General features: G+C 71.0%; 103 protein-coding genes, 1 pseudogene and 1 riboswitch (1 of these 105 cut by a window edge). Of the genes and pseudogenes, 41 read left to right on the forward strand and 63 right to left on the reverse strand.

The genetic code is table 11. The features are described from left to right. Window positions 1–185: 185 nt before the first annotated feature. Window positions 186–902 carry a FadR/GntR family transcriptional regulator gene (locus tag ABZ906_RS32275; protein ID WP_361183655.1) on the reverse strand — a complete coding sequence of 239 codons (717 nt, stop codon included), beginning with the start codon at window positions 900–902 and terminating at the stop codon, window positions 186–188. A gap of 279 nt (window positions 903–1,181) precedes the next feature. On the opposite strand from ABZ906_RS32275, the gene ABZ906_RS32280 reads away from it, so the two are divergent. From ABZ906_RS32280 to ABZ906_RS32290, 3 genes are all read left to right on the forward strand, one after another. Further along, complete coding sequence (locus tag ABZ906_RS32280; protein WP_361183657.1) at window positions 1,182–2,477, forward strand: citrate:proton symporter; 1,296 nt, start codon at window positions 1,182–1,184, stop codon at window positions 2,475–2,477. Window positions 2,478–2,582: 105 nt separating this feature from the next. After that, window positions 2,583–3,419, forward strand: coding sequence for an alpha/beta hydrolase (locus tag ABZ906_RS32285; RefSeq protein WP_361183659.1), 837 nt, complete (start codon window positions 2,583–2,585; stop codon window positions 3,417–3,419). A 265-nt stretch (window positions 3,420–3,684) separates the two neighbouring features. After that, window positions 3,685–4,686: a serine hydrolase gene (locus ABZ906_RS32290; protein ID WP_361388927.1), complete on the forward strand. Its 1,002-nt coding sequence runs from the start codon at window positions 3,685–3,687 to the stop codon at window positions 4,684–4,686. Between the two features lie 25 nt (window positions 4,687–4,711). On the opposite strand, the gene ABZ906_RS32295 is transcribed toward ABZ906_RS32290, so the two are convergent. After that, window positions 4,712–7,171, reverse strand: coding sequence for a hypothetical protein (locus ABZ906_RS32295; protein ID WP_361388930.1), 2,460 nt, complete (start codon window positions 7,169–7,171; stop codon window positions 4,712–4,714). A gap of 187 nt (window positions 7,172–7,358) precedes the next feature. On the opposite strand from ABZ906_RS32295, the gene ABZ906_RS32300 reads away from it, so the two are divergent. Further along, window positions 7,359–7,529, forward strand: a complete 171-nt coding sequence (locus tag ABZ906_RS32300; RefSeq protein WP_361183664.1) for a hypothetical protein — start codon at window positions 7,359–7,361, stop codon at window positions 7,527–7,529. A 130-nt stretch (window positions 7,530–7,659) separates the two neighbouring features. On the opposite strand, the gene ABZ906_RS32305 is transcribed toward ABZ906_RS32300, so the two are convergent. From ABZ906_RS32305 to ABZ906_RS32315, 3 genes are all read right to left on the reverse strand, one after another. Next, complete coding sequence (locus ABZ906_RS32305) at window positions 7,660–7,896, reverse strand: chaplin (protein WP_361183666.1); 237 nt, start codon at window positions 7,894–7,896, stop codon at window positions 7,660–7,662. 98 nt (window positions 7,897–7,994) lie between these two features. Continuing rightward, window positions 7,995–10,784: a molybdopterin-dependent oxidoreductase gene (locus ABZ906_RS32310; protein ID WP_361388933.1), complete on the reverse strand. Its 2,790-nt coding sequence runs from the start codon at window positions 10,782–10,784 to the stop codon at window positions 7,995–7,997. Continuing rightward, entirely contained in the window at window positions 10,781–11,605 is an 825-nt protein-coding gene (locus ABZ906_RS32315; protein WP_361388936.1) for an FAD binding domain-containing protein, read from the reverse strand. The genes ABZ906_RS32310 and ABZ906_RS32315 overlap by 4 nt, the downstream gene beginning before the upstream one ends. Before the next feature lie 231 nt (window positions 11,606–11,836). Here ABZ906_RS32315 and ABZ906_RS32320 point away from each other — a divergent pair, with 231 nt between their 5' ends. From ABZ906_RS32320 to ABZ906_RS32335, 4 genes are all read left to right on the forward strand, one after another. Next, entirely contained in the window at window positions 11,837–13,351 is a 1,515-nt protein-coding gene (locus ABZ906_RS32320) for a PucR family transcriptional regulator (RefSeq protein ID WP_361388939.1), read from the forward strand. Window positions 13,352–13,487: 136 nt separating this feature from the next. Next, complete coding sequence (locus ABZ906_RS32325; protein WP_361388942.1) at window positions 13,488–14,486, forward strand: DMT family transporter; 999 nt, start codon at window positions 13,488–13,490, stop codon at window positions 14,484–14,486. A 144-nt stretch (window positions 14,487–14,630) separates the two neighbouring features. Next, on the forward strand, window positions 14,631–15,407 hold the full coding sequence (locus ABZ906_RS32330; RefSeq protein WP_361388945.1) for a class I SAM-dependent methyltransferase: 777 nt from the start codon (window positions 14,631–14,633) through the stop codon (window positions 15,405–15,407). Continuing rightward, window positions 15,404–15,976 (forward strand): TetR/AcrR family transcriptional regulator, encoded by a 573-nt coding sequence (locus tag ABZ906_RS32335; protein ID WP_361183677.1) that lies wholly within the window; start codon window positions 15,404–15,406, stop codon window positions 15,974–15,976. The genes ABZ906_RS32330 and ABZ906_RS32335 overlap by 4 nt, the downstream gene beginning before the upstream one ends. Window positions 15,977–16,006: 30 nt before the next feature. On the opposite strand, the gene ABZ906_RS32340 is transcribed toward ABZ906_RS32335, so the two are convergent. Then, window positions 16,007–16,603, reverse strand: a complete 597-nt coding sequence (locus ABZ906_RS32340) for a hypothetical protein (RefSeq protein ID WP_361388948.1) — start codon at window positions 16,601–16,603, stop codon at window positions 16,007–16,009. Continuing rightward, complete coding sequence (locus ABZ906_RS32345) at window positions 16,600–16,974, reverse strand: PadR family transcriptional regulator (RefSeq protein WP_361183681.1); 375 nt, start codon at window positions 16,972–16,974, stop codon at window positions 16,600–16,602. Before ABZ906_RS32345 ends, ABZ906_RS32340 begins: the two co-directional genes overlap by 4 nt. 96 nt (window positions 16,975–17,070) lie before the next feature. Between ABZ906_RS32345 and ABZ906_RS32350 the strand changes: the two genes are divergently transcribed. Both ABZ906_RS32350 and ABZ906_RS32355 read left to right on the forward strand, forming a co-directional pair. Further along, entirely contained in the window at window positions 17,071–17,202 is a 132-nt protein-coding gene (locus ABZ906_RS32350; protein WP_361183683.1) for a hypothetical protein, read from the forward strand. A 63-nt stretch (window positions 17,203–17,265) separates the two neighbouring features. Beyond that, the gene (locus ABZ906_RS32355) at window positions 17,266–18,546 is read left to right on the forward strand and encodes a YeeE/YedE family protein (RefSeq protein WP_361388951.1); all 1,281 of its coding nucleotides are present in this window, start codon (window positions 17,266–17,268) and stop codon (window positions 18,544–18,546) included. Window positions 18,547–18,652: 106 nt separating this feature from the next. Here ABZ906_RS32355 and ABZ906_RS32360 read toward each other — a convergent pair whose 3' ends face one another. Together ABZ906_RS32360 and ABZ906_RS32365 are read right to left on the reverse strand one after the other, a co-directional pair. Beyond that, window positions 18,653–19,171, reverse strand: a complete 519-nt coding sequence (locus ABZ906_RS32360; RefSeq protein WP_361388954.1) for a hypothetical protein — start codon at window positions 19,169–19,171, stop codon at window positions 18,653–18,655. Between the two features lie 264 nt (window positions 19,172–19,435). After that, entirely contained in the window at window positions 19,436–20,686 is a 1,251-nt protein-coding gene (locus tag ABZ906_RS32365; RefSeq protein WP_361388957.1) for an FAD-dependent oxidoreductase, read from the reverse strand. A 74-nt stretch (window positions 20,687–20,760) separates the two neighbouring features. Between ABZ906_RS32365 and ABZ906_RS32370 the strand changes: the two genes are divergently transcribed. From ABZ906_RS32370 to ABZ906_RS32380, 3 genes and pseudogenes are all read left to right on the forward strand, one after another. Continuing rightward, entirely contained in the window at window positions 20,761–21,318 is a 558-nt protein-coding gene (locus ABZ906_RS32370) for a TetR/AcrR family transcriptional regulator C-terminal domain-containing protein (RefSeq protein ID WP_361185022.1), read from the forward strand. Window positions 21,319–21,560: 242 nt separating this feature from the next. Then, window positions 21,561–22,505 (forward strand): bile acid:sodium symporter family protein, encoded by a 945-nt coding sequence (locus ABZ906_RS32375; protein WP_361388960.1) that lies wholly within the window; start codon window positions 21,561–21,563, stop codon window positions 22,503–22,505. A gap of 370 nt (window positions 22,506–22,875) precedes the next feature. After that, window positions 22,876–23,709 (forward strand): annotated as a pseudogene (locus ABZ906_RS32380) (ThuA domain-containing protein); the annotation flags it as partial. Window positions 23,710–23,711: 2 nt separating this feature from the next. Here ABZ906_RS32380 and ABZ906_RS32385 read toward each other — a convergent pair. Continuing rightward, entirely contained in the window at window positions 23,712–24,197 is a 486-nt protein-coding gene (locus ABZ906_RS32385) for a hypothetical protein (RefSeq protein WP_361388962.1), read from the reverse strand. Between the two features lie 146 nt (window positions 24,198–24,343). On the opposite strand from ABZ906_RS32385, the gene ABZ906_RS32390 reads away from it, so the two are divergent. From ABZ906_RS32390 to ABZ906_RS32400, 3 genes are all read left to right on the forward strand, one after another. Further along, entirely contained in the window at window positions 24,344–25,909 is a 1,566-nt protein-coding gene (locus ABZ906_RS32390) for an FAD-dependent oxidoreductase (RefSeq protein WP_361388965.1), read from the forward strand. 79 nt (window positions 25,910–25,988) lie between these two features. Next, window positions 25,989–27,437, forward strand: a complete 1,449-nt coding sequence (locus ABZ906_RS32395; protein ID WP_361388968.1) for an aldehyde dehydrogenase family protein — start codon at window positions 25,989–25,991, stop codon at window positions 27,435–27,437. Then, window positions 27,434–28,588: a M20 family metallopeptidase gene (locus ABZ906_RS32400; protein WP_361388971.1), complete on the forward strand. Its 1,155-nt coding sequence runs from the start codon at window positions 27,434–27,436 to the stop codon at window positions 28,586–28,588. Before ABZ906_RS32395 ends, ABZ906_RS32400 begins: the two co-directional genes overlap by 4 nt. Before the next feature lie 63 nt (window positions 28,589–28,651). Here the strand turns inward: ABZ906_RS32400 and ABZ906_RS32405 are convergent, their stop codons facing one another. After that, window positions 28,652–28,876, reverse strand: a complete 225-nt coding sequence (locus tag ABZ906_RS32405; RefSeq protein WP_361388974.1) for a hypothetical protein — start codon at window positions 28,874–28,876, stop codon at window positions 28,652–28,654. Window positions 28,877–29,033: 157 nt separating this feature from the next. Then, a complete protein-coding gene (locus ABZ906_RS32410; protein ID WP_361388977.1) occupies window positions 29,034–29,303 on the reverse strand; it encodes a hypothetical protein in 270 nt (89 codons plus the stop codon). A 142-nt stretch (window positions 29,304–29,445) separates the two neighbouring features. On the opposite strand from ABZ906_RS32410, the gene ABZ906_RS32415 reads away from it, so the two are divergent. From ABZ906_RS32415 to ABZ906_RS32440, 6 genes are all read left to right on the forward strand, one after another. Beyond that, window positions 29,446–30,693 (forward strand): helix-turn-helix transcriptional regulator, encoded by a 1,248-nt coding sequence (locus ABZ906_RS32415; RefSeq protein ID WP_361388980.1) that lies wholly within the window; start codon window positions 29,446–29,448, stop codon window positions 30,691–30,693. Window positions 30,694–30,867: 174 nt separating this feature from the next. Then, window positions 30,868–31,863, forward strand: coding sequence for a LacI family DNA-binding transcriptional regulator (locus tag ABZ906_RS32420; protein ID WP_361388983.1), 996 nt, complete (start codon window positions 30,868–30,870; stop codon window positions 31,861–31,863). A 124-nt stretch (window positions 31,864–31,987) separates the two neighbouring features. Beyond that, window positions 31,988–32,443 (forward strand): RpiB/LacA/LacB family sugar-phosphate isomerase, encoded by a 456-nt coding sequence (locus ABZ906_RS32425; protein WP_361388986.1) that lies wholly within the window; start codon window positions 31,988–31,990, stop codon window positions 32,441–32,443. Window positions 32,444–32,570: 127 nt separating this feature from the next. Beyond that, window positions 32,571–33,956, forward strand: a complete 1,386-nt coding sequence (locus ABZ906_RS32430; RefSeq protein ID WP_361388989.1) for an MFS transporter — start codon at window positions 32,571–32,573, stop codon at window positions 33,954–33,956. 154 nt (window positions 33,957–34,110) lie between these two features. Next, entirely contained in the window at window positions 34,111–35,082 is a 972-nt protein-coding gene (locus ABZ906_RS32435; protein ID WP_361388992.1) for an NAD(P)-dependent alcohol dehydrogenase, read from the forward strand. A gap of 512 nt (window positions 35,083–35,594) precedes the next feature. After that, a complete protein-coding gene (locus ABZ906_RS32440) occupies window positions 35,595–36,839 on the forward strand; it encodes an MFS transporter (protein ID WP_361388995.1) in 1,245 nt (414 codons plus the stop codon). Here ABZ906_RS32440 and ABZ906_RS32445 read toward each other — a convergent pair. From ABZ906_RS32445 to ABZ906_RS32455, 3 genes are all read right to left on the reverse strand, one after another. Continuing rightward, on the reverse strand, window positions 36,774–38,006 hold the full coding sequence (locus tag ABZ906_RS32445; protein ID WP_361388998.1) for a lytic transglycosylase domain-containing protein: 1,233 nt from the start codon (window positions 38,004–38,006) through the stop codon (window positions 36,774–36,776). The two genes, ABZ906_RS32440 and ABZ906_RS32445, sit on opposite strands and share 66 nt — an antisense overlap. A gap of 25 nt (window positions 38,007–38,031) precedes the next feature. Beyond that, window positions 38,032–39,318, reverse strand: a complete 1,287-nt coding sequence (locus tag ABZ906_RS32450) for a lipase family protein (RefSeq protein WP_361389001.1) — start codon at window positions 39,316–39,318, stop codon at window positions 38,032–38,034. Between the two features lie 94 nt (window positions 39,319–39,412). Then, on the reverse strand, window positions 39,413–40,645 hold the full coding sequence (locus ABZ906_RS32455; protein WP_361389004.1) for a glycosyltransferase: 1,233 nt from the start codon (window positions 40,643–40,645) through the stop codon (window positions 39,413–39,415). A 654-nt stretch (window positions 40,646–41,299) separates the two neighbouring features. Between ABZ906_RS32455 and ABZ906_RS32460 the strand changes: the two genes are divergently transcribed. After that, the gene (locus tag ABZ906_RS32460) at window positions 41,300–42,439 is read left to right on the forward strand and encodes a DUF6801 domain-containing protein (RefSeq protein WP_361389007.1); all 1,140 of its coding nucleotides are present in this window, start codon (window positions 41,300–41,302) and stop codon (window positions 42,437–42,439) included. Window positions 42,440–42,547: 108 nt separating this feature from the next. After that, on the forward strand, window positions 42,548–43,552 hold the full coding sequence (locus ABZ906_RS32465; RefSeq protein WP_361389010.1) for a DUF916 domain-containing protein: 1,005 nt from the start codon (window positions 42,548–42,550) through the stop codon (window positions 43,550–43,552). Between the two features lie 96 nt (window positions 43,553–43,648). Here the strand turns inward: ABZ906_RS32465 and ABZ906_RS32470 are convergent, their stop codons facing one another. After that, a complete protein-coding gene (locus ABZ906_RS32470; RefSeq protein WP_361389013.1) occupies window positions 43,649–44,662 on the reverse strand; it encodes a DUF6801 domain-containing protein in 1,014 nt (337 codons plus the stop codon). A gap of 462 nt (window positions 44,663–45,124) precedes the next feature. Here ABZ906_RS32470 and ABZ906_RS32475 point away from each other — a divergent pair, with 462 nt between their 5' ends. Both ABZ906_RS32475 and ABZ906_RS32480 read left to right on the forward strand, forming a co-directional pair. Beyond that, entirely contained in the window at window positions 45,125–46,396 is a 1,272-nt protein-coding gene (locus tag ABZ906_RS32475) for a DUF6801 domain-containing protein (RefSeq protein ID WP_361389016.1), read from the forward strand. A gap of 96 nt (window positions 46,397–46,492) precedes the next feature. After that, on the forward strand, window positions 46,493–47,638 hold the full coding sequence (locus ABZ906_RS32480) for a DUF6801 domain-containing protein (protein ID WP_361389019.1): 1,146 nt from the start codon (window positions 46,493–46,495) through the stop codon (window positions 47,636–47,638). A 55-nt stretch (window positions 47,639–47,693) separates the two neighbouring features. On the opposite strand, the gene ABZ906_RS32485 is transcribed toward ABZ906_RS32480, so the two are convergent. The 18 genes from ABZ906_RS32485 to ABZ906_RS32570 all read right to left on the reverse strand — a co-directional run bounded on the left by ABZ906_RS32485 (window position 47,694) and on the right by ABZ906_RS32570 (window position 64,447). Further along, window positions 47,694–48,440, reverse strand: coding sequence for a class I SAM-dependent methyltransferase (locus ABZ906_RS32485; RefSeq protein WP_361389022.1), 747 nt, complete (start codon window positions 48,438–48,440; stop codon window positions 47,694–47,696). A 159-nt stretch (window positions 48,441–48,599) separates the two neighbouring features. Further along, window positions 48,600–49,634, reverse strand: a complete 1,035-nt coding sequence (locus ABZ906_RS32490) for an HTTM domain-containing protein (protein ID WP_361389025.1) — start codon at window positions 49,632–49,634, stop codon at window positions 48,600–48,602. Next, the gene (locus ABZ906_RS32495) at window positions 49,631–50,278 is read right to left on the reverse strand and encodes a DUF5819 family protein (RefSeq protein WP_361389028.1); all 648 of its coding nucleotides are present in this window, start codon (window positions 50,276–50,278) and stop codon (window positions 49,631–49,633) included. Before ABZ906_RS32495 ends, ABZ906_RS32490 begins: the two co-directional genes overlap by 4 nt. Before the next feature lie 14 nt (window positions 50,279–50,292). Next, window positions 50,293–50,871 (reverse strand): hypothetical protein, encoded by a 579-nt coding sequence (locus ABZ906_RS32500; RefSeq protein ID WP_361389031.1) that lies wholly within the window; start codon window positions 50,869–50,871, stop codon window positions 50,293–50,295. A gap of 71 nt (window positions 50,872–50,942) precedes the next feature. Continuing rightward, window positions 50,943–51,590, reverse strand: coding sequence for a hypothetical protein (locus ABZ906_RS32505; RefSeq protein WP_361389034.1), 648 nt, complete (start codon window positions 51,588–51,590; stop codon window positions 50,943–50,945). A gap of 11 nt (window positions 51,591–51,601) precedes the next feature. After that, window positions 51,602–52,147 carry a hypothetical protein gene (locus tag ABZ906_RS32510; protein WP_361183729.1) on the reverse strand — a complete coding sequence of 182 codons (546 nt, stop codon included), beginning with the start codon at window positions 52,145–52,147 and terminating at the stop codon, window positions 51,602–51,604. Between the two features lie 19 nt (window positions 52,148–52,166). Further along, on the reverse strand, window positions 52,167–52,796 hold the full coding sequence (locus ABZ906_RS32515; RefSeq protein ID WP_361389037.1) for a hypothetical protein: 630 nt from the start codon (window positions 52,794–52,796) through the stop codon (window positions 52,167–52,169). Window positions 52,797–52,806: 10 nt separating this feature from the next. Further along, the gene (locus ABZ906_RS32520) at window positions 52,807–53,307 is read right to left on the reverse strand and encodes a hypothetical protein (RefSeq protein ID WP_361389040.1); all 501 of its coding nucleotides are present in this window, start codon (window positions 53,305–53,307) and stop codon (window positions 52,807–52,809) included. Between the two features lie 17 nt (window positions 53,308–53,324). Next, window positions 53,325–54,533, reverse strand: coding sequence for an MlaD family protein (locus tag ABZ906_RS32525; protein ID WP_361389043.1), 1,209 nt, complete (start codon window positions 54,531–54,533; stop codon window positions 53,325–53,327). Then, window positions 54,533–55,657 carry an MlaD family protein gene (locus ABZ906_RS32530; RefSeq protein ID WP_361389513.1) on the reverse strand — a complete coding sequence of 375 codons (1,125 nt, stop codon included), beginning with the start codon at window positions 55,655–55,657 and terminating at the stop codon, window positions 54,533–54,535. The genes ABZ906_RS32525 and ABZ906_RS32530 overlap by 1 nt, the downstream gene beginning before the upstream one ends. A gap of 23 nt (window positions 55,658–55,680) precedes the next feature. Continuing rightward, window positions 55,681–56,781 (reverse strand): MCE family protein, encoded by a 1,101-nt coding sequence (locus ABZ906_RS32535; RefSeq protein WP_361389515.1) that lies wholly within the window; start codon window positions 56,779–56,781, stop codon window positions 55,681–55,683. Between the two features lie 119 nt (window positions 56,782–56,900). Then, the gene (locus tag ABZ906_RS32540; RefSeq protein WP_361389046.1) at window positions 56,901–57,974 is read right to left on the reverse strand and encodes an MCE family protein; all 1,074 of its coding nucleotides are present in this window, start codon (window positions 57,972–57,974) and stop codon (window positions 56,901–56,903) included. Beyond that, on the reverse strand, window positions 57,971–59,005 hold the full coding sequence (locus tag ABZ906_RS32545) for an MCE family protein (protein WP_361389049.1): 1,035 nt from the start codon (window positions 59,003–59,005) through the stop codon (window positions 57,971–57,973). The genes ABZ906_RS32540 and ABZ906_RS32545 overlap by 4 nt, the downstream gene beginning before the upstream one ends. After that, window positions 59,002–60,321: an MCE family protein gene (locus tag ABZ906_RS32550; RefSeq protein ID WP_361389052.1), complete on the reverse strand. Its 1,320-nt coding sequence runs from the start codon at window positions 60,319–60,321 to the stop codon at window positions 59,002–59,004. Before ABZ906_RS32550 ends, ABZ906_RS32545 begins: the two co-directional genes overlap by 4 nt. After that, window positions 60,318–61,142: an ABC transporter permease gene (locus tag ABZ906_RS32555; RefSeq protein ID WP_361389517.1), complete on the reverse strand. Its 825-nt coding sequence runs from the start codon at window positions 61,140–61,142 to the stop codon at window positions 60,318–60,320. The genes ABZ906_RS32550 and ABZ906_RS32555 overlap by 4 nt, the downstream gene beginning before the upstream one ends. A 9-nt stretch (window positions 61,143–61,151) precedes the next feature. Further along, a complete protein-coding gene (locus ABZ906_RS32560; protein WP_361183743.1) occupies window positions 61,152–61,949 on the reverse strand; it encodes an ABC transporter permease in 798 nt (265 codons plus the stop codon). After that, window positions 61,946–62,962 carry an ATP-binding cassette domain-containing protein gene (locus ABZ906_RS32565; RefSeq protein ID WP_361389055.1) on the reverse strand — a complete coding sequence of 339 codons (1,017 nt, stop codon included), beginning with the start codon at window positions 62,960–62,962 and terminating at the stop codon, window positions 61,946–61,948. Before ABZ906_RS32565 ends, ABZ906_RS32560 begins: the two co-directional genes overlap by 4 nt. A gap of 57 nt (window positions 62,963–63,019) precedes the next feature. Beyond that, complete coding sequence (locus ABZ906_RS32570; protein WP_361389058.1) at window positions 63,020–64,447, reverse strand: DUF6801 domain-containing protein; 1,428 nt, start codon at window positions 64,445–64,447, stop codon at window positions 63,020–63,022. A gap of 705 nt (window positions 64,448–65,152) precedes the next feature. Here ABZ906_RS32570 and ABZ906_RS32575 point away from each other — a divergent pair. Beyond that, window positions 65,153–66,394: a helix-turn-helix domain-containing protein gene (locus ABZ906_RS32575; RefSeq protein WP_361389061.1), complete on the forward strand. Its 1,242-nt coding sequence runs from the start codon at window positions 65,153–65,155 to the stop codon at window positions 66,392–66,394. 31 nt (window positions 66,395–66,425) lie between these two features. Here ABZ906_RS32575 and ABZ906_RS32580 read toward each other — a convergent pair whose 3' ends face one another. From ABZ906_RS32580 to ABZ906_RS32605, 6 genes are all read right to left on the reverse strand, one after another. Continuing rightward, a complete protein-coding gene (locus tag ABZ906_RS32580; RefSeq protein ID WP_361389064.1) occupies window positions 66,426–68,039 on the reverse strand; it encodes a hypothetical protein in 1,614 nt (537 codons plus the stop codon). 39 nt (window positions 68,040–68,078) lie between these two features. Beyond that, window positions 68,079–69,107, reverse strand: a complete 1,029-nt coding sequence (locus tag ABZ906_RS32585; RefSeq protein WP_361389067.1) for a mechanosensitive ion channel family protein — start codon at window positions 69,105–69,107, stop codon at window positions 68,079–68,081. A 169-nt stretch (window positions 69,108–69,276) separates the two neighbouring features. Beyond that, window positions 69,277–69,840 (reverse strand): DUF4383 domain-containing protein, encoded by a 564-nt coding sequence (locus ABZ906_RS32590; RefSeq protein ID WP_361389070.1) that lies wholly within the window; start codon window positions 69,838–69,840, stop codon window positions 69,277–69,279. A 47-nt stretch (window positions 69,841–69,887) separates the two neighbouring features. After that, window positions 69,888–70,454, reverse strand: coding sequence for an ECF RNA polymerase sigma factor SigK (sigK, locus tag ABZ906_RS32595; RefSeq protein ID WP_361183760.1), 567 nt, complete (start codon window positions 70,452–70,454; stop codon window positions 69,888–69,890). A 9-nt stretch (window positions 70,455–70,463) separates the two neighbouring features. Continuing rightward, window positions 70,464–71,351: a hypothetical protein gene (locus ABZ906_RS32600; protein ID WP_361389073.1), complete on the reverse strand. Its 888-nt coding sequence runs from the start codon at window positions 71,349–71,351 to the stop codon at window positions 70,464–70,466. A 71-nt stretch (window positions 71,352–71,422) separates the two neighbouring features. Next, complete coding sequence (locus ABZ906_RS32605) at window positions 71,423–72,016, reverse strand: sigma-70 family RNA polymerase sigma factor (protein WP_361389076.1); 594 nt, start codon at window positions 72,014–72,016, stop codon at window positions 71,423–71,425. A gap of 175 nt (window positions 72,017–72,191) precedes the next feature. Between ABZ906_RS32605 and ABZ906_RS32610 the strand changes: the two genes are divergently transcribed. From ABZ906_RS32610 to ABZ906_RS32625, 4 genes are all read left to right on the forward strand, one after another. Next, window positions 72,192–73,178, forward strand: a complete 987-nt coding sequence (locus tag ABZ906_RS32610; RefSeq protein ID WP_361389079.1) for a MerR family transcriptional regulator — start codon at window positions 72,192–72,194, stop codon at window positions 73,176–73,178. Window positions 73,179–73,277: 99 nt separating this feature from the next. After that, a complete protein-coding gene (locus ABZ906_RS32615; RefSeq protein WP_361389082.1) occupies window positions 73,278–74,531 on the forward strand; it encodes an NAD(P)/FAD-dependent oxidoreductase in 1,254 nt (417 codons plus the stop codon). A gap of 135 nt (window positions 74,532–74,666) precedes the next feature. Continuing rightward, window positions 74,667–75,872 carry a lycopene cyclase family protein gene (locus ABZ906_RS32620; RefSeq protein WP_361389085.1) on the forward strand — a complete coding sequence of 402 codons (1,206 nt, stop codon included), beginning with the start codon at window positions 74,667–74,669 and terminating at the stop codon, window positions 75,870–75,872. A gap of 59 nt (window positions 75,873–75,931) precedes the next feature. After that, window positions 75,932–77,497 carry an FAD-dependent oxidoreductase gene (locus ABZ906_RS32625; RefSeq protein WP_361389088.1) on the forward strand — a complete coding sequence of 522 codons (1,566 nt, stop codon included), beginning with the start codon at window positions 75,932–75,934 and terminating at the stop codon, window positions 77,495–77,497. A 44-nt stretch (window positions 77,498–77,541) separates the two neighbouring features. Here the strand turns inward: ABZ906_RS32625 and ABZ906_RS32630 are convergent, their stop codons facing one another. From ABZ906_RS32630 to ABZ906_RS32675, 10 genes are all read right to left on the reverse strand, one after another. After that, window positions 77,542–78,567, reverse strand: a complete 1,026-nt coding sequence (locus tag ABZ906_RS32630; protein WP_361389091.1) for a DUF5914 domain-containing protein — start codon at window positions 78,565–78,567, stop codon at window positions 77,542–77,544. Then, complete coding sequence (locus tag ABZ906_RS32635) at window positions 78,564–79,556, reverse strand: phytoene/squalene synthase family protein (RefSeq protein ID WP_361389094.1); 993 nt, start codon at window positions 79,554–79,556, stop codon at window positions 78,564–78,566. Before ABZ906_RS32635 ends, ABZ906_RS32630 begins: the two co-directional genes overlap by 4 nt. Further along, the gene (crtI, locus tag ABZ906_RS32640; RefSeq protein ID WP_361389097.1) at window positions 79,553–81,091 is read right to left on the reverse strand and encodes a phytoene desaturase family protein; all 1,539 of its coding nucleotides are present in this window, start codon (window positions 81,089–81,091) and stop codon (window positions 79,553–79,555) included. The genes ABZ906_RS32635 and crtI overlap by 4 nt, the downstream gene beginning before the upstream one ends. Continuing rightward, window positions 81,088–82,263: a polyprenyl synthetase family protein gene (locus ABZ906_RS32645; RefSeq protein WP_361389100.1), complete on the reverse strand. Its 1,176-nt coding sequence runs from the start codon at window positions 82,261–82,263 to the stop codon at window positions 81,088–81,090. Before ABZ906_RS32645 ends, crtI begins: the two co-directional genes overlap by 4 nt. 139 nt (window positions 82,264–82,402) lie before the next feature. Then, on the reverse strand, window positions 82,403–82,582 hold the full coding sequence (locus ABZ906_RS32650) for a DUF6480 family protein (RefSeq protein ID WP_361183788.1): 180 nt from the start codon (window positions 82,580–82,582) through the stop codon (window positions 82,403–82,405). Between the two features lie 61 nt (window positions 82,583–82,643). Further along, window positions 82,644–84,272, reverse strand: coding sequence for an NAD(P)/FAD-dependent oxidoreductase (locus ABZ906_RS32655; protein ID WP_361389103.1), 1,629 nt, complete (start codon window positions 84,270–84,272; stop codon window positions 82,644–82,646). 78 nt (window positions 84,273–84,350) lie between these two features. Then, a complete protein-coding gene (locus ABZ906_RS32660) occupies window positions 84,351–85,622 on the reverse strand; it encodes an MFS transporter (RefSeq protein WP_361389106.1) in 1,272 nt (423 codons plus the stop codon). Then, entirely contained in the window at window positions 85,619–86,164 is a 546-nt protein-coding gene (locus tag ABZ906_RS32665) for a hypothetical protein (RefSeq protein ID WP_361389109.1), read from the reverse strand. Before ABZ906_RS32665 ends, ABZ906_RS32660 begins: the two co-directional genes overlap by 4 nt. Window positions 86,165–86,213: 49 nt before the next feature. Then, window positions 86,214–87,440: a hypothetical protein gene (locus ABZ906_RS32670; protein ID WP_361389112.1), complete on the reverse strand. Its 1,227-nt coding sequence runs from the start codon at window positions 87,438–87,440 to the stop codon at window positions 86,214–86,216. A gap of 76 nt (window positions 87,441–87,516) precedes the next feature. Further along, a complete protein-coding gene (locus tag ABZ906_RS32675) occupies window positions 87,517–87,669 on the reverse strand; it encodes a hypothetical protein (protein ID WP_361183797.1) in 153 nt (50 codons plus the stop codon). A gap of 367 nt (window positions 87,670–88,036) precedes the next feature. Here ABZ906_RS32675 and ABZ906_RS32680 point away from each other — a divergent pair, with 367 nt between their 5' ends. The 4 genes from ABZ906_RS32680 to ABZ906_RS32695 all read left to right on the forward strand — a co-directional run bounded on the left by ABZ906_RS32680 (window position 88,037) and on the right by ABZ906_RS32695 (window position 91,485). Continuing rightward, window positions 88,037–88,489: a DUF6174 domain-containing protein gene (locus ABZ906_RS32680; protein ID WP_361389115.1), complete on the forward strand. Its 453-nt coding sequence runs from the start codon at window positions 88,037–88,039 to the stop codon at window positions 88,487–88,489. 88 nt (window positions 88,490–88,577) lie between these two features. Continuing rightward, window positions 88,578–89,003, forward strand: coding sequence for a hypothetical protein (locus tag ABZ906_RS32685; protein WP_361389118.1), 426 nt, complete (start codon window positions 88,578–88,580; stop codon window positions 89,001–89,003). A gap of 89 nt (window positions 89,004–89,092) precedes the next feature. Beyond that, on the forward strand, window positions 89,093–90,232 hold the full coding sequence (locus ABZ906_RS32690; protein WP_361389121.1) for a PLP-dependent cysteine synthase family protein: 1,140 nt from the start codon (window positions 89,093–89,095) through the stop codon (window positions 90,230–90,232). After that, complete coding sequence (locus ABZ906_RS32695) at window positions 90,229–91,485, forward strand: MFS transporter (protein WP_361389124.1); 1,257 nt, start codon at window positions 90,229–90,231, stop codon at window positions 91,483–91,485. The genes ABZ906_RS32690 and ABZ906_RS32695 overlap by 4 nt, the downstream gene beginning before the upstream one ends. A gap of 59 nt (window positions 91,486–91,544) precedes the next feature. Here the strand turns inward: ABZ906_RS32695 and ABZ906_RS32700 are convergent, their stop codons facing one another. The 5 genes from ABZ906_RS32700 to ABZ906_RS32720 all read right to left on the reverse strand — a co-directional run bounded on the left by ABZ906_RS32700 (window position 91,545) and on the right by ABZ906_RS32720 (window position 98,054). Beyond that, entirely contained in the window at window positions 91,545–93,041 is a 1,497-nt protein-coding gene (locus ABZ906_RS32700) for a phosphoesterase (protein WP_361389127.1), read from the reverse strand. Window positions 93,042–93,156: 115 nt separating this feature from the next. Beyond that, window positions 93,157–94,716 (reverse strand): ATP-binding cassette domain-containing protein, encoded by a 1,560-nt coding sequence (locus ABZ906_RS32705; RefSeq protein ID WP_361389130.1) that lies wholly within the window; start codon window positions 94,714–94,716, stop codon window positions 93,157–93,159. Beyond that, the gene (locus tag ABZ906_RS32710) at window positions 94,713–95,546 is read right to left on the reverse strand and encodes an ABC transporter permease (protein ID WP_361389133.1); all 834 of its coding nucleotides are present in this window, start codon (window positions 95,544–95,546) and stop codon (window positions 94,713–94,715) included. Before ABZ906_RS32710 ends, ABZ906_RS32705 begins: the two co-directional genes overlap by 4 nt. Next, window positions 95,543–96,490 (reverse strand): ABC transporter permease, encoded by a 948-nt coding sequence (locus tag ABZ906_RS32715; protein WP_361389136.1) that lies wholly within the window; start codon window positions 96,488–96,490, stop codon window positions 95,543–95,545. Before ABZ906_RS32715 ends, ABZ906_RS32710 begins: the two co-directional genes overlap by 4 nt. A 1-nt stretch (window position 96,491) precedes the next feature. Continuing rightward, on the reverse strand, window positions 96,492–98,054 hold the full coding sequence (locus tag ABZ906_RS32720) for an ABC transporter substrate-binding protein (RefSeq protein WP_361389139.1): 1,563 nt from the start codon (window positions 98,052–98,054) through the stop codon (window positions 96,492–96,494). Between the two features lie 52 nt (window positions 98,055–98,106). After that, window positions 98,107–98,236: riboswitch (cobalamin riboswitch) on the reverse strand. A 215-nt stretch (window positions 98,237–98,451) separates the two neighbouring features. Here ABZ906_RS32720 and ABZ906_RS32725 point away from each other — a divergent pair. Then, on the forward strand, window positions 98,452–98,580 hold the full coding sequence (locus ABZ906_RS32725; protein ID WP_361389142.1) for a hypothetical protein: 129 nt from the start codon (window positions 98,452–98,454) through the stop codon (window positions 98,578–98,580). Window positions 98,581–98,689: 109 nt separating this feature from the next. Here ABZ906_RS32725 and ABZ906_RS32730 read toward each other — a convergent pair whose 3' ends face one another. The 5 genes from ABZ906_RS32730 to ABZ906_RS32750 all read right to left on the reverse strand — a co-directional run bounded on the left by ABZ906_RS32730 (window position 98,690) and on the right by ABZ906_RS32750 (window position 104,384). Continuing rightward, window positions 98,690–99,616 (reverse strand): Gfo/Idh/MocA family oxidoreductase, encoded by a 927-nt coding sequence (locus ABZ906_RS32730; protein WP_361389145.1) that lies wholly within the window; start codon window positions 99,614–99,616, stop codon window positions 98,690–98,692. Window positions 99,617–99,678: 62 nt separating this feature from the next. Next, complete coding sequence (locus ABZ906_RS32735) at window positions 99,679–100,878, reverse strand: ROK family protein (protein WP_361389148.1); 1,200 nt, start codon at window positions 100,876–100,878, stop codon at window positions 99,679–99,681. Window positions 100,879–100,936: 58 nt separating this feature from the next. Then, window positions 100,937–101,803: a carbohydrate ABC transporter permease gene (locus ABZ906_RS32740; protein ID WP_361185031.1), complete on the reverse strand. Its 867-nt coding sequence runs from the start codon at window positions 101,801–101,803 to the stop codon at window positions 100,937–100,939. A 14-nt stretch (window positions 101,804–101,817) separates the two neighbouring features. Next, window positions 101,818–102,852 (reverse strand): sugar ABC transporter permease, encoded by a 1,035-nt coding sequence (locus ABZ906_RS32745; RefSeq protein ID WP_361389150.1) that lies wholly within the window; start codon window positions 102,850–102,852, stop codon window positions 101,818–101,820. 122 nt (window positions 102,853–102,974) lie between these two features. Next, window positions 102,975–104,384 carry an extracellular solute-binding protein gene (locus ABZ906_RS32750; protein WP_361389152.1) on the reverse strand — a complete coding sequence of 470 codons (1,410 nt, stop codon included), beginning with the start codon at window positions 104,382–104,384 and terminating at the stop codon, window positions 102,975–102,977. Window positions 104,385–104,559: 175 nt separating this feature from the next. Between ABZ906_RS32750 and ABZ906_RS32755 the strand changes: the two genes are divergently transcribed. From ABZ906_RS32755 to ABZ906_RS32770, 4 genes are read left to right on the forward strand one after another with little or no spacing between them, the layout of a single operon-like run. Next, the gene (locus ABZ906_RS32755; protein ID WP_361389155.1) at window positions 104,560–105,606 is read left to right on the forward strand and encodes a zinc-binding alcohol dehydrogenase; all 1,047 of its coding nucleotides are present in this window, start codon (window positions 104,560–104,562) and stop codon (window positions 105,604–105,606) included. A gap of 9 nt (window positions 105,607–105,615) precedes the next feature. After that, window positions 105,616–106,416, forward strand: coding sequence for a sugar phosphate isomerase/epimerase family protein (locus ABZ906_RS32760; RefSeq protein ID WP_361389158.1), 801 nt, complete (start codon window positions 105,616–105,618; stop codon window positions 106,414–106,416). Continuing rightward, a complete protein-coding gene (locus tag ABZ906_RS32765) occupies window positions 106,413–107,792 on the forward strand; it encodes a trehalase family glycosidase (protein WP_361389161.1) in 1,380 nt (459 codons plus the stop codon). The genes ABZ906_RS32760 and ABZ906_RS32765 overlap by 4 nt, the downstream gene beginning before the upstream one ends. Next, window positions 107,789–109,690 carry a glycogen debranching N-terminal domain-containing protein gene (locus ABZ906_RS32770; RefSeq protein WP_361389164.1) on the forward strand — a complete coding sequence of 634 codons (1,902 nt, stop codon included), beginning with the start codon at window positions 107,789–107,791 and terminating at the stop codon, window positions 109,688–109,690. Before ABZ906_RS32765 ends, ABZ906_RS32770 begins: the two co-directional genes overlap by 4 nt. A 117-nt stretch (window positions 109,691–109,807) precedes the next feature. Here ABZ906_RS32770 and ABZ906_RS32775 read toward each other — a convergent pair whose 3' ends face one another. Continuing rightward, window positions 109,808–110,962: an NAD(P)/FAD-dependent oxidoreductase gene (locus ABZ906_RS32775; protein ID WP_361389167.1), complete on the reverse strand. Its 1,155-nt coding sequence runs from the start codon at window positions 110,960–110,962 to the stop codon at window positions 109,808–109,810. Between the two features lie 218 nt (window positions 110,963–111,180). On the opposite strand from ABZ906_RS32775, the gene ABZ906_RS32780 reads away from it, so the two are divergent. Continuing rightward, a complete protein-coding gene (locus ABZ906_RS32780; protein WP_361389170.1) occupies window positions 111,181–111,819 on the forward strand; it encodes a helix-turn-helix domain-containing protein in 639 nt (212 codons plus the stop codon). 32 nt (window positions 111,820–111,851) lie between these two features. Here the strand turns inward: ABZ906_RS32780 and ABZ906_RS32785 are convergent, their stop codons facing one another. Together ABZ906_RS32785 and ABZ906_RS32790 are read right to left on the reverse strand one after the other, a co-directional pair. Next, on the reverse strand, window positions 111,852–112,520 hold the full coding sequence (locus ABZ906_RS32785) for a histidine phosphatase family protein (RefSeq protein WP_361389173.1): 669 nt from the start codon (window positions 112,518–112,520) through the stop codon (window positions 111,852–111,854). A 101-nt stretch (window positions 112,521–112,621) separates the two neighbouring features. Further along, window positions 112,622–113,130: the 3' portion of a class I SAM-dependent methyltransferase gene (locus ABZ906_RS32790; protein ID WP_361389176.1), read on the reverse strand. It continues 241 nt past the right edge of the window; only the last 509 of its 750 coding nucleotides appear in the window; the start codon falls outside the window, past its right edge; its stop codon occupies window positions 112,622–112,624.

The raw sequence follows: 113,130 nt of genomic DNA on the forward strand, positions 1-113,130 counted from the left end.
GTGGCGGCGCGGCGAGACGGCTTCAGTAGGTGGGCGGCTGCTGCGTTCGGGTGCGGTGCCGCGCCGCCACTGTAGAGAGATCCGGACGACTGGTCAACCGGTAAACCGGTTGCGGATGTGCGGGGCCGCACGCAAGGGCACGGCCATGGGCACGGGGCCGCCCACACCGAGCACGGCCCCCGCGCTCAGCCTCCGCTCTGGCGCTCCAGAGCCTCTTTCAGGCGCCGGGAGGCACCTTGCATATGGCTCGCCATCGCCGCGCGGGCGGCCTCGGCGTCCCCCTTCTCGACGGCCTCGAAGATCGGGACGTGGTCGGCGTAGGCGACTTCGCGCGGACGCACCTCGCCGGTGCGCTCGACCCAGCCGCGCTGGATCATGGCGCGCATCCCCTTGAGCATGTCGCGCAGCACGGTGTTGCCCGAGATTTCCGCGAGCGCGGCATGGAAGGCGGTGTCCGCCTCGGGGAACTCGGCGTCGGGGCACTCGCGCATCACCGTAAGGCGCGAGCGCAGCAGGCTCACGTCGGATTCACTGCGGGCCGCGGCGGCCAGGCCGGCGACGACGACCTCGAGTTCGGCGCGGGCCTGCAGCATGTCCTTCGCCCCCCGCTCGCCGAGCACGAGACCCAGCTCGAACAGGCGGTAGAGCACGTCGGAGTCGGCGCCGCGGAAGTAGGTGCCGCTGGACTGCCGGATCTCCAGGAGACCGAGGAAGCCGAGGGACTTGATCGCCTCGCGGACGGTGGGCCTGTTCACGCCCAGCATCTCGGTGAGCCGACGCTCCGAGGGGATGCGGTCGCCCGGCTGCACCTCGCCGGACATCAGGTAGTCGATCAACCGCCGCGACACCTCGGCGGCCAGCGGCTCCCGCGGCTCGACCGTGATCCTCGACAGTTCGGCCATGGATTTCCTCACTTCGTATTGACGAGACGCCCGAAGTCTAGTTACCTACCGGCCAACTGGTAAACCGGTTGTCCGGAACTCCAGATGTGTCGGGCGTTGCCCCCGACGGACGCAGTGAGCCGCCATCAGCGTCCGGGCACCGCCCCGGCGCCGCCCCCGGGAATCGGGGCGCGCACCGATCCGCCCCTGCGCTGATCGCACCCTTCCCGCACATCGCCCCGCCCAGCGCCGCGTCACCGCCGCCCCGGTGGCCTTCGCGCCCTGCCTCAAGGAGCAACGATGCTCGCCGTCCTCGGCTTCGCCACCCTGGGCAGCTTCATGCTGCTCGTGATGCGGAAGTACCTCTCCGCGTTCACCGCCATCATGCTCACGCCCATCGCCGCCGCCCTCGTCGCGGGCAAGGGCGCCAAGCTCGGCGACATGATCATCAGCGGTCTGGACACGGTCGCCCCCACCGCCGCGCTGCTGATGTTCGCCGTCCTCTACTTCGGCCTGATGATGGAGATGAAGCTCTTCGACCCCATCTCCTCCCTGATCATCCGCGCCTCACAGGGCGACCCCGTCCGCATCTGCGTCGGCACCGCCGTCCTGGCCCTGGTCGTCGCGCTCGACGGGGACGGCACCACCAGCTACATGATCGTCTGTTCCGCGTTCCTGCCCATCTACAAGCGCCTGGGCATGAACCCCCTGATCGTCGCCACCATCGCGGCGATGGCCCTCGGGGCGATATCCGGCACCACCCCGTGGGGCGGCGCCGCCACCCGCGGCATCAGCGCCCTGCATCTGAACGCCACCGAGTACTTCGTTCACATGCTCGCCCCCATGGCCCTGACCGCACTGGCCATCATCGCCGTGGCCTACTGGCTCGGCCTGCGCGAACGCCGCAAGATCGACCAGGCCAAGCTCGACGCCTACAAGCTGGAGATCGCCTCCGGCGAAGCCTTCGAGCCGGTCAAGGCCGACTGGCGGATGTGGTTCAACGCCGCCCTGACCGTCCTGCTCCTGGCCCTGCTCATCCTCGAAGTCGCCGACCTCGTCGTCCTGTTCATGGTCGCGTTCGTCATCGCCCTGCTCGTCAACATCCGCCGCATCGACGCACAGCAGGACCTCATCAAGCGCCAGGCCGCCCACGCCGTGCCCGTGATGATGCTCGTCCTCGCCGCCGGTGTCTTCACCGGCATCATGACCGACGCCGGAATGATCAAGGCGATGGCGGACGCCGCGCTCTCCGTCGTCCCCGAGACCTGGGGCAACCTCGTCCCCCTTTTCACCGCCGTCCTCGCTCTCCCGCTCGGCTTCTTCATGTCGAACGACGCCTACTGGTTCGGCGTTGTCCCCGTCCTGGCCGAATCCGCCTCGCACTACGGCATCCACGCCAACGAGATCGCCCGGGCCGGCGCCATCGGTCAGATCCTGCACATGATGGGCCCCACCTCCGCCCCGCTGTGGGTTCTCCTCGGTCTGGTCAAGGCCGATCTCGGTGACTTCCACAAGTTCGCCCTGCGCTGGGGCATCCCCGTATCCCTCGCCTACATCCTCTTCGCCCTGCTCACCGGGGCGATCAGCGTCGCGTGAGCGGCACATGGCAGCCGGGGCACCGATGAGTTTTCTGCCCGGCCGGGGTCTGATCGGCTGCAACTCAACGCAGTTGTACGGCCTTCGAACTGGAGAGATCTGTCCATGTCAGCAGCCCGGGAGCAGTCAGCCCCCGCCGAATCCCGCATCGTTTCCGCCGACGGCACCGAGATCGCCTTCGAGCAGTCGGGCGACGGGCCGGCCGTCGTCCTGGTGGCCTCGGCCCTGGCCGACCGCTCCGACACGACCAAACTCGCCGCTCTTCTCGCACAGCACTTCACCGTGATCAACTACGACCGGCGCGGGCGGGGCACCAGCGGTGACTCCGACGCCTACGCCCCTGAGCGGGAGATCGAGGACATCGCCGCCCTGATCGAACACATAGGTGGTTCGGCGTCACTGTTCGGCTCGTCCTCCGGCGCGGTCCTCGCCCTGCGCGCGGCTGCCGCCGGGTTGAACGTCGACCGTCTCGCCCTGTACGAGCCGCCGTTCGTGATCGCGGAGGACGACGACGGGCCGCCCGCGGATCTCGCCCAGCAGATCTCCGCGCTGCTCACGGACGGCAGGAACAGCGACGCAGTCAAGTACTTCATGACCAAGGTGCAGGGCATGCCCGGCATCGCCGTGTTCTTCATGAGGCTGATGCCGAAGATCTGGGCGAACCTCACCGGCATGGCCCGCACCCTGCCGTACGACATCGCGATCATGGGCGACACGCAGCAGGGCAAGCCGCTGGACGCCGCGGAGTGGAAAGGCGTGACCGTGCCCACCCGCGTACTGACCGGCGGCAAGAGTCCGGCCGCCTTCCGGCGCGCCGCACGGGCCATCGCCGAAATCCTGCCGCAGGCCGACCATCGCACGTTGCCCGGACTCAACCATGGTGCCGTCGTCATGGCACCGAAAAAGATCGCCCCGCAGATCACCGGGTTCCTCAAGGAGTAAGAACACTGCGACTGGGCCGGGAGCGGCAACTCCCCCGCACCCGGCCCAGTGGTGGCCCACCGGTGGGCCGCTTAAGTCGGAAAGTCGCGGCAGGCAAGACACCGCATAGATCCATCGGCTTTCTGCACCGTATCTTCATGGCGGTCACGCCTGTTACCCAGCCATGACATACCGATCTTGAGTTGGCCACCGACACCAAAGTAGGTTCGGTATGCACCGAGTTTCTGATACAAGCCGGCGCCCCCGCGCCGGGAGGAGATGCCACATGGGTTCCCACGCCCGCCCCAACCGGCTGCACCGGACCGGCGCCCGGCTCGCGACGGTCGCCCTCGTCGGCGCCGTCCTGCCGATCACCGCCGGCGGCCTCGCCCAGGCGGCCACCACCAGCCCCGCACACTCCGCCGACGAGAGCGATCAGGCGAGCGCCGAAGCCGCCGCTCCCGCAGGCCGGAGCACGGACGCGCCGGACACGGGAGCCCCGGACGCCCCCAGCATCAAGGCCGACCACGCCTTCCTCCTCGACGCCCGCGACGGCAGCCAGGAGCGGGAGATGTGGGCCGGGGCCAAGGCCGACGAGAGCGTGTCGATGGCCAGCACGACCAAGATCATGACCGCCTTGGTGGTGCTCAAGCACCCGGAGTTCCTGGACCGCCAGGTCACGGTGAAGCAGGAGTACCGCGACTACGTGGCAGAGAACGGCTCCAGCACGGCCGACCTCCAGCTCGGCGACAGGCTGACCGTCAAGCAGTTGCTGCACGCCATGCTGCTCCCCTCCGGCGCGGACGCCGCGATGGCCCTGGCCGACAGCTTCGGTTCCGGGGACACCATGGACGCGCGGATCGCCGACTTCCAGAACCAGATGAACGCCGAAGCGCAGCAGCTGGGCCTGGCCGGTACGCACTTCGACTCCTTCGACGGCATCTCGCACGGCGACAACCGCAGCACCGCCCGCGATCTGGCCAAGCTCGGCCAGCGCGCGATGCTGAAGCCGGTGTTCGCCGACATCGTCAAGGTCAAGAAGTTCGAGACCGAGGCTCCGGCGGCCAACGGCCGCACCCGGTACTACACCTGGGTCAACACCAACGACCTGCTGAGCACGTACGACGGCGCCCTGGGCATCAAGACCGGCAGCGGCGCGGAGGCCGGCTACTCCCTCGTCTTCGCCGCCAACCGCGACAACCGCACCCTGGTCGGCGCGATCGTCGGCTCCGACCAGGAAGCCTTCGACGACGCCGCCAAGATCCTCGACTGGGGCTTCGCCCACTGACGACCGGCAAGCGGGGAGGGCCGGCTCACCACGGTGAGGCCGTTGTCCCGTCGGGGTTCAGGCCGAAGCGCAGGGCGTCCTGCCATTCACGCTTCCCTGTCAGTTCAGCGATCGACTGTACGGACATCGCCGCTCCGGCGTCGACGGCTCTGCGCACCAGCCGTTCGGCACCCTGGTGGTCGCCGGCTTCCGTCCTCAAAGTCGCCAGCGGGACAAGCGCTCTGTGGCTTCCCGCATCGACGGCCTGCTGCGCGATCCACTCGGCCTGTCCCGGATCGCCGTTTGATTTCGCCAGGAAGACGAGCCGCAGGAGCAGGTTGGTGTGTCCGCTGTCTCTTGCCTGCTCCGCCAGATGCTGTACCCGCTGACCGTCAGCGATCTGACGGCGCAGAAGGGCAAGATGGAGCAGCCCTTCATGGCCGCAGCAGAAGAGGACTTCCCTGTAGAACAGCCCGACGTTTTTGTATCCGCCCATGGCTTTGCGCAAGAGGCTGATCTGGTCGAGGGCGCGAGTTCCGTCGAGCCGCGGGTCGGACATCGCCGAGGCAGACCGGGCGTGTTCGACTGCCGCGTCCCAGTCGCCGTCCTCCAGTTTCCATAGCGCCATCTGCTGGTGGGCGTACCCCTGCCCCGCTTCTACGGCCTGGCGTGCCAGATTCCCGGCCAATCGGCGCGATTGCGCCACCTCACGCAACAGGAACATCAGGTAGGTCGGAGAGTAGCGCCGTATGAGTCCGTCGGCAGGCCCGACTTGATACAGCTCGGCTTCCTCCGTCTTCTCCTCCTGGAGGAGAGCCAGCACTGTCGCCGCATGAGCGTTGGCGTCCGCCGCCTCGGCAGCGAAGCGTCTGGCCTCTACGGCGTCTCCCACACGTATGCGCAGCAGTGCCAGCAGGAGCGAGCTGTTGGAATTTCCGAGTTCAGCGGCCCGCTCATGGATCTCAAAGGCGGTTTTCAACCGTAGGCGGGTGCGCGCGGATTCAGCGAGAGCAAAGAGTTCTTTGGGGTCTTCGCTTGAGCGTGCGACGTCCCAGAAGGAAGGGGGAGGGGCTTTTCGCTGCCGCGTCAGACGCCCGTGCTGTTCGAGGTAGTCGGCGAGCCGATAGACCCTGCCGGTGGAAACCAGTTGCCCTGGCGGAGAAATCGGAGGCGCGAGGGGGCCGGGGATTCCGCGGCTGGGCGGGCATGTCTCCTCAAGGGCGCGGTCGAACCACGTTGCGCGCCACGCGTCGGTTTGGACGTTCCAGTGCCCCGGGTCGAGATAGGCCGCGGCGAACGCGAAGAGGAAATCGTGCGGGAGGTCCCGGCCTGCCCCGAGGCGGCGAGCGTCAATCGCCGCCTCAAGGACCGCACGGGCTTCGGGAGATGCTTCTTCGTAGCGGCGGATGAGTTCGCGGGAACCGGCCAGGTACTGGGTGATGCGTTGCCCGCCGTTACGCAGGGCTTCCGCGAGACGGGCGTCGTGCCGGGCCAATTCCTTCAGGGCGTCGAGAGTTTCGTCGGCGAACAACTCCGGGACGGTGAGGCATCGGCCGTTGAGCAGGGCGCGCGCCTGTTCGTGCGGATCAGGATCGGCCGGGCTGCTCGGCTGCCGGGTCAGGGTTTTGTGGTGGTGGTGCCAGAGCGTCCCCACGACGAACACCGGGCCTCGTTCGGGCTCCTTGAGCAGACCGCGCAGCGCGGAGGCGGCCTGTCCGTCGGGCTCGGGCTGGCCGTTGGGCAGCAGGTACCGCTGAAGATCATTGAGCCAGACGACGGTCTGCGCGAGGGAGGGCTCCCGGGCCAGTCCGGCCAGAAGCGCGCTGCGGTCGGCAGGTTGCCATACGCGCCACGGGTCGGGAAGCCGCTGAATGGCGTGCCACAGTGCGCGGGTCTTGCCCGTGGAGGAATCCGCGACGAGGACCCTCAGGCGGCTGCGGTGCAGAGCGGAAGCCACGTCTCTCGCCAGATGCCGGTCGTGGTCTCGTTCGACATAGACGGGGAGCCTGCCGCCGTTGTCGAAGCGCGCGTCCTTGTTCCTGTGCCCGGCATCGATGGCGGGGTGCACTTCGAGGTCTTCGATCGGGTCGGCATCAGCGATCGGCATGCCCGTGCGCCTGCGCGCGGTGGGTTCGTCCGTTGGCCGGCCTGCCCGTGCCTGCTTCCACAACTGCTGCCACATGGCCCGCCTGCCATGCCACCAGGACCGCCCGTGGCCGTCGCTGTCCGGGGGTGCCCCGGCCCACTCCTCCAGCACCTGGACGAGAGCCCATAAGCGGAGATAGTCATCGGGTGGGGTTTTGCCCGTCAGCCAGTCGCTGACGGTCTGCTTGGCCAGCGGCTTGATGCCCGCGCCGCCCTCGCGCGTATTCGCCGTCTTGATGCGTGCGTTGGCCAGTTCAATGGCCCTCTGCTGAGTCCTGGACCCCCTGCAAGCCTTGGCGCGCAGAGCCTGGAGGTGCGCGGTGAGGGCACCGTGCTCTGCCGACGGAGCCAGGTTCGTCACGGAGCAACTCCCGTCCGGCGGCTGTCCGGTGAGTCCGGTGACCGGACCCTTGCCGCACGGCCCGATGAGGCACGTCACGGATTCTGTCCGGCGGGTCCGGCACGTGTCCACAGTCCTGCGGGCGATCCAGTGACCTGTTCCCAGTTCCGCGCCACAGGGCCCGGCACAAGCAGGAAGGACCTTTCGCATGGATCCGTTGATCGCCGCGGCACTGATCGCCGCAGGTTTCGGACTGGTGGTGGCCGCGGCCGCCGTCTTCGTCACCAGGCACGCCATCACGGGCACCGACTCGGCACATCGCGCCGATGTTCTGAAGGGTGTCGCCGTCGTCATCCTCGCCATCCGCGGAAAACGCTGACGCACCTCGCCCCGCTCGACGGCCCGTCCGGCGAGGCATACACGCGGCCGGGCACGCCGCCGAGAAGGGAGAGGCGGCGTGCCCGGCCTGAACGTAGGGGCTGGAGTGCCCTACCGTGCGGTGCCGTCGGTCACTTGTTGACGCAGGTGTTGCCCGAGGCCGAGTTGAGCAGCCCGAGGACATTCACTCCCAGGCCGCAGGCGTTGACCGGGACGTGGACGGGGACCTGAACGGTGTTGCCGGAGAGGACGCCGGGCGAGTTGGTGGCGGCGCCTTCCGCGCCGGCGTCGGCGGCAGCGGCCCCGGCTCCGCCGAGAATCGCGGCGGCGGCCAGTGCGGCGGCGGCAAAGGCAGTACGAACACGCATGGTTGTGCTCCTTCAGGTGGAAGCGAACACTCCACTCGTTCTCCGGCCGGCGACCGCCATAACAGCCGTGCCCCGAAGGAACCAGTCGGGTCACCCGCTCAGGCCAACCGCTCACCCGTCGGCGCCTGCTGGTCCATCGCCAGCCAGACGCGGTCCCGGGTCACCGGCATCTCGGTGAAGCGGATGCCGGTTGCTTCGCGCAGTGCGTTGGCGAAGGCGGGGGCCACCGGGTTGAAGGGGCTCTCGCTCATCGACTTGGCTCCCAGGGGGCCGATCGCGTCGGTCGTCTCCATGAAGTGGACCTCGGTACGGGGCACGTCGGCGTACTGCGGAAGGCGATAGCGCCGGAAGGCAGCCGTGGTCACCTCGCCGCGCTCGTCGAGCCGTACGGTCTCGAAGAGGGTGGCGCCCAGCGCCTGGGCGACTCCGCCCTCGATCTGGCCGCGGCACTGCAGCGGGTTCATGACCTTGCCCGCGTCGGCGGCGTGGACGCTGCGCAGGACCTTCATTTCGCCGGTGTCGGGGTCGACGGCGATCCTGAACCACTGGGCGTTGAAGGCCACCGAGCGCGGGGTGCCGCCCCAGTGTCCCTCCGCCCTGAGCTCGTCCTGGGCCCCTTCGGCGTGGGCCGCCTCGTAGAGCTCTTTCAGGGTGACGGTCCTGCCCGCGCAGTCGAAGCTCTCCGCGTCGAGCGTGCACAGGTGACGGGCCACCCCGGTGTGCCGGGCCGCGAAGGTCCGCAGTCGCCCCGCCAGCGCTTCCGCGGCGAGCAGCACCGCCTTGCCGGCCACGACCGTCCCGGCCGAACCGAAGGCACCGGTGTCGTGGCGGACCACATCGGTGTCGGACTGGCGGATGGCGATCCGGTCCACGGTGGTGTTGAGGGCTCCCGCGGTGATCTGTTTGTGCACGGTGGTGGTGCCGTTGCCGAACTCGGCCGTGCCGACGGCGATGTCGTACGTCCCGTCGCCCAGCAGGCTGACGGTCGCGTCGGCGTAGTGGCCGCCGGGCGGGCCGGTGGCGATCATCGCCATGGCCGTGCCCTGGCCGGTCAGCCACCCCTGCGGCACGTCGTCGGCGCTCCGGTCCTCCGCGATGGCCTTGCGGACGATGCCCAGGCACTGGGCCAGGCCGTACGAGGCGATGTGCAGGTCCTCCTCCTCGCCGATCGGGCTGACCATGGCATCGCCGGGGCCGATGATGTTCTTCTCGCGGAAGGCGAGCGGGTCCATGCCCAGGCGGCGGGCCATCTCGTCCATGGCGGATTCGACGGCGAAGGTGACCTGGCCGAGTCCGTAGCCCCGGAAGGCGCCCGCGGGGACGCCGTTGGTGTAGACGGAGTAGGCGTCGACCTTCTTGTGCGGGGCGCGGTAGACGGCGAAGGACTCGCCGACGCTGTGGAACATGACGGCCGGGCCGTGGTTGCCGTATGCGCCGGTGTTGGAGACGACGCGCATCTGGATCGCGGTCAGGGTCCCGTCGCGGCGGGCGCCCAGTTTGATGCGGATCGTGAAGGGGTGGCGGGTGGTGGCGCCGTAGAACTGTTCGGCGCGCGTGTATTCGAGCTTGACCGGGCGGCGCAGTTTGAGCGCGGCCAGGACGACGATGTCCTCGGTCAGCATTTCCTGCTTGCCGCCGAAGCCGCCGCCCACCCGGCCCGCGACCACGCGGACTTCGTCCTCGCCGAGGCCGTAGAGGGCACACAGCGCGCGGCGGGTCAGGAACGGGGTCTGGGTGCTGGAACGCACGGTCAGCCGCTCCCCGCTGCCGTCGTCCGCGGGCTCGAAGTAGGCGACACAACCGTGCGTCTCCAGGCTGGCGTGCTGGACGCGCTGGGTGCGGAACGTCTCCTCGTACACGACCGCGGCGTCGGCGAACCCCTCGTCGACGGAGCCGATCTCGCCGTGCACTTCGCCGGCCACGTTGTTCTCGACGCGGGCGATCCGTGCCTCGGGTCCCTTGCCGGCGTGGAGGACGGGCGCCCCCTCACGCATGGCGTCCTCCGGGTCCGTGACGTGGGGAAGTTCCCCGTAGGTCACTTCGATCCGCCGGCACCCTTCCTCGGCCGCCTGTTCGCTCTCCGCGACGACGGCGGCGACACGCTGGCCGATGTAGCGGACGGTGTCGTCCAGGACGCGGGTGTCGTCGGGGTCCTCGGTGGGGTGCTCGTGCCGGGCGCTGGAGTACAGGGTGGCGGGGGCGTCCTCGTGGGTGAGGACGGCGTGGACGCCGGGGACCCGCAGGGCGGCGGAGGTGTCGACGGCGAGGATGCGGGCGTGCGGGTGCGGGGAACGCAGCAGCTTCATGTGCAGGAGCCCCGGTACCTCGACGTCGAAGGTGTAGCGGGCGGTGCCCGTCACGACCTGGGGTCCGGCCGGGGCGCCGAGGCTCTTGCCCACCGCCTTGCCCGCGCAGGGGCGTTCGGTGTGCCGCACGCCGCGGACGGCGTCCTCGATGGCCCGGTATCCCGTGCAGCGGCAGATGTTGCCCTTGAAGGCCCGCGGGAGATCGTCCAGTTTGCCGTCGTCGTGGGCGCCGCCCTTCTCCTGTTCGAGGGCGGCCGTCGTCATCAGGAACCCCGCCGTGCAGAACCCGCACTGGAAGCCCTGGGCGTCCAGGAACTTTTGCTGTACGGGGTGGAGTTCACCGTCCTTGGCGGCAAGGCCCTCCACCGTGGTGACCGACCGGCCCGCGGCCCGCACGGCCGGGTAGAGACAGCTGTGCACGGGCTCGCCGTCCACGTGCACGGTGCACGCCCCGCAGTCGCCCGCGTCGCAGCCCTTCTTCACCCCGAACCAGCCGCGCTCGCGCAGGTAGGTGCGCAGGCACTGGCCTGCGCGGGGCTCGGAGTCGGAGGTCTGGTCGTTGACCTGGATGCTGAAGCTCATCGCACACCGTCCCGGGTGAGTTCGTGGCGGACCTGCTCGGCGAGGTGGAAGGCCATGTGCCGCCGCCACTCGGGCAGTCCGTGGATGTCGTCGAACCAGTCGGAGTCCCCCACCGCCGACGTGATCGCCTCGCGCAGCCCGGCCCGGTGCGGCGGCAGGGCGAACCAGAGGCGGACGGGCCGCCGGGTCGCGGCGGTGAGGGTCACGGCCAGCGAACCGTCCAGCGGGTCAAGCGTCCCGATGACAAGGGCGCCGGAGCGCCCCAGGCCGTAGAGCGACGCCTGCCGGAATGCCGTACGACACCGCAGCGAGCGGGCGGGGATCGTCACCGAGCGCAGCAGTTCTCCCTCGGCGAGGTCCTTGCGGCCGGCTCCGGTGACGAAGGCGGCGGCCTTCTTCCGGCGGAGCGAGCCGTCCTGGGCCTGGAGCAGGCACTCGCCGTCGAGGGCCGCGGTGAGGGAGATCATCGGTCCCGCGGGCAGGGCGTTGCAGAGGTTGCCGCCGACGGTCGCCATGTTCCAGATCTTGAACGAGGCGAGGAAGGCGCGGCAGCACTGCTCGAAGAGAGGGGCCGCCGCCGCGTCGAGCGTCCGCCCGAACCGGGACAGCTGCGCGATGGTACAGGTGGCCGCGATCTCCAGCGATCCGTCGGGCAGCGTGCGCAGCGGTTCCCAGCCCATCCGGCTCAGATCCACCAGGCGTCGCAGCTGCGGCTGGGGTTCGGAGAAGAGGTACGTGCCGCCGCCCAGCCAGGCGTCGCCGGGCCGCCAGGGCTCGTGACGGCGTGCGTCACGCACGTCGAGAACCGTGTTCAGATCCATGACTCCCCCGTTGCCGGCCGTTGCTTGCCCCGCCAGTGAAGCCCGGCCACCGGCTGAAAACGACTGGAGCGCAGCACGGAAATCACCCGGCCCGGCCGGCCGCGTCCTGGTGAATCAACCAAGAGGCACACTGCCGATTCTTCCTGGCATTTACGATGGCCCGACTCGCACTCACCTGGTGGATGCGAGAAGCCGGGGTGCGGACCCGGTAGCCATACAAGGAGTCAGCACATGCACGTCGGAGACCTCCTCCGCATCGAGGGGCTCGATCTCGCCCTCGTCTGGGGTGGCGAGAATCTGCTCAACCAGGCGGTCGGCGGAGTGACCGCGACCGACCTGGAGGACCCCACCCGCTTTCTCCGGCCGGGAGACATCGTGCTCAGCGGCCTCGTGTGGTGGACCGCGACGGACCACCGGGCCAGGACCGAGCGTTTCGTCTCCGCCCTCGCGGAGTCCGGAGCCAGGGCCCTGCTCGCCGGCGAGGAGACCCACGGCACCGTCCCCGCCGATGTCGTCGACTCCTGCCGCCGGCACGGCATCGCCATCCTGGCCGTCCCGGCGCACACCAACTTCCGGGCGATCACCGAAGCCGTGTACCGGCGCCAGTGGGGCGATCTCAGCCGCCGCCCCGCGGACCACTTCGCGCTGCCCGAGAACGTACGCGGCGAACTCGGCCGTCTCCTCGACCACGGCGCCGACGCCGGGGAACTGCTGGAGTGCGCCCTCGCACCCTTCGGTGCGCCGCCGGGTTACCTGCTCACCAGCAGCGGGCGCACCATCGCCCGTACCGCCGCCGCCCCCGCCCTTCCCGCCGCGCGCGCCGCGGAGCACCTGCGCGGCCTCACCGGTGAGACGCTGCGCCTCCAGGCCGAGACGACGCCGTACGACGCCTGGTATCTCCATGTGCCCCGGGCCGGCGGAGCACCGCCCAGGGCCCTGCACGAGATTGCCGAGGTCATGGTCCAGCACCGCAGGCACCACGATCACGGGCACGCGGCACGGCGCCGGACCGGGCAGGAGCTGATCGCCCGCGTCGACGGAGGCGGCGGCGACATCGGTGCTCTGACCAACGCCCTCACGTCCTGCGGGGCGCTCGCGGAAGGCCCCTGGCAGGTCGTGGTCATGGCCTCCGGCGCGCAGCTCACGGCCGGCGTCGCCGCACAAGCACTCACCGAAGCCCTCGAGCACCTCTCCCCCACGGCCTTCGCGGTGGGCACGACCCCGACGGAAGCCGTCGCCGTCGTACGAAGCGGCGGCGAGACCACCGCTGCACTCCGCGCGCCCTGGCCCCTCGTCCACGGCTGCCGGCCCGAGGCCCTGCTGCACGCCGGAGTGAGCGCGCCCGCCGCCGAGCCCACCGGGCTCCGTACCGCCCTCGCCCAGGCCCGCTACGCCCTCGCCGCGGCACAACACGACGCGCCCACAAGCAGCCGGGTGACCGACGTCGGGGAACTCTCCTCCCTGGACTCACTCCTGGCCGGCATCCCCGCCGCCGTACGGACCGTCTTCAGCGCCACGACGCTGGGCCCCCTGGCCCACGGCGAACCGGCCTCGCACAACCGGCTTCTGGAGACACTGGAGGTCTTCCTCGCCCACAACTGCTCCTGGGCGCGCACAGCCGAAGCCATGCATCTGCACGTCAACACCGTCCACTACCGCATCGAACGGGTGCAGGACCTCACCGGCCGCGACCTCTCCCGCCTCGACCACAAGCTGGACCTGCGCGCCGCGCTCCTGTGCCGCTGACTCCCGTCTCGTCATCCGGCCCGCCCTGTCCGGTGACGGGCTGATCGGTTACAAAGGGACGGACCGGCCGCCGTTCCCCCGGCCGCCCCACAGCTCCGCACACCCGCCGTCAATCCCCCCCAGAGGTCGTACGCACATGCCCGCCGCCGCAGCCCCCTGGCTGCTCCTGGCCGTCTTCTCCGGCACCCTGATATCCCTGCAGGCGCGGATCACCGGCGAACTCGCCGCCGGGCTCGGCGGCGACGGCTTCGCGGCCGCGGTGATCTCCTTCGGCTCGGGGTTCGTGATGCTGGCCCTCGGGCTCCTGGTGCTGCGCAAGCCGCGCCGCGGGGTCGGCCTGGTGGTCTCGGACGTACGCGGCAGGCGGCTCAAGTGGTGGCAGGTGCTCGGCGGCTTCGGAGGTGCGGCCTTCCTGCTCGCGCAGGGGCTGACCGTCGGGGCGCTCGGGGTCGCACTGTTCACCGTCGCGATCGTGGCGGGTCAGGTCACCGGAGGGCTGCTCTTCGACCGGATGGGCCTCGGCCCGGCCGGACCGCAGCGACCCACCCGGCGCAGGGTCGTCGGGGCGGTGCTCGTGCTCGCCGCCGTGGGCCTGTCGATGGCGGACAAGCTGGGCGGCGGGTTTCCGTACGTGATGCTGTTGCTGCCGCTGGTGGCGGGCGTGTGCGTGAGCTGGCAGCAGGCCGTCAACGGGCATGTGAAGAACGCCGCCGGATCCGCGTACGCGGGGACGTTCTTCAACTTCGTCGCCGGTACCGCCGCGCTGAGCGTGATCTTCCTGGTGCATGCCGTGGCCGCCGGAATTCCCTCCCGCCTGCCGACCGAGCCGTATCTCTATCTCGGCGGCCTGGTCGGCATTTCCTTCATCACCATCGCGGTCGCCGCGGTCCACAAGCTCGGCGTCCTGCTGCTCGGACTGTGCACGATCACCGGCCAGTTGGTCGGCTCGCTCGCGCTCGACCTGCTGCTGCCGCACGGGGACACGCACGTCACCGCGGCCACCGTCGCGGGCGTCGCGCTCGCCCTGGCAGCGGTCTCGGTCGCGGCGCTCTCGGGGACGCGGAGGGGCCGCGTCGTCGCTTCGGGCGACGCGAGCCCCGCACGCCGCCGACACAACCTACAAACCCGCCGCTGACGCATCTGCCAGATCCCTTGGGTAATAAACCAAGCATTCGCCAGGGACGTATGCGAACTCCTATCGCAGATGCAAGATAGGGAGTGCTGTTCGGGGCGCGGATGCCGCCGCTCCGGCCCGGGCCCACAAGGCGAGGTCTCCCCCATGGTCATGCGCACATACGACGGCAGCACCGACGACGTCGGACACGGCACTCACCGCACCCGGTACGCCTCCTACCGCCGGCCGGACGCCCGTATCGCCCTCGACATCGCCCGGGCCCTCGGCGACGCCCGGACCGTCCTCAACGTCGGCGCGGGCACCGGATCGTACGAGAGCGCGGCGCACACGATCACCGCGGTCGAGCCCTCCCTGGCCATGCGCGCCCAGCGCCCGGCCCGGCTCGTCACCGCCATCGACGCGGTCGCCGAAGACCTCCCCTTCGCCGACGGGCAGTTCGACTCGGCGATGACCCTCTTCAGCGTCCACCAGTGGTCCGACGTCGACGCCGGGCTGCGCGAGATGCGCCGCGTCACCCGCGGTCCCGTCGCCGTCCTGACCTGCGACCCCGCCCGCGTACGCGACTTCTGGCTCTACGAGTACGCCCCCGATGTCCTGGAGACCGAAGCCCGCCGCTACCCGCCCCTGCACCACCTCACGGCCGCACTCGGCGGCAACACCACCATCGAGCCCGTCCCCATCCCGCTGGACTGCACCGACGGCTTCAACGAGGCGTACTACGGCCGTCCCGAACTGCTCCTGAACCCCGCCGCCCGACAGGCCTGCTCCGCCTGGAGCTTCATCGACGACCGCGCCCGCCAGGACTTCGACGCCTCCCTGCGCCGCGCCCTGGGCTCGGGCGCGTGGGACGAAGCCTTCGGCCACCTGCGCGGCCGCCCGACCTACAACGGATCACTCGTCCTGCTGCGCGCCACACCATGACGGCGTCGCCCCGCCCGCGCGCACCGCGCTCGGACGCCGAGGACAACCGCGGTCGCATCATCGAGATCGCGAGCACGGCCTTCACCAACACCCCCGGCGCGACCCTCCAGTCGATCGCGAAGGCGGCCGGCGTGGGCCAGGGGACCATGTACCGGCACTTCCCCAACCGCGAGGCGTTGCTCCTCGCCGTCTACCGGCGTGACATCGAGGCACTCGCCGAAGCAGCCCCGTGCCTGCTCGGGGAGCGGGAGCCCCTGGACGCGCTGCGGCTCTGGCTGGGCCGGCTGGCCGCATACGGCCGCGCCGAACACGGGGCGTCCCGGGCCATGGAGGCCGCCACCTGCGCGGAGCGGGGAAGCCACTCCTACCCGCCGCTCGTCGCGGCCCTCGACCACCTGCTCACCGCGGGCAAGGACGCCGGGCAGGTACGGTCCGATGCCGACGCCGCCGAGGTGCTGCTGCTCGTGTCGTTCCTGTGGAAGACCGGCAACGGCCCCGACCGGCGGGAACGCACCGCACGCATGCTCACCATCGTCATCGACGGACTACGCGCCGCGGCGCGCGACTGAAGCCAGCCGGTCCGCCGGTCCGCCGGTACGTCAGGGGCGGCGCGCCCGCCACAGCCACGTCGCCGTGCCGACGAGCAGCGCGAGCATCGCCAGGTTGGCCAGGAGGGCCGGAGTCTCGCCCGCAGGGGCGCTGCTGGACCGGTTCCAGGCGAAGATGACGACCATCGGCAGGACCGCCGCGAGCAGGACGCCGGTGGTCTTCTGGACGGCGACCCAGTGCACCGAGGTGCACAGCAGGACCGCGCCGGTGATGCGGAGCACGGCACCGATCACCGGGCCGGGGTTGTCGGGGAAGGCCATCACGAAGGGCAGTGCGAGGACGAGCATCACCAGCGGGACCAGCGGGTGCACCTTGCCGCGCCGGGCGGGCGCATCCGCGTCGCCGCGGGGCGGGGCCCCGGCGGTCCCGTATCCCGCCTCGGCCAGTGCCGTCGCCGCGATGGTGCGGGGATCGCCCAGCTCCGCCAGGATCTCGCCGATCGCGGCGTCGGGGCGTTCGGCGCGCGTCACCTCGATGTGTTCGGCGAGATCGGCCAGGAGTTCCTGGCGGCGGTCCGCGGTGAGTGCGGAGGCCTCGCGCTCGACGGCGGAGAGGTAGGCGCGTATCGGGTCGGCGGCGGTCTTCACGTGAGGTCTCCGGTGGTGGGGGGCGGGGTGGTCAGGAAGGCGTCGACCGCGTTGCGAAAGCCGGGCCAGACGCGGGTGAACTCGTCGAGTGCGGCCCGGCCGCTGTCGGTGAGCGCGTAGTAGCGGCGGGGCGGCCCGGCGGCGGACTCCTGCCAGGTGGTGGTGACCAGGTTGTCGCGGCGGAGCCGGGAGAGCAGCGGGTAGACCGTGCCCTGGCTGGTGGCGAGGGCGCCGGAGTCCTCCAGGGCGTGCAGGAGTTCCACGCCGTAGCGGGGGCGATCCCGCATCAGGGCGAGGACGCAGTACTCCAGGACGCCCTTGCGCAGCTGGGCGGCTGCCCGGGCTTGCTTGGTCGAATCACCTGGTTCCATGCGATGCAAGATACCTGGCGGGACAAGTGGGGAAGCGGGCGGGGTACGCCTCCCTTGCAGCCGTCTCGTCCGGCGTCTCATTCATATGTTCTCTATGTGAGACGGCGATCCGGGATCGCCGCGGGGATGCCTATGGTGGTGCGCATGTTCGGACCCGCACGTCAGCTCGCTCTCGCGCTCTTCGCGGCCACGCCGTGGAGCGTCGACGACGCGCTCTGTCCCCGCTGACGCCTCGCTCCGCGCCCACGCGAGCACCGCCCGTCCGATCCCTTCCGTTTCCCGGAGACCCCCTTGACCACCGCTGCCGACGCAGGGGCGCCGTCCCGTACCGCCCTGCTCACCCCTCCCCCCACCTCCGCCCCCGCTCCCGCGGCCGAGGCCGCGCCGCCGGTCCGGCGGGTGCCGCTCGCGGTCGCCGGCGTCATCGGTGTCGCGCTCGCCGGGTACGTCTTCGCCGAGCACGGGGCCAAGCCGGGCGTCCTGCTGCTGCTCGGCCTCGGACTGGGGTTCGCGCTCTTCCACTCCCGGTTCGGCTTCACCTCCGCCTGGCGCCAGCTGGTGGCCGTCGGCAACGGCACCGGGCTGCGCGCCCACACCCTGCTGCTCGGCACCACCGCGACGCTCTTCGCCCTGATCATCGGGACCGGCAGCGGCCTGTTCGGTTCGGTGCCGGCTCCCAGCGCCGGGCCGATCGGGGTGGCGCTGCTCGTCGGCGCCTTCCTCTTCGCCATCGGCATGCAGCTCGGCGGGGCCTGCGCCTCCGGGACCCTCTTCGCCGTCGGCAGCGGCCAGGGCACGATCGTGCTCACCCTCTTCGGCTTCATCACCGGCTCCACCCTGGCCGCCTGGCAGTTCGGCCTCTGGAGCGATCTGCCCGCCCTCGACCCGTACGTACTGTCCGACCACGTCGGTTGGTTCGGCTCCTGGGCCGTGACGATCGCGGTGCTCGCCGGGATCTGGTTCATCGCCCGCGCCGTGCAGGCCCGCCGCACTCCCCCACCGGTCGGCACCCCGCCATCGGCGCGCGGCGCCCTGCGTCGTACGGTGCGGGGCTCCTGGCCGCTGGCCGCGGGCGCCCTGGTCCTCGCGCTGCTCGGCGCCGGCGTCCTGCTCGTCTCGGGCGGCGCCTGGGGCGTCACCAGCGCGTTCGCGCTGTGGGGCTCGAAGGTCGTGGGCGCACTCGGCGGTGCGCCGGAGACCTGGGCGTTCTGGCAACAGCCCGGCAACGCGGCCCAGTTGTCGGGTCCGGTCCTCGCCGACAAGAACAGCCTCACCGACATCGGCATCATGGTCGGCGCGGCCGTCGCCGCTGCCGCCGGCGGCGTGTGGCAGTTGCACCGCAACATCCCCGCCCGTACCGCGCTCGCCGCCGTCATCGGCGGCATCCTGATGGGCGTCGGCGCCCGCCTCGCGGGCGGCTGCAACATCGGCGCCTACCTCGCCGGCATCGCTTCCGGGTCCCTGCACGGCTGGATCTGGGGCGCCGTGGCCATCCTGGGCACCTGGGCAGGGCTGCGCCTGCGCCCGCTGTTCGGCCTGGGCAACCCGAAGCCGACGGACAGCGTCTGCTGAGCGTTCACACCGGGGCATTCAGCCTGGTGGCCCCCGGCTGCCGATGAAGCAACCGGGGGCCACCTTCAGGCACCTGCGTCAGGCGCCGGGGCGAAAGCCCCTGGAATCACTTGCAGTTGGGCACGGCGCCCTGGGCCTTGACGAAGCGGGCGGTGACCCAGCCCTTGGGCATGTTGACCTGGTACCAGGTCCGGTTACCGGCGACCGGCTGACCGGCCTTCTTGCAGATCAGGCCGATGGTCTGCCGGTAGCGGGCGGTCCCGGTCGCCGCCGAGGCGGAGGTCGGCTGGCGGCGGACGAACACCCCGACCTTGGAGGTGACGGTGCCCTTGACCACCTTCTGCTTGGGCGGCGCGGGGACGGTGAACTTGGCCTTCGCCGTCCACTTGCCGCAGCCCACTCCGCCCACCACGACCTGGTGACTGCCGGGAGCGGCCTTCCCGCTCACCGCGGCGCGGCCGGTGTACATCAGGGGCTTGGTCTTCTTCGTCAGCGCCACCGTGCCGACGAAGGCGTCGGACCGGGCCTGCACCGAACGACAGGTCTTGGGCGCACCCACCACCTTCACCGTCACCACGGCCTTCTGCTTGACCGTGGCCGGGGTGACCGTGACCCTCGGCTCCATCGACGGAGCATCGGACGCCGACGCCGGCGCGACACCAGTGAACGCCACAGAGGCGAGAGCCACCACCGCGCACCCGCTCACAGCACTACGAACCATTATTTCGTCTCTCCTTGGTGACGCGCCGGGCTTGTTGGAGGAGCCCGAACTTCTGCGCTGTGCGGGAAACATAGGACTGCCACCGGGCATATGAAGCGACCCGCCACACGACACGCGTCCGATCACCAGAATGCAGGAGCTTGCCGGCGGCGACCGATCTCTCCTCCGCTACCCGGCGTCGAGATCCGGGTATTCCGGGAGCCGCCAGTCGCCGCCCCGGTCTTCCTTCGCGTGCTGCGCGATGAATTCGGGGATACGCAGAAAGCAGGCCAGTGCGGTGACGGAGTGAAAGGCGTCGATGGCCAGCTTGTTCTTCGGCATGCCCAGGCGCAGGAGATGCGGCTTGACCGCCGCCTGGATTTCGTCGACGAAGGGCCGTAGCACGGTGTCGTAATTCGCCAGGGCTTCGGGGAGATCACGGGCGCGCCGGGATATCTCACCGGCCAGGACATACGCGCCGATCAGGCCGCCGGAGACCCCCATGCCGCTGTAGGGGGAAGCGCAGTGGGCGGCGTCTCCGACCAGCACCACGCGCCCCTTCGACCAGGTGTCCGTGCGCACCTGCACGACTTCCTGGGAGTAGAAGCTGTCGGTCGTCTCCATGCCTTCGAGGAAGCGCTCGGTCTGCCATCCCGCGTCGCGGAACCTGTCGGCCCAGAACTGTTTCTGGTGCTCGATCGGCTCCCGGTGGACGGCCGATGCCTCTTCGGAGTCGTCCCGCAGGACGAAATAGACCTGTGTTTCGGTGGGGTTGTGACTCCTGCGCATGATCATTCGGGCGCCGGGGGCGTTGTAGGTGTCCCGGATATCGGTGTCCGTCGCGGTGCGGGGGACGAACCAGTAGGCCATGTGGATTCCCACCCGTCGGTACGGATCAGGAGTGCCGGACGGCAGGATGGCCCGCCGGACGCGTGATCCCTGTCCGTCCGCGCCGACCAGCAGATCGAATGCGCCGGACGAGCCGTCCGAGAAGTGGGCGACCACGCGCTTCTCGTCCTGCTCGAAGCGGTCCACGCTCACGCCGAAGACGTAATCCACATCGTCCTTCGCCGCGTCGTGGAGGATGCCCACCAGGTCGCCGCGCATGATCTCGTACTCGGATGTCAGGGTCTGCCGCCCCCGTCCGGACGTGTTGGCCATGATCGTCGCCCTGACCTTGCCGCGCGCGTCCACGAAGGCGACGCCCGCTTCGTCCACGAGCTTGCTCCTGACGACGTCGAGCAGCCCCATGCGCCGTACGGCGTCGATGCCCTGGCCTCGAAGGTCGACCTGGGCGCCGGTGGCCCGCAGGGCCGGGAAGCGCTCGATGACGGTCACCCGGTGACCGCCCCGGGCCAGCCAGTAGGCGAGAGCCTGCCCCGCGATCCCGCCGCCGCAGACAAGGACCTTCAAGGAGGCGGTTGTGGCGGCGCGCGTCATGGCACAGCCCTCTTTCTATCGGTGATAGGTAGATTTACAGCGTCACCTATCACCGATAGGTTGTCAACGTGAAGATGAACCGCGAGACCGTCGTCGGCGAGGCACTCGACCTGCTGGACGAGGTCGGCCTGGACACTGTCAGCACCAGACGGCTCGCGAAACGCCTCGGCGTCGAGCAGCCGTCGCTCTACTACCACTTCCGGAACAAGAAAGAGCTGCTCAGCGCCATGGCCGAGGCCGCCATGGCGCCGCATGCGACGGCGCCGCTGCCGGAGCCCGCCGACGACTGGCGTGAGTGGTTCCTGGAGAACACGCGCAGCTTCCGCCGCACCCTGCTGATGCGCCGCGACGGCGCGCGTCTGCACGCCGGAAGCAGCCCCGGTGTGGCGGACCTCGACCGGGTCGCCCGCAAGATGAACTTCCTGCTCGCATCCGGCGTGCCCGAGGGAGATGCCCGGATGGCGATGCTGGCCGCCGGCCGGTACACGGTCGGCTGCGTCCTGGAGGAACAGGCGGACGCGGGTGCCGATGACAGCCCGGCACATGCCGACATCCCGCTGATCGAGCACGAGTCGGCGTTCGAGGCGGGACTTGCCCTCATCCTGGGCGGGTTGGAGAACCGCGTCGGATAAGCGGGCTCCGCAGCCCGCCGCGGCCGGGTCCGCAGGCTGCACGCGGGCGTCCGGTGAACGCCGATGCCAGTCAGGTGAGTTGGCGTCGAGCTGAGCGGGCGTCAGACGGGGTTCGTCTTCCTCCTTGTCGTACGGCCGGGCCTGAACCGAGAATCATGCCCACAGCTTTCGAGCCCGCCGGTTTCCGCCAAGGAGCCCTCCGTTGAACCTGCGGCCACTCGTCCCCGGCTCCGGAGGTGCCCATGGACTCGCCGCTGACCGCGTATTTGCTGCCCGCCGTCCTCGCCGTGATCATGTACGGTCTCGGACTCGGCCTCACCGTGGCCGACTTCCGCCGGGTAGCCGCCTACCCGCGACCGACCGCCGTCGCCCTCTGCTGCCAATTGGTGCTGCTGCCCGCCGCCTGCCTGGGCCTGGTCCTGGCCTTCGACCTCGGCCCGGAACTCGCCGTCGGCATGATGCTGCTCGCGGCCTCCCCCGGCGGCACGATGGCCAACATCTTCAGCCACCTCTTCGGCGGCGACGTCGCACTCAACGTCACGCTGACCGCGATCAATTCGGTCATCGCCGTCGTCACCCTGCCGATCGTCGTGAACCTCTCCCTCGACCACTTCATGACCGGTACGGACGAGGCCCTTGGTCTGCGCTTCGACAAGACACTGCAGGTCTTCCTCGTCGTCCTGGTGCCCGTCGCGGCCGGCATGTTCACCCGCCACCGCCGTCCGGGCTTCGCGGAACGCTCCACCCGCGCCGTCAAGGTGACGGCGGTGGCCGCACTGGTCGTCATCATCGTCGTCGCGGTCGTCGCCGAGCGGAACAACGTCGTCGGCTACCTCGCCGACGTCGGCCTCGTCGTCGTCCTCTTCGCGACGATCTCCCTCGCCACGGGCTACGGGGCGACCCGGCTGGCCCGCGGCGACCACCGGCAGTCCGTCGCCACCTGCTTCGAGGTCGGCATGCACAACACCACACTGTCGATGGCCATCGCCCTGAGCCCCTCACTCCTGGACAGCACACGCATGGCCATTCCCTCGGCGGTGTACGCGGTGGTGATGTTCGTAATGGCCCTGACCACCGGGTTCCTGCTGCGCCGCTTCACCCCCGGCGGCTCACCTACCACCGGCGTGGCGGGAGTTACTCCCCTGGAGCAGCGCCAAAGCGCGGACGAGCCCGGCGATTTGGCCTGACGGGGCGCCGTAGGCCGCAAGCCGGCCTGACCGACTGAGCGGGCCCGGCTCTTCTCTGCGAACTCGGGACGTTCAACTCAGCGCGTTCAACTCCTCGCACGGACAGGCTTGTTCGGACGCTTCTTGGCTTCACCTCTTGACGACCCTGGTGCAGACCTTTAAGTTCCCGGTCGCCATAGTTTCGCGAATGCGTCCACTGTTCACCCACGTGAACAACCGTGCGCAGCCGTACGCGAGGTCGACCAAGTGAACGCCTCGCGCGCTCGACCGCGATACGCGCCTCGCTCGCCGCACCGCCCTGCTCGTGTTCTCCAGGATGACGAACTCGCACCCCCCCAACCACCCCCCACCCCCCACCCCAGGAGAGTTCATGCACACCATCAGGTCCGGTTCCTCCCGCATAGCCCTGCGAATCCTGCTGCTGCTGGCGACGCTCCTCGCCCTTGCCGCACCGCCCGCCGCGCGGGCGAACACGGAGGCGGCGCCGTTCAAGGTGCTCGCGCTCTACAGCGGCACCTGGGACGCGGCGCACATCGACTTCGACAAGGAGGCGAACGACTGGTTCCCGAAGCAGGCCGCGGCGAACGGCTTCACCTACACCGCCAGCAAGAACTGGGACCTGCTCGCCAACGGCGGCGTGAACTCCTACCAGGTGGTCCTGTTCCTCGACGACACACCGCACACCGCGGCCCAACGCAGCGGTTTCGAGCGGTACATGCGAGCGGGCGGCGCCTGGATGGGATTCCACGTCTCGGCCTTCACGACCGACGCGGGCAGCTGGCCGTGGTATCACGACCAGTTCCTCGGCAGCGGCAACTTCAAGTCCAACACCTGGGGTCCCACGACAGCGGCCCTCAAGGTCGAGGACCGTACGCACCGGGCCACCCAGAACCTGCCGGCCCGGTTCACCTCGTCGGTCAGCGAGTGGTACAGCTGGTCCAATGATCTGCGCCGGAACCCGGACATCAAGATCCTGGCATCCGTCGACCCCAGCAGCTTCCCGCTCGGCACGGATCCCGACCAGTCCTGGTACAGCGGCTACTACCCGATCCTGTGGACCAACACGAAGTACAAGATGCTGTACGCGAACTTCGGCCACAACGCGATGAACTACGACACCAACACCCGCCTGTCGTCGACGTTCGCGAGCGAGACCCAGAACCGGTTCCTCCTGGACGGGCTGAAGTGGCTGGGCGGGGCGGGCAGTTAGCGCCCTGCCTGCAGTTGCTCGTACTCGTCCAGCAGACGCCGCAGATGCCCCACCATGAACTCGTAGTACGCGTACATGTCGCGAAGGCGTGCCTGCTGCACCTCTGCCATGCCAAGGCCCCGCTCCTGCGCGGTCCGGGCGAGTTCGAGCAACTGCCGGTTCTGGTCGAGCTGGTGCTGGAGGCAGCCGCTCCACGCATCGTCGCGCCACACGTAACCGGCCTGGCGCACACCGGGCACCTTGACCCGTTCGACCGTGCCGTTCGCGACGAGCAGGCGGGTCATCTCGGATGCCGAGCCCTTGCTGGCCCCCAGGGTCGTCTGGAGTTCCGACAGCGTCATGGGGGCCGGACTGAGCATCAGGACACCCGCCAGCCGTCCGGCCATGGGCGGCCACCCCATCGCGCGTCCGATCCGCTGACCGAAGTCCTCGATCAGCGGCTCCTCGCCCATGCCTGAGTTGCTGTCGGCGGCTGGCGACACCCATCCCCCTGTACGGAAAAAAATGAATATTCATTCTTGACTGAACTTTCTTGGTACGTCAGATTACCAGCATCCGCGCAGAAGTCACCGGCGCGGGGCGCTCCCGCATCGCGGAGCAGCGGCTCCTCCCGCATCAAGGAGTAGAGATGGCAGCACACGGTTTCGACCTGATCGTCGTCGGCGCGGGCTCAGCGGGTGCGGCGATCGCCGTCCGCGCCGCCACTCGCGGCCGACGGGTCCTCCTGCTCGAAGCTGGCCCCGACTACCGCTCGGCGCAGATGCCGGAGGCGTGGCGCTCGCCCAATCCCGTGGTGGCCCTCATGGACCCCGCGGCCTCGGAACACCTGGTGTGGACCGGCCTGAACTCCTCGCGCACCGAGAAACAACCGCAGGCACCGTACTGGCGCGGGCGAGGGGTGGGCGGCAGTTCGTCCGTCAACGGCCAGATCGCGATCCGGCCGCCGATGGCGGACTTCGAGGAATGGGCCCGGCTCGGCTGCGACGGATGGGCGCCCGAGGATGTGCTGCCCTACTTCGCCAAGCTGGAGGACGACGAACAATTCGGTGACGAGACCTACCACGGCCGCGGCGGACCGACCCCGATCCACCGGGCCCCGAAAGACGCCTGGGGAGGCGTCGACCGGGCCCTGGCCGACTCGGCCCTGGCGGCGGGATTCGGCTGGGCGCCCGACGTCAACGCCCCCGGTGCCACCGGAGTCTCGCCCTACCCGATCAACTCCCGTGACGGGCGCCGCGTCAGCGTCAACGACGCCTACCTCGAACCCGCACGCGAACTGGCCGGCCTCACCATCCGGGGCGACGCGCTCGTGGACACCGTCCTCTTCGAGAACGACCGCGCGGTCGGTGTCCGAGCGGTGATCGAGGGATCCGTCGTCACCGGGTACGCGGACGAGGTGATCCTCAGCGCGGGCGTCATCCACTCCCCCGCGATCCTGCTGCGCTCGGGCATCGGCCCCGCCGGTCAGCTGCGGGCGCTGGGCATCGGGGTCCGCCAGGACCTGCCGGTCGGGCTGGGCATGCAGGACCACGCGATGACGGTGCTCTCGCTGCCGCTGCGGGCCGAAGCCGCCATCAAGTCGCCGCACGACCGGCACACCAACGTCTGCGTGCGCTGGTCCAGCGAGGCCGGTACGCACTCCGACGACCTCATGTTCGTCTCGCTCAACCAGAACGTGCTGGCCATGGCCACGGCCAACACCCATTCGCACGCCGGTGCCTTCGGCGTCTGGCTGAACCACACCCACTCGCGCGGTGAGCTCATCCTGGTCTCCACCGACCCGTCGGTGCACCCTTACGTCGCGCAGCGGATGCTGTCCGACGAGCGTGATCTCGCTCCGATGCGGGAGGGTGTGCGGGCCCTGGTCGAGTTGAGCGGGAGCGCCGGGACAGCCGCCGTGCTCGACGGGTCGATCGAAGAGGCGAACCGTCCGCTGTTCGGGGCGCTGGCGAACGACGGCGACCTCGACGACTACCTGCTGTCCACGGTCATCGACGCCCAGCACGGCACGAGTACGTGCCGGATGGGCGCTCCCGGAGCCGCCGGGACGGTCGTCGCCCCGGACTGCCGGGTGCAGGGGGTCCGGGGGCTGCGGGTCGTGGACGCCTCGATCTTTCCTTCCGTGCCCCGGGCCAACACCAACCTCGCCGCCATCATGACCGGCGAACTCATGGCCGACCGCCTCGACGCCTGACCCCGCCCCGTACTCCCTGGGCCTCCCCTCTACCGGGATGCCTGGTCCCGCCCCGTACCGAACAGAAACGGCCATCACCATGGAAACCCTGCAGAACTTCATCGGCGGCCGGTGGGAAGAGGCGGTCGGCGAGGATGTCGTCGCCGTGGTCAACCCCGCCACCGAGGAGGCCTTCGCGCACTTCCGCGCGAGCAACGCCGACGACGTCGACCGCGCCGTGGCCGCGGCGGGCGCGGCGCAGCCCGAGTGGGCCGCGCTCACCGTGGCGCACCGCGTGGAACGGATCCACGCCTGGGCCGACACGATCGCCGCACACGCCGACGAACTGGCCGAACTGGAATGCCGGGAGATGGGCAAACCGGTCGGCATCGGGCGCACTTTCATAGCGGGGGCCGTGGCCGGGCTGAAGGCCGCCGCCGACCAGGCGCTGACGTACCCGTTCAGCGAGACCGTGACCGGTCCGGGTCCGGCGGGCGAGCGGACCGACATCGTCCGCCACCCGCTCGGCGTCACCGCCGTGATCACGCCGTGGAACTTTCCGGTCGTCATGGTGCTCGGCGCACTCGGTCCGCTGCTCGCCGCCGGGAACACGGTCGTGGTCAAGCCCTCCGAGCGCTCCCCGGTCTCCACCGTGCGGCTGTTGGAGCTGGCCGCCTCCGCCGGGCTCCCCGCGGGCGTGCTGAACCTGATCCTCGGCGACGGCCGCACCGGCGCGGCGCTGGCGGAACACGAAGAGGTACGGCTCGTCCACTTCACCGGCTCGGTCGGGGCCGGCCGCGCCGTGGGGGCGGCGACCGGCCACCGTCTGAGCCGCAGCGTGCTCGAACTCGGCGGCAAGGACGCCGTCGTGATCGACGCCGGGGTCGATCCGGTGGCCACCGCGCGAGCCGTCGCGTTCGGCGCGTTCATCAACACCGGCCAGATCTGCACCTCCATGGAACGCGTCTACGTCCATGAGCGGATCGCGGACGAGTTCACCGAGGCACTCGTCACCGCTGCGGGGACCTTCACCATCGGCGACGGACTTGACCCCGCCACCATGCTCGGGCCGCTCGTGGACGCACGGCAACGCGAGACCGTACGACGCCACGTGGAGAACGCCGTCAGCAAGGGCGCCACCGTCCGCGCGGGCGGAGCCGTACCGGAACGTCCCGGCTACTTCTACCCGGCGACCGTGCTCACCGGAGTCGACGACACCATGCTCGTGATGACGGAGGAGACGTTCGGCCCCGTAGCGCCCGTCACCGTCGTCCCCAGCTTCGAGGAGGGCCTCACGCGCGCGGCTGCCTCCCGCTACGGCCTCGCCGCCACCGTGTACACCGACGACCCCGATCACATCGCGGCGGCCGCGCGCCTGCCCGTGGGTGTCGTCTGGGTCAACCAGTGGCAGGGCGGCGGCCCCGAGCGGCTCTACGAACCCGCCCGCGACAGCGGTATGGGCGCCACCGGGGCGCGTGCCGCATACGACGCGGCGACCCGGCCCGCCGCCGTGCACGTCGCCGCCACCACCCCGGCGGGCTCCCTGTGACCGCCGCCAAGGAGGCCGCGGCCGGGCACATCCGTGCCGCGGCGGACGACCTGATCGCCCTGTCCCACCGCATCCACGCCCACCCCGAGCTGGCCTTCGAGGAACACCTCGCCAGCCGGTGGGTCGCCGAGGCCCTGAGCGAGGCGGGGTTCGAGGTCCGGCACGGATACTGCGGGCTGCCGACCGCCGTGGAGGCGACGGTCGGCAGCGGCCCGACCCACATCGCGATCTGCGCGGAGTACGACGCCCTGCCCGACATCGGCCACGCCTGCGGCCACAACATCATTGCCGCCGCGGCGGTCGGCGCAGGTATCGCACTCGCCCCCTTGGCGGACGAACTCGGCCTGACGGTAAGGGTATTGGGCACGCCTGCCGAGGAAGGCGGGGGCGGCAAGGTGTTGATGCTGGAGCAGGGCGCCTTCGACGGCGTGGACGCGGCCATGATGGTTCATCCGGCCGCGGTCGAGATGGCAGCGATGCCCGGCCTGGCCGTCACCCAGTTCGACGTGACCTACAAGGGCAAGGCGGCTCACGCCGGCGCCTACCCCGAGCTCGGCGTCAACGCGGCGGACGCCATGACCGTGGCCCAGGTGGGCATCGGGCTGCTGCGCCAGCAGACCAGCGCCTCCGACCGCATCCACGGCATCGTCACCGAAGCGGGCTCCGCCGCCAATGTCATCCCCGACTCCAGCCGCGGCCGCTGGATCGTGCGCAGCGACAGCATGGACGCGTTGCAGCCGCTGGCCTCGCGGGTACACCGCTGCTTCGAGGCCGGCGCACTGGCCACCGGCTGCGACCTGACCACCGCGCCGGTCGGCCCCGACTACGCCGACCTGCGGCCGGACCAGGATCTCCTCGCCCTGTGGGTCGCCAACGCCACGGCACTCGGCCGCCGTTTCCCCGAACTGCCGAGCAGCGTCGCGGGCGCCGCCACCGACATGGGCAACGTCTCTCATGCCGTGCCCACCATCCACCCCATGCTGGGCCTCGACTGTCTCCCCGCGGTCAACCACCAACCGGAGTTCACCGCCGCGTGCCGCACCGCGACGGCGGACCGGGCCGTGATCGACGGGGCAATCGGCATGGCCTGGACGGCCATCGATGTCGGCGCCGCGGCCGCGCGCCGCGCGGAGCCGCACACGGGCGTCTGAGGGCAGGGGGCGTCACGTCCGGCGGTGGCGAGACCCTACAAGGCCGACTCACCGTCGCCCCGTTCAGGGAGCGGTGTCTTCCTCGTACAGCACCCGTCCGAGGGAGCCCTCGGGATGCAGCGACAGCGGCACGACCTTGAGATCAAGACGGCACGGCAGGCACAGGTAAATGACACGCCCGCCGCAGGAGATCGTGGACTCAAGGCCGACGGCGATCGGCTCAGCCGTGTCCTCGCGGCACTCCCGGCACGTTTTGATCACCGCGGACACACCGGCGCGCACGCCCACAACTCCGCGGTGATCTCCCTGCCGAGGTGATCCCGGTACGTGACGCAGCCGAGCAACCGATCACGGAACAGGCGCCGCCCGCACAACGCGCAGGCCTGTTCGGTCAATTGAAGGTTGCTGAGTGTCTTCGCATCGGGCAAGGCCTCGGGCTGCGCGCTCACGGCGTCCGCTCCGGGGCCACGTGGCTCACCTCGTACACGCCCGCACGAAGGATCTCGTCTCCCTCTGCCTGACGGACGCGTTCGGGATCGGCGTCCCACTCACGCCCCCCGCCGGGCGGGCGGAGCTGAAGATACGGCCCTTCATGCCCCATCACACGCCCAAGCCGCTGCCGCCGCAGGTCGATGACCAAGACGCCGACGGGGTGCTTTTCGATCACCTCGGGGGGCGTTTCCCCGGTAGCCCGCTGCTCACTGTCGCTCGACATGTTCGCCTGCTTCCATCAGGTGCCCCACGCCCTCGCGACGACTCGCGAGGGATTGCAGAGGTCGTACGTCCTCAGGCTCTCTTGGGTGGGAATCTCCGCCTAGCGGCCATCTGTAGACCCGGATGTGGGCCAAGCTGGATACATGACGGGCGAGGCTGTGGGCCAGACAATCCGGCGACTGCGCAAGGCCAAGCGCTGGAGTCAAGAAGATCTTGCCCGCGAGGTCTGCCGCGCGGCCGGTGTGCACGCGGGGACGCTCACACGGCAAGAGATCTATAGGTACGAGACGGGGCGCCGAACCCCCCGTACCTGGCTTCCCTTCATCGCGGCTGCACTCGGCGTGCCGGTCGATGCTCTGGAGCAAGCGGCCGGCCTCCCGACCAGTACCGATACGGGTGGGTCGTCGCTGACACCTCCGTACGACGGACCGGGCACAGACGACGACCTGGAAGCCCTGGAACTGGCACGCCGGGTCGAATCCTCCGACGTCGGCGCGGAGACACTGGACCGCCTCGAAGCGGCTTTCGACAGCCTGGCTGTGGCCTATCAGACAGCCGCGCCGTCCGCGCTCCTCCGGGAGGTACGGCGTCACTCCGATTACGTCACAAGGCTTCTTGACCAGCGCAAGACGCTTGCCGAGCATCGTCGGCTTCTCGTGATCGGGGGGTGGCTGTCGCTGCTCGCTGCGACCCTTCATGTTGATCTCAAAGAGGGCAGCGCCGCAGCATCCCGCCTCCGGACGGCGGCACTGCTCGCTCAGCATGCCGAGCATCGCGAGATACACGCCTGGGTGCACGAGACACGGGCATGGGGAGCGCTCATCGCCGGTGACTTCGCACGAGCGGTCACGCTTTCCCAATCGGCCCGGGACATCGCGCCGCGCGGCAGTTCTGCCGAAATTCAGAGCCAGGCGCAGGAGGGAAGGGCCCACGCACGGCTCGGGGCCAAGCAGGAGGCATACGCCGCCATCGGGCGCGTACAGCGCCTCGCGTCGACCACGGTCATGCGGGCGCAGCGCGAGCATCACTACCAGTACGACATCGACAAGGTCACGTCGTACGAGGCAACTACGTTGGCATGGATCGGCGACCCCGCTGCCGAGGCGCCAGCCCGCGAGGTGATCGGGAACCTCTCACGCGGAGCCGACCCGACCGTGTGGCCGCGGCGCGCCGTCACAGCTCACCTTGACCTGGCACTGACGCTGCTGTCGCTCGGTCGCCTGGACGAGGCGACGGACGCGGCACAGAAGGCGATCGCGTCCAGGCGTCTCCCGCCCGCGAATTTCTGGCGTGCACTGGAAATCGTCCGGGTGGTGGAGGCACGCAAGCTCCCCGAAGCACTCGAACTCCGCGAAGCGTACGAGGATTTGCACCCCGGAGTAGATACCTGACCTTGCGGGGACTTGGGCGTAGAACGCAGGCCTCTCGCCCGGAGCACCCCAGTTGCCGCCCCAACCATGCTCGTGCCGTACCGCGTACCTCCAGGACCTTGCCCATTTCGCGATCAGTGTGGGATCTTAAAGGCGTTCGGTTCATGGAAACGTTTCCACGAGGGGGTGGGGCGGGTGGCCACGATCAAGGATGTCGCCGCACGTGCCGGGGTCGCGCTCGGTACCGCGTCCCGAGTGCTCAGCGGCAGCAGCCAGACCTCGGCCGACTCGCGGGCCCGCGTGCTCGCGGCCGCCGCGGAGCTGGGATACGTCGCCAACGGCCCCGCCCGCTCCCTGCGACGCGCCCGCACCGACGTGCTTGGGCTGCTCGTCTCGGACATCCGCAACCCGTTCTTCTCCGAACTGGCGCACGCCGCCGAACAGGAGGCGCGCCGCCACGGATACACCGTGCTCCTCGCCAACGCGAACGAGGACGCGGAACAGGCCGACGCCTACCTCCAGACCTTCGCCTCCCAGCGCATCGACGGCCTGCTGTTCTCGCCGCAGAGCAGCGTCTCGCCGCAGCTCGCGGCCACGCTCGCCTCCGGACTGCCGCTCGTGTTCCTCAACCGCAGCATCGAGGGCGTCGACGCCCCGCTGTACGGCACCGACAACGCGCAGGGCGTAGAGCATGTGCTCGCCTGGCTGCAGCGCCGCGGCCACCGCGACGTCGCCTTCATCGGCGGCCCGGACACGATCTCCACCGGCGCCGAGCGCCGCGCCGCGTACCTCGCCGGGCGCCGGGCGCACGGCATCAGCACCGACGACAAGCTGCTCGACGCCGGTGACTTCCTCGCGGGCGGGGCGGCCGAGGCCATGGGCCGCATCCTCGATCGCGGCGTCCCTTTCACGGCCGTGTTCGGGGCGAACGGTCCGACCACCATGGGAGCCGTACGCGCGCTGCACGAGCGGCTCGGCGCGGAGCAGGCCGCCCGTATCGACATCGTCTCCTTCGACGACCTCGACTGGTTCGAGTTCGCCTCGCCGCCCATCAGCGCGGTCCGCAACGTCGCCTCCTCGATCGGCCGGCTCGGCGTACAAGGCCTCGTCGAGCTCATCGCCGGCCGCCCCGCGCCGGGGCAACGCATCCCCACCACCTTCGCCGACCGCGCCCCGACGGACGCTCGATGAGCGCCCGCTTCGCGCTCGGCGCCACCGTCAGCGCCCGCTGCTCTCCCACCCCACCACCGAGCACTGCAACGTCCGGTCTCCACCCGGCGAATCCGCAGTGCGCCCTTCCCGAGAGGAACCACCGATGAAGGTCGCCCTCGGCGCAGATCACGCCGGATACGCGCTCAAGGACACCGTCCGCCAGGCCATCGAGGCACTCGGACATGAGGCGATCGACTGCGGCACCCACAGCAGCGAACCCGTCGACTTCCCGGACATCACCCGCACCACCTGCGAGGTCGTGCTCTCCGGCTCCGCCGATCGGGCCGTGCTCGTCTGCGGCACCGGCCAGGGCGCCATCATGGCCGCCAACAAACTGCCCGGCATCCGCTGCGGCCTCGCCCACGAGCCCTACTCCGCGCACCAGGCCGTCGAACACGACGACGCCAACGCGATCGCCATGGGCGCCTGGCTGGTCCCCCACGCGCTCGTGCCCGACATCGTCCGCGAGTTCCTCGGTGCCGTCTTCGACGACGACGAGGAGACCCGCCGCCGGGTCGCCAAACTGAACGCGCTCGACGCCCTGACCCCGGCCCCCTAAAACCGCTGACACCACCCGAACGCCCAGCCTACGCACGACGACGCCAGGCGCTCCCTCGCCATGCCTTGTCATGCCCAAAACAACTCGCGCACTCAAAGGATCCGGCGACCCTTCAAGGAGAACCCTCATGTCCACCAGCGTCCCCGCCGGACGGCGGAGCGTGCTCGGCTCCAAGGACCGCGTCAAGACCGCGGTCGCCGCGGCCTTCGGCACGAGCGTCGAGAACTACGACTTCATCGCGTACGGCACCGCCTCCGCCCTCTACTTCGGAGCGGTCTTCTTCCCCGAGAGCGACCGGTTCGTCGGCACGCTGCTCTCCTTCGCCACCCTCGCGGTCGGCTTCGTCATGCGCCCGCTCGGCGGCGCCATCGGCGGCTACTTCGCCGACAAACTCGGCCGCAAGCCCGTCCTCGTCGCAGCCATGACCATCATGGGCGCCGCCACCTTCCTCATCGGCGTGCTGCCGACGTACGAACAGGTGGGTGTGCTCGCACCGATCCTGCTCGTCCTCATCCGCATGATCCAGGGCCTCGCGTTCGGCGCCGAGTGGGGCGGGGCGATCACCATGGCGTACGAGCACGCGCCATGGCACCGCCGCGGCATGTTCGCCGCGATCCCCCAGGCCGGCAACCCGCTGGGGATTGCCCTGGCCAGCGGTGTGTTCGCGTGGAGCGACACCCTCGACGGCAGCTGGCAGTGGCGGACGCCCTTCCTGCTCAGCGCCGTCATGGTGATCGCCGCGCTGATCGTGCGCTCCCGGCTCTCCGAATCCCCCGAGTTCGAGGAGGCGCAGGCCAGCGGCAAGACCGAAAAGAACCCGCTCCGCGCCACCCTGGCCGACGACTGGCGAGGCATCCTGCGCGTCATCGCCCTGCGCGTCGTCGAATCCTTCGCCTACTACTCCACCGCCACCTACCTGCTCAGCTACATCACCGAACGCCACCCTGACCTCAGGCCCGTCGCCCTGGGCGCGATCACTGTCGCCAGCATCCTCGCCATCGCCGTCACCTTCCTCGCCGGCGCGCTCACCGACCGCATCGGACGCCGCCCCATCTACATAGCGGCCTGTACGGCGGCGATCCTCTTCGCCTTCCCCATGTACCTGCTCACCAACTCCGCCCAACCCGCCCTGGTGATCTCGGTGTTCATCATCGGCATCGGCCTCATCCACGCTTCACTCACCGGAACCCAGGGTTCGCTGCTCACCGAGCAGTTCCGCACCGCCACCCGTACGTCGGGAGCCTCACTCGGCTATCAAGTCGCCGCGGCCCTCGGCGGCTTCGCCCCGCTGCTCGCCGCCGCCCTGGTGGGTTCCTTCGGCTGGCCGGGCGCCGCGCTGCTCTACCTCGGTGCGGCCGTGATCGGCCTCGGCGGCATCCTCGCGACGAAGGAGACCTGGGGCCGCCGGGAGCGGGAGCGCGTACTCGGCCTCGTGGCGGAGGAATCCCGTACGCAGACGGCTTCAGGGACCGCGGCGAGCGACGCACCGCCGCTCTCGTCCAAGTCCCGCTGAACGCTGCTCCGCGTGCCGGGAGGGCCAGTTGTTACCCCTGACACTGGCCACCCCGCCCCGTCCGTGAACAACTCGCCCCCCGGTCTGGCCAACGGCACGCTCGGCCAGGACCATCCAGAAGAGCCCTGTCGCAATGGCGGTCGAGGAGGGTCCGATGCAGGCCATCGTCCAGGACGCTTTCGGATCCGCGGAGTTGCTGCGCCTGCGGGACATCGACCGCCCCACCCCCGGCGAGGGCGAGGTGCTCGTACGTGTCCACGCGGCGGGCGTCGACCCGAGTGTCTGGCACCTCATGACGGGGCGGCCGTACATCGCCCGCCTCAGCCCTCAGATCGGTCTCCGGCGGCCCCGCCATCGCGTCCGCGGCTGGGATGCCGCCGGGACCGTCGAGGCGGTCGGCGCGAAGGTGGGCGGGGTGAGGCCGGGCGACGAGGTCTTCGGTGAGTGCGACGGATCGTTCGCCGAATACGCGTGCGGCAAGGGCAACCGGCTCGCCCCCAAACCCACTTCCCTGTCCTTCGAGGAAGCCGCCGTGCTTCCCGTCTCCGGCATCACCGCACTCCAGGCCCTCGCGGTGGCACAGCCGGGCCCCGGCCAGAGGGTCCTGGTCATCGGGGCGTCCGGTGGCGTCGGAACGTACGCCGTGCAGCTCGCCGTCCACTACGGCGCCAGGGTCACCGGCGTCTGCGGCCCCGACGCGGGCGACCTGCTCCGCAACCTCGGCGCCGCCGATGTCATCGACTACACCCACGAGGAGATCACCGCCCGGCCCGTCCGCTACGTCTTCATCCTGGACGCCGCCGGCAACCGCCCCCTGTCCCTCCTGCGCCGCGTCCTCACCGCACGCGGCACGGTCGCTTTCGTCGGCGGCGAGAACGGAGGCCCCGTCCTCGGCGGCATGGACCGCTGGGCACGCGGCCTGGTGCTGTCCGCCGTCGTGAGCCAGACCTTCCGCCCGGTGTTCGCAACCGTCCGCCGCCAGAACCTGCTGACCCTCAAGAACCTCGCCGAGACAAAGGCAATCACCCCGATCATCGACCGCACCTACTCCTTAGCCGACGCCCCGGCCGCCGTACGCCACCTGGAAAAGGGACACCCACGGGGCAAGCTCGTCATCACGGTGTGAGCGCGGGGGCCATCAGTGCGGCCACGTGGGCCTAGTGCAGGTAGCCCGCCTCACCGATGCAACCACCAAGTGCCCGCGATTCCCGTCCCGGTGGTCAACAGGCCCATCAGCCATGCCGGTACGCGCTGCACGGTGATGCGTAACCCACCACTACGGATATCCAGCGCGGGCCTGCTCGGGGTGCTGTGCTTGCACATGGCGTACCGGCCTTCCGCCGAAGAAGTCCTACATGGTTCGGAACCCGTGAAGGGGCCTGGTCCCGCGAATCCAGGCTAGATGGACTTCTCGAAATGCCACAATACGGACACCTCAAGCGTACCGACGCGACAGGCATATTGAGTTGAGGCACCCCAACCCCCTTGATACAAACGGGGGCTGGCCGCCGCGAGGTCAGGTGGATGAGGGTGGTGCGTGGTGTGGTTCGGGCAGGCGCAGGCGCAGACGCAGACGCAGACGCAGACGCAGACGCAGGGGATGGTGTGGGGCGGCAGGGTGGGGTGAGGCGGTGGCCGTTGCTCGCCGCTGTGGCGGTCGACTCGTTGGGGACGGGGTTGTACCTCCCGCTGTCGATGTTGTACTTCCTGCGGGTCACCGACCTGGATCTGGCCGCGATCGGCGTGCTCCTCAGTGTGGCTACCGCGCTGACCCTGCCGGTGCCCTTGCTCGTCGGGCGGCTTGTGGACCGGGTCGGGCCGCGGCTCGTGGTCGCCGGGGGGCAAGCCGTGCAAGGGGTCGGTTTCCTGCTCTACTTGACCGTCTCCGGGGTGGCTTCGCTTGTCACCGCCGCGCTGGTTGCTTCGGTCGGCCTGCGGGTCTATTGGTCATCGGTCTTCACGCTCGTCGCCGACCAGGCCGATGCCGACCATGCCGGCGCCATGGACCACTGGTTCGCCCGGACCGGGATGATCCGGGAGGCGGGCGCCGGTGGCGGGGCGCTGCTCGCGGGCGCGGTGCTCGCCGCCGACTCCGCGCGCGTGTACGACGGGCTGATCCTCGCCAGCGCGCTGGCCTTCCTCGCCGCCGCTCTGGTGGTCGTCTTCGCGGTGCCCTCCGTCCCGCACGCCCCGCCGCCCGCCGAAGGCCGGTCCGGCTACCGGGCGCTGCTGCGGGACAGGCCCTACCTCGCGCTCATCGGGACCTGCACGATCTTCGCCCTGTGCAGCATGTTTCTGGCCCTGTCGTTGCCTGTTTATGTCGTCCAGGGCCTGTCGGGGCCCAGTTGGGCTCCGGGTCCGCTTCTGGCCCTGAACACCCTGCTGTTGGCCACCTGCACGGGCGCCCTCACCCGCTTCGTGCGGCGCCGCTGCACCCGCGCCCGGGCCATGGCCTGGGCCGGCGGCCTGTGGACCCTGTGGTGTGCCGCTTCCGCGGCGGCCGCCCTGCTGCCGTCCCCGGCGCTGGTGCCGTTCCTGGTGCTCGTGGTGGTGTGCTACTCCCTCGCGGAGATGACCTACGGCCCCGCGTCCAACGCACTGGCCGCGGCGGCCGCGCCTTCCGGTTCGCGGGGTTCCTACCTGGCGGCGTTCCAGTACTCCTTCGCCGTCGCCGGCATCCTCGCCCCAGCCCTGTTCGGCCTGCTCTTCAGCCAGGGCCGCCTGCTGCCCTGGCTCGCAGTAGGTCTGCTCTCCGCACTGGGCGCGGTGCTGATGCTGCGCCTGGAGCGACGGCTGCCGGCGGAACAGCGCGCACCGCTACCGGTCGCAGGGGTCGGGGGGCGCCGAGTCGGTCGGCGAGGGCGAGGGCGATCCCGTCGGTGAGGGGGACGGTGAAGGCGAGGAGGGGTCCGAAGGCGTCGGAGTGTCGGAGGGCGACAGGTCGTCCGTCGGGGACGGGGTGTCGGAGGGCGTCGGGGTCGGGCACTCCGGGGTGGTGGGGTCCGGGTCGTTGGGGTCGGGAGTGGTGGGCCTTGGGCGCGGGCCGGGACTTGTCGGGCGTGGGCCCGGGCGGGTCGGGTCCGGGGAGGCCGAGTCGCCGGGGCGGGGGTTCGCCGGGGCGGACGGCTGGGGGCCGATGACCAGGCCGCCGCCGTCCCGACCGTCCCCGCCGTTCGGGCGGGTCGCCTGGGTCTTGCCGCCGGGGCCGGGGCTGGCGGGCAGCGGGCCCCGGCCGTCGGGGACCTCGTGGGCGCCGCGGCGGTAGAAGTCCAGCCAGGCCAGGACCGTGCGCAGATAGGCGGACGAGTGGTTGTAGCTGAGGATCGCCCGGTCCAGGTCCGCCGTGACGGTGAGGTCGCGGTTGCCCGCGCAGAGGTAGCGGCCGGCCGCGAGCGCGGCGTCATGGATGTTGTTGGGGTCGGCGCGGCCGTCCTCATTGCCGTCGGCTCCCCAGCGGGCCCAGGTGGAGGGGATGAACTGCATGGGGCCCACCGCCCGGTCGTAGGTCGCGTCGCCGTCGTACTTCCCGCCGTCCGTGTCGGAGATCTGGGCGAATCCGCTGCCGTTGAGGACGGGGCCGAGGATGGGCTTGAGTGTCGTGCCGTCCGCGTCGACCCGGCCGCCGCGGGCCTGCCCGGATTCCACCTTTCCGATGGCCGCCAGGAGTTGCCAGGGCAGGCGGCAGCCGGGGTCCGTGTCGGCCAGGGCGTCCTCGGCGCGCCGGTAGGCGGTCAGGACCGTCGCCGGGATGCCGGACTGGGTCCGCACCTCGGGGGTCTCCTCGTCCTTGGCTCCGGGTGTGCCCTTGCTGCCGCGCAGCGGCGGGAGTTCGGTGTGGTACGCGTCGGCCGACGGGCCCGCAGGCGGGACCCACCCGCCGTCCCCGCTGCCGCTGTCCGGGGCCGCGCCGCGCCGGGGTGCGGCTTGTGGGCCGCCGGGCGCGCCCGATGCGGTGAGCCCGGCCACCGCCACGGCCGCGACGACGGTGCCCGCCATGCCCCGGCGGATGCGGGCGCTGCCTTTCTTGCGGTGCTTGTTGTTCGATGCCATGACTCACCTCTCGGGATGGCGGCGCTCAGCAGTTGGGGGTGGCGGGCCGGTCCGCGAAGCGGTCGGCGAGATACGTCATGGCCTCGGCGTTCGCCGCCTGGATCGGCCAGAGGTGGTCGGCGACCGGTGGGTGACTCGTGGTGTCGTACGTCTTCCAGGTCAGCGGCACGCCCTGGGCGCAGTACTGCTTGTGCAGGGCGTCGGCCTGGTTCGGTTCGACGAGGGCGTCCTGCGTCGCGTGGTACTGGAGCACCGGGACCTTGATCTTGGGGCTGCTGCCGAGGGTGTTCTCCGTGTAGCGGGCGACCCAGGGTGCATCGACGAGCGGGCTGCGGGTGACGTACGCGGACAGGGATTTGTTGCCGTACTTGTTGATCATCTCGAGGGCGCAGCCGCCCGCTTCGAGGTCGGCGGTCATCGCGCGGCCCGCGTCGTTGAGCACGTCGCCGAACTTGAGCTCGGGGTAGGCGTTGTCGAGGCCGATCAGGGCGTAGAAGAGGAAGCCGGAGCCGGGGCGGCCGTTGAGCGGCAGGGCCACCTCCATCAGGTTGGCGGGGACGCCGCCCGCGACGATGCCCTTGAGCTTGAGTTCGGGCGCGTAGTCGGGCTGGAACTCGCCCGCCCACAGTGCGGCGCCGCCGCCCTGCGAGTAGCCGCGGAAAGCGACCGGCGCGTCGGCGGAGAGCCCGGCGGCGGGCAGCCGCTGGGCGGCGCGGACCGCGTCGATGAGGGCGGGGCCGAGCGACTTGCCGACCATGTACGTCGTCTTCGGTCCCGGCCGGTAGCCCTCGTAGTCGGGGACGACAACCGCGTAACCCGCCCTGAGCATGGCGTTGATGACCCACTGCTCGTACAGGGCGCCCTTGGCGATCATCCGGGACGGGGTGCAGCGGAACGCCGGGCCCTGGGTGCCCGGCCCCCAGCCGACGATGGGCCGCGAGGCGGGGGTGCCGCCCTTGGGCACCATGACGGTGGCCGTCACCGCGTGGGGTCTGCCCAGTGCGTCCGTGGACCGGTACATCACCTGCCAGGTGTCGGCCAGGGCGCGTGGCGTCGGGGTGCCGGGCTCGACCTTGCGGGAGCGGATGATGTCGCCGGGCTTGCCGTCGGGCAGGGAGGACGGCGGTACGTAGAAGTCGTCGGGCGGTAGCTGTGCGGCGGCGCCCGCGCTCGTGCCCGCGCCAGCGCCCGTGCTCGCGGCGGCCGGGCGGGGTTCGCTGCCCGCCGTGCCCGGAAAGAGCGTGCAGGCCGCGAGGATCAGGGCGAGGACGGCGGCGAGCCGTCCTGCCCGGCGGGATATCCGTGTCGGCATGTCAGTTCCCCCGGGGCAGGTGGCGTGTGATGGCTGGAGGGACCGGCGCGTCCGCGCGGCCGTTGGCTGCGGCTCGGGCGGGGCGTGCGCTCGGCTAGATCTGCAGGTTCTGCCGAGGGTTCTCCTGCTCTGCGATGGCGAGCTCTTCGAGGTGTGCGGCCGCGGTGGGGGCTCCGCCCGCGTCGCGGAATGAGTGGCTGACGCGGCGGGCGGCCGCGGTGAAGTGGGGCTGGCCGAGTACGGCGTCCAGGGCGGATCCGACGGCCTTGGCGTCGGTCCGCCCGAATCGCACCCGTACGCCCGCGCCCACGGCGGTGACCTGGGCGGCGACCAGGGGCTGGTCGTCGCGGACCGGGGCCACCACCAGGGGGACGCCGTGCCACAGGGCTTCGGTGACGGTGGTGTGCCCGCCGTGGCAGACGACGGCGTCCGTGCGGGACAGGAGGGCGAGTCGGGGCACGGCGGGGCAGATCAGGAGGTTGTCGTCGGCGCGTGATGGCCCGAGGACCCCGTCGGGGTCGACGACCACTGCCCGCAGCTCACGCGACCGAGCGCGTAGGCCGTCGACGCACTGGGCGAGGAAGTGGGCGCCCACCGTGGTGTCGGCGGTGTCGAGGGTGACCAGGACCAGCGCCCGGCCGTCGTCCCGGTCGACCCACCCCCAGGGGAAGTCGGCGGTGTCGGCGCGCGAGTCGGGCGTCTGGTCGAGCGCCGGGCCGACGAAACGCAACGGGCCGCCGTCCGGCGGCTGCGGGCCGGTGAGTTCGCTGGTGGAGAAGACCAGCGTGAGCCGCGGCGAGAACCGCGGGTCGTAACGGGCCGAGGGGTCGCCGAGGCGCAGCCGCAGCCCGTCGAGGAGGTCGGTGATCCACTGGTCGGCCTGGTCTGCCTGGTCGGACGCCGGGGTGCCGACGGGGCTGCCCGCGAGTTCCGCGGAGGTGGTCGATGAGGTCACGTAGGGGACGCCGAGCCGCTCGGCGACCAGTGCGCCCGCGACCGTCTGCTGGTCCACGACGAGCAGGTCGGGCCCGAACTCCAGGACGGCCGCGGTGACTCCGGGCGCCATGGCGTAGGCGAGCGGCGCGAAGAAGTCGTCCCACAGGAACTTCAGGGCCGCCGCGCCGCGCAGATCGCGGGGCCTGTCGTTGATGCCCGGCGCGCCCGCGCAAGGGAAGACGGGGGTGTCGGCGGCCACCAGGCCCTCCAGGACGGCGGGTTGCCCGGCCCAGGCCACCTCGTGCCCCCGGCCCGCGAGTTCGGCGGCGACGGCCGAGGCCGGGTTGACGTGGCCGGCCAGCGGCGGCACCACGAAGAGGAAACGGCTCATCGCGCACCCCCGCCGCACGGCTCGGCGAACCCCGCAATGCCCAGGGCCGGTTGGGCATTGCGGGTGTCGGTGAGCCCGGCGCGTCCGCGTTCGGCTGCGTCGGGGGCGAGGCGGGCCGCATTCGGTCTCCCGTACGCGCGGCCGGAAGGACTCGACCCGGGAACCTCGACCCGGATTGCCTCACTAGACAGCATCAGAACTCCGACCGCTCGGCGACACAAGCACGAGTAACAGCACAAGCACAGGCACTGCCAATTACGTTGAATTGACAATCGAGCCGAAAGCGGAAGCTAGTCGCGCCTCGAGAAGTCGGTCAAGAGACGTTTCACCGCGTACCGAAGATCTGTTGCGGGGTGAGTACGGAGCCGGGATCAGTTGTCACCCGCGCGCACCCTCCGGGAATTTGGCATCGACGTACGAGTCCGGATCGCTCGTTACTCACCCGGGTATGAAACAGCCCCCAAATCCAGGCACCTGAATTCTGCGGGTAATTGACATCTTGACCGCCCAACTACCCGTCAGTAGTTTACCGATCCGAAACAGGACCGTATCTGGCGAAGATAACGACATGTACGGCCATTCTTCCTTCATCCGTTCTGCCCGTTCACGCAGTACGAGAGGCAGCTCATGAGAGCTAATCGAAAGAGAACCGGGGTGCGTGGCGCCCTGGCAGCGGTCGCGACCGCAGGGCTGGTCACCGGCCTGATCACTGTCACCGGAGGTACCGCTTCCGCGGTTCCGCTGAAGCTGAACCAGAAGTACACCTGTAAGTTCCCGATCATCAACAACGATCCGATCGAAGTCGAGATAACCGCCGACATGCCCGCCACCATGAACGTGGGCGAGACGGTTCCCGAGTACGACATCAAGGCCGTCACCAAGGTCAGCGCACGGGCCGCACAGGGCCTCGGCGTCATGGGCGCGGTGACCCTGGAGGGCAAGGCCACCGCCGATGTGAACGTGACACTGCCCGGCAGCGGCAACCTTCCCATCAAGGTCGTCAACAACGTCGCCCAGACGAACATCCCCAACCCGGCGGCGGCGTTCACCGTCGACGCCACCGGCAAGTCGCCCGGCGGCCTGCTGACCTGGGCCGACCCCGGCACCGCCAAGTTCGATGTCACGGGCCTCAAGCTGCACAACATGATCGCCCGGGGCGCGGACGGCGCTCCGGTCCAGCTCCCGCCGTTCGGCGACGAGTTCGAGACGGCCTGCACGCTCGACGCGGGCCAGTCGACGCTCCTGCACACGATGGAGATCCAGGGCGGCAGCACCGACCCCGGGCCCGACCCGGACCCCGGACCTGACCCGGACCCGGGCCAGGAGCCCTCGACCGGCAAGCAGAACGTGAACACCAAGGTCACCCCCAAGCAGGGCGGGGGTCAGCTCACCATGGCCCAGGCGGGCGACACCGTCGCGCTGTCCCCGGTCGAGGAGGGTGCGGGTGGCAGCTCGACCGGCGATCTGCAGAAGGTGACGGTCAAGGACGCCCGTAACGGCGCCACCGGCTGGTCGCTCACCGGGAAGGTCACCGACTTCACCGGCGGCGCCGGCACCATCGGCGCGGACAAGCTCGGCTGGACGCCGTCCTGCGAGACGGCGGCCGGGTCGGCGAGCACCTGCGTGCCCGGCACCCAAGGGACGGTCGGTGCGGCGGGCGCCACGCTCGCCAGCGCGCCCGACGCGGCGCAGACCGGCGGCGAGTTCACGGTCGGCGCGGGCCTCGCGCTCGACGTACCGGCGACCGCGGCCGCCGGTGACTACGCGGCCGTGCTCACGCTGACGCTGACCTGATCCCGCGCTTCACCCGGTGGACCGGCCGTCGTGCGACGGCCGGTCCACCTCTTCGGCGTTGCTCCGCCTTCGCCTCTTCTCCTCGCATCTCACAGTTCTGGGGTCCGCATGCACCTCTTCCGTACGCAGCTCGCTCATCGCAGATACGCCGCCGTGTTCCTCACCGCCCTGGCCCTGGCGCTCGGCCTGCTCACCGCGGGCCCGCCACCGGACGCGTACGCCGCCGACAACGGCCGCTGGTCCGTCTTCCCCGCCGGCAAGAAGGCCGCCAAGGACGAGGCCCGCCGCGCGTACTTCCGGATGAAGGCGGATCCCGGCCGCACCGTGCGCGACAAGGTCACCGTCTCCAATCTCGCCAAGGAGCCGGTGACCTTTCTGCTCTACGCCGCCGACGCGTACAACACCCCGCGCGACGGCGGCTTCGCGGTGCGCGAGCCCACCGAGAAGCAGCGGTCCGTCGGGGTGTGGACGCGCCTGGGACGTTCCGAGGTGACGGTCCCGGCGGGCGGCAGGACCACCGTGCCCTTCACCGTCGCCATCCCGCGCACCGCATCGCCGGGCGACCACCCCGGCGCCGTCATCGCCCTGGACAAGCGCGTCGCCCGCGCCAAGGGCACCGGCGTCGGCATCCGGCAGGCGGTCGGGGCCCGGATCTATCTGCGGGTCAACGGCGAGCGCAAGCCGGGTCTGAGCGTCCAGGACGTGCGGTTCGACTACGAGGTTCCGCTGGTCCCCGGCCTCGGCAAGGACGCCACGGTCACCTACACGCTCGTCAACAACGGGAACGTGCAGCTGGAGCCGAGGGTCGACCTCAAGGCGAAGGGCCTGTTCGGCCGGACGTCCTTCGACAGCGCGGGCAACAAGCTGCCCGCCGAGCTGATGCCGGGCCAACGGGTTCGGATCACCCAGAAGTGGGCCGCGCCGCCTCCGCTGGACTGGGGCAGCGTCGAGCTCACCGCGAGCGACAAGGGCGGTGAGCTGGTGGAGAGCGGGAGCACCGCCTATCGCACGGTGAACTGGGGCGTCCTCGTGACGCTCGCCCTGGTGCTGCTCTTGCTGATCGCGGGGGTGGTGGTGCGGCGCCGCAGGGCACGCTCCGCCGCGCGGACCTGACCGGCGGTCGGCGGTACGGCGGTACGGCAAGACCGCGGGCCCGGAGCGCCGTCGCTGCTCCGGGCCCGCTCTTGGCACTGCCGTACGGCAGCGGTCTCAGACGGTCTGCTCGTCCCTCCTGATGCGCCGCGGCAGATAGTGGAAGGCCGCTATGCCGGCCGCGCTGAGACCTCCCGCCGCCGCCAGCATCAGGCCCACGCCGGACGTGCCGGTCGCCGCGAGCCCGGCCGAGCCTCCGCTCACCTGCGTGCCCAGCTGGGTGCCGGAGGATCCGGAGCCGCCGCTCGAACCCGACCCGCCCGACCCGCCCGAAGCGCCCGAGTCTCCGCCCGAGGAGCCCGGGATGGTGCCGGGGTCGGTCGGGTCCGCGGGGTCAGCGGGGTCCGTCGGCGGATCGGTGGGCGGGTCCGTGGGCGGATCGGTGGGAGGGTCGGTCGGCGGATCCGTGGGCGGATCCGTGGGCGGATCCGTGGGCGGATCCGTGGGGTCGGTGCCGCCGTCACCGGTGATCTTCATGGTGTGCAGGAGTGTCTTCTGACCTGCGTCGAGGGTGCACTCCGCCGTGAACTCATCGCCGTTCGGGGGGAGCTGGACGGGCTTGCCCGCCGTGTCCCTGGCGATCATGTTGTGCAGCTTCAGGCCCTTCACGTCGAAGGCCGCGTCGCCCGCCTGGCCCCAGGTGAGGAGCCCGCCGGGCGACTTGCCGGTCGCCGTCACCTCGAAGTCCGCGGCGGGATCGGGGATGTCGGCCTTGGCGACGGTGTTGGCGACCTTGATGGGCAGAGTGCCGTCGCCGCCGGGCTGGGTGACGACCACGTCGGCGGTCGCCTTGCCCTCCAGGCTGACCGCTCCGAGGACGCCGAGGCCCTGCGCGGCGCGCGCGCTGACCTTGGTGACGGCCTTGATGTCGTACTCGGGGACCGTCTCGCCCACCTTCATGGTGGTGGGCATGTCCGTGGTGATCTCAACTTCGATCGGGTCGTTGTTGATGATCGGGAACTTGCAGGTGTATTTCTGCGCGAGCGACACCGGCTCCGCCGACGCGACTCCACCACCGCCGGTCAGCGCGAGTACCACCCCGGCGACACCGGTCACGGCCGAACCCCGCATCAGCCTCGCCCTCACTTTTCCTGGTTGCTCTCCCCTGCGCTCTCCCATGCGATCTCCCATGTGTGGTCCCACTTCTGAGAATTGGCACAATCCAGAAATGACTACTGACAGGTAAGGCGGCCCGTCAACCCGATCGGCGCAGTTCGGCGCGGACAGGCGGCGCGGACCTCACAAATTGTCATCCGCGCACCATCACGTACTCACCGGAGCCACAAAACTTCCGGACCCTCAACTCCACTTCACTGACGGGCCGGAGCAGGCCTTGACCGCCCAACTACTCATCAGTAGTTTGCGTATTCGAAACACCGCCGTAGCGTCTGCAGCAATTCAGTCGGCAGATTCCCGCGCGGCGACGCATTTCACATCTCCGATTTCCCTGGACAGCTGGGCCGGCGCGTCCGAAATCGCAGTGGTGGTACCGACGTTCGTTTGTGCCCGTTCACGTAGCCCGAGAGGTAGCTCATGGGAGTGCACAAGAGACAAGCCAGGGCACGCAGTGCCCTGAGCGCGGTGGCGGCCGCCGGCCTCGTCACCGGCCTGGTCACCCTGAGCGGTGGTTCCGCCTCCGCCGACCCGGTGAAGCTCACGCAGAAATACACCTGTAAGTTCCCGATCATCAACAACGATCCGATCGAAGTTGAGATCACCGCCGACATGCCCGCCACGATGAAGGTGGGCGAGACGGTTCCCGAGTACGACATCAAGGCCGTCACCAAGGTCAGCGCGCGCGCCGCGCAGGGCCTCGGAGTGATGGGCGCGGTGACCCTGGAAGGCAAGGCCACCGCCGACGTGAACGTGACCCTGCCGGGCGGCACGGGCAACCTTCCCATCAAGGTCGTCAACACGGTCGCCAAGGGCGATATCCCGAACCCTGCGGCGGGCTTCACCCTCACCGCCAACGGCAAGTCGCCCGGCAACCTGCTGACCTGGGAGAAGGAAGGCACGGCCAAGTTCGACGTCACGGGCCTCAAGCTGCACAACATGATCGCCAGGGACGCGGATGGCAACCCCGTCCAACTCCCGCCGAACGGCGACGAGTTCCCCGCGGACTGCACCCTGGACGCGGGCCAGCCCACCGCACTCCACACGATGACCATCAGCGGCGGCAGCACCGATCCCACGGACCCGCCCACCGATCCGCCCACCGACCCTCCCACGGACCCGCCCACGGACCCGCCGACCGACCCGCCGACGGACCCGCCCACCGACCCGCCGGGCGATGACCCGGTGAAGCTCAACTTCGGCATCAAGGGCAACTCGTTCATCAAGGCGGCCAACGGCAACGCCCCGCTCACGGGCGGCATCGACACCCGCTACGACCTGAACAAGGGCACCTTCGACGCCGACCTGACGCTCGACCCGACCAAGGGCAAGTTCACCATCATGGGCTTCCTGCCCACGACGGCGGACATCGCCTTCGAGCAGACCGGCAAGACGACCGGCACGCTGGACACCGCCGGCGCCCTGAAGTCGAAGTCGGAGATGTTCGTCAAGCTCTCCAGCGTCAACGCCTTCGGTCTGCCCATCGGCGGCGGCGCCGACTGCAAGACGGCCTCTCCCGCCAAGGTCGACCTCGCCAGCGAGGGCCGCTTCCAGCCCTACAAGGGCGGCAAGCTCAAGGGCACCTACACCCTGCCCGGCATCAAGGGCTGCGGCGCCCTCAACGACATCATCAGCACGTTCATGGCAGGCGCCGGCAACACCATCGACATGGACCTCACCTACAAGAGCTGACGCCACACCACAGCGGTGAGTCCGCATTCCCGATCCGGCCCCCCGCCCCCTTCGAGGCGGGGGGCCGGACCCGTTCCCGCACAACTTGGAGAGGCAGTGCTCAGATTGCGCGCCACAGGGTGGCGGGCCGCCCCCGCCGTCGTGCTGCTTGCCGGGCTGACCGGCTTCGCCTCCGGCCGGCCGGCCGCCGCGGACCCGGTCTCCCTGACACAGACGTACAAGTGCGTGTTCCCGATCATGGAGGAGGATCCGCTCACGGTCGTCGTCAAGGCGGACCTGCCGGCCAGGGTGAAGGTCGGCGAGCAGATCCCGGCCTTCCGCGTCACCTCGGTATCCAAGGTGAGCAAGGCGGCGGCCACCGCCCTTCGCACGGTCGGCGGCACCACCCTCGAGGGGGTCGCCACCGCGGACGTCACCGTGCAGATGCCGGAGGGCCCGCTGAACATCGGCCTGGACAACACCATCCCCAAGACGCCCCTGCCGCAGCCGCCCGCCGACTTCGAGGTGACCGCGACCGGCCAGGCCCCGGCGCTGACGTTCCGGCAGCCCGGCAGCGTGAAGATCGACGTCAACAGTCTGCTCCTGACGATGACCCCGCGGGATGCGACCGGCGCCAAGACGAGCCTCGACACCTTCGAGACCGAGTGCACCCTCGACCCCGCCGACCAGAACAAGACGCTGCACACCGTCCAGGTCGAACCGGGCACCACCGATCCGACCGATCCGCCGGACCCGGTGCAGCTGAGCTTCGGCATCAAGGGCAGCTCGTACATCAAGGCGGCCAAGGGCAGCGCCCCGCTCACGGGCGGCATCGACACCCGCTACGACCCGGACAAGGGCACCTTCGACGCCGACCTCGGACTCGACCCGACCAGGGGCCAGTTCACGTTCCTCGGCTTCCTGCCCGTGACCGCGGACATCGCCTTCGAGCAGACCGGCAAGACAACAGGGACACTCGACACGGCAGGCAGCCTCACCTCGCACTCCGAGGTGTACGTCAAGCTCACCGGAGTGAGCGCGCTCGGCCTGCCCATCGGCGGCGGACCGAACTGCGGGACCGTCGAGCCCGCCCAGGTCGACCTCGCGAGCGAGGGCCGCTTCCAGCCCTACAAGGGCGGCAAGCTCAAGGGCACCTACACCCTGCCCGGCCTGAAGGACTGCGGTGGCTTCAACGACATGATCAGCACGTTCACCGCGGGCCCGGGCAACACCATCGACATGGACCTCACGTACGAGAAGTAGCGGGCATACGCGGGTCCCGGCAGCATGGCCGCCCGGACCCGCGCTCAGCGTGCCGTCAGCGGCCCATCAGTGCGAAGACCCCCCAGCCGAGGTATTCACGCTGATACCGCGTGTACTGGGCGGGACCGGTCGTCAGCTCGGCCCGTACGTCGGCGGCCAGCTCGTCGTCGGGATTCCCGTCGAGCCAGCGGCGCATGTTGAGCCACTGTGCCGCCTGGTAGCGGTCCCAGCTGTCCTGATCGGCAAGGACCATTTCCACGACGTCGTGCCCGAGATCGCCGAACTGCTCGATCAGCTCCGGCAGGAGGAGGAAGTCCTCCTTGCCGCGGGCGTGACAGGCTTCGGCGGTCTCCTGGTCCGGCACTTCCCGACGCCAGTACGGTTCGCCGATCAGCATCAGGCCGCCGGGCCGCAGACTCCGGCCGAGCAGCTCGACGGTGCCGGCCACGCCACCGCCGATCCAGGTGGCGCCGACGCACGCGGCGAGATCGACCGGCTCGTCCGCGACGAAGCCGGAGGCGTCGTCGTGCACGAAGGTGACCCGGTCGGCGACGCCCAGCTCAGCGGCACGGGCCCGCGCCTTCCCGGTGAACGCCGTGCTGATGTCCACCCCGGTCCCGGTGACTCCGTGGTCACGGGCCCAGGTGCACAGCATCTCGCCCGATCCGCTGGCGAGGTCGAGCACGCGCGTCCCGGGCGCCAGGTGCAGTGCCTGGCCCAGGGCGGCGAGCTTGCCGGGGGTGATCGGGTTGTGGAGGCGGTGGCTACTTTCGCGAATGGTGAAGATGCGTGGAAGATCCACGAGAGGTGTTCCTTCGGTTCGATGAGGTCATGGTGTCTGCGGGAGACGGCCGACCGGAGTCGGCAGCCGTGGCTCGGACCGTCATCAATACACCTCGTTCGAACGCATGGATCTTGAGCCGGTGAGCATAGACCTCCCCGGTGTGATGTCTCCACCGATTTACCGGCCCCGCGAGCGGAGTGAGCGCCCCACCCGGGCCGCCGCCAGCCAGAACGACGTCGGCAGGAACACCAGGTCCCCCACGACGGTGATCGCCGAGAACATCGGCAGTGCCATCAGCAGGCCGATCCCCAGATGTGTGCCGAGCATGATGACCAGGACCGCGTACTTGAGCCGCGGGACGAACACGAGCACGGGGAACAGCAGCTGCGAGGCGACGGTCACATAGGCGAGCAGCGCGAGCACGCTCCCCTGCTGCGCCAGCCAGCCGGAGAGCTCCGGGAAGGTCGTGAAGTCGTCGAGGCGCAGGGCGTAGTGCAGCGCGCTGCCGTCCCGCCATGATGTGCCACGGATCTTGTAGAGGGCCGCGGTGCCGTAGACCACCATCACCTGGAAAGCGACCAGTACCATGCCCGCGTTGTGCAGGACGGTGACGACGCGGCGGCGCAGCTCCTCGTACGGGCTGACGGGTTCCTCGTACGAGATCATGGGTGCGGGCGTCGCTCGCGCGGCGCGGCGGGCGTCCAGGGACCAGCGGCGGCCCGACGCACACAGCACCAGATAGTTGGCGAACAGCAGGCTCAGCAGCTCGAACCCGCTGGCGGCGACGGCCGAACGCATGTAGAAGCCCGCGACGACGAAGGCGAACAGGACCGCCATGAGGCGGGTGTGCCAGCCCAGCAGATACAGCGCGCTGACCACGACGGCCAGCACGTAGGCGGCCCAGAAGTAGTCGGGACTCTGCGTGCCCGGCCAGGTGTACCACCAGGACAGCCGGCCGTCGGCGCCGCCTGCCTCCACCGAGGTGCGGAAGAGTTCGGGGGTGTACGGGGATCCGGGCCCCCAGAGTCGGTCCGCGTGGCCCGCCTCGCGCAGGAGGCCCAGCAGGAAGAGGCCCGAGACTCCGATGCGCAGGACCGCGGCACCGTACAGCCCCAAGGGGGTGAGGGTGGCGGCGTGCAGTCGGCCCCGCATGCTCGGGGTGCCGTGCTCGGTCACGGCGGCCTCCGGGCCGGGGGCCTGGCGCAGCGTCACGGGACCACCTCCCAGGTGCCCAGGGGCCGGCGGCTCTCGGGTGGTGCGGGGCGGCCGGGCGGGGCGATGGGCACGGTGCGCAGGCGCAGCTCGACGGCGTCCGGGCGGGGCTCTCCGAGGTCTTCGAGGCGTACGACGACGGCATTGCGCAGATACTGCGCCGCGGGAGTCAGCGGCGCCCGCAGCTGGGTGTGCGGGGAGCCCGCGAGATGGGCGCTGACGGCCTTGCGCAGGACGGTCTGATCCTCCCGGCTCGGCAGCGGGTTGCCCCGGTGTGCGGCGATGTCGTGGGCGGTGAGGTCGATCCACCGGCCGGGGCGGTCGGCGCGCCAACTGCGTGCTTCCAGATGGGCGTTGGCGCGGGGCGGATCGGGCGCGAAGATGTTCCAGTCCTGCGGGAAGAGCGGCCGCAGCCAGGCGTCGGCCTGTGCAGGGCCGGCCCTGTCCGAGGAGAGCGCGGGGCTCAGGTGCAGGACGAGGAGCGCCATATGGGCCAGCGTGACGGCCAGGACCAGCAGGGTGGCGGCCCGCCCCACCGTGCGCAGCGGGGCGCCGAGCGGGGTGCCCCGGGGCGCCAGCGGGTCGGGCGGCTCGACCGTGCGGTGCGTGCCGTCCCCGTCATGCGTACGGTGCGTGCCGCCCACGGGTGCGCCCGCCCTTATCCGGCCGACGGTGCCGAGGGTCCGACACCGGGCAGGTTCTCGCACTCCGGTGCCTTGTCGAAGGCCTGCTTGAGCGTGGGATCGGCCTGGAAGTCATGGGCGGGGCCCTGGTAGCCGCCCGCCTTGTCCATGCCCTCGCCCGCCTTCTTCAGGGCCGCCTTCAGGGACTTCTCGTCGGTGACCTTGGCCTTCTTGAGCTCCGACGTGGTGCCGGCGAGGCTGCTGCGGGCGCCGCGGAGGTTCTTGAGGGCCTTCTTGTACGCGGCGTCGCCGCCGTCGACCGGCGGTGCGCCGTCCTTGCGCATCTCCTCGTCCAGCGCGCCGAGTTGCCGGTCGAGCGCCTCCATGAACGTGACGACTTCCGCGTGGTACTTCTTGGCGTCCTTCTGGTCCGCGGCGGGTAGCGTCAGCTCGGACCCGACGTCCTGCACGCTGTCGCAGACGTCCGAGGCCCAGTCGACCTGCGGGCCGTCGTCGACGCGCGAACTGCACCCGGACATCACCGCGGCGACCGCGACCCCGAGGGTGGCGGACAAGAGCGCGGTGGTGCGCCGCTTGCGTCTCGTGTTCTTCATGCCTGACTCCCCTTCATCGGCGATCTCATGGACTGAACATGAAGCCGAACCTGAACCCGAACCTGTCGGTCTCATCTGCTGAACGTGTCGATGTTCGCGATCCGCCAACTCCCGCCCCGGTGGGCCACGTCCACGGCGAACATCGCTGCCGCGTGGGTGGCCGAACCTCCCTTGGCGGTACTGGTGTTGCTCTGATCGGCGAACACCAGAACCCGGGCCCGGCCGCCGTCGATGACCTCGACTCCGCTGTGTGTGACGGTGGTGCTGAGCACGAGCTTCTGCCTGTCCCCCCGGGCGCGGACCTGCGCGAGCATCTCCCGGTGCTGGCCGACCGCCTTGCCGGTGAGGTACTTGTCGGCGGCCTTGTCGGTCCGGCCCGGGTCCGTGTGGTCGTAGGAGAAGACCGCGTCGACGGCCTGGCCGACCGTGCCTTTGACCTCGCTGGTGCGGGCCGTGTCGGTGAGCGCCGTGTTGCGCAGGGCGGGCAGGTCACGCTCGCCCTCGGCCCGGATGTGGGCGAAGACCGCGAACGCCGCGGCCAGTACGGCGAGCAGCGCGAGCAGCGCGATCCAGGGCACGGATCTGCGGGCGGTCCGGGCCGCCTTCTCGCGGGGTTTCGGGCGCGGGCGCGGGGCTCGCGGTGTGGGAGCGGGTGTCTCACGGGCCTTGACCGCGGCGAGGCGCCGCTGCCGGTTGACCATATGGCGTGTCGTCGACATGGATCGACCCCTCAGTCGGACGGAGTGTCGGTGGGCGTCTCGCCCGCGGGGGCCTGGCCGAGCCCGCTCAGCTTCCAGCCGTCGCCGGTGCGGGTGAGCTCCCCGAGCAGCCGGCTCTCCTTGGTGCTCGGCTTCTTCTTCGGCGGGTCGACGGTGATCCGCATCGCGATGAGGACACCTGCACGGCCTTCCCGCTCGTCCAGTTCGGTCACGGCTCCGGACAGCACCTCGGCCGTGGTGACCGTGCGCGCGGTCCGCACCTGTTTCTCGAACTCGGGCCTGCCCTTGCGCAGTTCGTCGAGGAGGCTTCCGGTGGCGGACTGCTCCCAGGCGTCGAGGCCGCGCTCGAGGTCGCGGTGGTCGAGGGTGTTCATGTTCAGGGCGGCCTGTTCGCCAGCCGCGAGGACTTCGTCACGGGTCTGCGCGAAGCGCGCGGAGTCGTCGTGGGCCGCGGCGTACCAGGACGAGCCCGTCAGGGCGGCGAAGCCCAGGGCGAGGGCCGCCGCGGCGGCGGCGAGAATGAGTTTCGTACGGTGCCGGGATGTCGTACGTGCCATGTCTCTCTCCGGTGGTGTCCTAGCGGGCCTTGATGTCGGTGATCGTCCAGCGGCCTTCGTGCAGGCGCGCGGTGATCGAGAGCTGGGCGGCCGCGGTGGTCGCCTTGGCGCCTTTGCGCTTGGCCCGCTGGTCGAGGAAGACGAGGAGCCGCGCGTGGTCGCCGGTGAGCTCGACGGCTCCGGCCCGTACCACCTGAGTGGTGAGCGACAGCTTCTGCCGGGTGACCTGCCTGCGGAGTTTGCCGACCAGGGCCCGGTAGTCCTCGGCCGCCTTGCCCCGCAGCACGTCGTGCGCGCGCTGCTCGGTGGTGGCCAGGTCGTCGGGTGTGTAGGTGAAGACCGTGGTCAGTGCGTCGCTGACGTCCGCGATGACCCGGCGGGTCCGCTCGCTGTCGGTCAGCGCCAGGTTGTCGGCACCCGGTGCGTCGGCGGTCCGGTCGGTGAGGACCAGGAGGGTGCCGCCGGTCAGGAGCAACGCGGCCAGGACGAGGGCGAGCAGCGTGCGACTCCTGCGGCCCTTGCGGCCACAGGGTCCGGGCCGCTCCTCGCCCTCCGCATCAGCGGCCGTACCCGTACCTGCACCCGTACCTGTACCTGTACCGGCCGTATCCGCGTCCGTCCCGCGCTGGGGTTTCAATCCGGCGCTCATCTCCATCCCCTCATTCCGCCGCGACCGGGACCGCGCTGAGCGAGCTGAGCTTCCAGCCCGCGCCCTTGTCGTCGAGACCGGCCTCGAAGCGCTTGCGGTCGGTGGTGGACTTGCCGGTGCGTTCGATGACCTCGACGCGGACGGTGGCGATGACCTTGGCCGTGCCCGCGCGGGCGTCCAGGGCGATGACCGCCGCGTCGGTGACGGTGCCGCGGGTGCTTGTGCCCTCCTGTTCGAGGGCCTTGGCGCTGTCGTCACCGGTGCGCCGCAGTTCGTCCGCGAGCGGCCCGTTTGCCGCCTCGGTCCAGGCGCGCAGCGAGGCCCGTACGTGTTTGCCGTCCATGGTGTTGAGCACCGCGATGTGCTTGCGGGCGGCGTCCAGTGCGCCGTCACGGTCACGGGCGTAGGCCAGATCGTCGTCGGCCCGCGTATGCGCGTACGTCCATCCCGCGAAGCCACAGAACAGCGCCCCCGCAAGCAGTGCGGCCGACCATGCGCTCCGTCGCCTCATGGCTCCCCCGTCCGTCATCACTCCCCCATCCCGAGCAGCCCGCCCAGGTCGTCCGGGCTGCTGGAAGGCGCCCCGCTCTGTCCGAGGCCGTCCGAGCCGGGCCTTGCGGGCTCGGGCACGCCGCCGCGCGGTGCGTTGCCCGAGCCACGTACGTTCTGGCCGCTGCCGGGCCCCGCGGTGCAGGCGGCCTTGGTGTTGGCGGGTGCCGGTGAGGTGTCCAGGCCGTTGCGGTAGGTGGTGCCGCCGTATCCGGCGGTGCAGGGCAGCGGCTTGAAGAAGGTGGTGATCATGCCGAAGCGCACTCCGTCGGGGCCGACGGCGGTCGCCCCGGTGGCGGCGACCTGCGGGATGCGCACCATCAGTTCGCGGGTGCCGCGCTGGCGGGTCACCAGAAGCTCGGAGGTGGTGACGAGGTTGGCGAGCACGACGCTCAGGCCGGGGTCGGTGTCTTGCAGCAGCGCGGTGAACTGGGTTGCCGCGTCCGGGGTCTGCGCGATGAGGCGGCGCAGGTCGGGGTCGGACTTCTTGAGCTGGGCGGCCAGTTCGGCGGTGCCGCTCGCGAAGGACTTCAGGGCGTCGGACTGCTCGTTCTGGGTACGCAGTACGGTCTCGCCGTCGATGAGGAGTCTGGTGGTGGCGGGCAGTGACTTCTTGGCCGCCCGGATGAATTCGCTGCCGGTGTCGATGAGGATCTGCAGGTCCTGTCCGCGCCCCTCGAAGCTCTTGCCGAGTTCGTCGACGACCGTGCGCAGCGCGGCGGTGTCCACCGAGGAGGCGAGCCGGTCGACGCTGGTGAGGACGTCGGTGACCGGCGCGGGTGTCTTGGTGGCTGCCCGGGCCACCACCGAACCGTCGGCCAGATAGGGGCCGCCGTCGGTGCGCGGGCTCAGATCGAGGTACTGCTCGCCGACCGCCGAGAGGTTGGCGACCTTCGCGTCCAGGTCGCTGGGGATCTTCGGCGCGGATTCCTCGATGCGGATGCGGGCCTCGACTCCGTCGGGGGTCAGTTCGACGGCTTCCACGCGTCCGACGTCGACGCCCCGGTAGGTGACGTTTCCGTGGCTGAACAGGCCGCCGGTCTCGGCGAGTTGGACCTTGACCGTGTAGTAGTCGCGGGCGCCCACGTACCGCCCGAGGTCGGCGTACGTCGTCGCGATGTAGGCGAGGACGAACACGCCGAGTACGAGGAAGGCGATGTTCTTGAGGTGAGTGGAGCGGGTGAGCATTAGGAGTCGCCTCCTGAGGTTCCGGTGACCGCGGGCAGCGGCAGGGACGAGCGCGTGGCGGTGCCGCCCCCGCGGACCGGTGGCACGATCTCCGTGCCGGGGGCCGCGGCGATCTTCAGGTAGACGTTGAGGTAGTCGCCCTTCACTCCGGTGAGCACCTCGTCCGTGAACGGATAGGTGAACATCACCTGCAGCGATTCGGGCAGGTCGGCGCCCGAGTCGGCGAGGTTCTTCAGGACGGGGGCCAGGGCCTTGAGGTCGGCCACGAGGTCGTCCTTGGTGCGGTCGACGGTGTCGACGGCGACCGTGGACAGCGAGTCCAGGGCGCGCAGCATGCCGACGAGGGAGGAGCGCTGGTCGCTGAGGACCTTCAGGCCGGGCGGCAGGTCCCGCAGGATGTCGCCGATCTTGCGGTCGCGGGTCGCGAGGGTGGTGGAGAGCCGGTTCATGCCATCGAGGGCGGCGGTGATGTGTTTCTTGTTCTTGTCCAGGCTCTTCGCGGTGGTGTTGATCTGCCGCAGCACGGAGCGGACGTCGCCTTCCTTGCCGCCCAGTGCCTTGTTGAGTTCGCGGGAGATGGTCTGGATCTGCTGGACGCCGCCGCCGCTGAGGACCATCGACAGGGCGCCGAAGACCTCCTCGATCTCGGGGTTGCGGTTGGTGCGGGCCAGCGGGATGACGTCCCCGTCGCGCAGCCGGCCCTCGTCGGCGGCGTACGCCGCCTTGGTGCCGGTCGCGGTGTCCTGGAGGTCGGGGCGGGCGCGCATGTCTTCGGGGGCGGCGAGCTGGACGTACTTCTCACCCAGGACGCTGGACTGCTCCAGGTTGGCGTAGGCGTTGGCGGGCAGTCGTACGCCGCCGTTGACCTTGAGGGTGACGCGGGCGGCCCAGCCGTTGTCGGCGAGGGATATCCGGGTGACGCGGCCGACGTCGACGTCGTTGACCTTGACCGCGGAGTGCGGGAAGAGGCTGACGACGTCACGGAACTCCGCGGTGATCTCGTACGGGTGGTCGCCGAGGTCGGCGCCGCCGGGCAGCGGCAGGTCCTGGAGGCCGTCGAAGTCCGGCAGACCGCCGGCGCCCAGGACGAGGCCCGCGAAGGTCACGGTGAGGGAGAGGCCCATCGCGATGCGGGCGGTGCGGCGCTTCATGACCGGCCTCCCCCGGCGCTCTCCGCCGTGCCGTACACGGTGCCGACCGCAGGGAGCGGCAGGGCGGGCAGGTTCTTGACCCGCTCCCGGGGGACGGCCACGAGATCCTCGGCGCCGGCGCTTCTGGTGCCGGCCGTTCCGGCCAGTTCGTTGATGTTGGCGCGGCCGTCGATGGTGCGGGTGCGCGGGTTGTACGCCTGGTCGAGGTTGGCTGCGGCCAGCGGCAGGACGTCCAGGGCCTCGGCCACCGAGGCCCGCTGTTCGACGACGGTGCTGGTGAGGCCTGCCAGCTTGTCCACGTTCGACTTCAGGCGGCCGCGGTTGTCGCTGATGAAGCCCTTGACCTGGCCGAGTGCCGTACCGAGTTCCTTGAGGGCGCCGGCGAGGTCGTCCTTGTCCGCGGCGAGGAAGCCCGCCACTTCCGACAACTGTGTTTCGGCGCGGGCCACTTGGCCGTCCTTGCGCTTGAGCATGCTGATGAACTCCTGCAGCTGCTCGACGGTCTTGACGAGGTCGCCGCTGTTGCCGTTGAGGACGGCGGAGGCACCGCCGAGCTGGTGGATGGTGTCGCCGATGTCCTTGCCGTTGCCGTCGAGGTTCTTCGCTCCGGTCTCGACGAGCCCGGCCAGCGCGCCGTCCTTGTTCGCGCCGTCCGGGCCGAGGGCGTCGCTCAACTCGGTGACACTCTTCAAGAGTTCGTCGACCTCGACGGGGGTCGCGGTGTGCTCGGCGCTGATGACGTCCCCGTCGCGGATCTGCGGACCGCTGCTGTAGGCGGGGCTCAGCTGCACGAAGCGTCCTGACACCACGCTGGGGGCGACCACGACGGCCTGCACATGGGCGGGCACCTTGACCCCCTCGTCGAGGGTGAGCCGTACCCGCACCTGCCTGCCCTGCGGACGGATCTCGTCGACGCTGCCGACGCGGACCCCGAGCACCCGGAGGTCGGAGCCTTCGTGGACGGCGACGGCCCGGTCGAAGTAGGCGGTGATGTGTTTGCCGTCCCCGCCCCGCGCCAACGCCGTCACGCCGGCGATCCCGGCCGCCGCCAGGAGCGCGAGGACGACGAGGATGACCACGAGCCGCCCGCCCCACAGGGCGCCGGTCGCATCCGCGATCCGCTCGCCGAGCCCGGGTCTCGCGCGTTTGTGTGCGCGGGCCTCCGCTTGTGTGCGGGCTCCCGCTTGTGTGCGGGCTCCCTTTGGTGTGCGGGCCATCAGCGTCCGCCTCCCTGCTTCGGCGGCATGCATCCGCTGTCCGGGCCCGCGCCCGCGGGCAGATAGTCCTCGGGGACGAGCCCGCACAGGTAGCCGTCCATCCAGCGCCCGTTGCCCAGGGTGTTGCCGACGAGCCGGTAGTACGACCCTGCGGCGGCCAGGGCCTTGTCGAGGCTCTTCTGGTTCTTGCTCAGGACACCGGTGACCCGGTCGAGCGCGGCGAGCGCGGGCCCCAACCGGCGTTCGTTGTCGTCGACCAGGCCGCCGATCTCGGTGCCGAGGTCGCGGGCTCCGGTGAGCAGCGCGTGGATGGACTCGCGGCGGTGGCGTACCTCTTCGAGGAGCAGGTTGCCGTTGTCGAGCAGCCGCTCGAACTGCTTCTTCTTGCCGTTCACGGACGTGGTGAACTGGGCTGATCCGTCGAGGAGTTCGGACAGCTCGTCGTTACGCGTGGAGACCGTCCTGGAGAGCGCGGAGAGGCCCTTCATGGCCTTGCGGACGTGCGGCGGAGTGTTCTTGAAGGCTCCGGAGACGGCCTTGAAGCTCTTGGCGAGCTGGTCCTCGTCCAGCGCGCCGGTCGTGCGGCTCAGGCCGTTGAAGGCCTCCATCACGTCGTACGGCGATGTGGTGCGGCGGGTCGGGATGCGCTTGCCGGGGTCCTGCCGGCGGCTGCCGAGCGGGTCGACGGCGAGGTATTTGGCGCCCAGGAGGGTTTTGATCGCGATGCCGATGGTGCTGCGGTCGCCGATCCAGGCGTCCTTCACCTCGAAGGTGACCTTCACCTTGGGCCCGTCCAGGGCGACGTCCTCGACCTCGCCGACACGTACGCCGGCGATCCGCACCTCGTCGCCCGCCTTGAGTCCCACCGAGTCCCTGAAGTCGGCGGTGTAGCGGGTGCCGCCGCCGATCACGGGCAGCGATTCGGCGTTGTAGGCGAGCAGCCCGACGAGGGTCATGGCCAGGAGCCCGGCCAGGGCGACGGCCACCGGGTTGCGCTCGTTCATGGGCTTGATACGGGGGCGCCGCAGCCGGGGCAGTTTCCGGCCCGTGCGTTGCACACCGGGGCGCTTCATGCGCGACACCTCGCATCCTTGATCGCGAGTCCGGTCGGCGGCGGGCTGTCGTCGTAGGTCGAGACGCCGCTGACCTTCGCCTCGCAGAGGTAGAGGTTCAGCCAGGAGCCGTAGGAGGCCATCCGGGAGATGGCGGCCATCTTCTGCGGTGTCTTCTCCAGGAAGCTCTCGACCAGGGGCTCGTTGTCGGCGAGGGTCTTGGACACCCGTCCCAGATCACGGATGCCCTCCTTCAGGGGTGCTCGGCTCTTGCCGAACAGATCCGCCGTACTGACGCTGAGCGTGGCCAGCGAGTCGACGGACCGCCCGACGGTCTTGCGGTCGTCGGCGAACCCGGAGACCAGCTTCTCAACCGTGCCGATGAGTTCGGTGAAGCCCTTCTGCCGGGTGTTGACCGCTCTGAGGACGCGGTTGAGATTGCTGATGACCTCCCCGATCACCCGGTCCTTCGCGGCGACCGTGGTGGTCAGCGAGCCGACGGTCGCAAGCAGGCTCTCGACCGTGCCGCCCTCGCCCTGCAGGACCTGCACGATCGATCCCGCGAGCTCATTGGTGTCCTTCGGGGAGAGTCCCTGCATCAGCGGCTGGAAGCCGTTGAAGAGCTGGGTCAGGTCGAGCGCCGGCGTGGTGCGGCTCAGCGGGATGGTCTGCCCCGGCTCCAGGGTGCGGCCGACCGGTCCGGCGCCGCGGCGCAGATCGACGAAGCGCTGCCCGAGCATGTTCAGGTACTTGATGGACGCCGTCGCCGACGCAGGCATCCGCCGCCCGCCCTCCAGTGTGAACTCGACCTGCGCATAACGGCGTTGCACGATCTCGATCGACGAAACCTGGCCCACCTTGACCCCGGCGACACGCACCGAGTCGCCCTCGTTCAGGCCGGTGGCATCGGTGAACCAGGCCTTGTAGCTGCGGGTCCCGCCGACATCGGTGCCCGCGACGCTCAGCGCGAGCACGGTGGTGGCCAGGGCGGTCACCACGATGAAGATCAGTGATTTGACGGCGGGTCCGGTCAGGCTGCGCTGTCCGCTCACTTCAGCTTCACCTCCGCCCCGCGGAAGGCCGGTCCGGCGAGCACGCTCGACCAGTCGGGCAGGGATCCGCGCCGCGCCTTGTCCGGTGCGGAGAGCAGTTCGGTGACAAGGGTGTTCTCCTGGGGCGAGTTGGCCACGCCGAGCCCGCCGGACACCCCGCTCAGGGTGGTGGCCGTGCTCTGCCGCGCGGCGTAAGAGCCGCCCGTGTAGGGGACGGGGTAACAGCGCGGCCCGCCGCCCGCGTCATAGCGGGGCGTGTCCCGGCCCGGCGCATAGGCGCCGCGTGAGGGGACGACCCGCACGTCGACGCGCAGTCCCGGCCGGTCGGTGCCCTTGCCCAGGGCGGCGTCCATCGCCGGTACGAAGTCGGCGACCGTGCTCAGGGTGCAGGGGAAGGCGGGCGCGTACCGCGCCAGGATGTCCAGGGTCGGGCGGCTGGTGGCGGTCAGCCTGATGAGGTTGGCCCGGTTGCCGCGCAGCCAGCTTCCCGTCTCCTGCGAGCTGCTGGTGACCGACGCGTACAGCGTGGAGAGCTCGGCTCGCTGAGCGGCGATGGTGGCGCTCGTGGTGGTGGCGTCGTGCAGCGCGTCCACGAGGTCGGGGGCGGCGTCGGCGTAGGTGTCGCTCAGCTCGACGAGGTGCTTGATGTCCCGGTTGAGGGACGGCAGATGCGGATTGAAGTCCTTGAGGTAGCCGTTCAGCTCCACCAGCGAGTCGCCGATCTTCTCGCCCCGCCCTTCGAGGGCCCGGGCGAGGGCGGACAGCGTGGCCGACAGTTTCTGCGGCTGTACGGCGGTCAGCAGGGGCAGCAGATTGTCGAGCACCTGCTCCAGCTCGACGGCGCTGCGGCTGCGGTCCTGCGGGATGACGCTGCCCGCGGCGAGCGGACGCGCCGAGGGATTCTCGGGCGGTACGAGGGCCACGTACCGCTGCCCGAACAGGGTGGTCGGAAGGAGCTGGGCCCGGACGTCGGACGGGACCCGGCCGATCTTGTCCGGTTGCAGGGCGAGGGTGAGCCGCGCGGTGCGGCCACCGGTGTCGATCTTCTCGACTTCGCCGACGACGACGCCGCGCAGCTTGACCTCCGCGCTGGGGTGCATCTCGCTGCCGGCGCGCCCCGTCTCGACGACGACGGTCGCGGAGTCGGTGAACTCCTTGTCGTACACGGCGATCGACAGCCACACCAGCAGGGCGGGCACCACGAGGTACACCACTCCGGCCAGGCGTCTGCGGCGGGCGAGGGCGCCCTCGGTGGGGCGCGTGCGCACGGCAGGCGTCGCCACCGGGCGGGTCGTGGTCTTCGGCGGGGCGCTCATCCGGCGACCTTCACGGTGGTCGTGGCGCCCCACAGGGCCAGGCTGAGGAAGAAGTCGGTGACGCTGATGAGGACGATCGCGGTGCGCACCGAGCGGCCCACGGCGACCCCGACCCCGGCGGGTCCGCCCGAGGCGCGGAAGCCGTAGTAGCAGTGGGCGAGGATCACGAGCACGCTGAAGATCAGCACCTTGAGGAAGGACAGCAGGACGTCCGTCGGCACCAGGAAGAGATGGAAGTAGTGGTCGTAGGTGCCCGTGGACTGCGAGTTGAACAGCACGGTCGTCGCCCGTGAGGCCAGATAGGAGCCGAGCAGGCCGATGCCGTACAGCGGGATGACGGCGATGGCGCCGGCCACGATGCGGGTGGAGACGAGGAAGGGCGTGGAGCGCACGCCCATGCTCTCCAGGGCGTCGACCTCTTCGTTGATGCGCATCGCGCCGAGCTGTGCGGTGAAGCCGGCGCCGACCGTGGTGGACAGGGACAGGGCGGCGACGAGCGGGCCGATCTCGCGGGTGTTGAAGTAGGCGGAGACGAAGCCGGTGAACGCGTCGGTGCCGATCTGGCTGAGCGCCGCGTAGCCCTGGAGGCCGACGACCGTGCCGGTGAAGACGGTGATGCCGATCATCACGCCGACGGTGCCGCCGATCACCCCGAGGCCGCCGCTGCCGAAGGCGACCTCGGCGAGCAGCCGCTGGATCTCCTTGGGGTAGCGGCGCACGGCGCGCGGGATCCAGAACAGGGCCCGCAGGTAGAAGAGGAGTTCGTCGCCGGGCCGGTCCAGCCAGGCGAAGGCGCGGCTCTTGCCGCCGCGTGCGGTCAGGGCCACGGGTCACAGCCCCTTCGGCGGGACGAGCTGGAGATAGACGCCCGTCAGGACCATGTTGACGAAGAAGAGGATCAGGAAGGTGAAGACGACGGACTGGTTCACCACGTCGCCCACGCCCTTGGGGCCGCCCTTCGGGTTGAGTCCGCGGTAGGCGGCGACGACTCCGGCGATGAAGCCGAAGATCAGCGCTTTGAACTCGCTGATGTAGAGGTCGGGCAGCTGGGCGAGGGCGGAGAAGCTGGCCACGTAGGCGCCCGGTGTGCCGTCCTGCATCACGATGTTGAAGAAGTAGCCGCCGAGGATGCCCACCACGGAGACCAGGCCGTTGAGGAGCACGCCGACCAGCATCACGGCGAGGACCCGGGGCACGACGAGGCGCTGGACGGGTGAGACGCCCATGACGCGCATGGCGTCGAGTTCCTCGCGGGTGGTCCGCGATGCGAGGTCCGCGCAGATCGCGGAACCGGCGACGCCCGAGATGAGCAGGGAGACGATCAGCGGGCTGGCCTGCTGGATGATGACGAGGACGCTGGCGCCGCCGCTGAAGGACTGGGCGCCGAACTGCTCGATCAGGGAGCCCACCTGGAGGGCGATGACCGCGCCGAACGGGATGGTCACCAGCATCGCGGGCAGGATCGTGACGCTCGCGATGAACCAGAACTGCTCGACGAACTCCCGCCACTGGAAGGGCCGTTTGAAGATCAGGCGGAGCACGCTCACCGCGAGCGCGAACAGGTGGCCGATCTCGCGCAGCACGCCCAGTCCGGGCAGTGGCCGGCGCGCGGCGGGAGGCGCGCTCATGCGCCCGCTCCCCGTATCGCGCGCGGCGCGACCAGAGTGGGCGCGTCGTCGCCCCGCAGGCTGGCCTCGATGGCGCGGCGGGCCGCGGGCGGCAGCTCGTGCAGCATGCTCTGGACGCGCTCCCGGCGCCGGCGCACGGCCTGGCGCTCGGGCAGTCCGGGGGTGGGCGCGAGCTGTGGCACGATGGTCCGCTCCGTGGCGGGTCCGGCGACGATGCCGTGCGCGGCCTCCAGGTCCAGGGTGGCCTGGTCCTTCTCCTCGGACATGCCGATGGGGCCCGCCCTGCGGGCGTTGAGGAACTGCTCGACCACCGGCTCCTCGCTGGTCAGGAGCACTTCGCGCGGCCCGAAGGTCACGAGGTTGCGGCGGAAGAGCATGCCCATGTTGTCCGGGACGGTCGCCGCGATGTCGAGGTTGTGGGTGACGATGAGCATCGTCGCGTCGATCTCCGCGTTGATGTCGATGAGCAGCTGCGAGAGATACGACGTGCGCACCGGGTCGAGCCCCGAGTCCGGTTCGTCGCACAGGATGATCTGCGGGTCGAGCACCAGGGCCCTGGCCAGGCCCACGCGTTTGCGCATGCCGCCCGATATCTCGCCGGGCAGCTTCTTCTCGGCCCCCGCGAGACCGACGAGTTCGAGCCGCTCCATGACGATGCGGCGGATCTCGGTCTCCTTCTTGCGGGTGTGCTCGCGCAGCGGGAAGGCGACGTTGTCGAAGAGGCTGAGCGAGCCGAAGAGCGCGCCGTCCTGGAACATCAGGCCGAACAGCTTCCGGGCTTCGTACACGTCCCGTTCGCGGCTGTTGACCATGTCCACGCCGTCGATGAGGACGTGCCCCTGTTCGGGGCGGACGAGGCCGACGATCGACTTCAGGAAGACCGTCTTGCCGGTGCCGGACGGGCCGAGCATCACGCTGACTTCGCCGCGCGGCAGGGTCAGGGTGACGTTCTGCCAGATGTTCTGCTTGCCGAACGACTTGGTCAGTCCCTCGACGACCACTTCGACTCCCATCGCACCTCCTTGCTCAGAGTTCTGGGGGTTGTGCACGGTTCGGGTGTGGGCCGGCGGTCAGAGGTCGGGGAGTTCGGGGATCTTGCAGGTCGATCCGGCGCCGCACACACGTCCCTGGCGGATCTTGAGTGCGTTTCCGGGGCCGGAGACCGCGCCGGAGAGCAGCGTGTCCAGGTCCTCGCCGCCTGTTCCGCACCCGCCCAGCGGCGGGATGTCCAGCTCGCCTTCGAGCAGCCCGCCCTCGCTGACCGGATAGCTGCCGGTGAGTTCCGTCTCGACGGGCCGCGAAGTGCGGCATCGTGGCCCGACGTCGAGGGGCACGCCGTTGACCCGTACGTCGTACAGGCGCAGATGCTGGCGGTAGCCGACCCGGGTGACCGGCCGCTCGCCCGGCCGGATGATGTTGACGATGGTGGCCGGCTCGGGCTCGAAGCGGACCTTGGCGGTGATCGGCTGGAACCCGAAGGCGAGGAACGTGCCCTCGGTGTCGGGCAGTTGCATGATGCCCAGGTGGTCGTACTCCACATAGTCGGGCGCCCTGACCTCACGCATCCGCATGGCCAGGTGCATGCGTCCGATCTGTCGCCCGCGCGGGTCGTTGACCAGGGCCGAGCTTTTCAGTTTGCGCAGGGTGGCGAAGCCCGCGGGCACCGCGCACATCGAGGTCGGCTCCAGGTCGCTCGCCTCACCGCCCGGCGGCACCGACGGCAGCCTTTTCGGGTCGAGCTTGCCCGCGGGCGGCTGTGGGGGGCAGGCGTCCGTGGCGGCGCGGGGCTGCGGCCCGGCGTCGATGCCCTTGGGTGTGTCGCGCGGGGTCTCAGTGTCCGGGTCCGCGGAGCCGGTGGACGGCGCCGGGGGTGTTCCTGTGGCGGGCGTCTCGACGGGGACGGTCGCGAGCAGGGTGTCCGCGCCCCCGGCCGGAGTGCAGGACAGCGCGGCCGACGCGGGCCGCTTGCCCGTATCTCCGGGGGCCGGGGCAGTGAGCGTGAGGTCCAACTTCCCTGCCGTGAAGGTGACATCGCCTCCGGAGGCGACCGTCACGTACGGCACATCACCGCTGAAGCCCACATCGACGGCGCCCTGCGCGGGCAGCTCCATCCCGGCGGAGGCCAGGCCCGCCCACTCGGCCTCCGCCCGCTGCCGCCCCTGGGCGACCGTGGTGGCCAGCGCCGCCGTTCCGGCGACCGATGCCGTCTCCCCGGGCAGCAGTTCCGCCACGACGGGGCGCGGCAGGCTCGTCAATACGCTCACCGCGGCGGGCCTGATCGGCTTTCCGACCGCCCCGCGCTCCGGGAACGTGGCGCCGAAGGTGACCTCGACCTGCCGGGTGCCCGAGGGCAGCGTGCAGTCGTACGCGGCCGTGAGCCGGGCCTCCCGCTGATCCCGCGCGGCCGAGCCCGAACCGGGCAGCAGCCCGAGCACGCAGGCCGCGACGACAACCGCGGCCAGTCGTGCGGTGCGCCCGCCGCTCAGGGCACCAGTCATCGCTGCTCTCCGATCAGAAGGCGGACCCCGCGGCAGGGGGGCCGCCGCGGGGTCCGATGGAGTGGTCCTCACGTGGTCCCGGGGAGAGCCGGGGCCACTTGCGCGAAGGGGCATCCGCACCCGGAGGACCGAAGCAGAAGCGGGGCAATATCTTCCGACAAGGCCCGATCTGCTTCCCGTTCAGACTTGCGATCCGGACCTTACGCACGGGTAACTCAGCGGCGCAACGGCCGAATTGGAAAAGCGCCCCGGACCGAAATCACCAGGCATTTCCTTGTCCCCGGCACAGCAAATCCGAGAGCGGATTCGTACCGGGGTGAGTACTCCGCGACCGGCCTCTTGACGAACGGCGCATCCCGCTCTCCTCGCACGATCACAAGCGGAGGCGGACGTCCCCTTTTGTTATCCGGTCAGCAACGTGCGCAGGAGGTTCATCCCGCCGTGAGTACTCTGCTCCCGGCCTCTTGACGTGCCCCGCTCCGGCAGGGCGCCCTGAACACCTCACCAGCGGAACGGGGTTGTCCGAAAGAGAGTGATGAGCAGGGTGCACACCGGCTGTCCATGGTTTAACGTGCCAGGGGTTCCAGAGCGCCAAGATCAACTTTGACCCGCCAGCCGGCGGCCACCGGGGTCGTCAGGGACTGCTTCCGTCCCCAGCCACCGCCGGTCAGCGGTTTCGATCACGGGCGGAGTAAGGGGAGTTCCATGACTACTGCATTAAAAGCGGGGGATGCGGGGCATCCGGTGTCTGCTCTCCCCCGCGAGTTCGCCGCGATCATGCGCCCAGAACTGCCCGGACTCATCCAGGAAGTCATCGACGAGATCCGCCGTTCCTACCCCGAGTACGCGGAAGTTCTCGACGGCCCCTATTCCCGGGCCGTACATCTTATTGTCGAGCACAATCTGACGAGCTTCGTGGATCAGGTCGCCGCGCCCGACGCCTCCACCGTGCAACGCGACAAGGTGTGCCGCATGTTCGGCCGCTTCGAGGCCTACGAGGGCCGCAGCCTGGACACCATGCAGGCGATCTTCCGGCTCGGCGCCCGGCTCGCCCTCAACCGGGCCAAGGGCATGCTGCGGCGGCTCAACCTGCCGGCCGGCCTGATGCTCTCCTTCGCCGACGCCCTGCTCGCCTACGTGGACAACCTCATGGAGGTCTCCCGCGAGGGCTACCAGGAGGCCCGGGCCGAGATGGAGCAGGGCCAGGACATCCAGCGCCAGCGGCTCCTGAAGCACCTCCTGTCGGATGTGTCCGTCCCCAGGGCGACCCTCGTCGAACTCGCCGAGCGCGCCAAATGGCAGCTGCCCGACGAGGTCACACCGATCGCCTTCAGCACGGACGGCCGACCGGACAGGGGCGCCGTCGCCGAGGACGTCCTGGTCGACCTGAGCTCCTCGCTGCCGCACGCCCTGATCCCCGGGCCCGTCGACGAGCACCGCCGCTCCTTCATGGACGCGGCCCCGCACACCCTCCGCGCGGCCGTGGGACTGACCGTGCCGCTGGCGGACGCGGCGGAGTCCTTGCGCTGGGCCCGAAGAGCCCTGAGCCTCGCCGAGGCGGGCGTCCTGGAGGGCGGCCCCTACATCCACTGCGAGGACCACCTGGTGGCCCTCTCCCTCTTCGCCGACCCCGGTCTGGTCTCGGCCCTCGCCAAGCAGCAGCTCGCACCCCTGGCGGGCCTGACGGCCAATCAGCGCGACCGGCTCATCAGCACCCTGCGCGCGTGGCTCGACACCCGCGGAAACGTGCTGCAGATGGCCGACGTGCTCCATCTGCACCCGCAGACGGTCCGCTACCGGCTGCGCAACCTGGAGAAGGTCTTCGGCGACCTGCTGTCCTCACCGGACGACCGGTTCGCCACCGAACTGGTCCTGCGCGCCCTGGAACTGCGCTCCCGCCGGAGCAGCACGGCGCACCGCCCCGGCCCATCGGCCGTCATGGGCTGACCGCCGGGAAGGCGGGTACGCGCCGGAGGTCTCATCGGAACGCACAGTCAGGTGCCCGCATCCTGATGAGCCGCCCCTCCACCGTGCCGATCACCAGGTCGCCGTCCGGAGCGGCGCTCAGGCCTGTAGGGGTGTAGACGTGCCCGCCGATGGCCAGCGTGCCGCGCCGCACCACCGTGCCTTCCGCCGCACGCAGCGTGAGCAGCTCGCAGGACCCGGCGCCGGTCACGGCGTGGACGAGACCATCGTGGACATCGACCCCGGTGACCTGTGCGCCGAAGCGGTGCACCCAGACCACCGCACCGCCCGGGTAAGCGCGACGGACAAGATAGGTGGTGTCGCGCGCCGTACACGTGTGGACGATCCCCGGCCCGGCTTCGTCGTCGACGTACACGGCGGGGCCGCCGTGCAGGCAGGAGCCCAGGGAGTCGTCCCAGGCGAGCGGAAACAACCGCTCGATCCACCCGGGTTCCGCCAGCACGACCCACTTCTCCAGCAGTTCCGTTCTGACGTCCGCGGCACCGACGCCGTAGCTGAGATCCGCGCTGCCGACGCCGTAGAGGAAGAGCAGGTGGGGAGAGCGTCGCACCGGAAAGTCGTAGGAGGTGCCGCTCTCCCCCAGGGGCAGGGTGGCCAGCTGCCGGCCGGAAGGCGTGAGCATGACGCTGTCGTGCGGCGGCCACCTCGGTCCGGGGAACACCTCGCGGGAGTCCTGGGCCACCCAGGCACCGTCCGTGCGCGCGGCGATGGCGACCGGGAAGTCGTGAAGCTGTTCGGCGAGTTGGGTACCGTCGGCGAGGGCGAACCGGCGCAGCAGGGTGCGCGGGTTGCCGCTGTCGCCTTTCGTGACGGGGAGCCAGACGCTCTCCTCGTCCGGGGTGACATACAAGCGACAGCCGCTGCGCTGGAACGGGTCGTCGGGCGCCGGCACGGACCAGAGCAGGGCGCCGTCCGGGGACCAGCACTCCAGCAGGGCCCCGGTCAGCACGGAAACCAGCATCCGGCCGTCGCTCAGCACCTCCACCACGGACGTTCCGGGCCGCCTGGTCCAGGCGCGGCCCCTCTTCGCGGCGAGGTCGGCGAGGTAGCGCTGAGGTCGGGTGATGCGCGGTCCCCTGATGCTGCTCCCGTCGACCTTCACCGACACCTGGGGCCAGGAGATCTGCGCCGCGAGCACATCAGCGGTAACGCCGTGCCAGTCGTCGCGCTTGACGACGGCTCGCGTCCAGGTCACCCGGCCCAGGTCGTCGAAGTCGATGACCGGCTCGGCGAACGTCACTTCCAGGCGACGCGCGTCCCGCCAGCACAAGGCAGTGACGCCGACCCCGGCGACGGCCACATCGGTACGGCGCCGGGTCTCCGGCTCGTACAGGTGCAGGCCGCCCCGGAGTGCGAACTCGTCCCCGTCCTCCGTGCCCACGGCCAGCACGGGCACGACGGGATGGAAGGCGAGCCACTCGACGCCCTGCTCCAGCACGATCTGGTCCCACAGGGCGAGATCGCTCGTCCGGTAGATCATGACCCGCCCCAGGTCGTTGCGACCGCCGGTGAGGCAACTGACGGCGATCCAGCGGCCGTCCGCGCTCACGTCGGCAGAGAGCGGGTTGCCGATCTCGGGGAACGGATCGTCGGGTATGAGGCGCATCGCAGGAGCGTATCGCCCAAGATCTCTGACGAGCGACGGTCAGCGGTTCACCGGCGACTTGCCGTTGCTGTCGGCGTTGTTCTTGCCGTTGACGGTGGCGTCGCCGTCGGTGCGCATCCACACCGTCCGCTGCGGGAAGGGGATTTCGATGCCGGCGGCGTCGAGGGCCGTCTTGGTGCGGCGGCGCAGTTCACGGGTGACGCCCCACTGCTTGAGCGGGACGGTCTTGACCGCGAGGCGGACCACGACACCGTCGGCGTCCAGGGACTGCACACCCCAAACGGACGGGTCCTCGAGGAGGACGCCCTCGAACTCCGGGTCCTGCCGCAACTCGGTGCCGGTCCGCTCCAGGACGTCGTAGACCGTGTCGAGGTTGGAGTCGTAGGCGACGGAGACGTCCAGGACGGCGCGGGCCCATTCCTGGCTGTCGTTGCGGACGCGCAGGATCTCGCCGTTGCGGATGTGCCAGAGGCCTCCGTTGAGGTCGCGGATCTGGGTGAGCCGCAGGCCGACGTGCTCGACCTCGCCGATGGCCTCGCCGAGGTCGACGGAGTCGCCGACGCCGTACTGGTCCTCCATCATGATCAGCATGCCGGAGAGGTAGTCGGCCACCAGGCTCTGCGCGCCGAAGCCGATCGCGAGGCCCACCACACCGGCGCTGGCCAGCAGGGGGCCGAGGGCGATGCCGATCTGGTCGAGGACCATGGCCAGGGACATCAGGGCGATGACGATGGTCACCGCGCTGCCGAGGACCGAGCCGATGGTGCGGGCGCGCTGCTCGCGCCGTTCCTTGGCACGCGAACGGTCGCGCTGGAGGACCGCTGGACCGCGGCCGGTGCGACGCGGCTCGTTCTCGCCGTCGGACGGCTGCAAAATGCGCTGGACGACGCGGGTGATGGCTTTCTTGGCCACGGCTCGCACGATCGCCGCTCCGACGACGATCAGGACGATGCGCAGCGGGACGCCTATGAGTGCGCCGGCGTTGTCCCGCAGCCAGCCCGGGGCCGCGAGGGCCTGGTCGGTGCCGCTGCTGAGGACGTACGACGCCGGCGCGCCGGTGGGTGCCACGGAGAAGGCTCCATTTCCTTGAGGTACGGCTTGTCGCAGCGGGGACGATAGCCGCCGTGGCTGAACCGGGGCAAAAGGTGTGCAGGGGCTGTGTGAACGGGGTGACAGCGCCGCGAAAACGTCGCAGTTCAGGCGGGCGATTCGGGCAGCCGTCCAGTCGGCGGTTCAGTCAGCGGTTCAGTTCGCCCCGGGCACCGCTCTCCAGGGCCGTCTTCTCCCGGTCCGGCAGTTCGGGCTGTCCGGCCGTAACGCCGGTGCCGTCCTCGCGGGCGGCCTGCTCGGGGTGGCGCAGGCGCCAGAACGGATTGTCGTGCGGCAGCTTGCTGGAGACGCGTCCGTACATGCCGAACGTCAGGATCATCAGGCCCGCCACGAAGCTGAACAACACGTTGGTCATTCCGAAGTCGAGGAAGTTGGCCGGCCGGTCGAGCGTGAAGAGGTGGTAGAAGCCGCTGAGCAGAAAGAGCGCGCCCACGGTCATGTTGAGCGTGGAGGCGAAGGTGCCGCCGACGAAGCCGCCCAGGACGAGCGCGGCTCCCACGGCGAGCGAGATCACGCTCAGCGCGACATTGGTGGACAGGCCGGCCACCTCGCCGTTCGTGCTCAAGGGTGTCAGCGCGTCGGCCAGGCCGAGGCAGCCGAAAGCGATGAGCACGAGGCCGCAGAACGCCGCGCCGTAGCGGTAGACGGCAGCGAGATGATGGTCGACGGGCAGTTCGTCCTGCAGTTTCATGTCGCCTCCTGGGTCACGCCGCGGGGCCGGCGGAGATGTCCGGCGGCCTACAGCGGCACTTTCATGCTGTCGCGCATCCTGATGAGTCCGTCTCGCAGGCGCGTCTTGACGGTGCCGAGCGGCAGCGAAAGCTGCTCGGCGATCTGCCGCGACGTCAGTCCCTCGTAGTAGGCAAGGGCCAGGCACCGCTTCTGTGGATCGGTCAGCCCGGCGAGGCAGCGCCGGACCTGCTCGTACTCGAGACGGGTCTCGACCGCTTCGCTGACCTCGTCGAACGCGGGTATACGGGCCAGCCGCGCCGCTTTGTCCTCACGGGCGCTGCGGGCGGCGGTGGAGCGGACCCGGTCCACCGCTCGCCGGTGCGCGAGGGTGAGGACCCAGTTCCTGACCGTTCCGCGGTCGTTGCGGTAGCGCTCGGCGGTGTGCCAGACCTCCACGAGGACTTCCTGGGTGATTTCCTCTGCCTGCGCTCGGTCGTGCAGCACGCTGCGGGCGACACCGAAGACCGCGGCGGCCACGGTGTCGTACAGGCAGGAGAAGGCGTCCTCGTCGCCGTGCGCCACCCGCTGCATGAGTTCGGGAAGACCGGCGTCTGCTTCTCGGCTCCTGACCATGGCTGCCGCTCACGCCCTCAGCAGCGCGACCGTGCACAGCGCGGCGACCCGGCCGGATGCCGTGACGATGACGCGTGCTCCCCCGGGCTCCGCCGCCACCTCGACCAGGGCCCCGCGCGACGGCACCGGTGCGAGCAGTTCCACCCGCAGCCCGGCCACGGCCGCGGTGGTCATGCCGCAGTTCAGGAGCGTCGCCTGGCGCGCTGCCTCCAGGACGGCCGCCGCGGGCAGCCGGGCCGGGCGGCCGGCGAGCAGGACGGGATGGGCGGGGTCCCGCGGCATGATGGCCAGGCGTCCCTGCGGGGCCCGCGCCAGCATGACGTCGGTGTCGGCTGCCGCGCCCACAACGGCCGCCGGGGGATGCAGGAGCGCGGGCAGGGGTGCCGCGGCCGGCGCGCAGGGCGGACCCGCGGGGGCGGGGCGGGCCATGCGCATGGTGCACGAGCCGAACGGCGTCCCCGCGTGCTCGTACTCGGCGGTGATGCGGTAGCCGGTGAGGCCCGGGGCGGGCGTCGCGTGGTCGCTCACGCTGACCCGGACGGTGACGTCGGTGGCGCTGCCGCGCTCGCTGGGCCATGACCGGGACCGCAGTCCCAGGCTCACGGACACGGGTTCGAGCAGGGCGGGTCCCTCCGCCGACAGGTGGAGGCGCTCCAGGGCGACGGCGATCTGGCGGGTGGACTCCACCATGAGCAGCGGATGGTGTGCCACGGCGACGGCGCGGTCGTTCAGCGGATGCAGGCGCGGCCACTGGCACTCCGCGGCGAAGCCGGTGCGGCCCAGGCGTCGCAGGGACACCACGAGCATGGACGCCATGGCGTCGAGGCCGAGCGTGCGCCAGGTCAGCGTCGCGCCGCCGGTCGCCCGGGCTGCTTGTGCCGTCGCGACGCCGTGCATGGATGTCTCCTGCCGAAGGGACCGGACGGCGCCTGCCGTGACCGGCGCGTCGGATCGCAGGTCCGGTGTCATCAGCACTGCTCGATCCTGCGGCGCAGCTGGAACAGACCGCGGCGCGCGTGGCTCTTCACGGTGCCGAGCGGCAGACCGGTGCGCTCCGAGATCTGGTGCTGCGTGAGGTCGTCGTAGAACGCCATGCGCAGCACTTCCTGCTGGCGCTGCGGGAGTCCGGCGAGCACGCCGGAGAGCAGCACGCGGTCCAGGACCCGGTCCGCCGTCTCCGGCCTGCGGTCTCCGGGTGCGGCATCGGCGGCACGGCCCGCCGCTTCGATCAGGTGCAGGCGCCGGGTGCGCGCGGCGAGCGTGTCGACGATCTTGCGCCGGGTGATGCCGACGAGCCAGGCGCCCAGCGGCCCGCGTTCGGGGTGGAATCCGGTCCGTCCCCGCCAGGCGGCGAGAAAGACCTGCTGGGTGACGTCCTCCGCTTCCCGTGCGTCGCCGAGCGAGCGGGCGGCCATGCTGTGGATCCGCGGGCTCCAGCGCCGGTAGATCGCGGCGAACGCCTGCTCGTCGGCGCTGATGAGCCCGTGGGCCAGCTCCTCGTCCGGGGCCGTCGGACCGGCCGGCGGAACGGGGCGCTGCGAGGTCTGCACGGTCGCGCTCATGGCGTCGTTCCTCCTGCGGAGCGGCGTTCGCGGGATGAGGGGTCCCGGGTTCTTGTGCGGGGGTGCCTCGGTGCTTGTGCCGGCGGTGCCTCGACCGGCTTCGGTCCTGCCATGAGTCTTGGACGCACAAACGACGCAGGCAACACGCGTCGGTTGTGCGTCGTACGCTGAGTCGGTGAGCGCGATCGAGCACGACAAGGCAGCGGGCCTGTCAACCGGTGCGGTGGCCCGGCTTCTCGGCGTCGCCCCCACCACGGTGCGTTCCTGGGACCATCGCTACGGCCTGGGCCCCGATGCCCACACCAGTGGCAGGCACCGCCGCTGGACCGCCGTGGACATCGCGCGCCTGGAACGGATGTGCACGCTGACCATGACGGGGGTGCCGCCGGCCGAAGCCGCGCGCATCGCCCTCGACGGCACGCAGCCGCCGCCGGTGCCCGCCGCCGCACCGAAGCGGCCCGCGCCCGCGCGAAGCCGTTCCGGCGCCGGTCTGCAACTCGGCGACGCGCGCCGGGAGTGCAAGGGCCTTGCCCGGGCCTCGCTGCGGCTCGATGCCCCCGCCGTGGACAAGCTCCTCGCCACGGCGATCGCCGAACACGGCCTCGTCACCGCCTGGCAGGAGGTGATCATGCCGACGCTCCAGGCGGTGGGGCGCAAGTGGGAGACCTCGGGCGAGAAGTACGTGGAGGTCGAGCACTTCCTGTCCTGGCACGTGTCGGGCGCCCTGCGCCGCAGCACCCCGCCGATCCCCGCCGGACAGGCGGCCGACCTGACGCTGCTCGCCTGCGTGCCCGGCGAGACCCACACACTGCCGCTGGAGGCGCTGGCCGCGGCCCTGGCCGAACAGGGCCTGCCGGTGCGCATGTTCGGCGCGGCCATGCCCACCCAGGCGCTGGTGGAGGCCGTACGCAGGACCGGCCCGGCGGCCATCGGGCTGTGGGCCCAGTCCCGGACCACCGCGAGCCGCCCCCTCGCACAGCACGTGGCGTCGATGGAGTGGGGCGTGCGCGGCGCACGCAGACACCCGGTCGTCCTGACGCTCGGACCCGGCTGGGCCGGTCAAGCCGTGCCCGGCCTGCCACGACCACCGGGCCTTGCCGAAGCCCTGGCGGTTCTGCGGACGGCGGCAACCGATGACGCCCGTCGGCCTGTCACGCGGTGAGCCGCACCCGCACGGTGACATCCTGACCCACCGTTGGCCCGCCGCCCCCGCGACACCGGGGCCGGCGGCGGACCGGCACACGAGACGAGGAGACAGCTGATGGCCATTCCGAACCTGTCGACCCCCGGCACAGTCGTCGTCGGTGCGGGGCTTGCCGGGCTCGCCTGCGCCCTGGACCTGTCCCGCGCCGGACAGCGGGTCACGCTCCTGGAGGCCTCCGACGCGGTCGGCGGACGGATGCGCACGGACCGGCGTGACGGCTTCCGACTCGACCGGGGCTTCCAGGTCTTCAACACCTTCTACCCGCAGGTGAAGCGACGCCTGGACCTGCGCGGGCTGCGCCTGCGCCCCTTCACCCCCGGCCTCCTCGCGCACACGCCCACCGGACCCGTACGGCTCACCGACCCGACCCGGCGCCCGCGGGAGGCGGCCCAGCTGCTGCCCGGGCGGAACCTGAGCACCCGCGATCTCGCCGCTCTCGCGGCTCTGGCGGCACGCGACACTCTCCTGCCGGCTTGGGCGCTCACCCGCGGCCAGGACGGCACCACCGCACGGGCACTGGAACGCTCCGGCCTCTCGGACCACGCCGTCGACCACGTGCTGCGGCCGTTCCTGTCGGGCGTGTTCCTCGAGACCGATCTGGAGACCTCGGCGCGCTTCTTCCACCTCGTCCTTCGCAGCATGGCACGCGGCACCCTGTGCCTGCCCTCCGACGGCATCGGCGCGGTCCCCGCGCAGCTCGCCGAAGGCCTGCCGCCCGGCGTTCTGCGCCTGGAATCACCGGTCGAGGCCATCACCGACAACGGCGTCCTCCTTGCCGACGGACACGAAGAGCCCGCCGCCAGGGTCGTCGTCGCCACCGACGCCGCAACGGCCGCGCGCCTGCTCCCCGGACTGCCCGTGCCCGACGGCCGGACCGTCACCACCTACTACCACGCCACCGACACACCCCCGCTGCCCGAACCGACCCTGGTGACCGACAGCACGCTGGCCGTCCTCAACACCTGCGTCCTCACCGAAGCCGTCCCCGGCTACGCCCCGCCCGGCACCGCGCTCGTGTCCACCTCGGTGCTCGGCGGCGACCCTCCCGGCGCGGAGGCCGCCGTACGCCGTCGACTCGCCGAGCTGTACGGCGCGGACACCGGTGCATGGACACTGATCGCCGCCTACACCATTCCGGGGGCGCTGCCCGCGATGCGCCCGCCGTGGCCGCTCAGCCGCACGACCCGCTTCGCGCCCGGACGGTACGTGTGCGGGGATCACCGGGCCACCGGGTCGGTGCAGGGCGCGCTCGCCTCCGGGACACGGGCCGCACGCGAGGTACTGGCGGATCCGGCGGGCCCGGCGCGCTGACCCGCTCGCCGCCTGCCGCATCCGCCGCGGCAGCACGGCCCGAAGAAGAACGACGGAGCCGGTCGGGCAGGCCGGGCAGGGCCCACCGCCCGGCCGCGTCATCGACGCGGGACGCCGGGAAGAGACAGGGGATGGATGCACGACACGGAGATCGCCATCGTCGGGGCGGGCGCCGCAGGCCTGTCCCTGGCCTACCGCCTCTGCTCCGCCACGACCGGTGACACCCCCGCCATCACTCTGATCGACGCCCCGCAAGGGCCGCTGCGTCCACCGGAACGGACCTGGTGCTTCTGGGAGAAGCCCGGCGGCGAATTCGACGCCGTGACGTCGGGCGGCTGGGACACCCTGCGGGTCCGCGGGCCGGACGGCACGCCCATCACCGGCTCGGCCGCTCCGCTGCGCTACAAGATGCTCCGCTCCCCCGCGTTCGAGTCCTTCGTGACCCGCCATCTCGATGCCGCACCGCAGGTGAGGCGCCTGACCGCGACCGTCCACGACGTATGCGACCTGCCGCACGGCGCGCTGGTGCGGGGCATCACCCAGCAGGGCGAACCGCTGGCCCTGCGCGCCCGATGGGTGTGCGACTCCCGCCCGCTGCCCCGGCTGCCGCCGGCCAGGACCACCCTGTTGCAGCACTTTCGCGGCTGGTTCCTGCGCGCCGACCGGCCGGTCTTCGACCCGGCGGTGGCCGACCTGATGGACTTCCGCACCGTCCAACCCGGGCACGGCCTCTCCTTCTGCTACGTCCTGCCGAGCAGCCCGTACGAGGCCTTGGTGGAGTACACGGAGTTCTCCGCCGCGGTCCTTGACGACGCGGGCTACGACCGGGCACTGCGGAGCTACGTGAGCGAGCAACTGGGCCTGGACCACGTCGAGGTACGCCGGACCGAGCAGGGTGTGATTCCCATGACGGACGCGCGTTTCCCGCACCGGGCGGGTCCCTCGGTGGTGCGCATCGGCACGGCGGGCGGCGCGACCCGCCCGTCCACCGGGTACACCTTCGCCACCATCCAGCAACAGGCCAGGGCCCTCACCACCGCCTGGTACGAACAAGGCCGCCTGCAGTCGCCGCCCGCGCACTCGCGTCGTTCGCTGGCCATGGACGCCGTCCTGCTGCGGGCCCTGGGCACCGGCCGGGTGGACGGGGCGGACTTCTTCACCCGTCTCTTCGGCCACGTGCCGATGGAGCGGCTGCTGCGCTTCCTGGACGGCGCCACCCGCTGGGACGAGGACATGCGCATCGGACTGCACACGCCGGTGGGCCCGATGCTGCGCACCGCGGCCGAACTGCCCTGGCTGCGCCGTCGGCCGCCGGGCCCGACGACACAGCGGCCCGGCTGACCACACACCGCGGACGCACACCGACCACCGACCACCTACGACAGAGGGAGAAGGCCGACATGCCCGTGCCGGGTCACCGCAATCGGCAGCAGCACGTGGTCCGGCGCGGCCGTGACCGACGCGCCCGCACCCTGATGGGGCCCGCCGGGCTTGCGCGGGTGCGGGGACAGGCGCCGCGGGCCGCGGTCATCGGCGGCGGGATCGCCGGCCTCGCCGCGGCGACGGCGCTGGCGGAACGGGGAGTCAAGGTCACCCTGTACGAACGCCGGCCCCAGCTCGGCGGCCGCCTGGCGGGCTGGCCGGTGGAACTCTCCGACGGCTCCGGCGCGACGATGAGCCGCGGCTTTCATGCCTTCTTCCGGCAGTACTACAACCTCCGGGGCCTCCTGCGGCGCGCCGACCCGGGGCTGCGCATGCTCACCGCCCTGCCCGACTACCCCCTGCAACACAGCGCGGGGCTCAGGGACAGCTTCGCCCGCGTCCCGCGCACACCCCCCTGGAGCGCACTGGGATTCGTCGCCCAGAGCCCCACCTTCGGCCTGCGCGACCTCGCCCGGATGAACGCGCGGGCGGCCCTGCCCCTCCTCGACATCCGGGTGCCCGACGTCTACGAGCAGCTGGACGGGATCAGCGCCCGTGACCTGCTTGACCGCATCCGATTCCCGCAGGCCGCCCACCACTTGGCCTTCGAGGTCTTCTCCCGCAGCTTCTTCGCCGACCCCCGCGAACTCTCCGCGGCCGAACTGGCCCTGATGTTCCACATCTACTTCCTCGGCTCCAGCGAAGGCCTCCTGTTCGACGTCCCCAACGAGCCCTTCCCGGCCGCGCTGTGGGAACCGCTGGCCGGATACCTGGCCGGTCACGGGGCCGAACTGCGCACCGGTGAGAGCGTCGAGAGCATCCGGCCGGGCCGCCACGGCGGCTCACACGTCATGACCGGGGACACCGAGAGTCTTTACGACGCTGTGGTCCTGGCGCTCGACACCCCCGGTCTGCAACACCTGGTCGCCCGATCCCCGCAACTCGCCGACGAGGAGTGGCGGGAGAAGGTCCGGCAACTGCGCGTCGCGCCCGCGTTCCTGGTCTCCCGGCTCTGGCTCGATCGCCCGGTCTCCGCCGACCGGCCCGGTTTCCTGGGGACCAGTGGCTATGGCTGCCTGGACAATGTGAGCGTGCTGGAGCGCTGGGAGGGCGAGGCCGCACGATGGTCCGCCCGCAGCGGTGGATCCGTCGTCGAACTGCACGCCTACGCCACGGACCCGCAGGCGCAGCGCCCGGCCCAACAGGACTCCCTGCTGGCCGAGTTGCACCGCGTCTACCCCGAGACGCGCGAGGCGAAGGTCCTCGACTCCTGCCACGAATGGAACGCCGACTGCCCGCTGTTTCCCGTCGGCGGCTACGCCGACAGGCCCGGGGTACGCACTCCGGATCCCACCGTCACCCTGGCGGGCGACCTGGTGCGCACCGACCTGCCGGTCGCCTTGATGGAACGGGCGGCCACCACGGGCTTCCTCGCCGCCAACGCGCTCCTCGCGCAGTGGGGTTTGCGCGGTCAGACGCTGTGGACGGTGCCGGACAAGGGCCGCACGGGCTTGCTGCGCACCCTGAACCGCCTGTTCGGCTGAGGAACCGGCCGGTCGAGCCGCACGCTGCGGCGGCCCGGGCGTGTCTAGCCCGGGAACCGGCCGGTACTGCGCAGTGCCCAGCGGCGCTCCGCGTAGGCGAGGTCGTCACGCCACAGACGTGCCGCGGTGGCACGCATCAAGGGACGCAGCGCCGGTGCCGCCGCCCGGGCGAGGGCGAAGCCGCGGCGGTGTGACGCGGCGACGACCGCCTCGATGACCGCGGTGCGCGGTCTCCCCCGGGCGTCGGGTGCCATCGGCGTGGCATGGGTCTCGACGACCGAGCCGTGCCCTTCCCCTTCGGTGATGTGCATGACCACCGTGCGTGGTTCGGGCGCGGTGAACACCGCGCGCACCGGGACGACGGCCCGGCCGGCCACCTTGAAGGAGACGTCGACGGCGAACGCGTCCTCGGCCTGCTCGCCTCCGCTGTCCGGCTCGCCGGGCCGGTCCACCACGGTGAGGTCCACGAACGAGTAGGGGTGGAACCACGCGCCGTGCCAGGGGTCGAGGCGGTTGGCGACGACGTCTTCGGGTTCGCAGATCCCGGACGTCTCATAGACGGCCGCGACGGCCCGTGCCGGATCCGGCCGGGCCGGCACCACCGGCCGCTCCAGCGGCTGTTCGCCCCCGATCTGATCGAGCCTGACCCAGAGCAGTACGCCGTCGTCGAACGCCGGATAGGGCTCCCAGCCCGCGGTGGCCCCTCCGTCGAAGGCCATGCCGTGCCAGTGGCAGATGAGCGTGCCGCAGTGGACCGGGCTGTCCTTGAGCGGAGCCCCCAGGTGGGGGCAGCCGCCCGGCCCCGCCCGGAGCACTCCCCGCGCATCGCGCCAGGCGACGACCTCGACACCGCCGATGCTCCGGCCGAGCGGCCGGTGCGCGCTCAGGGCCGCCGAGCCGCCCAGGACGTACCAGTTGCCCGAGGGCCGGGCTTGCGCCCGTTTCAGCGCCGCGGAGATGATGCCCGGTTTCGCCTCGCGCCAGGTCGGCCGCTGGCGCTCCCAGGGAGTGGGACGGCGCCGCAGCCGCAGGGGGGTGCGTCCGGCGCCGGGGGCACGGCCGTCTTTCACGCGGTCTCCTTCAACGGGAGCGCCCGGGCGACGGGTACGGGCGCGCCATGGGTGCGGGCCCGGGCGAGGCGGGCGAGGGCGAGGCGGACCAGGCCGTCACCGGCCACCGCCGCCCGGTGCCGGCGGGGGACGACCGCACGGCGGTGCAGCACCGCGTACCCGTCGTCGGCGATGGCGTCCAGGATGCCGCCGTACAGCACGAAGGCGGTGCGGATACAGGGCCGGGACACAGGAGCGAGCATGGCGATGCCGGGTGCCGCCTGGCGGTAGACGTCGCGGGTGAGGTGCGCGGCGGTCTTGAGCATGGCGGTGATGCGCCGGTCGCCGGTTGCGGTGTCGCGGCTCCACTGCAACAGGCCGCGGTCCACGCCGTGGGCGGCCAGCAGGTCAAGGGGCAGGTAGAGGCGGCCGCGGTCGAGGTCCTCGCCGACGTCCCTGAGGAAGTTGGTCAGCTGGAAGGCCACCCCGAGTGCGGCGGCGTGCGGTTCGGCCTCCGCGCGGGGGACCACCGTGCCGAGCACGGGCAGCATCTGCAGTCCGATGACCGCGGCGGATCCGTGCATGTAAGCGCGCAGCGCCGCGTAGTCGGCGTACTCGCTGACCTCCAAGTCGCTGCGCATGGAGCGCAGGAAGTCGGTGAAGTGCCGCGATTCGATGGCATAGCGGGCGGCGGTGTCGGCGAGCGCGGCCACCACCGGCTGGTCGCCGGTTCCGTGGCGCAGCGATGCGGTCAGATGGTGCTCGAGCCGGTGCAGCGCGGCGGAGCGCTCGGCGGTGGTGGCCGTGGAATCCATGTCGTCGACGATGTCGTCGGCCCAGCGGGCGAATCCGTACAGGGCGTGCACGGCGGGCCGGTGCACGACGGGCAGCAGCCGGGTGGCGAGGAAGTACGTCTTGCCGTGGCGTGCGTTCAGGTGACGGCAGCGTGCGTAGGCGGTGCGCAGGTGCGGGTCGGTGATGCCTGCGGCGTCCAATTCCCGGCGGGTCATACGGCGGGTCCTTTCGTGGCCGGGCCCGCCGCCCGGGAACGTGCCCGCGACGGGTGCCCCGCTCCGGTCACACGGGCTGCGGCCAGCTTTCCCGAGAGCAGCACGGTCGGCACGCCGACGCCCGGCGTGGTGCCGCAGCCCGCGAGGACGGCGTTGGAGGTGCCGCGCACCAGGTTGGCGGGCCGGAAGGGGCCGGTCTGCGCAAACGTGTGGGCGGCGGAGAAGGGTGAACCGGCGGCGTGTCCCTGCGCGGTCCAGTCGGCGGGAGTCACCAGGCACTCTTCCTGTACGGCGGCGCCGAATCCGTCGAGCCCGCGCCGCTCGAGCCGGCGCAGCAGGCTGTCGCGGTAGCGCGGCGCCAGGTCGCGCCACTCGCGCGCGCCCGCGCCGATGTCGGTGTTGGGGCAGGGCGCGAGGACGTAGTGCAGATGGCGGCCGGGAGGTGCCAGCGCGGGATCGGTCGCCGTGGGCCGGGTGATGAGCAGCGAGGGGTCGCTCATCAGGCGCCCGGTGCGGGTCAGCTCCGTGAAGGTGTCCTTCCATGCGGCGCCGAAGGACAGGGTGTGGTGGGCCAGTTGGGGCCAGGTGCGGTCGGTTCCCGCGTGCAGGACGACCGCGGACGGGGCGTGGCGCAGGGCGACGGGACGCCGCGGGCGGCGGGCGAGCAGCCGGTAGGCGACCGGCAGGTCCGGGGTGAGCACCACGGCGTCGCAGGGGATCCGCCCGCGGTCGGTGATGACGGCGGTGATCCGCTCGCCGGAGCGTTCCAGGCGTGTCACGTCGTGCTCGAAGCGCAGGTCGCCCCCTGCGTCGGCGGCGGCTTGCGCCATGGCCCGGGGCAGGGCGTGCATGCCGCCTCTGGGGAAGTAGACCCCGGCGACGGTGTCCATGTAGGCGATGACCGCGTAGGCGGCCAGGGCGCGGGCCGGCGGGACTCCCGCGTACAGCGCCTGGAAGGTGAAGACGCGCCGCAGCCGCTCGTCGGCGAGGAAACGTCCGACGCGGGCGTCCAGTCGGCCGAAGCCGCCCAGTACCGCGAGGCGGGCGAGATCGGGGGTCAGCAGGCCCAGCGGGGAGTCGAAGTTCGTGTCGATGAACCGGCGCATCTGCACCCGGTAGAGGCGCTCGAGCCAGCGGCGCAGCCGACGGTAGCCCAGGGCGTCGCGTGCTCCCGCGAAGCGGGCGATCTCGGCTTCCATCGCCTGCGCACCGGTGTGGACGTCCAGCGTGCTGCCGTCGGCGAAGCAGGCGCGGTATGCCGGATGCAGGGGGACCAGGTCCACGCGGTCGGCGAGTCGCTCGCCGACCGCGGCGAAGGCTTCCTCCGCGATGTCCGGCATGGTCATCACGGTCGGTCCGGTGTCGATCCGGTAGCCGCCCTGCTCCAGCAGGCCCGCACGTCCGCCGGGCGTCGCGGCGCGTTCCACGACCGTCACCCGGCGTCCGGCCCCCAGCAGGTGCAGGGCGGCCGACAGGCCGGACAGGCCCGCTCCGACGACCACGACATGATCGGTCGGCCCTTGCAGTGTCCTCATCGATGGCTCGCTTCGGCGAAGGGCCGCATGTCGTCGGTGGTGCGATCGCCGCCTGCCGCGGTGCAGAACATCTCCCGCAGGTGTGCGGCCGCGGGGCGCGCGAGGGCCGCGCGGTCCAGGTGCCGGACGCTCTGGGCGAGCAGCCGGCGAATCCTGGTCTCGACCAGGTCGCGGGCGCCGGTTTCCACCAGGGCGCCGCGCACGCGCTCCAGGTCCTCTTCCGTGAGTGCGTGGCCGCCTCCCACGCGGGTGTCGAGGACTTCGAGCAGGGCACGGTTGCCGGTGGCTTCGGCGCGGGCCCTGGCCATCGTCAGGAGGTAGGTGACCTTGCCTTCCCTGATGTCGTCGCCGGAGGGCTTGCCGGTGTGCTCCGGGTCGCTGAAGACGCCCTGCAGATCGTCCCGCAGTTGGAAGGCGATGCCCGCGCAGCGTCCGGCGGAGCAGAGGGCGCGGGTGGTCCGCTCGTCGGCTCCGGCCAGCGCGGCGCCCAGGGCCAGCGGCCGTTCCACGGAGTAGAGGCCGCTCTTGAGCGTGGCGGTCTTGACGGCCAGGGGCATGGAGCGGGAGCCCGTGGTCTGCCCGTACAGGTCGAGGTACTGGCCGGCGACCATCTCCGAGCGCATCGCCTGCCACAGTCCGCGCACCTGCGCGGCGGTGCCGACCGGCAGCCGTGTGTCGGCCACGATGTCGTCGGCCCAGGCCAGGGCCAGATCGCCGACGAGGATGGCGGCACCGGTGCCGAATGTCGCGCCGGGTCCCGGCGGGCGGGCGGCGTGCTGTGCCGCCAGGTCGACGTGGACGGCGGGCCTGCCGCGGCGCACCGGTGAACCGTCCATCACGTCGTCGTGGACCAGTGCGCACGTCTGGATGAGTTCGAGTCCCGCCCCCAGACGCAGGGCGGCCTCGGTGCCCGCCGCGTCGGCCGGGCCCCCGCAGGCCCGCAGGCCCCACCACAGAAACCGCGAGCGCATGCGCTTGCCGCCGTCCAGGGTGAAGCGGGCGACACGCTCGCCCACGCCCCTGGCGAAGGCGGCGTCGATCGCGACCGCCGCCGCGAGCCGCTCCCGGAGGATTTCGTGCAGGGTGCGCCCGACCGCGGCGGCGACGTCGAAGTCGACCGCAGGCGGGTGCCCGCCGGTGACGGGTGGTGCCTCCGTCCAGGTGCGGCGCATCGCAGTCCCTCTCATGGCGCGTCGGGTGGGGCTTCTGCGTATTCCCCGCGGACACGCCGGGCGGATGCACCTATTGGCCCATCCGTGTGAGGGAGCGGGTGGCCCGTCCGTGTGAGGGACCGGGCCGGAGGAGCCCGCCTCAGAATCCCGCGATGCGGGCGACGAAGAATGCGGCTATCAGCACAGCGCCGCACACGATGAGCGCGAGCCACACGGAAGGGTGCTCCCAGAGGCCGCCGTCGGATCGCTCCTGGTGCGCCTCGGCGATCGACCCTTCTGCGGGCGGCGTCTCCGTGGGTGGGACACGTGAATCCGTCATGCCTTCATGGTCCCTCGCAGGGTGCCGCAGCGCATATCGGGCTTCCTTGGGCTACGTCGGGCTACGTCCTCACGAACCCGCGGTATCCGTCCCGGGCGGCCGCGTCGCACTGTGCCCGGTAGCGGTCGAGGCCGCCGGTGTAGGCCAGGAACACCCGGGGCTTGCCCGGTACGTTCGCACCCGTGTACCAGGAGGCGACGGCCGGGTAGAGCGTCTGCCCGGCGAGGTCGGCGACGTGGGCGCACCACTCCTCCTCGGCGTCCGCCGAAGCGTCGATCTCGGTCAGGCCGCCCGCTCGCAGGTGTGCGACGCAGTCGGTGATCCACTCCACGTGCTGTTCGATGGCCACCACCGCGTTGCTGAGCACGGACGGGCTCAGCGGGCCGATGACGGTGAAGAGGTTCGGGAAGCCGGACGACAGGAGGCCCAGATGGTTGCGGGGCCCGTCGGCCCACTTCTCCCGGAGCGTCGTGCCGCCCTTGCCGACGATGTCGATCGCGACCTGCGATCCGGTCATGGCGTCGAAGCCGGTGGCGAAGACGATGACGTCGACGGCGTGCTCCCGCTCCGAGGTCTTGACGCCGCTCGGCGTGATCCCCACGATCGGTGTCTCGGCGAGGTCCACGACGCCGACGTGCGGCTTGTTGTACGTGGCGTAGTAACCGGTGTCCAGGCAGGGACGTTTGGTGCCGTAGGGCAGGCCGCGCGGTGACAGCGTCTCGGCCGTCCCGGGGTCGCTGACGATCGAGCGGATCTTGGAGCGGACGAATTCGGCGACGGTCTCGTTGGCGTCCGCGTCGACGAGGATGTCGTTGTACGTCCGCAGCAGGCCGCTGAGCAGGCCGGACTCCCAGGCCGCCGCGTAGGTCGCGGTGCGCTCGGCGTCGTCGGCCTCCAGGGCGGAGCGGGTGGGCGGGTCGAAGACGGTGCCGCCCCTGGACTGCCGCTGGGCGATGCGGAACTGCGGGTAGCGCGCCTTCAGTTCGGCGTTCTCCTCGGCGGACAGCGGGCGGTTACGGGCGGGGTGCGCGTAGACCGGGGTGCGCTGGAAGACGGTGACGGCGGCGGCCTGTTCGGCGATGAGCGGGATGGCCTGGACGCCGGAGCAGCCGGTGCCGATGACCGCGACCCGCCGGCCGGTGAGGTCGACGCCCTCGTGCGGCCAGTCCGCGGTGTGCAGGGCCTGCCCCTCGAAGGAGGCCGCGCCGGGGATGTCCGGCTCCTTGACGGCCGACATGCAGCCGGTGGCCAGGACGACGAACCGGGTGGTGAGCTGCTCCCCCGTGTCCGTGGTGACCTGCCAGAGGTGGTCGTCCTCGGCGTACACCGCCCGGGTCACGCGGGTGCTCAGCGTGATGTCCTGCCGCAGCCCGAAGCGGTCCGCGACGTGGTGGAGGTAGCGCAGGAGTTCCGGCTGCGTGGCGTACCGCTCGCTCCACTCCCATTCCTGGTCGAGGTCGGGCGAGAAGGAGTAGGAGTACGACGTGCTCTCGATGTCGCAGCGCGCGCCGGGGTAGCGGTTGCGGTGCCACGTGCCGCCGATGTCGTCGCATGCCTCGAAGACGCGTACCGACAGGCCCAGTTCACGCAGCTGGTACAGCTGGTACAGGCCGGAGAAGCCCGCCCCGACCACGACGGCGTCGAGCTGCGGTGCGGTGGCCCGGGGAGGGGATGGGGGGACGCTGGGCATGCCGTTCTCCTGACGGGTCGCTGACGGCCGTGGGGCCCGGGTGGGCCGGGGCACGCCACTGAGGGGACGCGGGGTGGGTCAACTCGCGGTGGCGCTCGCGGCGTTGCGGCGCGGGCGGGCGGCGCGGGCCGTGAGGGGGATCACCGCGAGCGCGAGCACTCCGCCGCAGACGGCGAGTAGCGGGTAGCTGCCGCCGGCCACGACGAGGCCGGAGACCAGGCCGCCGGTGGCTCCGGCGAGCGACATCCCGACGTCGACAAGTCCTTGCGTGGAGGCCCGTGAATCTGCGGGCGCCGCCTCCGCGACCATGGCGGTGCCGCTGACGAGCGCCATGTTCCAGCCGATGCCGAGCAGCACGAGCGCGGTGCCGAGCAGGGCGGCTCCCACGGCTCCGGTGGGCGGTGCGAGCGCGGCCAGGAGACCGGCGGTGAGCAGCACGCCGCCGGAGGACGCGGCCACGGGCAGGCTTCCGATCCGGTCCACCACGAGGCCGGTCAACGGCGAGGGCAGGAACATGGCGCCCACGTGCAGGCCGATCACGACCCCGGCCAGCTCTGTGCTGTGCCCGTGGTGGGTCAGGTGCACCGGGGTCATCGTCATGATGGCGATCATCACGAGCTGCCCGCTGATCATCACGGCCGCTCCGGTGACGACGCCGGGTCCGATCCGGCGCACGGGCCGCTCCCCCGCCTGCGGCCCTGCGGCGTACGGCTGTTGGCTCCGGGCGAGCAGGAGCGGATCGGGGCGCAGCCAGAGGGCGACGACGAGGGCGGCGGCCGTGTAGGCGACGGCGGCGAGCAGGAAGGGGCCGGTGAGGCGGGGCAGGCCGAGGGATTCGGCGAGGGTGCCGGTGGGGCCGACCAGGGCGGGCCCGGCCACCGCGCCGAGTGTGGTGGCCAGGAGCACGGTGCCGGTGGCGCGACCGCGTTTTTCTGGCGGTGCGAGGTCGGTTCCGGCGTACCGGGCGAGCAGGCCGGTGACCGTGCCCGCGCCGTACACGAAGAGGGCGATCAGGAGCAGGGGTACGGTGCGGGACCAGGCGGCGACGATCACGCCGATGCTGCCCAGGGCGGCGGCCGCGTGCCCGAGGGAGAGTCCCGGGCGGCGTCCCCACCGCTCGGAGATGCGGCCGACGAGCAGGGCGCCGAGCGCGCCTCCCGCGGTGAACAGGGCCACCGGCAGTCCGGCGAAGCCGGTGGAGCCGAACAGGTCCTGCGCAAGGAGCGCGCCGACGGTGATGCCCGCGGCCATTCCGGCGCCGCCCAGGGCCTGCGAGGCGACGAGGACGGTCAGGACGCGGCGTTGCACCTCGGGGCCGGCGACCTGCGCGGCGGGGGCCTCCGATGTCACGCGTCGGGCCCGTCGGAGGGGTTCAGGGCGGAGATCTCGACCAGGCTCATGCCCATCTCCTGGTGGAGGAAGCGGACGATGGTCCAGTGCGGGAGCGCGTCCTCGTCGAACGGGCCGAACGCGGCGGTGTAGAGCGGGATCCAGCGCAGGGCTTCCTCCGCCGCGACCCGGCGTCGCTCGTCGGCCCGGTCGCCGCCGTCGCCGCTTTCCCCGCCCTGGTAGTCGGTGTAGGCGATGCTGCGGTGGTGGATGAAGTGCCCGCCGGGCAGGTGCTGTTCGCACAGCTCCCGGTACTCGCGGGTCTGCAGGATGAGGAAGTGCCAGATCTCGTCGATCTCCTGCTCCACCGGCAGGAACAGTCCGCCGAGCCGGTCGGGATGGCGGGAGACCAGGTACAGATAGCGCAGACACTCGCGCACCTGGTGCTCGACGTGTGCACGGTCGTGTTCCGTCTTCGCGGTGAAGTACCCGACGGCTTCCCCGTACAGGGCGCTGCCCAGGAGGTCTTCGGCGGTGGGGGCGGGGCGTGCTGATGTGGTCACGGTGCGGGGTCCTGTTCGGGCGTGAGGGACGGTGGTCGGCGCGCGTCGGTCAGGAGGGACGCACCAGCCAGACGTACTTGCCGGAGTGCCCGATCGGCAGGTGGGTGCGGTGCTCCGGATGACAGGTGCGGCCGGTGAGTTCACCGACGAGCCCCGCGAGGTGCTCCGTCTGCGCCGCGGCGAGCGGGATGCCGTCGAAGGTCGTGTAGCGCAGGACGGCGTCGTCGGAGGTCTCGGACAGGCGCAGTTGGGCGAGGAAGACGCGGTCGGACGCGTCGTGGACGCGGGCGTCGAGGTCGGCCTGGGCGACGGGTCCGCCCGGTGTGTCGAGCAGTTCCTTCTCGCGGCCGCAGAAGGCCGCGATGCGCCCGGGGTCGGCGGAGCCGTCGAAGGTGCGCACGCAGTCGCCGGAGCGGTAGCGCACGAGCGGCATGAAGGGGTTGCGCAGGCTGGTGACGATGAGGCCGTGGATTTGGCTGCCGGGAGCGACGGGGATGAGCTCGATGCTCATGTCCTCCAGGTGCGGGCGGTAGCGGCCGGTCCGTGGGTCGCTGGAGTAGAGGTAGCCCAGTTCGGTGCTGCCGAAGAGGTCCACGACGGGGCAGTCGAAGTGCTTCTGGAGCAGGGCGCGTACGTTCAGCGGGGTGTACTCGTAGGCGTGGACGATGCTGCCCGGCTGCGGGAACTCGTCCCACAGCCCCCAGTCGTCCACCTTCCGCACGAGGTGGGCGAGGTGGTAGCCCGAGCAGTCCAGGTGGTAGGTGCCGGTGGGGTGGGCGTCGCTGATCGCGCGGATCTCGGCGAGCATGCGGCGGACCTCCGCCCGGTCCCAGTCGGCCGGGTCGAGGGTGTTGTTGAGGTACAGCGTGCGGTCGTCGAGCCAGCGCTCTCCCGGCGTCGCGCCCGGCTTCTTGGCGTTGACGCGGGCGACGTGCTCGGTGGCGAGCACGGTGGTCAGGGAGATGCGCTTGGCGCCCGCCTCCCAGGTGGCGCGCAGGTCGGGGTGTTCGCTCCACAGCCGGTAGTAGGAGCGGAGCAGGAAGTACGGCGGCCGGATCAGCTGCATCCGGGCGTGGTTGGTGCCGGTCGACAGGACGTACTCCGCCTGGCCCGCCTCGAGCGCCGCGGCGAGTCCGGGCGTCATCCAGTTGTCCGGGAAGCCACGGGCGATCTCGGTCTTCTCCAGGATCGGGAAGTCTCCCCTGTCGACGGACGCGCGGTAGATCGGGATGTCCCGGACCCGGTCGACGACGTGCGGGCTGGGCAGCGGACTCATGTGTGCTCCGTGGGGGTGGCGGGCCGGGCCGCCGCCGGCAAGGGACGGCGGCGGCCCGGGCGCGGGCGGGCGTGGGTCAGGAGATACAGCCGCTCTTGCCGGCGACGCTGATGCATCCGGCCTTCGGGGCGGCGCTGATGCAGCCGTCCTTGGCGCCCTGTGCCGAGTTCGCGGCCACCCACTTCGACCAGTTGGTGTCCTGGGTCATCTGCTTGATGAGCTTGTCCATACGGACCTCCTCGAGTGCCGGGGAATTGCGGAACGGGCAACGAAATGGATCTTCGTCGACCGGGATTCGAAGGTAAAGATATGGTCAATCGCATGTCAAGGGATGGTCAAGCCGGGTGGCTCGAAATGATTACTCGCAGCCCTCGTCCGAACACGGCCAGAACGAAGCGGCACGTCGCGAACGGCCCCGCGACGGGCCCTTCACCTGCAATTTCGATCTTCGGCACGCAGCGCTCCCGAGATCGGCCACTCCCCTCGCCGGATCTCCCTTCCGGATCAACGTGGCCTGACTCCCCACTTCCAGGCGCCCGCCCGAACGCCGACGGGCCGATCGGCGTCATAGGAGCAACCGTCTTCGAGGGAGCACCATGACTGCCGCACGTCCCGGCCTCCGTTCCATGTCCGCCGTCGCCCTGATCGGCATGCTGATCGGCACGACCGCCGCTTGCGGCACCGAGGACGCGCGGGACGGGAGCACCTGGGAGGAGCCCTCCTCGTACGCCTACACGCTGAAGTCGACCGAAGGAGAACGGTCCTTGCTCGGGACCTTCCGGGTGACGGTCCGGGACGGCAAGGTCGCCGAGGCGGTCGGTCTCGACGAGAGCGGTCGGCGGGTGGCGAAGCAACTGCCCGGCGAAGTGCCGACCATCGGCGAACTACTGGAGGAGTTGAAGCAGGCCCGCCACGACCGGGCGGACACGGCGGAGGCGAAGTACGCGACCGACGGACACCCGGTGCGGATCTCGCTCGACTGGGACAAGAACGCGCTGGACGACGAAGCCCTGTACGTCATCAGCGCCTACGAACCGAGTGGCAGGTAGCCGACACCGCAGGGCCGCATCCCCGCCGGCACTGTGACACCGATCCTCACCCGCACCTTACGTAACCGATCGATTACTGTAAGCACTCATGACGGCTCGGTCGGCACCCCGCGGCAGCCGCTCCGTGTCCCGCACCGGAGCGGCGCTCGTGGTGCTTCTGGTCACGCTGGTGCACCTGCTGGCCTGTGCCCACGGCCCGGCGCCCGCCGGGGTCGCACGCGCCGATTCGCTCCTCGCGCCAACCGCGTCCTGCGGACCCCCGCACCAGCACCCCACCACGTCGCAGGCCGCCCCTGGCGAACACGGTCCCACGCAGTGCTGGGGCATCGACGAGCCCACGGTCCAGCCACCCCGTGCCATCGCTCCGCTCTCCGAGGCGGCGCAGGACACGACGTCGGCCGCATGCTCCGACCGGTCGGCCGCCCGCGTACGCGAACGCGCTCCCCCTTTGTCGGGCGACAGCGAGACATCGGCCCAACGGGAACGGGCCCGCCTGGGCGTGTGGAGGACCTGATCGGTCACCGCGATCAGTCGACCTCCTTCCACCCACACAACGAGTGACGGCCCCTCCTCCGACGCCGTCGCCCGCGGGAGAAACACGCCATGAACCACATCACCACCGCCGCGAGTTCCGTCCCACCGGCCCATGTGCCGGCCGGCACCAAACACCCCGCACACACCTCCGCCGGCCTGGTCGGCGACACGCCTGTCCTGTGGATCGGCGCGCCCTTCACCGCCGCCGGGCGCGGCTTCTGGGCCAAGCTCGAAGGCCACAACCCCGGTGGCATCAAGGACCGCAGCGCCCTCTACATGGTGCGAGCCGCCCGCGAGCGCGGCCAACTGGCTCCCGGCGCACGGATCGTGGAGTCCACCTCCGGCACCCTCGGCCTCGGCCTGGCCCTCGCCGGGAACGCCTTCGGCCACCCGGTCACGGTCGTCACCGACCCCGGCATGGAACCACTGATGTCCGGACTGCTCACCGCGTACGGAGCGCACATCGAGGTCGCCGACGCCCCGCACCCCACCGGCGGCTGGCAGCAGGCACGCCGCCACCGCGTCGAGGAACTCCTCGCCCGCCACCCCGGCGCGTGGTGCCCCGACCAGTACAACAACCCCGACAACGTGGCCGCCTACGCCCCGCTGGCCCACGAACTGGTCGCCCAACTCGGGCGGATCGACACCCTCGTCGTCTCCGTCGGAACCGGCGGCCATTCGGCGGGCATCGCCTCGATCCTGCGCGAGCACTTCCCCGGCCTGCGCGTCGTGGGAGTGGATGCGACCGGCTCCACCATCTTCGGCCAGCCCGCCGCTCCCCGTCTGATGCGCGGTCTGGGCAGCAGCATCTACCCCCGCAACGTGGCCTACGACCTCTTCGACGAGGTGCACTGGGTCGCGGCACCCGAGGCCGTCCGGGCCGCCCGCGAACTCGCCCGCCACCACTACGCCACCGGCGGCTGGAGCGTCGGCGCCGTCGCCCTCGTCGCACGCTGGCTGGCCCGCACCCTGCCCGCCGAGAACCGCATCGTCACCGTCCTGCCCGACGGCCCGCACCGCTACCTCGGTACCGTCTTCGACGACGTCTACTGCCGCGAACACGACCTGCTCGGCCACCCGCCCGCCGAGGACCCGGACGAGATCGCCCGCCCCGCCGACCGCGTCGTCACCCGGTGGACCCGCTGCACGCACGTCACCGACCCCCTCACCGGCGCTTCCGCGCACCAACTCACGGGAGCCGCCCGATGAAGCACCTGTACCGGCAGACACGCTCCTTCCCGCCCGCGGTACGGCTCCTGATGGCCAACCAGTTCGCCATCAACCTCGCCTTCTACATGCTCATGCCCTATCTCGCCGCCCATCTGTCCGGCCGGCTCGGGCTCGCGGCCTGGGCGGTCGGCCTCGTCCTCGGCGTACGCAACTTCTCCCAGCAGGGCATGTTCCTCATCGGCGGCACCATCGCCGACCGCTTCGGCTACAAGGCACCGATCATGGCGGGCTGCCTCCTGCGGACCGCCGGCTTCGGCCTGCTCGGCTGGGTCGACAATCTCCCCGCGCTCGTCATCGCCTCCGCGGCCACCGGCTTCGCGGGCGCCCTGTTCAACCCCGCCGTGCGCGCCTACCTGGCGGCCGAGGCTGGCGACCGACGCGTGGACGCCTTCGCCACCTTCAACGTCTACTACCAGTCGGGGATGCTCCTCGGCCCGCTCGTCGGCCTCGGCCTGCTCGCCGCCGACTTCCGCCTCGTCTGCACGGTCGCCGCCGCGATCTTCGGCGCGCTGACCCTGCTGCAGTGGCGCGCCCTGCCCGCACGCCACGGGGAGGACTCGGCCGCCGGAGCCCGTCCGGACGGCGTCCTTGCCCAGTGGCGCACCGTCGTCGCCAACCGGCCCTTCCTGCTCTTCGCCATCGCGATGATCGGCTCGTACGTCCTGACCTTCCAGGTCTATCTCGCTCTCCCGCTGGCCGCTTCGAACGCCCTGGGGTCGAAGGGCACATGGGCCACCAGCGGGCTCTTCGTCGTGTCGGCGGCGGTCGCCGTCATGGGCCAGCTCAGGCTCACCGGCTGGGCCAAGCAGCGCTGGAGCCCCGGGCAGGCGCTGGTGCGCGGCCTCGTCGCGATGGGGGTCGCCTTCCTGCCCCTGGCCCTCACCCCGACCGGCGCCACAGCAGCGGTCCTTGTGGCCCTTCTCGCCGCCGTGGTCCTGCTGGCGGCGGGCAGCGCGGTGGTCTATCCCTTCGAGATGGACACCGTCGTCGCCCTCTCCGGAAACCGTCTCGTCGCCACCCACTACGGCCTCTACAACACCGTCTCCGGCCTCGGCATCACCCTCGGCAATCTCCTCACCGGAGCCATCTGGGACTTCGCCGAGCGCCACGACGCCCTGTGGATGACGTGGTGGGCCCTGACCGCGACGGGGCTCGCCTGCGCGGCCTCCGTCGCCGCACTCGCACGCAGCGGACGGCTGTCCGTACGGGAGCCCCGGCTCGCCGCGGCATGATCCTCCGAAGTACCGCGGGAGCGGGGGCGGCGGTGCCGTCGCCCCCGCTCCCCGCAGGGCTATCGCACCTGGACGAACACCGGGTTCGAGTAGAACCACAGGTCGTCCCACGGGCTCTCCAGACCGTCGGCGAGCGGCTCGGCCTCGTCGGTGTTCGTGCCGCGCACCCGGGCGTAGAGGTCGCTCTCGACGTTGCGCAGGGTGTGCCGGATGACGTATTCGCGTCCCTGCTTGCGCCAGTCGCGCGGGCCGAACCGCGCGACCACCTTCGTGGTGGGGTTGGTGTCGGAGTCGGGGTCGGCGGCCGGTCCGGTGACCTCGCCGACGATCAGGTCGACGCGCCGCACCTCGGGACGGTCACCGTTGGCGTTTGTGCCCTCCAGCGGCCGGAACCGGATCTCGATGTCCACGTCCGCGCGCTTGCGGCGGCTCACACCGAGCGTCTCGCCCGCGGCGGCGCTCCGGCCCTGGCTCCGGGCCGTCACGTCGAGGGTGGTGATCAGGTCTCCGGTTCCGACCCAGATCCGGCCGTTGCGGAGCCCGTCCATGATGTCGGTGTAGTCCTGCCGTGCCAGGACGTGGGTCTTGCTGTACTCGCCGGGCCAGAAGTCGGAGCCGCCGCGCGTCCAGTGCACATGGGAGTCGGAGGTCGCGGTGATCCACCACTTCCTTCCCTCGCCCAGGAGCGCGTCCCAGAGTCCGCCGACGCGCGCCGTCATCTGGTCGAAGCCGCCGTGCGTGGGATAGCTGCCGTAGCCGCCGCGTACGCCGCCGTTGAGCGGTCCTGCCTGATGGCCGGGGGCGCCTTCGAAGCCGACGTAGATCTCCGGAGCGGCGTTGTTGCCGTTGCGGAACTCACGCGGGGTGTCCTGCCCGTAGACGCCGAGGCCGGTGGCCGACCGTGCCGCGTGGTGCGCGATCACCAGCGGCTTGCGCCGCATGTCCTTCGCCGCCTTCAGGAACTCAACCATCTTGGCCTCGGTGTCCCGGCCGGGGTCGGCGGGGAAGGCGTCGTGCTTGGCGAAGCGGCTCTCCAGCTCGAACAACTGCTGTGCCTCATCGGCATGGTGAGGGATCATCAGGGTGTGGTGGTCCAGGGCCGGAGCGTCGAACTCCATGCCCCAGAACTGGAGGACCTCGGGCACCAGGACGCGCGAGCGCAGCAGGTCGGGATACGCCTGCTCCAGGTTCACCTTCGAGTGCGTGGGCCCGCCGTGGTCGGTGCACATCGCCCACGTGAGACCGAAGTGCTTGGCCATGACGGCGTTGGTGACGATCGGGTAGACGGCGTCGCCGCCCTTGCGGAACGTGGGCGGGTTCGTCGAGGTGTCGAATGATCCGCTGTACTCGGAGTGCACGTGGTGATCCCCGGCCCGCCACACTCTTCTGCCGGAGCCTCTGCCCTTCTTGTGCGCGGAACCGTCGTCCGCCACGGCGGTCGTCGCGGACGCCAGCGGGCTCGCCGCCGCCAGTGTCGCCCCGACACCGGCGTACTTGACCAGCCGCCGTCGCGAGAGGGCCTTGCTCCCTGGAGCGTCGATGTGCTTGTCCGTCATCGTGAAGCCCTTCGTCCAAGTGCCGCAGGAATGCCAGTGGTTGAGCATTGAAGGGCAAGCCGAACGCGGCATGAACAGACACCGGGGGTACGGCAAACAGCCCACAGGCAGTTGGCTATGGCGTCCAGTCTTCGAGCGACCCGCGCCGCACACAGCGCCCGGCGTCGAAGAGCACGGCGTCCGCGGTGAGCGCTCGTACGGCCGGCACATCGTGGCTGATGAACAGCAGGGCGGTGTCGGCCGGAGCGAGGAGAGCGGGCAGCGCGTCGAGCACGCGCCGGCGGGAAACGGTGTCCAGGGCCGACGTGACCTCGTCGCAAATCAGGAGTACCGGCCGTGCCGTCAGGGCCCGTACCAACGCACAGCGCTGAAGCTGACCGCCGGACAGCCGGGACGGGGTGCGGAGCAGGAGCGCCGCGTCAAGGCCCAGGCTTTCGGCGGTCGCCGTCGCCTCGGCCGTCGCCTCGTCGTGTCGCAGTCCGCGCAGAAGCCGGGCGGTGGCGGCAAGTTGCTCGATCAGCGGTCGGTGTTCCTCGAAGGAGCCGGCGCTGTTCTGGTGCACGTATTGGACGATGCGGCGCTGTGCGGCCGTGCGGCGGTCGATGCGCGCGGGAAGCGGTCGGCCGTTGATCGTCGTCTCGCCCCGGGTCGGCGTCGTCAGCCCGGCCAGTACGCGGGCGAAGGTCGTCTTGCCCGAGCCGGACGGGCCCAGGAGCGCGATCCTGCTGCCGGGCGGGAAGGCCATCGACACCGGTCCGGCGAGGAGGTCGGCGGAGCCGCGGCGTACGACTATCTCCCGAGCCACGACCCCTTCGGAATCCTGCCGGTCCGGGGCGGCAGCCGTGCCCGGCGCTCCTTTTGGCCCGGTGGGTCGTTCCGCGGCGAGCAGTTCGCGGGTGGCCCGATGGCGCTCGGCGGCGAACGGCAGAGGGCCGGGTACCGCACCGAGGACGTCCGCCGTCGGCCCCTGGTCCACGGCCCTGCCGTGCTCCAGGACGATGACCCGCTCTGCCGTCCGGCGCACCATCGGCAGGTCGTGGCTGAGCAGCAGGACGCCGACCCCCTCGTCCGCGAGCCGACGGATCGTCGTGCCCAGGGCGTGGGCAAGCGCAGGGCCAAGACCGCTCGTCGGTTCGTCGAGCACCAGCAGCCGCGCCCCCGTCACCAGGGCGGAGGCCAGCGCCAAGCGCTGCTGCTGGCCGCCGGACAGCTGGTGCGGGAAGCGGCGGCAGACCGACTCCCACTCCAGGCCGGCCGAGTTCAGTGCCCGGCGTGCGGCGGTCTTCCGCGCCGTCCGTCCCGGATGTCCGAGCGCCGCGAGCTCCGTCAGCGCGCCGCCGGCCCGGCGCACCGGATCCAGTACCGACTCCGGGTGCTGCGGCAGATGGGCCGCGCAGCCCGCCCTGGCGGCAGGGCGTCGTACGGGCGTGAGGGTCATGAGATCCGTCCCGTCCAGCAGGACGCGTCCGGCCAGCCTCACGCCGCTGCGTGAGGCGCCGAGCGCCGCCAGACCGAGCGTGGTCTTGCCGCTGCCGGACGGGCCGACGACGGCGACCACGGCGCCAGCCTGGACGGCCAGTTCGACGTGTTCCAGGAGCGGGTGCGCGCCGCCGTCGGCGTACGCGGAGAGCTCCGGGATCTCCAGGAGCGGAAGGCCGTCGGAACCGCCGGTCACGATCGTGTCCTCCTGTGGGCGAGGGCGCGGTCCACCAGCAGGTTGCCGCCGACACACAGCGCCGTCAGGAGAGCGGCGGGCACCAGCACGGCGGCGGGCTGGGTGAACAGGGCGTCACTGTTGCGTTCGATGAGCACGGCCCAGTCCGGCGAGGAAGCGGGCAGTCCGAGACCGAGGAAATTGGCGGACGCCAGGAGGTACAGGACGAGGGAGAACCGGCCGCCCGCATCCGTGGCCAGCGGTGCCGCCAACTCCCGCGCCAGATGCCGCAGATGGATGTACGCCCAGCCGTGCCCCTGCATCCGCAGCGCCTCGACGACGGTGCGCGAACCCGGCGCGAGCGCGGCACCGCGTACCAGGCGCGCGACAGCGGGGACCTGGAGCAGCCCGGCGACCGTCACCAGCCAGAACCGCTCGCGGTGTCCCGTCGCGGCCAGGGTCATCAGAACCAGCAGGCCGGGGAAGGCGAGCAGCACATCCAGTGCGCGCATCACCGTCTCGTCGAGGCCACGGCGCGGGCCGGCGGCCAGCAGTCCCAGCGGGACCCCGGCGGCCATGCCGACCGACAGTGCGGCCAGGGCGCTGCCCACCACCGAGGCACCGCCTTGCAGCACGAGGGCGAGCACGTCGCGGCCGAGGACGTCCGTGCCCAACAGGTGCCCCGCGCCGGGCGGCTGTGACGGCAGCGCACCCTCACCCGGCGCGGCATCCCCGGCCACCCACGGCCCGAGGAGAGCCGCGAGCACCGGCACACCGAGGAGCACCAGCGCGATCCACGGCATGCGCCGTCGCTTCGCACCGACCGTGTCACGCTTCTCCGGAACGGTCACGCCGTGACCTCCCGGCGCGGTGCGAGGCGGTGGGCGGCCAGGTCGGCGAGGAGGTTCACGACGACGGCGGTGCCGGTGAACAAGAGCGCGTACGTCTGTACTTGGGGCAGGTCGCGATTCTGCACCGCCTCGACGAAGCCGCTGCCCAGGCCGCGGAATCCGAACACCGCCTCCACGAGGACGGCGCCGCCGAGCAGTCCCTCCACGCACCGGGCGTACTGCTGCGCGGCGGGGCCCAGTGCGTTGGGCAGCACGTGGCGCAGCACCACCGTGCGCTCCCGCATGCCGAGCAGCCGCAGGTGCTCGGCGACAGGACCGTGCCGCTGGGCCGCCACACCCACGCGGATCTGGCGTGCCAGATCACACAGGTGGCGTGCGGTCAGCACGGCGACGGGCAGCACCAGTACGGCAGGCTGCGCACGGAGCGCGGCCGTGTCCATGCCGACGGCGGTGGCGGGCAGCAGCCCGGCGGCGAGCGACACCGAGGCGACCAGGAGCAGCCCGAGCACGAACTCCGGGACGGCGTGCAGCAGGACGGCGGCGGCGTTCAGCGTCCGGTCGGTGCGGCTGCCCTCACGGAGCCCGGAGAAGGTGCCCAGGAGCGGCGCCAGCACGGTGACGAGGAGCAGCGCGGGCACGCCCACGAGGAGCGTCACCCCGGCACGGCGGCCGATGTCGTCGCCCACGGGCAGCCCGGTGGTCAGGGAGTGCCCGAGGTCGCCGGTGAGCAGGCGGCCGAGCCAGTGCCAGAAGCGGGTCCAGGCCGGTTCGTCGAGACCCAACTGTGTGCGCAGGGCCGCTACTTGCTCGGGTGTGCCGAGTTCACCGCGCAGGACGTCGGCGGTGTCGCCGGGCAGGAGCGAGCCGACGGCGAACACCGCCACCAGGACGACCAGACACTGGACCAGCGCAAGGAGTGAGCGCCGCAGGATGTAGGCGCGCACCTCAGCCGATGCGGACCCGGTCGAAGCGGGCCCAGTCGTGCGAGTTCGGCGGTGCCGCACGCAGGCCGCGTACGGACGCGTCGACGGCGTCGTTGGCGTCGGAGAACGCCCACACCAGCAGTCCCGATGCGTCGCGGGCGATCTTCTGGGCCCGGGCGAGCAGGCTCAGCCGGTCCTGCTCGTCGCGGGTGGTGCGGGCCCGCTCGAGCAGCGTGTCGAACTTCTTCGAGGCGTACTGCGTCTGGTTGCGGGCCGCTCCGCCGCGCACCCGCTGTTGCAGGAAGTCGGAGACGGGCAGCGTGGAGGTGGTGTTGAAGGCGGCGACGCCCTTCGTCTTGATCTCGGAGAAGTACGTGCTGGACGCGCGGGTGTTGGCGCTCAGCTTCAGCCCGACCTCGCGCAGCTGGCGCGCCATCAGGTCAGCGGCCGGCTCCCAGGCGGCGTCGACGGAGCTGGTCTCCACAGTGATGTGCAGCCCCTCGGCCCCTGCCGCCTTCACCAGCCTGCGCGCCTCGCCGACATCCCGTGCCCGCGGCTCGAGGTCGTCCGGGTAGCCGCGCAGGCCCATGCCGAACAGGTCGTTGCCGCTCTCGCCGTGGCCGGCCAGCGCGATGCGTACCAGGGCCGCCCGGTCGATGCCGAGCTGCACGGCCCGTACCAGGCGCGGATCGTCGAACGGTTCGCGTCCGGTGCGCAGGAGGAGTTGCTGCGCGGTCGCCCGCTTGGCCGTCAGGAGCCGGGTCGAGCCCTCCTTCTTGAGGCGTTCCACGGAGGATCCGGCCATGTCGGCGGCGTAGTGCACCTGCCCGGAGAGCAGCGCGTTGAGCCGCGCCGCCTCGTCGTTCGCCGGGACGATTTCGAGCTCGGCGATGTGCGGGGCACCGTCCCAGTGGTCCGCCCAGCGGCGGTAGCGGGCGGTGCCTCCGGGGGTGAACGACACATAGGTGAAGGGGCCGGAGCCGACGGGCTTGCGGAAGTCCTTCGTCCCCTCGGGGATGATCTCGGTGCCGGGTCCGGCGAGGACGGTGGGAAACTCGAAGTTCGGCGCCTTCAGCCGGAAGACCACGGAGCGTTCGCCGTCGGCCTTACTGGCGGCGAAGTCGATCGAGGAGAGCAGCACTTGGGAGGGCGAGCCGGTGGCGGGGTCGGCGGCCCGGCGGTAGCTGTAGAGGACGTCCTTCGCGGTGACGGGCCTGCCGTCGTGGAAGTGCGCCCCGCGCAGGCGTATGCGCCACCGGGTGCCCGAGGCGTCGCTCTCCCAGGACTCCGCGAGCCGCGCTCGGACCGACATGTCGTCCGCGTACGTACCGAGCGTGTCGTACAGGGCCTTGGCGCGGGCCTGGTCGACGAAGTTGGGGGCGACGTGGGGGTCGAGGGTTTCCCGGGAGCCGCCGGCCGTGAACGCCGCGCGGAACCGGTCGCTTCCACCCCCGTCCTTCCCGTCTGCGCCGCAGCCGGTGAGCAGGCCGGACGCGGTCAGTGCCAGGGCTCCTCCGGCGGCCAGCACCCCTCGTCTGCCGGGCTGTGGCCGCTGCTCGGGCTCCGTGCGGGCATGCGTGAGCACAGTCGATCCTCTCCGGGGTGTCCTCGCCCCTGCAGTCAGACCGGCGACGGGTCAGTCTCCTGACTCCCGGATCGTCGCTCGCCTCCGCCTTCCCGCCCGCGTCAGCGGACAGTGGCGTGCAGGAGGATCGCTCCCCGGTCACAGTGGCGGGACCGCGCCGGACTCACACCGGCTTCCTGGTTCCCGTCGCCTCGTGTGCTCATTGTTGCGTACGAGGCGACGGAGCAGGCCCCCCGGGCGTGTGGAGCGGAGCTGCCCGGACCTCAGGTGAGATAGTCGACGGATCGGCGGATTCCACCCCCGACGACCACGAACCAGACGCCGATCCACCCGCCCCGAACCCGAGGAGCCACCCGGTGGATGACCTCACACAGCGGCTCGCCCCACGGTGCCGCCCATGATCCCGTTCGCCCTGTACCTCCCCGGATCAGGCGCCCTCCCGCGATGGGTACAGATCACGGTCGCCGTCGTGGTCATCGGCGCGATGGCCACCCGCATCTGGCTGTTCCTGCGCCGCCGGAAGTGAAGGGTGCGGGCACAGCTTCCGGACGACGCCGGGGCGGTTGTGGAAGGGGTCGTCTTCGCGCGGCGTGGTGATGCTGCCCGATGGCAGGCCACCTCGGGGTCTCCGACCGTCAGCCCTCCGCCGCCCACGCCAAAAGCTGCTGGATGCGCAGGCCCCGGCGGGCGTCGATCGGCGTGGAGCGGTTGGCGCGTACCGCGTGTGCGAATTCTCGGCGCAGCACGGGCCAGCATTCCTCGTGGTCCAGTTCCGCCGTGTCGTAGACGAGTTCGTCGCCGGGGCCGAGCAGTTCCACCCGGGTGCGGGCCCGCGGAAGCCGTACGGAGCCCGAGAGCGAGGCCTGGCTCACCGCGCCGTTCTCGTGTTCGCAGGTCAGCTCGGTCCAGCGGCGCGGGTCTCCGGTGGAGCGTACGGAGGTGATGGGGCCGACAGCGGTGTCGAGGAGATCGAGGAGGTGCGGGCCAAGGTCGAGCAGTGCGCCGTGCTCCATGCGCCAGGCGGTGGCGAAGTCCCCGCCCAGGAAGGCGCCGTGGAGGTAGCAGGAGCGGGCGCCGGTGACCTCCACGTGCCGCGCCGCTTCCAGGAAGGCGCGGGTGGCCGGGTGATAGCGCTTGGTGAGGACGAGTTGGGAGACCACGCCCGCTTCCTCGACCGCGTCCGCCACACGCCGCGCCCCGGCGAGATCCGGGGCCAGGGGCTTTTCGAGCAGCAGCGCCTTGCCGGCCTTCGCGGCGCGGGGCGCCAACTCGGCCTGGACGGCGGGGGGTACGGCGAAGGCGACGGCCTCGCAGTGGTCGAGGAGTTCGTCGAAGCTCGCGGCGACGGCCGCACCGTAGGGCGCCGCGGTCTCGGCCGCCGCTTCCGGGCGGCGGGCCCACACGGCGGCCAGCGTCGTCTCGGGTCCGGCGGCCAGCATCCGCGCATGCATGACGCGCGCCCACGGCCCGGCACCGACCAGGCCGACCCTCACCGGCGCGGGCGAACCGGCGGCGGAGTCGGCGGGCTCGGCGGGCGAAGGGCGGGAGCTGCTGTCGCTCATGGGGTCTCCGTTCAAGCGTGTGCTTGCGCTTGTGCGTAGTGCGTAGGTGGTGGTGTCGTCGGTCAGGGCGTCGACGCGTCCAGTCGTGCGTCCGCGCGATCCGGCGAGTAGAGGTGTTCCACGACCATCTCGCCCGCGCCCATCAGGCCTGCCCGGTCCCCCAGTTGTGCGGTGACCACGTTCAGGTTGGCCGTGGTGCGGGGCATGGCGCGCTGGTAGAGCAGTTCGCGTACGCCGGTCATGAAGGGGGCTCCGGCGAGGTCGCCTGCGAGCATCAGGACGCCGGGGTTGAGCAGGGTGACCACGGTGGCAAGCACCTCCCCGACGCGCTGGCCCGCCTCCCTGGCCAGGCGGATGGCGTCGGGCTGGCCGTCGGCCAGGTGCTGGTGCACGCCCGAACCGGACGTGGTGGGAATGCCGAGCGCGGAGAGCTGTCCGGCCAGGGCGCGTCCGCTGGCGACCGCGGCGAGGCAGCCGTAGGAGCCGCACATGCACAGCGCGTCGGGCCGGTCGTGCAGCCGGATGTGGCCGATGTCGCCGGCGCCGCCGTCGATGCCGCGGTAGACCTCGTCGCCGACGACAACTCCCGCGCCGATACCGGTCGATGCCTTGATGAGCAGGAACGCGGCGCAGTCCGCATGGCCCGCGCGGTGCTCGGCGTACGCCATGAGGTTGGCGTCGTTGTCGACCAGGACGGGCACCGGGCCGGGTTCCAGCGAGGCGCCGACCTGCTCCGCGTACGCCGCCTGCATCTGTTCCCGGATGGGGAAGCGGTCCCAGCCCGGCATGATCGGCGGTTGGATGACCTGGCCGAGCTCGAAGTCGACGGGGCCGGGGACGGACATGCCGATCCCCGCCACCTTGCCCGGCTCGGTCCCGGCTTCGGCGAGCAGGGGCAGGAACCAGCCGGCCAGGGTGTCGATGACCTTGGCGGGCCCGTCGGTGACGAGGACGGGTCCCGAGGTCTCGGCCAGTACGTCACCGGCCAGGTCGAGGACGGCGGCCCGTGCGTGCCGGGTCTCCAGGTCCACGGCCAGGACCACCGCGTGCGAGGCGTCGAACTCCAGGAGGGCGGAGGGCCGTCCGCCGGTGGAGGCACCGGCGGTGTCGCGCAGCCAGCCCGCGCCGAAGAGCTGGTCGAGGCGCAGGCCCACGGTCGATCGCGACAGACCGGTGGCGCGCAGGAGTTCGCTGCGTGTGGTGGCCTCGCCGCTGCGGATGAGCTGCAGCAGGTGGCCCGGGCTTGCTTGGCTCGCCGGCATCATTTCCCCGTCTCTGGATTCTCGCGGGACCGCGGGAGCCCGCGGGAGCCCGTACCCGTCAACTCTTGTCGGCGCCGCTGGTCAGGCCCTCGGTCAACAGGCGTTCCGCGGCGAAGAACAGAAGTATCACGGGGATGGTCAGGACCACGGACCCGGCCATGAGCACGGTCTTGGAGACCTCGATGCCGTTGGACAGTTGGGCGAGGCCCAGCGAGACCGTCCACTTCTCGGGGTCGGCCGCGAGGAAGAGCAGCGCGAAGAGGAACTCGTTCCAGGCAATCATGAACACATACAGGCCGGTTGCCATCAGGGAGGGCACGGCCAGCGGCAGGATCACCTTGCGCAGGGCCTGGAGGCGCGAGCAGCCGTCGAGGGCGGCTGCTTCCTCGATGGAGTACGGGATGGTCACGAAGTAGTTCTTCAGCATGTAGATCGAGACGGGCACGGTCTGTGCGACGTACACGATGGCCAGGCCCGCGAGGCTGGAGGAGAGTCCCAGCTTCGCGAACATCACGAAGAGCGGCACGGCGAGCAGCGTCGCCGGGAACATGTAGACCGCGAGGAACATCGCGCTGATCTGGCGGTTGCCGAAGAACTTCAGGCGGCTGATGGCGTAGGCGCCGGGCACGGCGGCGATGAGGGTGAGGGCGACGGTGCCGAGCGAGACGAGTGCCGAGTTGAGCAGCAGCTGAAGGAATCCCTGTCCGCCTTCGGACTGGGGTTTCATGACGTTCTCGTAGGTGCTGAGGGTGAACTCCTTCGCGGAGACCCACAGGGAGCCGGGGTCGAGCAGGAGGGAGTCGATGGACTTCACCGACAGGAGCACCATGTAGTAGAAGGGCACGATCGTGATCACCGCGAGGAAGGCGATGACGACCCACCGCAGGACGCCGAAGAGGCGCTCCTCGAACTGGGTGCGTGTCATGGAAAGCGGCGACATCACGACTCCTCCTGGACCTTCTTGCCGAAGAACTTGAAGTACAGGCCGAGCAGCACCATGAGGACGGCGGCGAGGACCAGGGCCTGGGCGGCCGCGGCGCCGACGTCGTAGCGCGAGGTGAGGAAGTCGTAGACCCGCACCGCTGCGACCTCGGTGCCCGCTCCGCCGTTGGTGAGCAGGTAGACGTCGTCGAATTTGTTGAACGTCATGATGAAGCGCAGGACGCACAGCAGGGCCATGACCGGCATCAGCTGGGGCAGCAGGATGTGCCGGAAGCGCTGGAGGGGCGTGGCGCCGTCGACCTTGGCGGCTTCCTCCAGGCCGCCTGGTACGGCATGGAGCCGGGCGAGGATGAAGAGGAAGGCGAAGGGGAAGTAGCGCCAGGTCTCGAAGGCGATGACGGTGAGCAGGGCCAGCGGGATGTCGAAGTGCGCGCCGAGGAAGCTGACTTCGTACTCGCGGGTGGAGAGGAACGCGATCGGGTCGTCCCAGCCGAAGAGGGAGCGGCCCCATTCGTTGACGATGCCGTACTGGGGGCTGAGGGCGACCTCCCAGACGAAGGCGACGGCGACGACGGGTGCGACGTAGGGCAGGAGCATCACGCCGCGCAGCAGTCCGCGTCCGCGGAAGGGGGTGCGCAGGGCGAGCGCCGCGATCAGGCCGAGGACGACGGAGCCCAGGGTGGCGCCGACGGTGTAGACGAGGGTCGTGGAGAGGCTGGACCAGAAGCCGGCCGAGCTGAAGACCTGGGTGAAGTTGTCCAGGGTCCAGTTGCCGAGCAGGCCCATGTCCTGGATGTCGACGAGCTTGGCGTTCTGGAAGGCGAGCAGCACCGTCCACAGGATCGGCAGGATCACGACGACGAGCACGACCACGAAGGTGGGGGTGACGAAGGCGAGTCCGGCGCGGTTCTCGCGGCCGGTGGCGCTCGGCGGGCGGGACTTCTTGCGCTGCCGCCGCTCGTCGGCCGGTGGCGGCTCGGGCGTGGTGGCTGCGGTGCGGCGCTTCGTCGCGCCGCTCTGGGCAGTGCTCATGGGTCAGTACCTCGGTGTGCCTGGGTGCGGGCCGCCGGCTGGGGGCGGCTGTCGGTGGGGCGGCTGAGGGTGATGGCTGGGGGCGGGGCGGCTGCCGGTGGGGTGGCGGTTCATGGCCGCGGCTAGCGGAGGGATTTCTGCAGGGCGGCCACTTCGTCGCGGGCCTCGCGTGCCGCCTCTTGCGGGGAGCTCTGGCCGCTGGTCATGGAGCCGATGGCCTTGGGTACGGGCAGTTCGCCGTTGGTCGCGCCGACGAGGGCTCCCTCGCCCTGGCTGATGCCCCAGCGGCGCATGTTGCTGACGCCGTCGGCGAGCTGGTCGAGGAGCTGGTCGGAGAAGGCCTGGTTCATGGGCTCGCGGCGGTCGACGCCGATGTCGCTGGAGCGCCAGGCGTCCAGGTACTTGTCGGGGTCGTCCGCGGTGCCGCCGCGGACCGGGATCTTGCCTTCGGGGGCCATGTCGAACCAGTCCTCGTAGCCGGCGCCCATCATGTACTCGATGAACTGGCGTGATGCGTCGCTCTCCGCGGTCTTGGTGGTGACCCAGGAGGTGATCTCGCCGAACTGGGCGGGCTTCTTGCCCGCCGGGCCGCCGAGCGCGGTGGTGATGCCGGTGTTGTCGGCCAGGAACTTGCGGTCCCCCCGGCACTCGGCGCAGCTGGGCAGGGCGTCCTTGCGCAGTCCCGCGAGTTCGTCGAGGAGGAAGGACGACCAGATGACCATGGACGACTTGCCCGCGAAGTAGGTGGCGCGGGTGGAGTCCACGGTCTGGGTGCCGGGCGGGCCGTACTGGTCCGCGAGGGTGGCGTACGTCTTGAAGGCGGTGGCGCACTGCGGCGAGTCGAGGTCGACCTGCCGCTTGCCGTCGACCAGCTGGCAGTCGTTGGCCAGGGCCAGGCCTTCGAAGCTCTGCTGGGTGAACACGTCGCTGGGGTCGGTGGCGGCGGAGATGCCGTCGCGGCCCTTGGTAGTGAGGTCCTTCGCGGCCTTGAGCAGGCTCTGGTAGGTGTCGGGTGCCGGCAGGTCGGCCTGCTTCAGCTGGTCCTTGCGATAGGCGAGGAGCTGGAGCCAGGCGTCGGAGGGGACACCGAGCCGGGTGGCGCCGTCGGAGGTGAGGTCGAGGGCGTTGGCGTTGAACGTGGAGCGGCCGAGCTTCTTGACGATCTGGCGGGGGATGTCGGTGTTGAGCAGGCCGTTGCTGTACATCTGCCAGGTCTGGCCCATCGGGGCCGCGCCGATGACGTCGGGGAGCTTGCCGGAGGCGGCGGCGGACATGATCAGCTGAGGCATCTGGGCCTCGTCGACGCCGACCAGATCGACCTTGATGCCGGTCTTCTTCTCGAAGCGGTCGATGATCTTCTCGGTGGCGTCGACGCGCGGGGTCAGGTTCTCCTGCGACCACACGGTGATGTGCCGGTCGGCCTTGGCCGGTCCGCTCTGGCTGTCACCGGCGCAGCCGGCCAGTGCCGCCATTCCCAGTGCCGCCGCGAGACCTGAGGCGATCACCTTCGATCGGCCGGTCCTCATGCGCATGTTCAGTCCTCATCGACTCGCCGACTTATGTCTACTGGGCACACATCTCAGCACCTCTTTTGCTTGTTGACAAGACATAAGTTCGGGATAGTCTCGACGTATCCGGTGGTCGCGGCGCCCCGCAGCGCCCCGGATCCCAGCTCTCACCACACTCCCGAGCCCTCGGAGCCTTTTCGTGGAACGCGTCGTCCAATTCACCGGCCCCCGTCAGGTCGAGGTGGCCGAGCACGCCAGTGCCCCGCTGCCCGCCGGACATCTGCGGGTCCGCACCCTCTACTCGGGCATCTCCGCCGGCACCGAACTCACCGCCTACCGCGGCACCAACCCGTACCTGACCCGCACCTGGGACCCCGAGGCCCGGCTGTTCCGCGACGGCGCCGCCGGCATCGAATACCCCGTCGTGGGCTGGGGGTACTCCGAGGTCGGCGAGGTCACCGAGGTCTCCCCCGAACTGGTCGGCACGCCCGCCATACCCGCCGTCGGCGACTTGGTGTGGGGCATCTGGGGCCACCGCAGCGAGGGCATCGTCCCCGCCGAACGCATGGCGGGCCACACCCTGCCGGCCGGCCTCGCACCCCTCGCCGGATCCTTCGCCCGTGTCGGCGCCATCGCCTACAACGCGGTCCTGTCCGCCGACATCCACCTGGGCGAGGACGTCGCCGTCTTCGGGCAGGGCGTCATCGGCCTGATCACCACCCGGCTCGCCCAGCTCAACGGCGCCCGCGTCACCGCGGTCGACGCCATCGACGGACGCCTCGACACAGCGCTGAAGTACGGCGCCCACAGCACCCTGAACGCCCGCACCGACGCGGTCGCCGAGCAGATCCGCGAGGCCACCGCCGGAGCGGGCGCCGACGTCGCCATCGAGATCAGCGGCGTCCACCCCGCCCTCCAGGAGGCGCTGCGCTGCGTCACCGTCGGCGGCCGCGTGGTGGCCTCCGGCTTCTACCAGGGAGACGGCATCGGGCTGCGGCTCGGCGACGAATTCCACCACAACCGCGCCCAGTTGATCTGCTCCCAGATCGGCGGCGTGCCCCCGCAGCTGTCGCACCGCTGGAGCGTGGAACGCCTCCAGCAGACCTTCCTGCGCCTGGTCGCCGAAGGCCAGGTCGACGTCGAGTCCCTGGTCAGCCATGTCATCCCGGTCGCCGACGCGGCCGACGCGTACGTCCTTCTTGATGAGCGCCCCGCGGACGCTCTTCAGGTCGTCCTGGAATTCTGAGAGGCCCCCGTGTTCAAGACCGCCGCACAGGAACAACTGCTCCCGGGCGACACCCTTCAGCAGAAGTGGGAGTTCGCGCAGGCCGCCGGCTACGACGCCATCGAGCTGCGTGCCAAGGGAGACCTCCACTTCGCGTCCCGGCTGCCCGAGCTGAAGCAGGCCCTCGCCGACGGCGTCGTGATGCCCACCGTCTGCGTCGAGATGCTGCACTTCTTCGGCGCCTTCGACCCCGACCTGCGCCGTGACGCCATCGAGCAGATGAAGTCCCAGCTCACCGTGATCGCCGAGATCGGCGGCCTGGGCGCGCAGACCCCCGCGTCGTACGGCATGTTCTCCAGCCGGCTGCCTCCCTTCGAGGCCCCGCGCAGCGCCGAGGAGGACCGCGAGGTCCTGCTCGGCGGCCTCACGGAGCTGGGCGAGCACGCCAAGAAGGAGGGCGTCCAGCTCTACCTGGAGCCCCTCAACCGCTACGAGGACCACATGGTCAACCGCCTGGAGCAGGCCGCCGAGCTCCTTGCGACCGTGGGCCTGGACTCGGTGAAGATCGGCATCGACAGCTACCACATGAACATCGAGGAGGCGGACCCCGCCGCCTCGATCCTCAAGTACGCCGACTACATCGGCCACGCCCAGGTCTCCGACTCCAACCGCTTCCAGCCCGGCGCCGGACACCTCGACTGGCAGGCCTGGCTCTCCGCCCTGCACGCCATCTCCTACGACGGCTACCTCGCCGCCGAGTGCCGCCTCACCGGCGACCCGGTGGACGCCGTCCGCTCGATCCCGGACTTCCTGCGGGGTGCCGGAGCATGACGGCCCTTCTCGGCGACACCGTGGTGGGGCCCGGCGCAGGCCCCACCACCGATCCCGGCGGCGCGGGCCTGCGGCGCGGCGCGGCCCGCGTGCTGCTCGGCAACTGGACCGGCGGCGCCACCGTGCCCTCGCGCACGCTCTACCCGCACCAGTGGAGCTGGGACTCGGCTTTCATCGCCATCGGCCTGCGCCACCTCTCCGTGCGCCGCGCCCAGCGGGAGCTGGAGACGCTTCTGGGCGCTCAGTGGGACGACGGGCGCATCCCGCACATCGTCTTCAACCCGTCGGTGCCGCTGGACGCCTACTTCCCCAGCCCCGACTTCTGGCAGTCCTCGCGGGCAGGACGCGCCGCGGGCGCCCCGCCGGCACCCGAGACATCGGGCATCGTGCAGCCTCCCGTGCACGCCCTGGCGGCCTGGCTGGTGCACGAGGCCGACCCCGCCGAGTCCGCTCGCCGCGGCTTCCTCGCCCGGGTCTACCCGCGCCTCGCCGCCTGGCACCGCTACCTCACGTCCCGGCGCGACCTGGGCGGACACGGGCTCGCCGCGATGGTCCACCCCTGGGAGCCGGGCATGGACAACAGCCCCTGCTGGGAAGCCCCCCTCGCGCGCGTCGAACCCGCCGCGCCCGGCTCGTTCCGCCGCGCCGACCTCGACCACGGCGCCGCCGCCGACCGCCCCACCGACCTCGACTACGGGCGCTACGTCCGCCTCGCCGTCGACTACCGCGACTCCGGGTACGCCGACCGCCCCGGAACGCACGCCTTCGCCGTAGAGGATCCCGGCGTCAACGCCCTGCTGATCGCAGGCGAGCACGCGCTCGCCAGGATCGCCCGGGCCCTGGGCGCCGACCCCGCCGAGCACCACGAGCGGGCGCAGGCACTGACCGCCACCCTGGTCGAACGGCTGTGGGACCCGGCGGCGGGCATGTTCCTCGTCCGGGACCTGGTGGGCGGCGAACTGATCCCCGAGCGCAGCGTGTCGGGCCTGATCCCGCTGATCGTGCCGGGCCTTCCCGCGCAGGTCACCGACAGCCTTCTCGCCACGCTCGGCAGCAGGCACTTCCGCACCGACGCCACCGCCCTGGTGCCCAGTTACGACCTGGCGGGCCACGCCTTCGACCGCTCCCGCTACTGGCGCGGACCCGCCTGGTTCAACACGGCCTGGCTCGTCGAACGGGGCCTGCGCCAGTACGGAGCCACCGAGCGGGCCGACCGGCTTCGCGCCGCCTTCCTCTCCGCCGCGGGCGCCTCGGGGTTCGCCGAGTACGTCGACCCGTACACCGGCGAGGGTCGCGGCACCCGTGACTTCGCCTGGACCGCCGCGCTCGCCCTGGATCTGTCCCGGCCTCCGCACAGCAAGGAGAGCGCCCGATGACGGCCATTGACCGGGTGCTGCTCGTCCGCGAGGGCACCTTCGTCTCCCTCGGCCCCGACGGCGCGATCACCGGCAGCGCGGGAGCGTCACCGGACGGTCTGTTCCTGCGCGATGCCCGGCACCTCAGCCGCTGGGAGCTGACCGTCGACGGGACGGCTCCGGCTGTCCTGGCCGGGGCGTCCGAGGGGCCGCGCGCCACCTGTGTGCTCACCCCGGCGGGCACCCGTGACGAGCCGCCGACCTACACCGTCTTCCGCGAACAGGCCGTCGACGCGGGCGTGTTCACCGAGCGGCTGCGGATCGTCAGCAACCGTCCGGAAGCGATGACGGCACGCCTCGCGCTCTGGGTCGACGCGGACTTCGCCGACCAGTTCGAGCTGCGCTCCGACCATCGCACCTATCCGAAGCCGGACGCCGCCCGTACGGTCGAAATGACCCCGCGGGGCATCGAGTTCGACTACCGGCGCGGCGACTGGCACTCCCGTACGTCGGTCGTCGCCACCCCCGCACCCGACGTCTCGGCGGCCGGGTCCGCCGGCACCGCCCGCCGCCTCGTCTGGTCGGTGGAGCTGGCCGCGCACGGACAGGCCGAGGTGAATCTGCGGGTCGAGGCACACCCCTCCGGCGCCGCGCCGCGCCCGCTTCCGGCCGCCTCGACGGACCCCGTACCTGAACTCGCCGACGCCGAAGGGGACTTGCTCAGGGCCTGTACGCAAGGCCTGACGGACCTGGACCTGTTGCGGATCCAGGCCACCGGGCCGGACGGCGAACCGGTGAGCATGCCCGCCGCGGGCATTCCCTGGTTCCTCACGCTCTTCGGCCGGGACTCCCTGCTCACCTCGTACTTCGCCCTGCCCTACCGGCCGCGGACGGCCGCGGGCACCCTGGCCGCGCTGGCGGCCACCCAGGGCACGGAGTACGACGCGTCCCGCGGCGAACAGCCCGGCCGCATCGTGCACGAGGTACGCCACGGCGAGCTCGCGCACTTCCGGCAGGTGCCCTACGGCCGCTACTACGGTTCCGTCGACGCCACGCCCCTGTTCCTGGTCCTGCTGCACGCCCACGCCGAGGCCACCGCCGACCGTGCGCTCGCCGTCCGGCTGGAGCGCCACGCCCGGGCCGCGGTGGAGTGGATGTTCACCGACGGGGGCCTCGACGAGCACGGTTACCTGGTCTACGAACCCGACCCGAACGGCCTGGTCAACCAGAACTGGAAGGACTCCGCCGGCGCCATCTGCCACATCGACGGCACCCAGGCCAAGGGCCCCGTCGCGGTGTGCGAGGCACAGGGGTACGCCTACGACGCCCTGGTCCGCACGGCATCCCTGGCACGCACCACATGGCACGACCCGGCATACGCACAGCGGCTGGAAACCGCGGCGGCCGCGCTGCGCACCCGCTTCCACCGGGACTTCTGGATGGCGGAGCAGGGCTTCCCCGCCCTCGCCCTGGACGGCGACGGCCGGCAGGTCGACGCGCTCGCCTCGGACGCGGGTCACCTTCTGTGGTCCGGCATCCTCGACCAGGACCGCGCCGAGCAGGTCGGCCGGCGGCTCTTGCGGCCGGACTTCTTCACCGGCTGGGCGATCCGGACGCTGGCCGCCGATCAGGCCCCGTACCACCCGCTCTCCTACCACCGCGGCAGCTGCTGGCCCCACGACAACGCGCTCGTGGCGCTCGGCCTGGCCCGCCACGGACTGACAAAGGAGCTGACGACGCTGGCCCGTGGCCTGGTCGAGGCAGCAGCCCACCACGGCTACCGCCTGCCGGAGGTCATGGCGGGCTACGACCGCTCCGAGCTGCCGGAGCCGGTCCCCTACCCGCACTCCTGCTCCCCCCAGGCCTGGGCGGCGGCGACACCGCTGGCGCTGCTCACGGCGTTGCGCGGAGGCAGCTGAGGCTCTCCCCCACGGGAGCCCGCCCCCCCAGAGCCCGTGCCGTGGTGCACCGCACTGTGCAGCACGGCACGGACAGAGCCGGGGCCGCCGGACACCTGACGTTCCGGCGGCCCCGGCCTAGTGATGCCGTGTCATGTGGGCCAGGGCCTGCGTCGAGCTGTCGGGGGCGAAGGCACTGTCGATGCCCTCCGCCGCTCCCTCGGCCGCCTCCGTGGAGCGCGGCATGAGGATGGCCTCGTATGCGGTGATCGCCTGGTCGACGGTGGGGCTGGTGACGAGGGCCCCGGCGAGGTCCGCGCCGTCGAGCATGGCGAGGTTGGCGCCCATTCCGGAGAAGGGGGACATGAGGTGGGCGGCGTCGCCGAGGAGGGTGACACCGGGGGTGTGCTGCCAGGTGTGCGGGACGGGCAGGGCGTACAGGGGGCGGTTGGTGTAGCCGGTGTCGGTGGCGGTGATGAAGCCGAGCAGGTCGGGGCTCCAGCCGGCGAACTCGGCGAGGAGAGCTTCGCGTACGGCGGCGGTGTCGGTGAGGTCGACGCCTGCCTGCTGGTGCCAGTTCTCGGCGGTACGCATGCCGACGTAGACGCGGATGTGTCCGCCGCTGTTGCGCTGGGCGACGAAGCCCTGGTTGTTGTCCAGGGCCATCATGGTTCCGTCGCCCGTGAGTCGGGCGAGGGTGGTGTGGCGGTGGTCGGCGTCGCTGAGTCCGGTCTCGACGAAGGTGACGCCGGTGTAGGCGGGGCTTGCGTCGGACAGCAGGGCGCGGACTTTGGACCAGGCTCCGTCGGCTCCGACGACGAGGTCGGCATCGGCGGTCGTGCCGTCGGCGAAGTGCAGGCGGTGCGTGCCCTCGCCGAGTGAAGTGACGCGGGAGAGTTTGTGGTTCCAGCGCACAGTGTCCGGCTTGAGGGAATCGAGGAGGAGGCCGCGCAGTTGGCCGCGGTCGATCTCGGGGTTGCCCTCGGCGGTGTCCGTCGCGGACGGGGCCGCGTCGAACAGGATCCGGCCATCGCGGCCGACAAGCCGCATCTGCTGCCCCTCGGGGCGCGCCTCGGCCAGGAAGTCGTTCAGCAACCCGGCCGCGCGCAGGGCGTGTTGGCCGGACCGGGGGTGCATGTCGAGACTGCCGCCCTGGTCGCGTGCGGTGCGGGAGGCGTCGGCGTCGTACACGGTGGCGGTGATGCCGTGTTCTTGCAGGATGCGGGCGCAGATCAGGCCGCCGGGGCCCGCGCCGATGATCGCGATGCGGGATGGTGCGGGAGTGGTGTTCATGGCGTTTCTCCGTTCGTCCGCACAGCGGTGCTGCGGTGCTGCGGTGCGATGAGGTGGGGTCGCTGGATGCCGTGCGGCGCGGCCGGACAGAGGGGCCGGGCGGTGGCTCACGGCCACCGGTGCGGTGCCTCGCAGCGCCACTCCAGAAAAGCACACCAACTCAATAAGTGCAACGACTCAACTTTTGAACCCGGGCAACCGAGAGGTAGAGTCGCGGCATGACCGACACCGAGAACGGCACGGAGACCGACGCCGGGCCCCACGCCGGAAGCGGCGCCCCATCAGCGCCGACGGGCCGCCGTGAACGCAAGAAGGCCGCCACCCGCCAAGCCATCGCGGATGCGGCCCTGCGCCTGTTCCTGGAGCGCGGATACGACGATGTCGGCATCCGCGAGATCGCGGACGCCGCAGACGTGTCCACGACCACGCTGTTCAAGCACTTCCCGGTCAAGGAAGCACTCGTATTCGACGAGGACGCGGCCCAGGAAGCCGGCCTGCTCGCCGCCGTGCACGAGCGGCCCGATGGCCAGTCCATCCCCGCGGCGCTGCGCGAGCACGCACTGCGCCACCGCATGGCGGCCGCGGGCAGCGACGCCCGCTTCACCGCCTTCGCCGACCTGGTCGACACCACCCCGGCCCTGCGCGACCACGTACAGAACATGTGGCTGCGCCACACCGCCGCCCTGGCCGGGGCCATCGCCGACGACAGCGGCCTGCCCGCGGACGATCCCGCCTGCACCGCCCTGGCCCACTTCGCCCTTGAAGCCCCGCGCGCCGCCCGCGGCCACGACGATCCCCGCCAGGCCGTCGCGCGCGCCTTCGACCTGCTGGAGAACGGCTGGCGGGCCCTCGCCTGAACGGCGGGGCCCGCAGCGGATCCCGCCGTATCTCAGGCAGCCGGAACGGTCGCCTCGCCCGCCGGTCCGCCGTCCTCCTCGGGCGCGTCTCCCTCCGGGCCCAGCGGGCGGCCCTCCCACAACAGGGCCCGCCAGCCCGCTGCGGGCGAGCCGTCGAGGACGACCACACCCGTATTGCCCAGCGGGTGACTCGCCGAGAACTCCACGTCGACGTTGACCGCGCGAGCGGCCACCCACATACGGATCACGGCGCCGTGGCTGACCATCGCCACCGTCTCCGCTCCCGTCGCGGCCGCTTCGGCGACGACCGCGTCGAAGCGGCCCAGTGCCTCGACGCCGTTCTCGCCGCCGGGCATCCGGCGCTCGGTGTCGCCCGCGGACCAGGCGAAGGCGGCGGAGAGGTAGGCGGTGGCGGCCTCCTGGTCGCCGCGCATCTCCAGATCACCGGCGATCACCTCCCGGATCCCGTCCCTGATCCGGGGCTCGAGCCCCTTCGACACGGCCAGCGGCGCGGCGGTCAGCTGGGTCCGCCGCAGCGTCGAGACGTACAGCGCATCGATCTTCTCCCCCGCCAGGGCCTCCGGCAGCGCGGCCGCCTGCTCCTCCCCCAGTGGCGTCAGCCCCGGCCCCGGCGCCCCGGTGTCCAGGAGGTGCTTGAGGTTGGACGGGGTCTGACCATGACGTATGAGCAGCAGGCGCATGCGGGGATTACCTCCACTGGACGGAAACAACGCCTTCCACTCTGCCACCAGAGCCCCTCGCCCCGGCGTGCGGCCGAGCGGGACCACACCTGAGCCGCCGCTCAGGCCGGCGGCTTCCGCCAGGCGCTGACGTGTGACCGGCTGGACGCGGTGAAAGGCTCCTCCGTCCAGTCGGCCCAGCGCTCCGAGAGCTCCAGGCCCGCGAGCCTGGCCATGAGGTCGAGCTCGGAGGGCCAGACGTAGCGGTGGGACGAGCGGAAGGTGCTGCCCCGGCCGTCCTCGATCGTGTAGTGATGCGAGACCAGCCGCTGGTCGACCAGGTCATACGTATCGAAGCCCACGTGCCGCTCACCGATGTGGAAGGGGCGAGCGGTCTCGCCCGGCGGCAGACGCTGCAGGTCGGGCACGAAGACTTCGATCACCAGACGGCCGCCGGGCTCGAGATGCCGTGCGGCGTTGCGGAAGCACGCGACTTGTTCGTCCTGCGACAGCAGGCATGTGATGGCGTTGTAGACGAGGTAGACCAACCTGAACGAGCCCGGAGCCCGCGCCGTCGTCATGTCTCCGAGCGTGACGTCCACCGCGTCGCCGCCGGGCTTGCCGCCGAGCT

This window comes from Streptomyces sp. NPDC046925 (assembly GCF_040644915.1).
Classification (GTDB): domain Bacteria; phylum Actinomycetota; class Actinomycetes; order Streptomycetales; family Streptomycetaceae; genus Streptomyces.

Coding starts and splice junctions, on each gene's coding strand:
- ABZ906_RS32275 (WP_361183655.1), bottom strand. CDS start 902: ATGGCCGAACTGTCGAGGATCACGGTCGAGCCGCGGGAGCCGCTGGCC.
- ABZ906_RS32280 (WP_361183657.1), top strand. CDS start 1,182: ATGCTCGCCGTCCTCGGCTTCGCCACCCTGGGCAGCTTCATGCTGCTC.
- ABZ906_RS32285 (WP_361183659.1), top strand. CDS start 2,583: ATGTCAGCAGCCCGGGAGCAGTCAGCCCCCGCCGAATCCCGCATCGTT.
- ABZ906_RS32290 (WP_361388927.1), top strand. CDS start 3,685: ATGGGTTCCCACGCCCGCCCCAACCGGCTGCACCGGACCGGCGCCCGG.
- ABZ906_RS32300 (WP_361183664.1), top strand. CDS start 7,359: ATGGATCCGTTGATCGCCGCGGCACTGATCGCCGCAGGTTTCGGACTG.
- ABZ906_RS32305 (WP_361183666.1), bottom strand. CDS start 7,896: ATGCGTGTTCGTACTGCCTTTGCCGCCGCCGCACTGGCCGCCGCCGCG.
- ABZ906_RS32310 (WP_361388933.1), bottom strand. CDS start 10,784: ATGAGCTTCAGCATCCAGGTCAACGACCAGACCTCCGACTCCGAGCCC.
- ABZ906_RS32315 (WP_361388936.1), bottom strand. CDS start 11,605: ATGGATCTGAACACGGTTCTCGACGTGCGTGACGCACGCCGTCACGAG.
- ABZ906_RS32320 (WP_361388939.1), top strand. CDS start 11,837: ATGCACGTCGGAGACCTCCTCCGCATCGAGGGGCTCGATCTCGCCCTC.
- ABZ906_RS32325 (WP_361388942.1), top strand. CDS start 13,488: ATGCCCGCCGCCGCAGCCCCCTGGCTGCTCCTGGCCGTCTTCTCCGGC.
- ABZ906_RS32330 (WP_361388945.1), top strand. CDS start 14,631: ATGGTCATGCGCACATACGACGGCAGCACCGACGACGTCGGACACGGC.
- ABZ906_RS32335 (WP_361183677.1), top strand. CDS start 15,404: ATGACGGCGTCGCCCCGCCCGCGCGCACCGCGCTCGGACGCCGAGGAC.
- ABZ906_RS32345 (WP_361183681.1), bottom strand. CDS start 16,974: ATGGAACCAGGTGATTCGACCAAGCAAGCCCGGGCAGCCGCCCAGCTG.
- ABZ906_RS32360 (WP_361388954.1), bottom strand. CDS start 19,171: ATGGAGCCGAGGGTCACGGTCACCCCGGCCACGGTCAAGCAGAAGGCC.
- ABZ906_RS32365 (WP_361388957.1), bottom strand. CDS start 20,686: ATGACGCGCGCCGCCACAACCGCCTCCTTGAAGGTCCTTGTCTGCGGC.
- ABZ906_RS32370 (WP_361185022.1), top strand. CDS start 20,761: ATGAACCGCGAGACCGTCGTCGGCGAGGCACTCGACCTGCTGGACGAG.
- ABZ906_RS32375 (WP_361388960.1), top strand. CDS start 21,561: ATGGACTCGCCGCTGACCGCGTATTTGCTGCCCGCCGTCCTCGCCGTG.
- ABZ906_RS32390 (WP_361388965.1), top strand. CDS start 24,344: ATGGCAGCACACGGTTTCGACCTGATCGTCGTCGGCGCGGGCTCAGCG.
- ABZ906_RS32395 (WP_361388968.1), top strand. CDS start 25,989: ATGGAAACCCTGCAGAACTTCATCGGCGGCCGGTGGGAAGAGGCGGTC.
- ABZ906_RS32410 (WP_361388977.1), bottom strand. CDS start 29,303: ATGTCGAGCGACAGTGAGCAGCGGGCTACCGGGGAAACGCCCCCCGAG.
- ABZ906_RS32415 (WP_361388980.1), top strand. CDS start 29,446: ATGACGGGCGAGGCTGTGGGCCAGACAATCCGGCGACTGCGCAAGGCC.
- ABZ906_RS32425 (WP_361388986.1), top strand. CDS start 31,988: ATGAAGGTCGCCCTCGGCGCAGATCACGCCGGATACGCGCTCAAGGAC.
- ABZ906_RS32430 (WP_361388989.1), top strand. CDS start 32,571: ATGTCCACCAGCGTCCCCGCCGGACGGCGGAGCGTGCTCGGCTCCAAG.
- ABZ906_RS32435 (WP_361388992.1), top strand. CDS start 34,111: ATGCAGGCCATCGTCCAGGACGCTTTCGGATCCGCGGAGTTGCTGCGC.
- ABZ906_RS32445 (WP_361388998.1), bottom strand. CDS start 38,006: ATGGCATCGAACAACAAGCACCGCAAGAAAGGCAGCGCCCGCATCCGC.
- ABZ906_RS32450 (WP_361389001.1), bottom strand. CDS start 39,318: ATGCCGACACGGATATCCCGCCGGGCAGGACGGCTCGCCGCCGTCCTC.
- ABZ906_RS32455 (WP_361389004.1), bottom strand. CDS start 40,645: ATGAGCCGTTTCCTCTTCGTGGTGCCGCCGCTGGCCGGCCACGTCAAC.
- ABZ906_RS32465 (WP_361389010.1), top strand. CDS start 42,548: ATGCACCTCTTCCGTACGCAGCTCGCTCATCGCAGATACGCCGCCGTG.
- ABZ906_RS32470 (WP_361389013.1), bottom strand. CDS start 44,662: ATGCGGGGTTCGGCCGTGACCGGTGTCGCCGGGGTGGTACTCGCGCTG.
- ABZ906_RS32475 (WP_361389016.1), top strand. CDS start 45,125: ATGGGAGTGCACAAGAGACAAGCCAGGGCACGCAGTGCCCTGAGCGCG.
- ABZ906_RS32500 (WP_361389031.1), bottom strand. CDS start 50,871: ATGAAGAACACGAGACGCAAGCGGCGCACCACCGCGCTCTTGTCCGCC.
- ABZ906_RS32505 (WP_361389034.1), bottom strand. CDS start 51,590: ATGTCGACGACACGCCATATGGTCAACCGGCAGCGGCGCCTCGCCGCG.
- ABZ906_RS32510 (WP_361183729.1), bottom strand. CDS start 52,147: ATGGCACGTACGACATCCCGGCACCGTACGAAACTCATTCTCGCCGCC.
- ABZ906_RS32515 (WP_361389037.1), bottom strand. CDS start 52,796: ATGAGCGCCGGATTGAAACCCCAGCGCGGGACGGACGCGGATACGGCC.
- ABZ906_RS32520 (WP_361389040.1), bottom strand. CDS start 53,307: ATGAGGCGACGGAGCGCATGGTCGGCCGCACTGCTTGCGGGGGCGCTG.
- ABZ906_RS32525 (WP_361389043.1), bottom strand. CDS start 54,533: ATGCTCACCCGCTCCACTCACCTCAAGAACATCGCCTTCCTCGTACTC.
- ABZ906_RS32530 (WP_361389513.1), bottom strand. CDS start 55,657: ATGGGCCTCTCCCTCACCGTGACCTTCGCGGGCCTCGTCCTGGGCGCC.
- ABZ906_RS32540 (WP_361389046.1), bottom strand. CDS start 57,974: ATGAAGCGCCCCGGTGTGCAACGCACGGGCCGGAAACTGCCCCGGCTG.
- ABZ906_RS32550 (WP_361389052.1), bottom strand. CDS start 60,321: ATGAGCGCCCCGCCGAAGACCACGACCCGCCCGGTGGCGACGCCTGCC.
- ABZ906_RS32560 (WP_361183743.1), bottom strand. CDS start 61,949: ATGAGCGCGCCTCCCGCCGCGCGCCGGCCACTGCCCGGACTGGGCGTG.
- ABZ906_RS32565 (WP_361389055.1), bottom strand. CDS start 62,962: ATGGGAGTCGAAGTGGTCGTCGAGGGACTGACCAAGTCGTTCGGCAAG.
- ABZ906_RS32570 (WP_361389058.1), bottom strand. CDS start 64,447: ATGACTGGTGCCCTGAGCGGCGGGCGCACCGCACGACTGGCCGCGGTT.
- ABZ906_RS32575 (WP_361389061.1), top strand. CDS start 65,153: ATGACTACTGCATTAAAAGCGGGGGATGCGGGGCATCCGGTGTCTGCT.
- ABZ906_RS32580 (WP_361389064.1), bottom strand. CDS start 68,039: ATGCGCCTCATACCCGACGATCCGTTCCCCGAGATCGGCAACCCGCTC.
- ABZ906_RS32590 (WP_361389070.1), bottom strand. CDS start 69,840: ATGAAACTGCAGGACGAACTGCCCGTCGACCATCATCTCGCTGCCGTC.
- sigK (WP_361183760.1), bottom strand. CDS start 70,454: ATGGTCAGGAGCCGAGAAGCAGACGCCGGTCTTCCCGAACTCATGCAG.
- ABZ906_RS32600 (WP_361389073.1), bottom strand. CDS start 71,351: ATGCACGGCGTCGCGACGGCACAAGCAGCCCGGGCGACCGGCGGCGCG.
- ABZ906_RS32605 (WP_361389076.1), bottom strand. CDS start 72,016: ATGAGCGCGACCGTGCAGACCTCGCAGCGCCCCGTTCCGCCGGCCGGT.
- ABZ906_RS32615 (WP_361389082.1), top strand. CDS start 73,278: ATGGCCATTCCGAACCTGTCGACCCCCGGCACAGTCGTCGTCGGTGCG.
- ABZ906_RS32620 (WP_361389085.1), top strand. CDS start 74,667: ATGCACGACACGGAGATCGCCATCGTCGGGGCGGGCGCCGCAGGCCTG.
- ABZ906_RS32625 (WP_361389088.1), top strand. CDS start 75,932: ATGCCCGTGCCGGGTCACCGCAATCGGCAGCAGCACGTGGTCCGGCGC.
- ABZ906_RS32635 (WP_361389094.1), bottom strand. CDS start 79,556: ATGACCCGCCGGGAATTGGACGCCGCAGGCATCACCGACCCGCACCTG.
- crtI (WP_361389097.1), bottom strand. CDS start 81,091: ATGAGGACACTGCAAGGGCCGACCGATCATGTCGTGGTCGTCGGAGCG.
- ABZ906_RS32645 (WP_361389100.1), bottom strand. CDS start 82,263: ATGCGCCGCACCTGGACGGAGGCACCACCCGTCACCGGCGGGCACCCG.
- ABZ906_RS32650 (WP_361183788.1), bottom strand. CDS start 82,582: ATGACGGATTCACGTGTCCCACCCACGGAGACGCCGCCCGCAGAAGGG.
- ABZ906_RS32655 (WP_361389103.1), bottom strand. CDS start 84,272: ATGCCCAGCGTCCCCCCATCCCCTCCCCGGGCCACCGCACCGCAGCTC.
- ABZ906_RS32670 (WP_361389112.1), bottom strand. CDS start 87,440: ATGAGTCCGCTGCCCAGCCCGCACGTCGTCGACCGGGTCCGGGACATC.
- ABZ906_RS32675 (WP_361183797.1), bottom strand. CDS start 87,669: ATGGACAAGCTCATCAAGCAGATGACCCAGGACACCAACTGGTCGAAG.
- ABZ906_RS32680 (WP_361389115.1), top strand. CDS start 88,037: ATGACTGCCGCACGTCCCGGCCTCCGTTCCATGTCCGCCGTCGCCCTG.
- ABZ906_RS32685 (WP_361389118.1), top strand. CDS start 88,578: ATGACGGCTCGGTCGGCACCCCGCGGCAGCCGCTCCGTGTCCCGCACC.
- ABZ906_RS32690 (WP_361389121.1), top strand. CDS start 89,093: ATGAACCACATCACCACCGCCGCGAGTTCCGTCCCACCGGCCCATGTG.
- ABZ906_RS32695 (WP_361389124.1), top strand. CDS start 90,229: ATGAAGCACCTGTACCGGCAGACACGCTCCTTCCCGCCCGCGGTACGG.
- ABZ906_RS32700 (WP_361389127.1), bottom strand. CDS start 93,041: ATGACGGACAAGCACATCGACGCTCCAGGGAGCAAGGCCCTCTCGCGA.
- ABZ906_RS32725 (WP_361389142.1), top strand. CDS start 98,452: ATGATCCCGTTCGCCCTGTACCTCCCCGGATCAGGCGCCCTCCCGCGA.
- ABZ906_RS32730 (WP_361389145.1), bottom strand. CDS start 99,616: ATGAGCGACAGCAGCTCCCGCCCTTCGCCCGCCGAGCCCGCCGACTCC.
- ABZ906_RS32735 (WP_361389148.1), bottom strand. CDS start 100,878: ATGCCGGCGAGCCAAGCAAGCCCGGGCCACCTGCTGCAGCTCATCCGC.
- ABZ906_RS32740 (WP_361185031.1), bottom strand. CDS start 101,803: ATGACACGCACCCAGTTCGAGGAGCGCCTCTTCGGCGTCCTGCGGTGG.
- ABZ906_RS32745 (WP_361389150.1), bottom strand. CDS start 102,852: ATGAGCACTGCCCAGAGCGGCGCGACGAAGCGCCGCACCGCAGCCACC.
- ABZ906_RS32750 (WP_361389152.1), bottom strand. CDS start 104,384: ATGCGCATGAGGACCGGCCGATCGAAGGTGATCGCCTCAGGTCTCGCG.
- ABZ906_RS32765 (WP_361389161.1), top strand. CDS start 106,413: ATGACGGCCCTTCTCGGCGACACCGTGGTGGGGCCCGGCGCAGGCCCC.
- ABZ906_RS32770 (WP_361389164.1), top strand. CDS start 107,789: ATGACGGCCATTGACCGGGTGCTGCTCGTCCGCGAGGGCACCTTCGTC.
- ABZ906_RS32775 (WP_361389167.1), bottom strand. CDS start 110,962: ATGAACACCACTCCCGCACCATCCCGCATCGCGATCATCGGCGCGGGC.
- ABZ906_RS32780 (WP_361389170.1), top strand. CDS start 111,181: ATGACCGACACCGAGAACGGCACGGAGACCGACGCCGGGCCCCACGCC.
- ABZ906_RS32785 (WP_361389173.1), bottom strand. CDS start 112,520: ATGCGCCTGCTGCTCATACGTCATGGTCAGACCCCGTCCAACCTCAAG.